Origin of the sequence: Reichenbachiella agarivorans (assembly GCF_025502585.1) — a bacterium.
GTDB lineage: Bacteria > Bacteroidota > Bacteroidia > Cytophagales > Cyclobacteriaceae > Reichenbachiella > Reichenbachiella agarivorans.
The window spans coordinates 3,670,662-3,786,004 of sequence record NZ_CP106679.1; the positions used below are offsets into that span (position 1 = coordinate 3,670,662).

General features: G+C 42.5%; 77 protein-coding genes and 1 pseudogene (2 of these 78 cut by a window edge). 46 read left to right on the plus strand and 32 right to left on the minus strand.

From position 1 onward, the window contains the following. Both N6H18_RS15495 and N6H18_RS15500 read right to left on the minus strand, forming a co-directional pair. A protein-coding gene (locus N6H18_RS15495) for a mechanosensitive ion channel family protein (RefSeq protein WP_262309190.1) crosses the window boundary here: on the minus strand, positions 1 to 54 show its 5' portion. 918 nt of this gene lie to the left of the window's left edge; the window shows 54 of its 972 coding nt (coding positions 1–54); it begins with the start codon at positions 52 to 54; its stop codon lies beyond the left edge, outside the window. Positions 55 to 56: 2 nt separating this feature from the next. Next, positions 57 to 3,029 carry a hypothetical protein gene (locus N6H18_RS15500; RefSeq protein WP_262309191.1) on the minus strand — a complete coding sequence of 991 codons (2,973 nt, stop codon included), beginning with the start codon at positions 3,027 to 3,029 and terminating at the stop codon, positions 57 to 59. Positions 3,030 to 3,226: 197 nt separating this feature from the next. Between N6H18_RS15500 and N6H18_RS15505 the strand changes: the two genes are divergently transcribed. From N6H18_RS15505 to N6H18_RS15560, 12 genes are all read left to right on the plus strand, one after another. Beyond that, a complete protein-coding gene (locus N6H18_RS15505) occupies positions 3,227 to 3,883 on the plus strand; it encodes a metal-dependent transcriptional regulator (protein ID WP_262309192.1) in 657 nt (218 codons plus the stop codon). A 33-nt stretch (positions 3,884 to 3,916) separates the two neighbouring features. After that, on the plus strand, positions 3,917 to 4,927 hold the full coding sequence (locus N6H18_RS15510) for a metal ABC transporter solute-binding protein, Zn/Mn family (protein ID WP_262309193.1): 1,011 nt from the start codon (positions 3,917 to 3,919) through the stop codon (positions 4,925 to 4,927). After that, on the plus strand, positions 4,924 to 5,715 hold the full coding sequence (locus N6H18_RS15515; RefSeq protein WP_262309194.1) for a metal ABC transporter ATP-binding protein: 792 nt from the start codon (positions 4,924 to 4,926) through the stop codon (positions 5,713 to 5,715). The genes N6H18_RS15510 and N6H18_RS15515 overlap by 4 nt, the downstream gene beginning before the upstream one ends. Then, entirely contained in the window at positions 5,715 to 7,022 is a 1,308-nt protein-coding gene (locus tag N6H18_RS15520; RefSeq protein ID WP_262309195.1) for a metal ABC transporter permease, read from the plus strand. Before N6H18_RS15515 ends, N6H18_RS15520 begins: the two co-directional genes overlap by 1 nt. After that, on the plus strand, positions 7,022 to 7,915 hold the full coding sequence (locus tag N6H18_RS15525) for a metal ABC transporter permease (RefSeq protein WP_262309196.1): 894 nt from the start codon (positions 7,022 to 7,024) through the stop codon (positions 7,913 to 7,915). Before N6H18_RS15520 ends, N6H18_RS15525 begins: the two co-directional genes overlap by 1 nt. Before the next feature lie 35 nt (positions 7,916 to 7,950). Beyond that, entirely contained in the window at positions 7,951 to 8,829 is an 879-nt protein-coding gene (locus N6H18_RS15530) for a DUF1571 domain-containing protein (RefSeq protein ID WP_262309197.1), read from the plus strand. 258 nt (positions 8,830 to 9,087) lie between these two features. After that, entirely contained in the window at positions 9,088 to 12,711 is a 3,624-nt protein-coding gene (locus N6H18_RS15535) for a pectinesterase family protein (RefSeq protein WP_262309198.1), read from the plus strand. A gap of 189 nt (positions 12,712 to 12,900) precedes the next feature. Further along, complete coding sequence (locus N6H18_RS15540; protein ID WP_262309199.1) at positions 12,901 to 16,350, plus strand: pyruvate carboxylase; 3,450 nt, start codon at positions 12,901 to 12,903, stop codon at positions 16,348 to 16,350. Between the two features lie 9 nt (positions 16,351 to 16,359). Further along, on the plus strand, positions 16,360 to 16,818 hold the full coding sequence (locus tag N6H18_RS15545) for a hypothetical protein (RefSeq protein WP_262309200.1): 459 nt from the start codon (positions 16,360 to 16,362) through the stop codon (positions 16,816 to 16,818). Between the two features lie 53 nt (positions 16,819 to 16,871). Further along, positions 16,872 to 17,987, plus strand: coding sequence for an MBL fold metallo-hydrolase (locus N6H18_RS15550; protein WP_262309201.1), 1,116 nt, complete (start codon positions 16,872 to 16,874; stop codon positions 17,985 to 17,987). Between the two features lie 286 nt (positions 17,988 to 18,273). Continuing rightward, on the plus strand, positions 18,274 to 19,623 hold the full coding sequence (locus tag N6H18_RS15555; protein ID WP_262309202.1) for a DEAD/DEAH box helicase: 1,350 nt from the start codon (positions 18,274 to 18,276) through the stop codon (positions 19,621 to 19,623). Positions 19,624 to 19,634: 11 nt separating this feature from the next. Then, complete coding sequence (locus tag N6H18_RS15560; RefSeq protein WP_262309203.1) at positions 19,635 to 20,939, plus strand: DEAD/DEAH box helicase; 1,305 nt, start codon at positions 19,635 to 19,637, stop codon at positions 20,937 to 20,939. 50 nt (positions 20,940 to 20,989) lie between these two features. Here N6H18_RS15560 and N6H18_RS15565 read toward each other — a convergent pair whose 3' ends face one another. Next, on the minus strand, positions 20,990 to 21,892 hold the full coding sequence (locus tag N6H18_RS15565) for a histone deacetylase family protein (protein WP_262309204.1): 903 nt from the start codon (positions 21,890 to 21,892) through the stop codon (positions 20,990 to 20,992). Positions 21,893 to 22,587: 695 nt separating this feature from the next. On the opposite strand from N6H18_RS15565, the gene N6H18_RS15570 reads away from it, so the two are divergent. The 3 genes from N6H18_RS15570 to N6H18_RS15580 are packed head-to-tail and all read left to right on the plus strand — an operon-like array spanning position 22,588 to position 41,471. Next, positions 22,588 to 38,484 (plus strand): PKD domain-containing protein, encoded by a 15,897-nt coding sequence (locus N6H18_RS15570; protein WP_262309205.1) that lies wholly within the window; start codon positions 22,588 to 22,590, stop codon positions 38,482 to 38,484. After that, positions 38,484 to 39,443: a PorP/SprF family type IX secretion system membrane protein gene (locus tag N6H18_RS15575; protein ID WP_262309206.1), complete on the plus strand. Its 960-nt coding sequence runs from the start codon at positions 38,484 to 38,486 to the stop codon at positions 39,441 to 39,443. The genes N6H18_RS15570 and N6H18_RS15575 overlap by 1 nt, the downstream gene beginning before the upstream one ends. Positions 39,444 to 39,446: 3 nt before the next feature. Further along, positions 39,447 to 41,471 (plus strand): OmpA family protein, encoded by a 2,025-nt coding sequence (locus N6H18_RS15580; protein WP_262309207.1) that lies wholly within the window; start codon positions 39,447 to 39,449, stop codon positions 41,469 to 41,471. A gap of 113 nt (positions 41,472 to 41,584) precedes the next feature. Here N6H18_RS15580 and N6H18_RS15585 read toward each other — a convergent pair whose 3' ends face one another. The 4 genes from N6H18_RS15585 to N6H18_RS15600 all read right to left on the minus strand — a co-directional run bounded on the left by N6H18_RS15585 (position 41,585) and on the right by N6H18_RS15600 (position 45,994). Then, positions 41,585 to 42,583 (minus strand): sugar kinase, encoded by a 999-nt coding sequence (locus tag N6H18_RS15585; RefSeq protein WP_262309208.1) that lies wholly within the window; start codon positions 42,581 to 42,583, stop codon positions 41,585 to 41,587. Positions 42,584 to 42,748: 165 nt separating this feature from the next. Next, on the minus strand, positions 42,749 to 43,738 hold the full coding sequence (mgrA, locus tag N6H18_RS15590; RefSeq protein ID WP_262309209.1) for an L-glyceraldehyde 3-phosphate reductase: 990 nt from the start codon (positions 43,736 to 43,738) through the stop codon (positions 42,749 to 42,751). 25 nt (positions 43,739 to 43,763) lie between these two features. Then, a complete protein-coding gene (locus N6H18_RS15595; RefSeq protein ID WP_262309210.1) occupies positions 43,764 to 44,297 on the minus strand; it encodes a SixA phosphatase family protein in 534 nt (177 codons plus the stop codon). Continuing rightward, positions 44,294 to 45,994: a DNA polymerase/3'-5' exonuclease PolX gene (locus N6H18_RS15600; RefSeq protein ID WP_262309211.1), complete on the minus strand. Its 1,701-nt coding sequence runs from the start codon at positions 45,992 to 45,994 to the stop codon at positions 44,294 to 44,296. Before N6H18_RS15600 ends, N6H18_RS15595 begins: the two co-directional genes overlap by 4 nt. 270 nt (positions 45,995 to 46,264) lie before the next feature. Here N6H18_RS15600 and N6H18_RS15605 point away from each other — a divergent pair, with 270 nt between their 5' ends. Next, on the plus strand, positions 46,265 to 47,752 hold the full coding sequence (locus N6H18_RS15605; RefSeq protein ID WP_262309212.1) for a lipopolysaccharide biosynthesis protein: 1,488 nt from the start codon (positions 46,265 to 46,267) through the stop codon (positions 47,750 to 47,752). A gap of 67 nt (positions 47,753 to 47,819) precedes the next feature. Here the strand turns inward: N6H18_RS15605 and N6H18_RS15610 are convergent, their stop codons facing one another. Continuing rightward, positions 47,820 to 49,109, minus strand: coding sequence for a glycosyltransferase (locus tag N6H18_RS15610; protein WP_262309213.1), 1,290 nt, complete (start codon positions 49,107 to 49,109; stop codon positions 47,820 to 47,822). Positions 49,110 to 49,326: 217 nt separating this feature from the next. On the opposite strand from N6H18_RS15610, the gene pfkA reads away from it, so the two are divergent. Continuing rightward, positions 49,327 to 50,298, plus strand: coding sequence for a 6-phosphofructokinase (gene pfkA / locus N6H18_RS15615; RefSeq protein ID WP_262309214.1), 972 nt, complete (start codon positions 49,327 to 49,329; stop codon positions 50,296 to 50,298). A 162-nt stretch (positions 50,299 to 50,460) separates the two neighbouring features. After that, on the plus strand, positions 50,461 to 51,111 hold the full coding sequence (locus N6H18_RS15620; RefSeq protein ID WP_262309215.1) for a DUF4230 domain-containing protein: 651 nt from the start codon (positions 50,461 to 50,463) through the stop codon (positions 51,109 to 51,111). Position 51,112: 1 nt separating this feature from the next. On the opposite strand, the gene N6H18_RS15625 is transcribed toward N6H18_RS15620, so the two are convergent. From N6H18_RS15625 to N6H18_RS15640, 4 genes are all read right to left on the minus strand, one after another. Next, positions 51,113 to 52,174 carry a mandelate racemase/muconate lactonizing enzyme family protein gene (locus N6H18_RS15625; RefSeq protein ID WP_262309216.1) on the minus strand — a complete coding sequence of 354 codons (1,062 nt, stop codon included), beginning with the start codon at positions 52,172 to 52,174 and terminating at the stop codon, positions 51,113 to 51,115. Beyond that, positions 52,171 to 53,229 (minus strand): DUF1611 domain-containing protein, encoded by a 1,059-nt coding sequence (locus tag N6H18_RS15630; protein WP_262309217.1) that lies wholly within the window; start codon positions 53,227 to 53,229, stop codon positions 52,171 to 52,173. The genes N6H18_RS15625 and N6H18_RS15630 overlap by 4 nt, the downstream gene beginning before the upstream one ends. After that, on the minus strand, positions 53,226 to 54,296 hold the full coding sequence (locus N6H18_RS15635) for a pyridoxal-phosphate dependent enzyme (protein ID WP_262309218.1): 1,071 nt from the start codon (positions 54,294 to 54,296) through the stop codon (positions 53,226 to 53,228). Before N6H18_RS15635 ends, N6H18_RS15630 begins: the two co-directional genes overlap by 4 nt. A 129-nt stretch (positions 54,297 to 54,425) precedes the next feature. Beyond that, on the minus strand, positions 54,426 to 55,001 hold the full coding sequence (locus N6H18_RS15640) for an RNA polymerase sigma factor (RefSeq protein ID WP_262309219.1): 576 nt from the start codon (positions 54,999 to 55,001) through the stop codon (positions 54,426 to 54,428). A 288-nt stretch (positions 55,002 to 55,289) separates the two neighbouring features. Here N6H18_RS15640 and N6H18_RS15645 point away from each other — a divergent pair, with 288 nt between their 5' ends. From N6H18_RS15645 to N6H18_RS15655, 3 genes are all read left to right on the plus strand, one after another. Continuing rightward, on the plus strand, positions 55,290 to 56,714 hold the full coding sequence (locus N6H18_RS15645) for a carboxypeptidase regulatory-like domain-containing protein (RefSeq protein ID WP_262309220.1): 1,425 nt from the start codon (positions 55,290 to 55,292) through the stop codon (positions 56,712 to 56,714). A gap of 405 nt (positions 56,715 to 57,119) precedes the next feature. Continuing rightward, entirely contained in the window at positions 57,120 to 59,474 is a 2,355-nt protein-coding gene (locus N6H18_RS15650; RefSeq protein WP_262309221.1) for an arylsulfatase, read from the plus strand. Positions 59,475 to 59,568: 94 nt separating this feature from the next. Further along, a complete protein-coding gene (locus N6H18_RS15655; RefSeq protein ID WP_262309222.1) occupies positions 59,569 to 60,717 on the plus strand; it encodes a hypothetical protein in 1,149 nt (382 codons plus the stop codon). Between the two features lie 204 nt (positions 60,718 to 60,921). Here the strand turns inward: N6H18_RS15655 and N6H18_RS15660 are convergent, their stop codons facing one another. The 3 genes from N6H18_RS15660 to N6H18_RS15670 all read right to left on the minus strand — a co-directional run bounded on the left by N6H18_RS15660 (position 60,922) and on the right by N6H18_RS15670 (position 64,255). Then, a complete protein-coding gene (locus N6H18_RS15660; RefSeq protein WP_262309223.1) occupies positions 60,922 to 61,371 on the minus strand; it encodes a VOC family protein in 450 nt (149 codons plus the stop codon). Between the two features lie 67 nt (positions 61,372 to 61,438). Continuing rightward, complete coding sequence (locus N6H18_RS15665; protein ID WP_262309224.1) at positions 61,439 to 62,281, minus strand: helix-turn-helix domain-containing protein; 843 nt, start codon at positions 62,279 to 62,281, stop codon at positions 61,439 to 61,441. Between the two features lie 108 nt (positions 62,282 to 62,389). Continuing rightward, positions 62,390 to 64,255 carry an NACHT domain-containing protein gene (locus tag N6H18_RS15670; protein ID WP_262309225.1) on the minus strand — a complete coding sequence of 622 codons (1,866 nt, stop codon included), beginning with the start codon at positions 64,253 to 64,255 and terminating at the stop codon, positions 62,390 to 62,392. A gap of 591 nt (positions 64,256 to 64,846) precedes the next feature. On the opposite strand from N6H18_RS15670, the gene N6H18_RS15675 reads away from it, so the two are divergent. From N6H18_RS15675 to N6H18_RS15705, 7 genes are all read left to right on the plus strand, one after another. After that, positions 64,847 to 65,257, plus strand: a complete 411-nt coding sequence (locus tag N6H18_RS15675; protein ID WP_262309226.1) for an HU family DNA-binding protein — start codon at positions 64,847 to 64,849, stop codon at positions 65,255 to 65,257. A gap of 215 nt (positions 65,258 to 65,472) precedes the next feature. Next, entirely contained in the window at positions 65,473 to 66,615 is a 1,143-nt protein-coding gene (locus N6H18_RS15680) for a BamA/TamA family outer membrane protein (RefSeq protein ID WP_262309227.1), read from the plus strand. A gap of 73 nt (positions 66,616 to 66,688) precedes the next feature. Then, on the plus strand, positions 66,689 to 67,228 hold the full coding sequence (locus tag N6H18_RS15685) for a hypothetical protein (RefSeq protein ID WP_262309228.1): 540 nt from the start codon (positions 66,689 to 66,691) through the stop codon (positions 67,226 to 67,228). Positions 67,229 to 67,511: 283 nt separating this feature from the next. After that, complete coding sequence (locus N6H18_RS15690; protein WP_262309229.1) at positions 67,512 to 68,084, plus strand: DUF4136 domain-containing protein; 573 nt, start codon at positions 67,512 to 67,514, stop codon at positions 68,082 to 68,084. A gap of 242 nt (positions 68,085 to 68,326) precedes the next feature. Beyond that, complete coding sequence (locus N6H18_RS15695) at positions 68,327 to 69,628, plus strand: outer membrane protein assembly factor (RefSeq protein ID WP_262309230.1); 1,302 nt, start codon at positions 68,327 to 68,329, stop codon at positions 69,626 to 69,628. A gap of 27 nt (positions 69,629 to 69,655) precedes the next feature. Beyond that, positions 69,656 to 70,399: a DUF2092 domain-containing protein gene (locus N6H18_RS15700; protein WP_262309231.1), complete on the plus strand. Its 744-nt coding sequence runs from the start codon at positions 69,656 to 69,658 to the stop codon at positions 70,397 to 70,399. Then, on the plus strand, positions 70,396 to 71,304 hold the full coding sequence (locus N6H18_RS15705; RefSeq protein ID WP_262309232.1) for a DUF6515 family protein: 909 nt from the start codon (positions 70,396 to 70,398) through the stop codon (positions 71,302 to 71,304). Before N6H18_RS15700 ends, N6H18_RS15705 begins: the two co-directional genes overlap by 4 nt. Positions 71,305 to 71,387: 83 nt before the next feature. On the opposite strand, the gene N6H18_RS15710 is transcribed toward N6H18_RS15705, so the two are convergent. The 7 genes from N6H18_RS15710 to N6H18_RS15740 form a co-directional block, all read right to left on the minus strand. Next, on the minus strand, positions 71,388 to 72,257 hold the full coding sequence (locus N6H18_RS15710) for a pirin family protein (protein ID WP_262309233.1): 870 nt from the start codon (positions 72,255 to 72,257) through the stop codon (positions 71,388 to 71,390). A gap of 263 nt (positions 72,258 to 72,520) precedes the next feature. Then, positions 72,521 to 72,868, minus strand: coding sequence for a tellurite resistance TerB family protein (locus N6H18_RS15715; protein WP_262309234.1), 348 nt, complete (start codon positions 72,866 to 72,868; stop codon positions 72,521 to 72,523). Positions 72,869 to 73,020: 152 nt separating this feature from the next. Beyond that, positions 73,021 to 74,814 carry an SLC13 family permease gene (locus N6H18_RS15720; protein WP_262309235.1) on the minus strand — a complete coding sequence of 598 codons (1,794 nt, stop codon included), beginning with the start codon at positions 74,812 to 74,814 and terminating at the stop codon, positions 73,021 to 73,023. Between the two features lie 80 nt (positions 74,815 to 74,894). Beyond that, on the minus strand, positions 74,895 to 75,326 hold the full coding sequence (locus N6H18_RS15725) for an RrF2 family transcriptional regulator (RefSeq protein WP_262309236.1): 432 nt from the start codon (positions 75,324 to 75,326) through the stop codon (positions 74,895 to 74,897). A 110-nt stretch (positions 75,327 to 75,436) separates the two neighbouring features. Further along, on the minus strand, positions 75,437 to 77,128 hold the full coding sequence (locus tag N6H18_RS15730; protein WP_262309237.1) for a sodium:solute symporter: 1,692 nt from the start codon (positions 77,126 to 77,128) through the stop codon (positions 75,437 to 75,439). Between the two features lie 132 nt (positions 77,129 to 77,260). After that, positions 77,261 to 79,741 carry a PIG-L family deacetylase gene (locus N6H18_RS15735; RefSeq protein ID WP_262309238.1) on the minus strand — a complete coding sequence of 827 codons (2,481 nt, stop codon included), beginning with the start codon at positions 79,739 to 79,741 and terminating at the stop codon, positions 77,261 to 77,263. A gap of 324 nt (positions 79,742 to 80,065) precedes the next feature. Further along, on the minus strand, positions 80,066 to 84,274 hold the full coding sequence (locus N6H18_RS15740) for a S8 family serine peptidase (RefSeq protein ID WP_262309239.1): 4,209 nt from the start codon (positions 84,272 to 84,274) through the stop codon (positions 80,066 to 80,068). Between the two features lie 206 nt (positions 84,275 to 84,480). Between N6H18_RS15740 and miaB the strand changes: the two genes are divergently transcribed. The 16 genes and pseudogenes from miaB to uvrB all read left to right on the plus strand — a co-directional run bounded on the left by miaB (position 84,481) and on the right by uvrB (position 103,190). After that, complete coding sequence (miaB, locus tag N6H18_RS15745) at positions 84,481 to 85,938, plus strand: tRNA (N6-isopentenyl adenosine(37)-C2)-methylthiotransferase MiaB (RefSeq protein WP_262309240.1); 1,458 nt, start codon at positions 84,481 to 84,483, stop codon at positions 85,936 to 85,938. Between the two features lie 9 nt (positions 85,939 to 85,947). Further along, positions 85,948 to 87,232: pseudogene (locus N6H18_RS18765) on the plus strand (sigma 54-interacting transcriptional regulator). Next, positions 87,216 to 87,743, plus strand: coding sequence for an LptE family protein (locus N6H18_RS15755; RefSeq protein WP_262309241.1), 528 nt, complete (start codon positions 87,216 to 87,218; stop codon positions 87,741 to 87,743). Before N6H18_RS18765 ends, N6H18_RS15755 begins: the two are co-directional and overlap by 17 nt. Positions 87,744 to 87,784: 41 nt before the next feature. Then, positions 87,785 to 89,761: a DNA topoisomerase 2-like domain-containing protein gene (locus N6H18_RS15760; RefSeq protein ID WP_262309242.1), complete on the plus strand. Its 1,977-nt coding sequence runs from the start codon at positions 87,785 to 87,787 to the stop codon at positions 89,759 to 89,761. 35 nt (positions 89,762 to 89,796) lie between these two features. Further along, positions 89,797 to 90,054: a hypothetical protein gene (locus N6H18_RS15765; protein WP_262309243.1), complete on the plus strand. Its 258-nt coding sequence runs from the start codon at positions 89,797 to 89,799 to the stop codon at positions 90,052 to 90,054. Continuing rightward, complete coding sequence (gene secG, locus N6H18_RS15770; RefSeq protein ID WP_262309244.1) at positions 90,054 to 90,425, plus strand: preprotein translocase subunit SecG; 372 nt, start codon at positions 90,054 to 90,056, stop codon at positions 90,423 to 90,425. Before N6H18_RS15765 ends, secG begins: the two co-directional genes overlap by 1 nt. Before the next feature lie 216 nt (positions 90,426 to 90,641). Next, positions 90,642 to 90,920, plus strand: coding sequence for a co-chaperone GroES (locus tag N6H18_RS15775; protein ID WP_262309245.1), 279 nt, complete (start codon positions 90,642 to 90,644; stop codon positions 90,918 to 90,920). A 37-nt stretch (positions 90,921 to 90,957) separates the two neighbouring features. Beyond that, positions 90,958 to 92,589 carry a chaperonin GroEL gene (gene groL / locus N6H18_RS15780; RefSeq protein ID WP_262309246.1) on the plus strand — a complete coding sequence of 544 codons (1,632 nt, stop codon included), beginning with the start codon at positions 90,958 to 90,960 and terminating at the stop codon, positions 92,587 to 92,589. Between the two features lie 485 nt (positions 92,590 to 93,074). Then, positions 93,075 to 94,358, plus strand: coding sequence for an alginate export family protein (locus tag N6H18_RS15785; RefSeq protein WP_262309247.1), 1,284 nt, complete (start codon positions 93,075 to 93,077; stop codon positions 94,356 to 94,358). A gap of 26 nt (positions 94,359 to 94,384) precedes the next feature. Beyond that, complete coding sequence (locus N6H18_RS15790) at positions 94,385 to 95,917, plus strand: methyl-accepting chemotaxis protein (protein WP_262309248.1); 1,533 nt, start codon at positions 94,385 to 94,387, stop codon at positions 95,915 to 95,917. A 186-nt stretch (positions 95,918 to 96,103) separates the two neighbouring features. Further along, positions 96,104 to 96,505 (plus strand): DUF3127 domain-containing protein, encoded by a 402-nt coding sequence (locus N6H18_RS15795; protein WP_262309249.1) that lies wholly within the window; start codon positions 96,104 to 96,106, stop codon positions 96,503 to 96,505. 370 nt (positions 96,506 to 96,875) lie between these two features. Continuing rightward, a complete protein-coding gene (locus tag N6H18_RS15800) occupies positions 96,876 to 98,270 on the plus strand; it encodes a tetratricopeptide repeat protein (RefSeq protein ID WP_262309250.1) in 1,395 nt (464 codons plus the stop codon). 113 nt (positions 98,271 to 98,383) lie between these two features. Beyond that, positions 98,384 to 99,154, plus strand: a complete 771-nt coding sequence (locus N6H18_RS15805) for a phosphosulfolactate synthase (RefSeq protein WP_262309251.1) — start codon at positions 98,384 to 98,386, stop codon at positions 99,152 to 99,154. Positions 99,155 to 99,170: 16 nt separating this feature from the next. Then, positions 99,171 to 100,124 carry a DUF368 domain-containing protein gene (locus N6H18_RS15810; protein ID WP_262309252.1) on the plus strand — a complete coding sequence of 318 codons (954 nt, stop codon included), beginning with the start codon at positions 99,171 to 99,173 and terminating at the stop codon, positions 100,122 to 100,124. Then, positions 100,121 to 100,870, plus strand: coding sequence for a shikimate dehydrogenase family protein (locus N6H18_RS15815; protein WP_262309253.1), 750 nt, complete (start codon positions 100,121 to 100,123; stop codon positions 100,868 to 100,870). The genes N6H18_RS15810 and N6H18_RS15815 overlap by 4 nt, the downstream gene beginning before the upstream one ends. A 292-nt stretch (positions 100,871 to 101,162) precedes the next feature. After that, complete coding sequence (gene uvrB / locus N6H18_RS15820; protein WP_262309254.1) at positions 101,163 to 103,190, plus strand: excinuclease ABC subunit UvrB; 2,028 nt, start codon at positions 101,163 to 101,165, stop codon at positions 103,188 to 103,190. A gap of 28 nt (positions 103,191 to 103,218) precedes the next feature. On the opposite strand, the gene N6H18_RS15825 is transcribed toward uvrB, so the two are convergent. From N6H18_RS15825 to N6H18_RS15835, 3 genes are all read right to left on the minus strand, one after another. After that, the gene (locus N6H18_RS15825; protein WP_262309255.1) at positions 103,219 to 103,842 is read right to left on the minus strand and encodes a LysE family translocator; all 624 of its coding nucleotides are present in this window, start codon (positions 103,840 to 103,842) and stop codon (positions 103,219 to 103,221) included. Between the two features lie 21 nt (positions 103,843 to 103,863). After that, a complete protein-coding gene (locus N6H18_RS15830; RefSeq protein ID WP_262309256.1) occupies positions 103,864 to 105,411 on the minus strand; it encodes a GH3 auxin-responsive promoter family protein in 1,548 nt (515 codons plus the stop codon). A gap of 402 nt (positions 105,412 to 105,813) precedes the next feature. Continuing rightward, entirely contained in the window at positions 105,814 to 106,671 is an 858-nt protein-coding gene (locus tag N6H18_RS15835) for a M90 family metallopeptidase (protein WP_262309257.1), read from the minus strand. Positions 106,672 to 106,905: 234 nt separating this feature from the next. Between N6H18_RS15835 and N6H18_RS15840 the strand changes: the two genes are divergently transcribed. Then, positions 106,906 to 108,207 carry a voltage-gated chloride channel family protein gene (locus tag N6H18_RS15840; protein WP_262309258.1) on the plus strand — a complete coding sequence of 434 codons (1,302 nt, stop codon included), beginning with the start codon at positions 106,906 to 106,908 and terminating at the stop codon, positions 108,205 to 108,207. A 40-nt stretch (positions 108,208 to 108,247) separates the two neighbouring features. Here the strand turns inward: N6H18_RS15840 and N6H18_RS15845 are convergent, their stop codons facing one another. The 7 genes from N6H18_RS15845 to N6H18_RS15875 form a co-directional block, all read right to left on the minus strand. After that, positions 108,248 to 109,675 carry a phytoene desaturase family protein gene (locus N6H18_RS15845; RefSeq protein ID WP_262309259.1) on the minus strand — a complete coding sequence of 476 codons (1,428 nt, stop codon included), beginning with the start codon at positions 109,673 to 109,675 and terminating at the stop codon, positions 108,248 to 108,250. A 203-nt stretch (positions 109,676 to 109,878) separates the two neighbouring features. Further along, a complete protein-coding gene (locus tag N6H18_RS15850; RefSeq protein ID WP_262309260.1) occupies positions 109,879 to 110,625 on the minus strand; it encodes a hypothetical protein in 747 nt (248 codons plus the stop codon). 188 nt (positions 110,626 to 110,813) lie between these two features. Then, a complete protein-coding gene (locus N6H18_RS15855) occupies positions 110,814 to 111,593 on the minus strand; it encodes a DUF3050 domain-containing protein (protein WP_262309261.1) in 780 nt (259 codons plus the stop codon). Between the two features lie 370 nt (positions 111,594 to 111,963). Beyond that, positions 111,964 to 112,734: an anti-sigma factor gene (locus N6H18_RS15860; RefSeq protein ID WP_262309262.1), complete on the minus strand. Its 771-nt coding sequence runs from the start codon at positions 112,732 to 112,734 to the stop codon at positions 111,964 to 111,966. Next, on the minus strand, positions 112,727 to 113,269 hold the full coding sequence (locus tag N6H18_RS15865) for an RNA polymerase sigma factor (protein WP_262309263.1): 543 nt from the start codon (positions 113,267 to 113,269) through the stop codon (positions 112,727 to 112,729). The genes N6H18_RS15860 and N6H18_RS15865 overlap by 8 nt, the downstream gene beginning before the upstream one ends. Positions 113,270 to 113,342: 73 nt before the next feature. Next, on the minus strand, positions 113,343 to 114,362 hold the full coding sequence (locus N6H18_RS15870) for a Gfo/Idh/MocA family protein (RefSeq protein WP_262309264.1): 1,020 nt from the start codon (positions 114,360 to 114,362) through the stop codon (positions 113,343 to 113,345). Positions 114,363 to 114,444: 82 nt separating this feature from the next. After that, positions 114,445 to 115,026, minus strand: a complete 582-nt coding sequence (locus tag N6H18_RS15875) for an NAD(P)H-dependent oxidoreductase (protein ID WP_262309265.1) — start codon at positions 115,024 to 115,026, stop codon at positions 114,445 to 114,447. A 94-nt stretch (positions 115,027 to 115,120) separates the two neighbouring features. Between N6H18_RS15875 and N6H18_RS15880 the strand changes: the two genes are divergently transcribed. Next, on the plus strand, positions 115,121 to 115,343 hold the 5' end (the start) of the coding sequence (locus tag N6H18_RS15880) for a TetR/AcrR family transcriptional regulator (RefSeq protein WP_262309266.1). Its footprint extends 338 nt past the window's final position; the window shows 223 of its 561 coding nt (coding positions 1–223); the start codon lies at positions 115,121 to 115,123; the stop codon falls past the right edge of the window.

Genomic DNA, 115,343 nt, shown 5'->3' on the forward strand with positions numbered 1-115,343 from the left:
TGCTATTCCACTCAAAACCAAGAGAAAAAGCACTATGTACAATAATCTGTTCATAATTAATGGATTAAATTCTTAGACTTGAGCAAGTTGATCATACCCCGATACACAATCGGATTGATGACATAAACAGATTTCTCTTGAAAAATCACCCCATCCTCCAGCAGTGCCAAGATCATGAGCTGGCAGCTGGACTGTGGTCGCATCAATACCTCACTCACCTGAGATACAGTCAAACCATCATGAAGAATCAGGGCATGTAGCATGTACACTTTTTCCATATCCAATGATTTCAGGAAGTTCAGGTTGGGATGCTGAAACGTGCCAATTGTGATCATGTTGTTTTCTATTGTCTTGGTAGAGAGCAACCAGAAAATCAAAGCCATACTTACGTTGCTTTTGGCAAAGTCATTGAGTTCGTCAAAGAATTTCTGTTTCAATCTCGACTGTTGCTCTGCCTCCGTCATTTTGATGAATTTCTTGTCAGACATCCATGAAGTGTCAGGTTCAAATCGGATGTTGTAACCGCTAATTTTGTTTCGCTTCCATACGATATTGATGATTTGCTGGCTGGTCATGTCACCGAGTTCGATGATGTAGCTAAAATATTCATCTAAGCGTATTGTACGTTGTAGGTACATCCAGCTATAGATGGTACTGGTAGTAATCCAAAAAATATGATGGCCCGTCCTGCTTACCAAATGAGACAAGGCTAATAGGCCTGCAAAACCATCCACCTTGCGCAAAAACAAGTTTTGTAAATCTTCCAAGATCATGACTCTCTTAGGACCCTGGTTGAAATAGTCCACAAACTCATCCATGGTAGTCAACGAATCCTTTTGCACGATCTCTCTCATCAAGGCATAAAAATCTTGTTCGGAGGACAGGTTCTGCTCAAAAGCATATCTAGTGATAGAGTATGAAAAACCAGCTTCTTTCACCGCATGGTTGATGAAACTAGTTAAACCACCCCATTTCTCTCCAAGCACAACCGTAGCGCCATACCTGCCCAACTTCCAGTTCTCAAAAGCTGCCACCAATTGTTCATGCTCTTCTTCCCTACCCTCAAACAATTCCATGTCTTCGAGAGGTTCGATGTGAAACAGCCGTTGATAGACCACTGGTAACTTGGCCAGTGCCATCCGTGACTCATGGAGAAAATCAGAAACCTGCTTGGTCAGCTCTGGTTTACCAGCCGTCAGGATAAACCTACCGCTCCAGCGCTTCAAGAACATACGCACAGTTGTGGCGGCTTCTCTGGTATAGGTCAACCACTTGACGCTCTGTGTCTTGATTTGGTCCTGAATCTCTGTACGCATTTCCATGGCAGACATGGCAGCCTTCGCCTTGGTGATTCTGAGCTTGAGTTCTCGAGTATTTTCGTTCTCAGTGAGTGCTATGAGACTGGTACAAAAGTCCATTACTACGACTTCCAATTCTTGGATATTGACATGGAGGGCTTCTTCGAGCTGACGCCTAATATCCCTCAATCTAGCAGAGGCACGTTTGAACCCTTCGGTAGCGATGGCCAACACTTCTTTGTCTTGCTTGCCTTCTTCTAGGGCCGCTATGGCCGACGACAAGCTAAACGTAATGATATGATCGAGATCCTTGGCGTCATCAGCAGCCTTTTCTAAGGCAGAAAACAATTGTGCTTTTCGCCTTGCCAATTCATTCTCAAATACAACCAGGGTTTCAAAGGTGATCAACTCATTGATTGAAATCTTGGTAAAATCATCCTCACGCAGTGGACGATCATAAGTACCTGATTTTACCACGATATGCTCATCAGACAACTCTTCTACGATTTGACAAACGGTGACTTCTAGTTTGTCGATGCGATTCACAATCGTTTGGTTAGAAAGCTTCTCGCAGAGCTGAGGCACCCAATCTTTGTCAAGCTGCTTGACTGTTTGGTAGTTGATCCGCTTGAGTTCTTTTTGAATCGACTCGTGCTTTTGTTCCAAAGAATCCAAAGCTTCTTGAATAAATCCCTCTATTTGGTCAATATCAGGGTCAATGTATTCTGCCAGCTTGTTGGTTTGGATCTCTTTAAAATCTTCCAACTCAGCCAAGGTTTTGCAACGAAGTGTGTCTATATCCAAATCCGATCGCCAATCCTCAAAAAGAGCATAAATGGTATTCTTCCACTGTACATTGTTGGCTTGCCACTTGGCTTCAGATTCCTTTCTCTGCTTATCAGTTTTGGCTGCAGTCAGTTTACTACTGGGCAACTCTATGGTACCTGCTTTGGAATACTCTCTGATGAAAGACTGCTTGCGCATCATCATCAGCTGGCTCAATTTCTGATTGACATCAATCAAAATTTGTTTCTTGAACTCCAAAACTTGCTCTCGCATCGTAGAAGGTTTGACTGCCAACTGATTCCCATCCAATGAGGCAGTCTCTTGCCAAGTTTTCAATGTCAGGTATTCCTTGATCAAACTACCAAAAAACAGATTGGTAATTTGTTTCAAATCATCAAGCAGAAATGAATGATAATGGCGGATTACCAAATATTGATAAGGTACGGTCTGCCGCCAATTGTGAAGCTCTCGCTTCTCTTTGACAAACAAATTGAACGACTTAGTAGGAAGTTGACCAAGCGCCAAAAAAATTCTCTTGAGTAATTTGATCCCTTTGATTCTAAGACTATCATTGACGAAACTATGGTAACGATCGTTACTCTGTGTCATGACTACTTTGGAATCTACCAGCCCAAACAAATCTTCCAAACTCTCCATCAAAGTGGGATATAGCTCCCTAATGGTTTTCACTTCGGGAAGATCCCACATTTCATCTATCAATTCATGTAGCAAATCATTGCGTACAGCGATCTCTTCATAAGCATTGTTGACCACTGCGTTCTCGTCATTGCTGACAACTTTGATGATGGCCAACATGTTTTCACACTCAGCATTGATTTGTTCCTCAAGAGGCAACAATAGATATTGACGTAGTTGATCGTCTACTTTTTGAAATATATCGTCATGGGTCAGGCTCATAAATCCAGAAAGAAAATCATGGTTCATCTATGTCGACGAACTTATGTAAAGTACATGAATCCTAAGCGATCTCAAAAAAGGTAGTCAACGAATTGTTACAATAGTTTAGAAATATATAAACCAAAAGGAAAAGGGTCGATCCTTTTCCAACAATGAACATCAAAACAAATTTTTAGATATATCTAAAAATATTTCTACCTTTGACTGATTCAAACCATGATTGCATGCTCAGTTACGCAGAAGAAAATTATCTCAAGGCCATCTACCACCTATCCGAATCTGGAAGACATGCTGTCAGCACCAATGCCATCTCAGAAGTCCTCAAGACCAAACCTGCCTCAGTCAGTGACATGATCAAAAAGCTCAGTGACAAGGGTTATGTATCTTATCAAAAATACAAAGGTGTCAATGTCTCCGCCAAAGGCAAAAAGTCAGCACTACAGGTGGTGCGAAAGCATAGGTTATGGGAGGTATTTCTAGTGGACAAACTACAATTCAAATGGGACGAAGTACACGATATTGCCGAACAGTTGGAGCACATCAAATCTCCTGTTTTGGTCAAAAAGCTAGATGCCTTTTTGGGATTTCCAAAAATAGACCCACATGGTGACCCGATCCCAGACGAAAATGGGGAGATTGTGATCGGAAAAAAAATACCACTCACAGATGTGAAATTGGACAAACAAGTCATCGTGACTGGAGTAGAAAACTCAGAATCTAACTTTCTGGCGCATCTAGACAAAATTAATATCTCCCTAGGATCTAAAATCACTGTCAAGGACATCAATGCCTTTGATGGGTCGATGCAAATAGAAATCCTAGGCTATCCTAACCTATTTATATCCAAACAAGTAGCAGACAATCTGCTAGTTACTGAATAATTATATATGATTCAAGACCAAAAAAGCTACCATATGAACAAAGGAGACCTGCATGCCGCAGGCAAGAAGGCTATGCCTAATCGCTTAGATTTCTCCTATCGTCGAAATGACATAATTAACCGAAATCGAGTAGCAAGCATACTGTTTTCTTTTCTCATCCTTATAGGTCTAGCTTCTTGCAAACCAAAAGCCAACGAGAAACCAACTGGCATCATCAATATCGTGACTACCACTGGTATGATCTACGACGCAGTGATCAACATCGGTGGAGAAAAAGTCACGGCACAAGCGCTCATGGGGCCAGGCGTAGATCCGCATCTCTACAAAGCCACACAGGGCGACCTGCAAAAATTGAGAGAAGCAGATATTGTATTCTACAATGGCCTGCACTTGGAGGGAAAAATGGGAGAAGTATTCGAAAAACTAGCCAGAATCAAGCACGTAGAAGCGGTCAGTTCCATCATTCCAGACAGTCTGTTGAGAGAAAGTGAAGCATTTCAGGGGACCTACGATCCTCATATTTGGTTTGATGTCAAGCTGTGGTCTCGCGCAGTAGAATCAGTCAGCTCCTACTTGATCACCTATGACGAGGCAAATGCCAGCTACTACAGCAACAATGCTAAAAGATACCTTGCACAGCTGGATTCATTGGATCAAGCCGTACGATCAGCCATCGCTACGATCCCTAAAAACCAAAGAGTGTTGATTACGGCGCACGATGCTTTCGGCTATTTCGGAGATGCCTACGACATAGAAGTCCAAGGTTTGCAAGGCATCTCTACCCTATCCGAGCCTGGACTAAAAGACATCACCCAGCTGGTCAACTCCATCTCTTCGAGTCAGATCAAAGCAGTCTTTGTAGAGACCTCTGTATCAAAAAAAGCCATCAACGCTGTAGTAGAAGGTTGCCGAGAAAAGGGTCATGAGATCGTGATCGGGGGCAACTTGTACTCTGATGCCATGGGACCTTTTGGACAGTTCGAAGGCACGTATATCGGCATGGTACACACCAATGTTCAGACCATCGTAAACGCACTGAAATGATAGTTAACGTAGAAAATCCCATTCTCGAAGTACACGACCTTACGGTAACCTATAGTCGCAAACCCGTGCTATGGGGTGTAGACATGACACTACCCAAAGGTTCGCTAGTTGGTGTCATCGGCCCCAACGGAGCTGGAAAATCAACCTTGATCAAAGCCATCATGGGTTTGGTTCCGCTCAGCAGTGGTTGGGTGGAGTTGTTTGGCGGTTCGCTCAAAGAGTTCAGAGGCAAGGTCAGCTATGTACCGCAAAAGGAATCTGTGGATTGGGACTTCCCTGCCTCGGTCAGAGATGTAGTCGTCATGGGCAGGTATGCCAAAGTGGGTCTATTCAAACGCCCACGCAAGGCGGATTACGAAGCGGCAGACTATGCCATCGAGCAAGTAAAAATGAAGGATTATGCACACCGCCAGATCAGTCAATTGTCAGGTGGTCAGCAGCAGAGAGTCTTTTTAGCAAGGGCCTTGGCTCAGAACGCTGATCTTTATTTCATGGATGAGCCATTTGCTGGCGTAGATGCCGCTACAGAAAAAGCCATCATAGGCATCCTCAAGCAAATGTCTGCACAGGGCAAAACAGTAGTAGTCGTTCATCATGACCTACAGACAGTCACCAAGTACTTCGACTGGGTAGTACAGCTCAATACCCGTCTCGTAGCTTCTGGACCAGTGGATCAGGTATTCACCCAAGAATTATTGCAAGAGACCTATGGAGGTAAATTGACCATCCTCTCAGACGTAGGACAGTTGCTGAAGAAACAAGATTTTCCAACCAGAGACGTAACCTAATGGATGATTTGATTGCTTTCTTTTCGTTTCAAGACCCCAATGTCCGGTATGTCGCGGCTGGTTCTGTTTTGCTGGCGGTGAGCTCTGCTTTGGTGGGTTGTTTTACTTTCCTTAAGAAAAAAGCCTTGGTCGGTGATGCTGTTGCACACTCCGTGCTGCCAGGTATCTGTCTTTCCTTTTTGCTCACAGGAACCAAAAACCCATTTTACCTTATCATAGGTGCATTTGTGACGGGTTGGTTGGCTCTGGTACTGATCGACTACATCACCCGATCCAGCAAGATCAAAGAAGATACATCGATAGGTCTGATTCTGTCGGTGTTCTTCGGGATTGGCATCTTGCTACTCACGATGATTCAGCACTCTGGCAATGCCGCCCAAACTGGACTGGATTCTTTTCTCTTTGGCAAGGCAGCAGCCTTGGTAGGTCAAGATTTGATCGTTTTCAGTGCAATCAGTATCTTGTTGGTCATTGTGGTCTTTCTTTTTTACAAAGAACTTGCACTTATTTCCTTTGATGAGAATTTTGCCAAGTCCATTGGGTATCCCGTCAAGAGACTGGAACTCGTCTTGACAACTCTCACGGTCTTGGCGGTGGTGACTGGCATACAGGCTGTGGGGGTCGTGTTGATGGCGGCCATGCTGATTACTCCTGCTGCTGCAGCTAGGTTCTGGACAGATCGCTTGGGTGTCATGCTGTTGATTGCAGCTGTATTTGGGGCAATCTCAGGTATCTCTGGTGCATTTATCTCCTACACCGCTCCAGCCATGCCTACGGGACCATGGATTGTATTGGTCGTTTCTATGCTGGCCTTGATTTCTTTCTTTGTCGCTCCAGGCAAAGGCATATTTTACAAAATCTATCGCCAATACCAGATCAGGAAAAGAATTTTGAGTGAAAATATCCTGAAGCTGTTTTACCAATTGTCAGAAGAAGATGGAGATCATCAAAAATCAAGAAACATTGAGGAGCTGCGGACTAAGCGTCCCATCGAACTAAAAGCCTTGAAAAAAGGCCTAAGACGACTGCTGCTGCAAGGCTACCTGCGCATCAACGACAACAAATGGAGTCTCACCACTGAAGGCAAAATCAAAGGACAGCGTATCGTCAAATTGCACCGTCTGTGGGAAGTATACCTCACCCAATATTTGCGTATAGCTCCTGACCATGTGCATGAGGATGCTGATAATATCGAGCACATCTTGACACCAGAGTTGGAGAGTCGCCTAGAAGCTCTGCTGCAGTATCCAGCTAGTGATCCGCACAGCTCAGCGATCCCTTACGACCAAAATATGACTAAAAACTAATGGATTCATTCTACATCATAGCGACAGGTTCTTTGGTGGCCATCTCATGTGGACTCTTGGGTTGTTTTCTGATCTTGAGGAAAATGGCCATGGTCGGAGATGCCATCTCCCATGCCGTCCTACCTGGTATCGTCATTGCATTTTTGATCAGTGGCAGCAGGGACTCCTTTACTATGTTGATTGGTGCAGGCATCATCGGCGTATTGACAACCTTTCTCATCGAGTTTTTTCACAAAAAAGGCAATCTGCAATCCGATGCTTCTATTGGTGTGACTTTCACTTGGTTGTTTGCATTGGGAGTCATTTTGATCTCCGTGTTTGCAGGTGAAGTGGATCTCGATCAAGACTGTGTCTTGTATGGCGAGATTGCTTATGTACCATTGGATCTGTGGATTGGGACTAACGGGGTGATTTATGGCCCAAGACCTCTGTATGTAACAGGTGGAGTCTTGCTGATTGTGCTGTTGTTCATCACCTTGGGTTATAAGGAACTCCATGTCACTACCTTTGACCCAGCTTTTGCCTCAGCGATTGGGATTTCTACTGCCCTGTGGCACTACTTGCTCATGAGTGCTGTGTCGTTGACCACTGTGGCTTCTTTCGAATCTGTAGGGGCAATCTTGGTTGTAGCCTTGTTGATTGCTCCTCCTGCTACCGCCTATCTACTCACCGACAACTTCAAGCGCATGTTGGGTATCACAGTCATATTGGGTGTACTGGTATCCTTTACAGGCTACTATCTGGCAGTATGGCTAGATGGATCGATTGCGGGTGCTATGTCCACCATGGCAGGTGTATTCTTTACCTTGGCCTTCATCTTCTCTCCTGTCGATGGCCTCCTAGCCAAGCAAATTGCCAGAAGGAAGGAAAAATCGGTAAAGAGCTTAGTTTAAGCAGGCTCTTTACCGATTTCTTCTATCTTGCCGCAATGAAAAAAAAATGTACTGAAGTCGGTTGGAGAATAAAGTATTTTAGACTCCTCCTATGGGTACTCTTTATAGGTTCATCTCATGTGACTCTGGCACAAACAGGCTATGAACTGGCGCAAAACATGTTCAGCGCCGCTAAGTCTGTTTCATCCATGAAGTTTACCATGAAGAAGACTGAGCGTGTAGATGGTAAACTTCTGATACAAGTCAGTAAGGTCAAATTATCTATCAATCCATACAAAGTATACACAAATCAACAAGAACCTAACAAAGGATTAGAAGTGCTCTATTGTGCAGGTCTCAATGATGGAAAAGCTTTTATCAACCCCATTAGCTTTCCATGGATCACTCTCAAACTAGACCCTACGGGAGACATCATGCGCACCAATCAACATCACACCATTCAAGACAGTGGATACAAACTAGTCATGTCGATCCTAGAACACATCGTGAATAAATATGGTGAAGAATCTAAAACCATGATAAGCAAAATTAATTCCACCCAATGGGAAGGCAAGGACTGTTATGCCATAGAGTTGAAGAATCCCTACTTTAAGTACATAGAGTACACGGTTAAAAATGGAGAGACTTTGGTCTCCATCGAGAATCGTTTAAAATTGAGCGGTTTTATGATATTGGAGAAAAACAAACTGGATCAAGACTATGATCAGGTAGTCCCAGGCATGACACTGTGGATACCTACGGATTATTCACCTCACATGATTATATACATGGATAAGTTAAACTATCTCCCTGTGATGATGAAGATATTTGACGACCAAGGCTTGTTCGAATTGTATGAATATTTGGATGTCCAAATCAATCCTGTATTCAGCAAAAACGAGTTCTCTTCTGATTTTCCAAGCTACGGATTTTGAGACAACGAATCCTTTTCATCTCAAAAGCCAAACCTAAATCCTGTCGTATATGTATCTGGCTTTCCCATGAGTTCCATGATTTGATTGTTCAAAGTTTTTTCTCCTCTAGCACAAATAGTGTAGCAATTGTTAATTAGTGAATACTCCTGAGTAAGTAGAAAACTCATATTTATCGAAAATATCAAATGCACCTACCAAGCCATTTCGTGATGGATTGTTGAGCGCAAATGATACATAAGATAACTGAAAGACTAAATTATGAGCAAAAAAACTTACTTATCAATTGTGTTGATATGGTTGGGGATCGCCCTGACCTATGGACAAAATACCAACGCACAGACCTATGATTTTAGGGTTGAAGAAAATGTGGTCGATGGACAGACCATTGATGAATTAGTAGCATTTACAGGGAACTATTCTTACCATGGGGGAACTTATGGATTGAATCTCAAAGTAGATGCTGAAATCAATATCGCCGTAGAGGGGAGTTGTACAATTACTTTTTTGGGTTCTGTACACTCTAGTCTGGATGTGATGGGAACAGCAGTGACTGAAGGTGACTTAGGTACCAAAGCTGGAAAGGTTGACACTGATGTAGTCGATACTTACAGCTTCGATTACATAGGCGATGCTACCACGTTGAACTTTAAGACAATAGCTGCAACAGGAAATGACCTATATCTACCCACGATCTCCATCGAATATGCTCCAGCAGTGGCAGAACTAAATGGACTAACAGAAGTTTGGGATTTTGGCGCAGAGCAGTTGAACGAAGAACTCTATATCAACAACCTGAATGTAGACGTGATGAATGCATGGTTTCCTGGAGTTGATCCTGGGACAAGAGCTCAAAATATAGGAGGGTTTACCAATGGGGTATTGACATTTGTGGGTGTTGCAGGTAGTGATAGAATCAGAACTACCAACGAGTTACTAACCCGTACTGATGAAAACATTAGTGATAATGGAACTGGATATACTGGCCGTCTTTATATCAACTCATCAGCCAAACGTGACCGTTACTTGAGTTTGTATTTGAGCGAAGATGACGAAGTGACCATTGTGAGTCGAGCCGATGCAGCAGGTAATTTGGTTTTTGAGTACATGGGTGATCCAGAAGCTCAAACCGATATTTTTGCATTGACCACCACTCCTACTCCATATAGTTTTGTTGCCAAAGAGACTGGAGAATATCAAATCTATGATAACCTAGGCAAGCCTAGCTACTACAGAATCTACCACAAGAATGCGGACTATTATACTTTGACTGGAACAGTGGATGTGACGGATGCAGCGTCTATTCCTGATGGTTACCAGATATCGTTTACCAATGAGGCTGGAAAGGAGTGGTTGGCAGATGTTGACGCAGGTTCTTATAGCGTTGATCTTCCATCTGGCTATAGCTATGATTTGGACCTGGTCGGAGCGAATGGCTATGTGATCAATACAGGAAAAACCATTGCAATCGATGAAACAACGACAACTTTCGATGTAGCCATAGTGGAAGTGAGTTTGAATACCGTGACTGGATCGATTACAGGTTTGGGAGAAAATATCTCAACTCTGAATTTAGAGTTCACGGATCAATCCGAAGGAAAATCTTATGTACCTGTGCCGGTTATAGATACAGAAGCAGGAACTTATCGTGTTGATCTTGAGATCAACAGCACATACACGATAGCCGCCCTAGGAGTCAATGACTTTTCATTGGAAAATACCAGTATCAGCATGGCAGAAGAAGCAGCCACATTGAATCTGACATTTACAGAAAAACCGCGTCATGCTGTAACGATCGCTGCTCCTTTCTTGAATCAGGAGCAGTTGACAAAGTTGCGTTTGACCTTCAGTAACTTGCATGAAGCAGGGTATGAATATGGTTTTGATGGTACCGAAGGCATCGCTTTGAGAGATGGGACCTATGCTGTGTCTTACGATGGACTGGATGAGTATGCAGTCGAATTGGCATTGACCTCTAACTTGAAAGTAGAAGGAACTGTAGTGAGTAAAACCCTGTCTTTTGAACCGGTTACCAATTGGTCATTTGATGACAAAATCATAACTAACGCGACTGCAGCCTACAAGGGCTTGGTCCTGACAGGCAATATTGCCAACGAAATAGCCAAAGGTCATATTACTGCCAAACCAGAAGCAACCATCCAAGTACCTGTGTCAGTGGGTCAGAAGGTAACAGTGAGCTATTACTATTCAGCTGACCTTTCATTTGACGGAGGAGAGGCGATCACGACTGCTACCAGTTCTACCAATACTGCTGAGTCAGCACAGTTCATCTACGCAGGTACCGAAGCAGGTATGGTGACGATTACCATAGGTAGCGGAGCGGGCACAACTTATATCTCAGACATTACAGTGTCTGATGTAGTAGCATATGCAGAGGTGATTACAGTAGGTACAAACAAAGACTATCAAACCATCAATGAGGCATTAAATGCGGTCGCTGCAATGAACCGCTCAAATGGAGAGAGAGTTACGATCATGATTGATCCAGGAAACTATGAAGAAATGCTGGTTGTCAATCAGGCCAATGTCACCTTGAAGAATGCCGCTGCTACACCAGATATCGCTTTGAAAGATGCGGGTGTTGGAATCTCTGACAATGCCGTCCGAATCACTTCTTACTACGGTCATGGTTACAGCTACTATAGCATGAGTTCAGACCAAAAATGGCATGCAGATGTATTGGCAGTCAACAGAGCCAACGGTCAATTGTCTTATGAGAATGTAGGTTCTGGTTCAGACAAAGGTTCATATTGGAACGCCACAGTGGTCGTGAGTGCCAGTGGGTTCGAAGCAGAAAACATCATTTTTGAGAATTCTTTCAATCAATACATTTCACAAAAGGAATCAGAAGATGTCGTAGTGATGTGGGCATCAGGAGGAAAAGGTGAGCGCCCAACTGATGCTGGTAATACTGCTGTTCAAAACAAAAGCTTTGTGGAGCGTGCTGCCGCCATTTCCATCACCAACAATGTAGACAAGGTGTTTTTGAAGGAATGTCGTGTGGTTGGTCGTCAGGATTCATTCTATGGAGGCAAGGGCTCAAGAGTGGCTGTGTACAAAGGAGCCATGATGGGTGGTACGGATTACCTATTTGGTGGTATGACTGCTGTGTTTTACAAATCTGATTTGGTCATGAACACCAGCGCTGACAAAAATGATGTCTCATACCTCACCGCAGCACAGCAGGAAAGTGGAAGAGGCTACTTGATGTATGCGTGTACAGTTACCTCTGCAGAGCCAGGTACAGAGACAGCATCTACCGAGAGATCCAAACCAGGGTACTTCGGACGTCCTTGGCAAGCTGCTACGAGTGAAGTTGTATTCTTCAATACCACCGTTGAAACTTCTGATTTTGAAGGATCTGAAGGCAAGTCATTGATCATTCCTGTTGGGTGGCTGAGCTCTTTGGGTGGTGAATCTCCTAAGATGTATGAGTTTGGCACAATCGAGGAGTCAGGAGAAGACAATCAATCTGTCCGTGCATCTTGGTCTACCGTGTTGTCAGGAGGTACGCTTGCTGATGCAACAGAAATTACACCTTTCAATTTTACCAAAGGCAATGATGATTGGGATCCATTTGCCCTATTGATCGAGCAAGAAGAGGAAGAAGAGGTGGAAGAACCTGAAGTATTGGAAATCCCAAACGATAAGCTGACTGCTACACATATTTACGCTTTTGAAAATGAAATTTATGTTTCCAATGTCAACTCATTGACCCAAGTTCGTGTGTACAACATGATGGGGAGATTGGTAAAGACTCTGGAAACCAAGGAGAATACAAGTTTTTATCTCAACAACGGTTTGTGGATTGTGAGAGTACAATCGGCTGATGGTCAAAAAGCCGCAAAAGTGCTAACGCGCTAAAGCGCATCAATTACGGACGAGAACTGAGGGTTTCAATATTTGAAACCCTCTTTTTTTGTTTGCAATTCAAAACAGTATTTGTAAATTCCTCTGAATGAGGTTTTTCAGAAAAACCTCTCTTTAACCTGTACTTTAGAACAATTGAAGCTTATTTTTACTTTTTATTTACCTTAATCACCTACATCCTCCATGGATCATCTCAAGAATTTGAAACCAATCAAAAAACTCCTAGTAGCTAACAGAGGAGAAATTGCCATCAGAATTTTACGAGCAGCGAGTGAGCTCAACATCCGTACGGTTGCGATGTACACCTACGAAGATCGCTATTCACTGCATAGGTACAAGGCAGACGAAGCTTATCAGATTGGTGCCAATGATGCGCCTTTGAAACCCTACTTGGATATTGATGAGATCATTTCAGTGGCGAAAAACAACGGTGTAGATGCCATCCATCCAGGCTATGGTTTCTTGTCCGAAAACGTGACTTTCGTCCGAAAAATCCAAGAAGCTGGGATGATCTTCGTCGGACCAGATCCAGAGGTCATGGAGCGTCTGGGTGACAAAGTAGCTGCCAAGAAAATCGCGATCAGCGCCAATGTGCCGATCATTCAGGACAGTGAAGAGGATATCAACTCCGTAGAGATCGCGATGAAGGAGGCCAAGCGAATCGGATTCCCTGTCATGGTCAAGGCAGCAGCAGGTGGTGGAGGTCGTGGCATGCGTGTGGTGCGAGAAGAGTCGCAGTTAGCGCGCCTATTCCAAGATGCCCGCAAAGAGGCTTTGAATGGGTTTGGAGATGATACGATATTCATCGAAAAGTTCATCGATGACCCTAAACACATCGAAGTACAGATTCTTGGAGACAGACATGGTAACTTGATTCACTTATTTGAAAGAGACTGTTCCGTACAACGGAGGTTTCAAAAAGTAGTCGAGGTAGCTCCTTGTATTTCAATCAAAAAAGAAACAAAAAGCAAACTGTATGAGTACGCACTGAGCATCACCAAATCAGTCAACTACAGCAATGCAGGTACCGTGGAATTCTTGGTGGACAAGGATGAAAACATCTATTTCATAGAAGTAAACCCAAGAGTACAGGTAGAACATACCATCACCGAAGAAGTGACTGGTATAGACATTGTGCGCTCGCAAATCTTGATTGCGATGGGACACAAACTATCCGACAAAGAGATTTTCATCAAGTCGCAAGAAGACGTAGTTTGTCAAGGCTATGCCATCCAGTGTAGAATCACTACCGAAGATCCTGCCAACAATTTTAGCCCTGACTATGGTCGCGTGATTGCCTACCGCAGTGCCAGTGGTTTCGGAATCAGGTTAGATGCAGGCAACTGCTACTCTGGTGTAAATATCTCACCATTCTTTGACTCCATGTTGGTGAAAGTGAGTGCCTGGGGCAGGACACTCGAAGGAGCTTCTCAGCGCCTGAGCAGAGCACTCAAAGAATTTAGAATCCGAGGTGTCAAAACCAATATCGGATTTTTGAACAAAGTCATTACACACCCTGATTTCTTCACAGGACATGCGACGGTCAGATTCATAGAGGATCACCCTGAGCTCTTCGATATGCCTAGGAGACGCGATAGCGGCACCAAATTGCTGAGATACTTGGGCAATGTGGCTGTCAATGGCAACCCTGATGTTAAAAAAATTGACAAAACGAAAGTATTTAGACAACCGCAGGTGCCTGAGTTTGATAGATTAGGCCCATACCCAGAAGGGACTAAAGACAAGCTCACCGCACTAGGTAGAGAAGGTTTTGTGGATTGGCTCAAGAAGGATACCAAGATCCATTACACAGATACCACTTTCCGTGATGCACATCAGTCGCTGTTGGCTACTAGAATGCGTACACAGGACATGCTCAAAGTAGCAGAGGGCTATGCCAAGAATCATCCAAACATCTTTTCGATGGAAGTATGGGGAGGTGCCACCTTTGATGTCTGCATGCGTTTCCTCAATGAAAACCCTTGGGAGAGATTGCAATTGTTCAGAAAAGCAATGCCAAACGTGCTGTTACAAATGTTGCTCCGAGGTTCTAATGGCGTAGGTTACAAAGCATACCCTGACAACCTTGTAGAGAAGTTTATCGAAAAATCATGGGAGAATGGCATGGATGTATTCAGGATTTTTGATTCCCTCAACTGGATAGAAGCCATGAAGGTAAGCATCAAGGCAGTCAATGAGCGCACAGGAGCATTGGCCGAAGGTTGCATCTGCTACACAGGTGACATATTAGATAAAAACACCAAGTACAACTTGGATTACTACCTCACATTGGCACGACAGCTAGAGGATGAAGGAGTCCACATGCTAGCCATCAAAGACATGGCGGGCTTGCTCAAGCCACGCAGTGCTGAGTTGCTAATCACAGAGCTGAAAAAGGCCATAGATCTACCAATCCATCTGCACACACATGATACTTCGTCCATCCAATCTACAACCTACTATTCAGCAGTCAATGCGGGTGTAGATGTGGTAGATTTGGCCATGGCATCCATGTCTGGATTGACTTCTCAGCCCAACTTCAATTCTTTCCTTCATGTGATGAAAGGGCATGAAAGAGAGCACGATATGGGTATTCAGTCTTTGAACCGATACTCCAACTACTGGGAGGATGTGCGAGAGTACTACTATCCATTTGAGTCTGGATTGAAGGCCGGTACTGCTGAGGTCTATGACCATGAAATCCCAGGAGGACAATACAGCAATTTGAGACCACAGGCTGAGTCTCTAGGGCTTGGTGATCGTTTCCAAGAGGTCAAGAAGAACTATGCAGTCGTCAACAAGATGTTTGGTGATTTGGTCAAAGTAACGCCATCGTCTAAGGTCGTAGGTGACATGGCCATCTACATGACATCTAACAATCTGACACCTGAAGATGTACTGACCAACAAGTCTTTGGCCTTCCCTGAATCTGTTGTGAGTTTGTTCAAAGGCGAATTGGGACAACCTGCTGGAGGCTTCCCTATGGATTATTCCAAAGCCATTCTGAAAGGAGAAAATCCATTCACCGAAAGACCCAATGCACACCTCAAACCGATTGATTTCGAGAAGGAGATGAAGGCCTTTCAGGCAGAATTTGATGAGTACTGTGATGAATTGGACTTCTTGTCATTCAAGCTTTATCCAAAGGTCTTTAAAGATTTCTACAACAGGTGGAAGATGTTTGGAGAGGTGATGAAATTACCTACCAAAGCGTTCTTCTTCGCCATGAAAGAGAACGAGGAGATCTTAGTTGATCTTGAAAAGGGAAAATCGATCATCATCAAATTCTTGTACAAATCTAAACCAGATGAAACAGGACAATGTGACGTCTATTTTGAGCTCAATGGACAAACAAGAATGATCAGAGTATTGGATCAAAAGCAAACCGCTACCAAACCGATCAACCAAAAAGCGGAAAGTGACAATCAAGTGGGCGCACCGATCCCTGGCAAGTTGCTAGAAGTCAGGGTAAAAGCAGGAGACAAAGTCAAGGACAATGATCCTCTGTTTGTCATAGAAGCCATGAAAATGGAGACGACCATTACGGCGACTCAAACAGGTACAATCAAGACCGTCTACCTCACCAATGGTAGCTTGGTAGAGTCCAATGATTTGGTCATTGATTTTGAATAAAATAAGAACATGAAAAAGAAATACCTCATCATAGCTGCCATGACGATCATGGCAGCATGTACTACTCAAAAACCAGAACCTGTCAGTATCGAGTTTAACCAGCTTAAATCTGAAGTCATAGAGGTTCATGACATAGCCATGGAGCAAATGGGCGTGATCATGAAGCTAAAAGGTGAATTGAAAGCCCAACTTGATACTGCAGCGATAGATAGTACAAGCATCCAAGCGATAGCTGATCTGGAAGCAGCCCATGAGGGAATGATGGTCTGGATGCGAGGATTTGCCGATGCCTTCTCAGGCGACGTTTTGGCCAATGGCTTGCCTGCCAATTTCGAGACAGAAGAAGAACGCAAAGAAGCAGAATCAGCACTGGAAAAAATAAAAGAACAACAAGCATCAGTCCAGCGTATGAACGAGGAGATTCAGGCGAGCATTGCTCAAGCTCAGACCATATTGGCACAAGAATAGGTTGCTCCACTGCGTCTGAAAATTCTAAACCCTTGGTTAAAAAAACTTTCTTCATGTTATTGATTTTCATCGCATCGACAATTGGCTTGATGGTCATACTTGTTTTTCTATTTGTGCAACTGAGTCCTGAGTTTGGAGGCAAAGTCAGTGAAGCTCATAAGGCAGAGTACGAAAAATTGGATCATTACAAAGACGGCACCTTTGTAAACCTCATACCTACCAGTATGGACATGAGCTTCACCAAATTTATGAGTATCATGAGAGATCAGTTCTCGTCCAAGACACTCAAAGCACCAACCAAAGCCATCATTCCCCTCAAATTAGATTCTCTGGACATAGCCGAGAATCATCAGACGAGAATCACTTGGTTCGGACATTCTGCACTGTTGCTAGAGATAGATGGCACCAAGATTTTCATTGATCCGATGTTGGGAAATGTCCCTGCTCCCCACCCTATGTTGGGTAAAAAGCGCTTTGTGGAGGACTTACCCATTGCTATTGAGCAATTGCCACATTTGGATGCTGTGATTATCTCACATGATCATTATGATCACCTAGACTATGGCTCAATCCAAAAGCTGAAGGGTAAGGTGGATAAGTTCTACGTCCCCTTGGGCGTAGATGCACACTTGATCGCATGGGGAGTGGAGAAAAGTAAAATCGAAGCTTTGGATTGGTGGGAAGAAACAAACCTGTTTGATATTCAATTGGCATTTACACCCTCTCGTCATTTTTCTGGCAGAGGCTTGACAGATCGTAACAAGTCACTTTGGGGTTCTTGGGTAATAAAGGGGAAAAACGAAAACATCTACTTCAGTGGAGATGGAGGTTACGGCCCTCATTTCAAAGAAATTGGAGAGAAGTATGGTCCATTTGATTTCGGAATGATCGAGTGCGGCCAGTACGACACACGATGGGACGAGATACATATGATGCCAGAGGAAAGTGTGCAAGCAGGGATAGATGTACAAGCCAAAGTCATCATGCCTATACATTGGGGAGCGTTTGTATTGGCATTTCATGATTGGAGAGAACCTGCAGAAAGAGCAATCAAAAAGGCGGATGAGTTGGGGATTCCTATCATCACGCCAGAGATTGGACAGCCCTTCATAGTCAGTGCCTTGGACATGCAGTTCCCTCATTGGTGGGAGAACTTACAAGCCAACTGAGTTTTCGAAATTTGATATCAATATCATACCTATCTGAAGCAACCACATGCATTCGATTTGGTTATGTAAAGAGGACTTATGATCCTCCAAAAGGCAAAAAAACCTTCAAAGGTTCTCTTTTCAAATCATAGACATAATGAATGGCAAACTAAACCCTTCAAGAAAGCCCTTGAAGGGTTATTCAAATTCGAACTTAGGCTGATAATATCCTGAATTGTAAGGTCTCATATCTAAAACCTAGCTTCTAATACCAATATATGGCTAGATTTGCCGAAATGTTTGTTGAATGAGTACTTTTGAAAATCTAAATCTGTCCAAACAACTGCGTCATGCCATCGATGACCTAGGGTTTGATAGCCCCACCCCCATACAAGAAGCCGCCTTCCCTGCCGTCCTATCAGGTCAAGACTTGGTCGGTATTGCCCAGACTGGTACGGGCAAGACCTTTGCCTACATGCTACCACTTTTGCAGCAGTTAAAATTTTCTAAACAAATCACACCTAGAATACTGATCCTCGTCCCTACACGAGAGCTTGTAGACCAACTCGTCTCCAACATAGATAGTTATACCAAGTACATCAACATTCGTGTCATGGGTGTCTATGGAGAGTCCAACATCAACATCCAAAAGCAAAATCTGGCCCTAGGCATAGACATCTTGGTAGCCACTCCAGGGCGATTGTACGACTTGGCGATCAGCAAAGCAGTCAACCTAAGAGACATCAGCAAACTGGTGATCGACGAGGTAGATGTCATGTTGGATTTAGGATTTCGTCCGCAGTTGATCAACATCTTTGATCTCCTACCTACCCGAAGACAGAACATCATGTTCTCAGCAACCATGACTGACGAGGTTGACATACTCATTGATGACTTCTTTGTCACACCCAATAGGATCGCCATCGCGGTGAGTGGTACACCGCTAGAAAACATCTCGCAGCAGTGCTATGCAGTCAAAAACTTCCATACCAAAGCCAACTTGCTGGCAGAATTGCTCGCTGACAAAGAAACATTTAACAAGGTCTTGGTTTTTGTATCGAGCAAGTCCATCGCGGATCGTTTGTTTGATAGGCTAGAGCATGGATATGGTGCATCCATCTGCATCATACACTCCAACAAATCTCAGAATTACCGAATTCGTTCGGTGCAGGATTTTGAAGAGGGAACCAAAAGAATATTGATCGCAACAGACGTAATCGCCAGAGGTTTGGACTTGGATAAAATCTCACATGTCATCAATTTTGACGCCCCTGCCTATCCAGAAAACTACATGCACAGAATCGGTCGTACGGGTCGTGCCGCTCAGAAGGGCAATTCCCTCCTTTTCTACACCGAAAAGGAAGAAGCAGCGAAACAGGCGATTGAAGAATTGATGAAATACAAAATCCCAGAATTGGACTTCCCAGAACAGGTCGAAATATCCAATGAGCTCATTCCAGAAGAACGCCCCCGCATCATTGAGAGCAACTACAACCGAAACCTGAAACTCAAAGAAGCTGTCGAACCTCAAGAAAAACTAGAGAAAAATAAAAAAGTCAACCTAGGAGGATCATACAAAATCAAATTGGCAGAGAAGTACAAAAAGCCACGAAGAAGAGGTGACAAAAATCAAAACAAGAATAAAAAAAGACGCTAGAAACAAACCTTATGGATAATTTTTCAACGAGTAAAGTAGATGCCAACATTGTCAAAGCATTGACAGAAAAGGGGATCTATGTTCCTAGCGAGATTCAAGCACAAACCATCCCCATCCTGCTGAATCATAAAGGGGACTTCATCGGCAGATCCGCAACTGGGACAGGCAAAACCTTTGCCTATGGCGTTCCTCTCCTTTCGAGAATTGACACTACGTCCGGCAAGATTCAAGCTGTGGTACTGGTACCAACCAGAGAGCTCTGCGAGCAAGTGGGCAATGAATTGATGGGTTTAGCCAAATTCATACCTGAGTTAAAAATAGAGTCTATCTACGGTGGCATGTCTCTCAAAGCCCAAATCCATGATCTGAGCAATGGCACACATGTGGTAGTAGCTACTCCAGGTAGATTGATGGATCTCGTGCAACGCAACGTCGTGCATTTAGAATCACTCAACTTCGTCATATTTGATGAGGCGGATGAAATGCTACTCAAAGGTTTCAGGACAGACATTGACAAGATTTTGGCTACTGCCAACAGAAACTATGCTACATGGTTGTTTTCTGCGACTATGCCAGATGAGGTCAATGCGATCATTAAAAAATACCTCCACAAAGAATTGATTAAAGTCCTCATCGGAAAAGCAGAAAGTACCAACAAGGACATCAAGCATCAAATAATCGAACTACAGGCCGAGCAAAAATTAGACGTACTGCTTCATTTTCTCAAAAAATATAGCACTCAAAAAGGCATCATCTTTTGTCGCACCAAGTCTGGTGTACAAAAACTATACAAGCAACTCTCTGCCAACAAATTTAGCTGTGGAGCCATCCAAGGGGACCTCCCTCAGGGTCTGCGCAACAAGGTCATGGAGCAGTTTCGTGGAGGACACATCAATTTCCTCATCGCGACGGACGTAGCATCCAGAGGTGTCGATGTAGAAAACGTAGACATCGTCATTCAATACCACATGGCCGATACCAGTGAGTCCTATACCCATAGAAGTGGTCGTACCTCGCGCGCTGGAAAAACGGGAATTTCTTTGACTTTTATATTCCCAGAGGAGAAAGAAAAAATGGATTTGATCGAGAAAGAATTGAATCTCAAATGTCTCGTATTGCCTCTACCAAGTGTCAAAGATCAATTGGTCAACAAAGCGATCCTATGGGGAAGAAAAATCGCCAAGGAAAAACCAGTAAGCCCAGACAAGCTAGATGATGAAACCAAAAAGGAGTTTAAGGATCAACTCATACATTTGTCCAAAGATGAACTCCTAGAAAAACTATTGGCGACCTACCTAAGAGAACAGCAAGGATAGATGCAAAGTGATTGATGCCTGGGTCAAGTTTGTAGTCTTTGACCCTAGCATCAAAAATACAGTTCCTGTGCTACCTTGAAGGTATTGGCATGAGCTGCAACAATATCGGCGATGCGGTGAGAATAGCCGCCACCCATACTCACCGCAACTGGGATTTGGTATGCTTTGCACAAAGAAAAGACCATTTCATCACGCTTTTTGCATCCATCTCTTGTCATAGCCAAGCGCCCCAATTTGTCCGTAGCAATTACATCCACTCCACTTTGAAAAAATATCATTTGTGGATTGACCTTTTCAATCAGCGCGGGCAAGGTATGCTGTAGCACCTCCAAATACTCCTCATCCCCTGTTTGGTCTTTGAGACCAATATCCAAATCCGAATGCTCCTTTTGCAAAGGGTAGTTGTGCTCACAATGCATACTAAATGTGAAAACTCTCGGTTCATTTTCAAATATTTTGGCAGTGCCATTGCCCTGATGTACATCCAAATCCACTACCAATATTTGATTCACCAACCCCAAATGCAACAATTCATTGGAAGCAATTGCAATATCATTGAAAATACAAAATCCTTCTCCTCGATCCGCATACGCATGATGCGTCCCCCCAGCAATATTCAGAGCAACCCCATCTCTCAAAGCATGGAGCGCACACTCAAAAGTACCGTGTGCAATGTGTCTACCTCTTGTCACCAACGACTCATGAAAAGGAAAACCAGTGTTCCTTATTTCCTTGGCGCTCAAGGTTCCAGTATTGAGTTTGTGCCAATACTCAGCTGTGTGGGTACGCAGAATTTGCTCTTCACTCAATGATTTCGGATGAAAAAAATTCTTCTCAGTCAGGACTCCCTCATATAAAAGTTGTTGGGGCAAGAGATCGTACTTTTCCATAGGAAACCGATGACCTGCTGGCAAATGATGGTAACGATAAATGGGACTAAAGGCGACTTTCATGTATGAGGATGAGTAACAAATCAACACAAGAAAACGGAAAGATTCAACTATCGTTCCCTTGACAGCTCTCTCTCTACCATCTGCAAGTCATCTCTGATTTTTGTCTCTTGAATCAAAATAGAAACCGACGACATGCAGCAAATTGAATCTCAGTACAATGAGTAGAGGACAACACACTCATGTATGACCCCAACCAAATGTCACAGCGCAACAATATTGTGTAAAGTACGATTTACAGACCAACAAGATCCCACAAGCTACATGGTTCTGAATAAAAGTTCCCTTCAAATGCTCTCCAACAGTAATATTTCAAAAAGTCAACAATAAGCACAACAGCAATATTTGGATTATGGAATATAATTTTCTAAATTGAATAACATAAGTATCTATAAATGAAAGATTTAAGACTTTAATCCATCCATATAATTCAATTACTTTTTTGAGATAGACCTAAATAATCAGCAAAACATGGAAGTCATTTTTAACAAAGTAATAAAAAAACCTCTTTTTAAAGAGGTTTTTTTATTACTTAGAATAATTCATAAAATACTGATTTTCAGTACATAACAAGATTACCAATTAAAGTAATCATTAATTAACACGACAAAAGGCATAAGTACTTTCAGATTAAGGAGATTTCCAGTTAATTTTAGCTGAAATTAACGAATTTTAACTAACCAGGCTCAACAACCAATATGACTAAACCACTAATCCTACTTCTATTAGTTCTTCAAGTATTTAGTGTTTTTTCTCAATCAGCAGAATTCACTACCGATTTGACTAACAACGAAAATTGTGGTCCTACCTCAGTTAATTTTCAAATAGTTGATCCTACTGGAATTACTTTATACGATTGGGATTTTGGGAATGGTGAAATTCATGGCACTACTGCCAACCCTGGCACAACCTATCTCAACCCGGGCATTTACACAGTCACACTAGTCATCAACGGAGGTGCGGAAACCTCTGTCCAAACCATTACCATTTTTGCAGAACCTGAGCCAGAGTTTGTAGTAGTTGATAACGGTGGCAACAGTTGTATCAATTCAACCTTTGATGTAGAATTTGATTACACAGGTCAAGTACCCGTAGGTGGAGGAGAAATTGTTCAATGGCAATGGGATTTCGGAAACACCAAACCTCCTACCACGTTATTGGCTTCCGAAGGAAACAATGGAGACATCACCTATACCTATGACTCTTATGGCACTTATAATGTCGTAGTAGCTGTGTTAGACATCAACGGATGTGAAGAAGCCTACTTCTTGCCTAGTGCTGTCAAAATTTATCCAGAGCCTGTTTCGGATTTTGACATAGATTATGCTGAAGATTGTAATTTCCCCTTGGATTTGGTTCTGACCAATACATCCACTGACCCATTGTCTAGCATCAGTCAATACCAATGGACTGTAACCAATACGGCTAATAGCACTGTATTAAAGACAAGCACAGAAGAAAATCCGACTATTACCCTACCAAGTGCGAGTGACTATGAAATCTCACTCAAAGTCATCAATAGCCCTGGCAATTGCTCTAACACCTCCACACAATCGGTTTCTTTCGTTCCCAATACTGCTAGTTTCACAACAGACAAAACTGAGATTTGTATCGGTGAGACTGTTGCGTTCACTGATACCTCTGTAGATGGACTAGGAGGTACTCCAACAGAATACACTTGGGACTTTGGAGATGGTAGTTCTAGCTCAGAAGCCAGTCCAACACATACTTATGCCAGTGCTGCAGGCAGTCCTTATACTGTTTCGTTAGAAGTTGTATTTAGTAACGGATGCCAAGAAACAAATACACAGACAGACCTGGTGACAGTGGTCAATACAGGCACGCCTGCCATTACTGTCTCTCAAGATGAGTTGTGTGACAGAGAAGAAATCACATTCACTGCTACAGCAGGAGGCACCAACTACATATGGGATTTTGATTATGATGGGATGACACCTGATTTCGATCAGCAATCTGCAAACAATACAGTCTCCTATTTGTACATCAACGAGGGGATTTATGATGTATTCCTAAGAATAGTCAATGCGCAAGGCTGCATAGCAGAGACTATTTACTCCAGCATCAAAGTGGAATTCCCCCAACCCGAGATTGAGTTTATAGATGGACAGGATGGTTGCGTGGGTGTAGTGGGCAACTTTTCGGCTGCAGGCTCTACCAATAACCTACCGACTGGCAGCAACGCTATCATCAACTACAGTTGGGACTTTGATGGCAATGGCAGTATTGACCAAAGTAGCGCTAGTTCAGAAGCCGTCAACATCCCTTACAACAGTGAAGGAATCTTTGATATAGAACTAACCATAGAGACTGAGGACGGCTGTACTGCCTCTATCCTCTATGAAGACAGTGTCAGTAGAGGGTATGCGCCTACTGCATCTTTTGACGCAAGCAAAACCACTGAGTGTGTAGATACTGGGATTAGTTTCACCAACTCCTCTACCTTGAATGGTCTCAGTACTTTCCCAATTGACAGTGTCATCTGGGATTTTGGAGACGGTACGGTGGTGAGTGGCGACCCTACTACCAATCCAGGACTCAACAATCCGTCCCATGCCTATTCAGACGATACAGAAGATGGCTCGCCAGCCATAGGCTATACTGTTTCGCTCACAGTGTTTAGCAATGGTTGCGAATCCAATGTCGCTACAGAAAACATCATCATCACCTATCCAGTAGCTAGATTCAATTACCCAGACCTTGGCCAGTGTTTTGCCAACAATGAACTCATTTTCACAGCAATCAATGGCTCCTCGCTGAGTGAAGGTGTGGATCAATATCGTTGGGATTTTGGTGACGGAGTACTTGAACCTGGACCGTCAAGTTCTGATTACACGATTGGGTCTGACCCCTCAACCACCCACATGTATGAGCGATTTGGTGATTATACCGTGACCCTTTATGTCAAAAACAACACCAGTGGCTGTGAAGATTCATTTTCAGCTTTGATTCCAGTGACTTTTGGGATTCCCAATTTTACAGCTACAGATACAGAAGTGTGCTATGGCACTGACCAAGTCAGGTTTGTCAACCTGTCAGTTTCGGTCTCTTCCACCCCAACCTACACTTGGGATTTCGGTGACGGAGCTAATCCTGCCACTTTTGAAGGATCCAGTCCTCCAAGAGTGATATATGACACCCCTGGATTGAAAGAAGTGACACTTACCATGGACGAAAGCAACGGTTGTCCTCAAAAAAGTATCACCAAAACAGATTTTATTGATGTCAGAGGCCCATTGGTTGATTTCAGCATATCTTCTGACAATGCAGACCCCAATGTCCAATGTTTAGATACTGAAGAAAACTTGACATTCCAAAGTACTAGTACGGCCAATGGAAACACCAATATCAATTGGCTGTGGAACTTCGGGGAAGGCGCCAATCCTGCGACCACCAACGCAAACAATGAAAACCCCATAGATGTGACTTATGGGACACCTGGACTCAAAACAGTCTCATTGACCGTCACGGATGATGGAGGATGTGTAATCACAGAGGCCAAAGAGGACGAAATCATCATTCCTAATCCAGTAGCAGACTTCAAAATAGAAGATGGAAACAAGTGTACAACTGAGACCATCCAATTTACGAACCAATCCACAACTTCAGGTCTTAGTAATTTGGTCAGTTGGGAGTGGGATTTCGGAGCAGATGCTACACCAGCTACATTCAGTGGCGAAACGCCAGGTTCAGTTGTGTATTCAACTATCGGTACTAAAACAATCAGTTTGACTGTAACCAATGCCAATGGCTGCATGGACATCTACACCGAGGATGTCATCATCTATGAAGCCAATGCTTCCTTCCCCGCGATCAATGAAGCGGGTTGCGCCCCTGTTGAAGTCACATTTACGGATACTTCGGTTGATGCAGTTGCATGGCTATGGGAATTTGGAGATAATTTCAATTCGACCTCCACGGATCAAAATCCAGTCTTCAACTATGTTTATCCTGGCACTTATGATGTGACGCTGACCACCACCAGTGCAGGTGGTTGTGAAGAAACCATCACGCAAATCGCAGCTGTCATCGTCGATGGTCCGCAGTATGATGATTTTAGCTACACCATCAATCAACCCTGTATTGGTACATCCCCACAACCAGAGGCGACCTTCACCATTACTGGCTTGGAAGATACCAAAATATTGAGATTGGATTTTGGTGATGGGACAACGATCTATGAAACCACATTTATAGATCCGCTCAATCCCAATGGAGGCAATCCTGTGGTTGTTTCTCACACCTATGCCGTTTTGGGTACATTCAAACCCAAATTAACTTTGGAGGACGACCCTGCCAATGTAGAAGCTTGTGGTGCTTTCGTATTTGTTCCAGAAGTGCCAGATTTGATCATCAGTCAAAATCCTGAACCTCATTTCACCTCTTCTTCGGTCAACAGTGAGAGTTGTGAAAATGTAAATATTTCCTTTCAAGATCAAACCCAACAAGACGGTGGCCTAATTGATTCACGCTATGCCATTACAGATTGGCTTTGGGATTTTGGAGACGGAGCTACTTCTACAACACAAAATCCGTCGCATACTTATGCCGCAGCGGGTGACTATGAGGTGAGTTTGACCATCACTACACAATTAGGATGTATCGGGACAGCCACACAAAGCATTGTAATAGTGGGCGAATTGGCAGATGACACCCCTCCTGCCTCTACAACAATCTGCGCAGGACAAACACCTACACTGGATGCCAATATACCTACTGGTGGAGAAACGGCTGATCCCTATATATACTTATGGCAAACGAGTAGCAACCAATCTACATGGTCAGCTGCTGCAGGCACCAATGATCAAGAAGACTACCAAGTACAGGCAAGTAGCCCTAGTGACCAAAACACAAGCTACTACAGACGAAAAACACAATCCCTCAATTGCGTAGTTTATTCTGGCACGTTCACTGTGATTACTGATCCTGAAACTTTGCCTGGAACGCTCAGTTCGGACACAGACGAGTGTTATGGCAGCAACAATGGCACCCTTACTTTGAACACCTACAGAGGTAGTGTCGTCGATTGGGAATCGGACACAGATATAGCCTTTGGTTCACCTACTTCATTAGGAAATACAGCTTCTACTTACGACTACAGCAATCTTGTGCAAACCACATATTTCAGGGCGCAAGTTCAGAGCGGGGTATGTTCGGCACAATACTCCAATACAGTGACAATCACTATTCAGGATGAAATAGTTGGTAATACCATAGATTCGGACATTGATGAATGTTCGGATACAGATCCAGGTACGATCAGTGCAACAGCCGTTTCTGGTGGTGCAGGTGCTGGGACTTACTCCTACCAGTGGCAACAAAGTAGCGACGATAGCAACTTTTCTGATATTTCAGGCGCTACGTCAGAAACATACAGCCCTGGCATCCTGACCACTACGATGTATTACCGCAGAGTGGTCAGTTCGATAGGCGCTATCACCTGTAGCAATACCAGTGCAAGCATGGCAATCAACATTACACAAGCACCTAAAACAGATCTAACCGTCACTGCAGATCCCGTATGTGACGATGAAGACGCTTTGATAGTAATCGCCAATTCGGAAGATGGTTACAGTTATGAGATTCTCGATACCGATAACTCCAACAATGTAGTAGCCACAGGAACGGGCAATGGCGGAAACCTAAGCATTAGTATTCCTGAAGCCAGCCTTCCCAATGGAGAAAGCACTTTCAATTTCATCGTTGAAGCAACAAATGGAATATGTGTCCGAGACTTTCCTCTCAACTCACTTGACATCAATGCCATCCCTGATCTAGGATTGGATGTAAATGATGCTGGAGATGTTTGTAACGGAAATGACGGAGAAGTAACCATTGTCAATGCTCAAACGGGTTATTTCTATGAAGTCCAAGATACCGACAATGGCAATACCACGGTAGCATCTGGTACTGGAGCTGCAACGGATTTGGATCTTAGCATTCCAAGTGCTGCATTGCCTGGTAGCGGCACCTTCCACTATCGAATTGCGGTGCAAAATGGTGCTTGCGGCAAAATTTTGTCAGAAACTGGTAGCTTTGACATTATCCCAACTCCAGACAATTCCCTGGCTGTCTCAGACCCAGTTGTCTGCGAAGAAACACTACCTAGAAATATCGACATCATTGTCTCCAATACAGTCTCAGGAGTCAACTATCAGCTAAGAGAAGATTTAGGAGACATAAATGTAGGTGCGGCACAGGAAGGCACAAACGGTGATTTGACCTTTACAATAGCAGCACCCGAGGTGACGACCATTTACAATGTATTGGCAACCGCCGTACCACTAGATGGGACAGGGTCGAGCTGCCAAGGAATAGAACTCAGTAACAAATCAACGGTAACGATCATACCGATACCCAATTTGGATTACACCCTCTCCGACCCTACGGTATGTGAGAATGAAAATGCTGACGTAGAGCTTTCCAACTCTGATTTGGATGTACTATATACTATCCAGCTAGAAGGTGGAGCAGCAGCAACAGGCCCAGTCACTCAACTAGAAGGAACAGGAACAAGCTTAACTTTTACTGTAACCACTACGGGCAATCAAAACTATCAAGTCAGTGCACAATCTACTATCACTGGTGATGATGGACTTTGCAACACTTTTGTTCTCAATGATTTAGGTATAGTATCCGTTGTTCCTAAACCTGAAACAGGAGCTGGATTGGTGATCAATGACTTTGAATATTGCGAAGAGGCTACTCCATCTGATCTTGTTTTCTCAGTCAGCAATTCAGAGTTGGATGTCAACTATAGCATCAAAGCACAAGGCGATCCAGGCTACATTCAAACAGGGCTGGCTGGCAATGGAGGAAAAATCAATTTTGACCCCATCTCAGCTCCTACTGTTACTACCATTTATGAAGTATATGCCACCGCAGCACCATTGGCAGATGCTGGTAGCTGTCCTGATTATCTCTTGGTAGATCAAGGTATTGTGACTGTTGCTCCTATACCCAGCGAAAAGACTTTGAGTGATCCATTCATTTGTATTGGGGATGGAGGTACGATTACCCTGACTGATTCTGAACCCAACGTAGAATATCAATTGATGCTTTCTGACGAATCACTTGTAGGCCTTCCTCAAGCAGGTACTGGATCAGATCTATCATTTGCAATCTCCATCGTCACCAATACCCAATTCAAGGTAAGAGCAACCTCAACTTTGATCCCTAATTGTGCTTCTATTGTTTTGACGGATGTATCCAATGCAACTGTAATCCCAAGACCTGATGCCTCAGTTGGATTTAGTGCTTCTACCCAAAATACGTGCGAAGGGGAAGTGATTACCTTCACGATTGATACCCAGGCAGATGTCAACTACCAAGTACAAAAAAATGATGTTGATTTTGGTTCAGTCATTGAAGGAGACGGGACTTCTTTGGAATTTATGGATAGTCCAAGTGCTTCGTCTGTATATTCTGTAATTGCTACGCCAGCCACTCAGGATTCGAATGGGTCGCTATGTGGAGAGGTAGAATTGACCAAAAGCATTGGGGTGATCATTGTAGGGCCTATTGTTTTTGATGAACAACCGGTAGATCAAACACTATGTTCAGGTACCTCTACACACTTTAGTGCACTGGTATCCAATGAAGGGGATGGCGGTACGCCAGAATTGCAATGGCAAGTCAGTACAGATGGCATTTCATTCTCTGACTTGAGTGAGGGCGGTGTGTACGCAGGCACTCAGACAGAAAATCTGGTAATTACCAACACAACAGGACTTGATGGCAACACCTATCATCTGATAGCTACATTAGGGAGTTGCAGTGAGACTTCAGATCCTGCCGTTCTCAATACTGCTGCCATTCCAGACTTGACAGCCTTTGAAACGGTTGTTGATGACATTTGTCTAGGCGAAGATGCCCAAGTCACAGTCACAGGATTGGCTGATGGTCTTTATAATTTCACATACAAAGTAACCATCTCCAATACAGTCACAGCCAGAGTTGCATCCAACATCACTGCAACTGGAGGAACGGCTACTTTCTCGGTAGCTGCCAATTTGATTACCAACCCTGGAAACAACTCATTCTTTATCACCAAGGTAGATTATGCCACAGGTCAAGGTTGTGGTGTATCATCATTGGCAGAGGACAATTTCATCATTTTCCCTCTCCCAATTACTTCTGGTATGAGTATCGTTGCTGACGACATCTGTCATGGAAGTGATGCGACTGTTGACTTGTTGGGCAATCTAGTAGATGGCTCATACACTCTGACCTATGACCTGACTGGCAACAACACCGCTACAGGGCTGACTGCTGTAGTGGCAACTGTGGGTGGAGAAAGTTCCTTCGTCATCAGTAGCACCAACTTAACTAACACGGGAACTACAGGTATAGCGATTAAAAAAGTACAATATACCACAGATCAACTGTGTGCTACAACCCAAGTCAATGCCAATACGCAGTTCGATATCATCAGTTCACCAAACAGCAGTACCCCCATGATGGATGATATCGTGATTTGTGAAGGAAACAGTGGCATCATCGTACTGCATAATTCAGAAGTTGGCGTCAATTACCAATTAAGAAATGACAGTGACAACTCAGAGATTGGTCTCCCACAACCAGGAAACGGAGCTGATATCAACTTTCAAGTTATGCCTAGTGCTGCCACGACATACAATGTATGGGCTACTTCTTCACTGATTGGAGCGACTTGTTCAGGTGTAGAATTGACCAGCACAGCTGAGGCCAGCATCATAGATACACCCAATGCCGATTTAGAAGTTCTCAGTAGTACCAATTCTGCCTGCTATGGTGATGATGCCACAATCACGATTGCTGACACAGAACTCGGCGTGAACTACCAGCTACAAGCCAATGGCGTGAACGTCGATGGATTTGTCATCACTGGCAATGGTACAGATCAGTCATTTTCGGGTGTCCCTTCTACCTCTGCAGTATATACTGTCATCGCTACGCCCAACACATTGGACAGTGATTTACTAGCATGTAACAGTGTCCAACTACTGGATGCTATTCCCATACAGGTACAAGGGCCAATTGTGATCAACACGCAACCCAAGAATATTACCATTTGTTCAGATGAAGAAAGTGTTAGCTTCTCTGCTGAGGTAGTAAACAATGGAGATGGTGGAACCCCAATATACAAATGGCAGTCCAGTCCAGACAACAGTACTTTCCAAGATATTAATGATGGCTTGGTATATCAGTCGACACAAACCCAAACCCTCCAAATTTTAGACAATGCTGGATTAGATGGTACTTACTATAGATTATCTATCAGCACCAGCCAGTGTCAGCTGTACACAGATGCTGCTCTCCTGACCATTACAGGATTACCGGATGTAGACAACCTCTCATTGAGCACAGCTAATATTTGTGTTTCACAAGACTTGATCGTTGATTTTACGAGTGATTTGCTAGAGGACGAAAAGTACCTCTTTGTCTATACATTGACGGGTAGCAACTACTATGGCCCTGAAGAAATCGAGGTGACTGTTTCAAGTGGTAATGGTTCTGGTACTTTTGTGATCCCAAGTGAACAAATCACTAAAAAAGGGCCTACTATTTTAACCATTACTGAGGTAGATTTCACTACAGGGCAAGAATGTAGTGTGTTTGGATTGAATGTGACCAGTGTTTTCCAAGTTGAACCCAATCCTAATGTCAACAATGTCCTGCTAGATGCCTCAGACGTATGTTTTGGTGCTGATGCAGAAATCGTTGTTACTGGTAGTTTGGCAGATGGTTCTTATGTAGTCAGCTACGATTTATCTGGAGCCAACACAGCAGTTGCGCAGACGACTTCATTGGTCATAACGAGTGGAACAGGCATGGCCTTGATACCAGCAGCACAGTTGACCAATACTGGCAATACTACTTTCAATTTCCTCAGTGCTAGCAACGACAGTGGTGAAAATTGCCTGTCAACTAAAAATGCAAATACCAGCTTCAATGTGCTCAATGATCCTGTTTTGGCTTCCGAGGCGTTGACTGCTCCACAAGTATGTATGGGAGAGACTGTGTCTATTGACTTGACTGGTTATCAAACAGGATTTGACTACTATTTAGAACGAGACAGTGACAACCAAGCGGTTTCTTCTGTACTCAGTGATGCAGATGCTGTAGGATCTATATTGACATTTGACATCAATCCTACCCCATTGACGACTACCACATACAATTTGATCGCATACGCGAATCAATCAGTAGTCAACTGTAGTGCTGTCAACCTCTTGTCTACTACCGCTACGGTAGTACCCGTGCCAGCTACCCATACAATCGATGTAGAAGTAGATAAAAATGCGCTATGTGCAGGAGAAACAGTTACCATCAGCCTAGACAATGCAGATGCCACAGTATCCTATCAACTACAAGCCAATAAGATCAATGTAGCAGGTGCTGTGATTGCAGGCCTATCTGGTGCTCAGGCATTCCCTGCGCAAAGCCCTACGAGCAGCACAGTCTATCGTGTCACGGCTACACCTTACGTAGGGGGTAGCACCACATGTGATGTACACCTACTGGCTGACACAGAAAGTGTGGTTGTAGAAGGCCCTGTTACTTTTGACACACAGCCTGTTAGTGCCTCTACTTGTGATGGTGAAGACATTCAGTTTACAGCCGTGGTTTCCAACCCTAGCGGTACGACTGTTTACCAGTGGCAAGAAAGCACCAATGGTGGAAGTACTTTCAACAATCTAACCAATGGAGTCATTTATCAAAATGTCGATACACAAATACTAACAATCGCGGATGTCACAGGTCTCGATGGCAACTTATACAGATTAAATGTCACAACAGCAGAATGTGATTTCAACTCAGATCAAGCCGAATTGAGTACATTCCCTACACCAAATGCCACTACTGTAGCACTCTCCAGTAGTGATATTTGTCAAGGCCAAGACGCTACCATTGGCATCAGTGGTACTTTGATAGATGGGAGATACACGATCAATTACAGTGTGACTGGGGCAGGTACTAACAACCACGTCCAAATCGTCACCTTCTCTAGTGGAGACGGTACCGCCAACTTGGTGATTCCTACTGCTCAAATCCCAGATGTAGACAGCTATTCTGTTGACATCAATACCATAGGGTACGATTTTGGTAGCTGTGGACAAAGCCCAACCACGGCTCCTACCGTGTTTGAGGTAGAAGCTGTACCTGATGTAACCAACTTTGCAATCAACATCGATGATATATGCAACGATGTGAATGCAACCGTGACCATCACGGGCAGCAGCTTGAGCAACAACATCTTTGATGTCAACTACACACTTTCAGGAGAAAATACTGGAAGCTTTACTTCACAAGCAAGCATAGACGGATCAGGCAATGGTAGTTTCGATATCCTAGAATCCAATCTACCCAACGAGGGTACTACAGTAGTCACAGTAAATAGTGTGGCAGCTACCAACGGACAATCATGTGCGGTCACTGGACTCAATGCTATTGCTGATTTCTACATTGCTCCAGACCCTAATATCAGCAATCCTAAATTGACGGATCCATTCGTCTGTCAAGGTGATGATACAGTGATCAAAATGACCAACTCAGAGGTTGATGTTTCTTACCAATTGCGCAATGATGCTGGAGATGCCAATGTAGGTTCACCCGTCATCGGTACTGGTGGTACAATCACTTTTGCAACGATCTCTTCTTTGGGATCTACCACTGTGTACAATGTACTAGCTACACCGAGTGGTGGATTCGGTACTTGTGTCAATAGTCTGGAAATAACAGATAAGGCAACAGCTACAGTTATTTCTACTCCGATAGACAAAACCATAGTGAGCAATGAACCAGAAACATGCTCTGGTGATCTAGTAGCAATCACCGTACAAGCAACTGAAAATAACGTCCGGTACGAGTTGTTCAATGACTTGACAGGGACAGCTATTGCGGGTCAAGTATTCTTAGGAAATGGAGCAGACCAATCATTCAATGACAGTCCATTGGACAACATCGTCTATCAAATCAAAGCAACCCCGAATCAATTGAATAGCAACAATGTAAGTTGCGCTACTGAAATCATGACTGACAACCCAGTTGTGGTTGTAGATGGGCCGATTGAAATCACCACCCAACCTACGGATCAATATACATGTGATGACAATGTCAGTATATCCGTAGTAGCCAACAACCTGGGAGCAGGCACACTCTCCTACCAGTGGTACCAAGGAGCATTGGCGTTATCTAACTCGGGAGATTATACGGGCATCAATACCAGCCAACTAAATATCGGCGCAGCTTCTTCCCATGATGGAGAACAGTACTCGGTGGTCGTTACCATCGGGACAGAGTGTACACTCTCCTCTGATGTTGTGACACTTTATTCAAGAACAGCCCCAGATGCTACTGACCTTGCTACCAGTACCGCAGATATATGTTTGGGATCAAAAGCAAAAGTAAATGTAACAAGCCAATTGACGGCAGGCACATACACCTTCACATACAAACTCAACGGCGCAAATACAAGCAGTGGAAACCATGTCAATGCGACTGTAAATAGCAGCGGCAATACTTTCTTCTTAGTCCCAGAAAGCTTGCTGACTAACACGGGCATTACAGTGGCAACCATCACTGATGTCAATTATACGGCAGGCATGGAATGTATCACCTCAGGTTTGTCTGCTACTTCTGCCTTTGCCGTACAGAGCATACCGAATACCACTAATTTTGACATGGATATTGCCAATGTATGTTTGCAGGAAAATGCTACAGTCGATATCAGCAGTGAGTTAGCAAATGGTGATTACCTTCTCTCTTACACTCTCTCTGATGCTAATGTTGGTAATTATACCAGTGCAATCAGAATCAACAGTGGAGATGGTTCGGGTGTACTGACCATACCAAGTAGTCAATTGAGCAATCCTGGCAGTACTACATTAAAAGTGACACAAATCAACAATGATGGAGGTCAAAATTGTGCGATCACAGACAACAACGGAATTGCCGAGAGCAGCTTTGAAGTAGAGGAAATCCCAGTAGTTGCGGACTTGAGTGTACAGGTCAACAACATCTGCCAGGGTGAAAATGCTACTATTCAAATCAGTAGCACTTTACCAGCCAGTGATTACCAACTGTACTACACCTTGTATGGGTCAAATGCAGTTGCGGGTTCGCAGACCGTAACTTTCGCAGCGGATGGATCTGCCAGTATGCAAGTAGAAGCTAGCAAATTGAGCACTCCAGGTGAAATGACATTTGTACTCACCACGGTTGCCAAAATCAATGGCAATTTATGTCGTGTCAGCAGTCTAGGAATGGCTGACAAGTTTACCATCGAAGACTTACCAGTTATCAGTGGAATGGCACTATTGACCAACAATACTTGCGAAGGTGAAGCGACAACAGTTACCCTGACCAGCAACTTGATCAACGGTACTTATGAGATCACCTATCAGTTGTTGGGCTCCAATGTCGTGGCTCAAACTACAGCCATAGGTAGTGTGAGTGCAGGCAATGGTAACGTTAATATTCCACTGCCAGCATCATATGTGGTCAATCCTGGACTTACCACCATTGATATCTCGCACATTAGATTCACCGATGGCAAACTTTGTGGACAGGATGTCAATGTACAAGGCACCTTAGAAATATTAGAAAAGCCATACCCTATCAACACACAAATCAGTATCGACAATGTTTGTGCAGGATCAGATGCTACAGCTGTAGTGACTTCTAGCAGTTTAAAGGAAGGTCAGTACAAAGTCACATACAACATCACTGGGCCTATCAATAGCTATGCACAAACTGATATAATTGATGTAGTAGCTGGAAATTCATCATTTGAGATTGAGGAGAATCTAATTTCTCAGGTTGGTGACTATTTGATCTCCTTTACTCAAATCAACTATACCTCTGATTTGGCATGTGAAGTAAACATTCTTTCCAACAGCACAGCATTTGCAGTCAATGACAGTCCTGACTTGTCTGCACTGGCACTGACTGTCGAAAGCCCAATATGTCGCAACAATGCGCCTAGCTTGATATTGAGTGGATTGGAAGCAAGTACCAGTTATACCATAATGTATGACAACAATGGAGTCATAGAATCTTCCAGCATCCTAACGGATGCTTCTGGAAGTGCAACCGTTCCAACCAATGCTATCACACAAGATGCACACTACAAGATCATCAGCGTAGCATACAGTGACGGAGATACCAATTGTGCGACTTTCATCAACATGACAGCTGTGACCTCTGACGTAGGATGTAGACCCATCAGTCAAAATGCTAGCGTTGATGGTTTGGAAGATAACCTCACTGTATTCACCAATGCAGACTTTTATTTCGAAGACCCAGATGGAGATGCTTTCAAAGGAGTAGTGATAGTGACCTTGCCTACCAAGGGATTATTATTCTACTCGGGAGTAGTGGTCACTGCATCAGATGTAGTGACTGCAACAGCCTATCCTAACAGAGCATTGTTTAGGTATCTGCCTAAATTCGATGGCAATGGTAGCCCGTTTGATTCTTTCACATTCAAGGTCAAAGACGATTCCAACGATCCAAACACAGAGTTGAGTGCCAGTGCCTACACGATGGAAATCAACATCGCCAAAGTAGAAGACGCACCTGAAGTAGCCAATGTGATCAAAAACACTGATGAAGAAACAACATTGACCTTCAGTACCGCCGACTTTACCTCCAATTTTACAGACTTAGAAAATGAGCCCTTGACAACCATTCGTTTCGAATCGATACCAACGGCGTTTGAAGGAAGTCTACAATTGGGTGCCGGTGCGATCGGTGTAAATCAGGAAATCCCTGTGGCACAAATCCCACAGATCACCTTTACACCTACTACCAACTTCAATGGTCAGGTGAGATTCAAATGGAATGGTTCGGATGGTACCTACTATGCCAACGATGCAGCAGATGTCATCATAGTAGTCAATCCCGTCAATGATGCACCTATAGCCATAGACGATGCTTATAATTTGAAGCTCACTCAAAGCAACTATATCAGTGGAGATGTAAGCATCAATGATTCTGATCCTGAAGGTGACCCCATGATATTCCAAGTGATAATCCAACCACTCAATGGAGTAGTAACGATGGATGCCAATGGCAGTTTCACCTATACACCCAACCAAGGTTACAACGGTGAGGATAGCTTTACCTACGAGGTATGTGACAACCCTCCTGCTCCACTATCCAGTCTATGCAGTCAGGCAATGGTGGACATTGCTATATTGGCTACTCTCCTAGACAGCGATGATGACGGCATCCTAGACATCATTGAGGTAGGTCCTGATCCTTCCAATCCATTGGATACAGATGGAGATGGTGCTCCTGATTACTTGGACAAAGATGCCGACAATGATGGAATTGCTGATTTCTTCGAATACAAAAACACTGATTTTGGTATCACTGGTAGAATCCTATCTACAGAAAATATCTTGATCCCACTAGACAGTGATGGAGATGGTGTCCCTGATTACCTCGATACTGATTCGGACAACGACAATGTCCCTGACATGATCGAAAGTGGCAACCAACTCCCATCAGGGGTGGATGCCGATGGCAATGGTATCGACGATGTCTATGATGTGCCAGATGGCAGCTTTACCAATAGCTTGTCCAGAGACCCTAGAGACACTGATGTAGATGGTATCAGAGACTACGTGGACATAGATGATGACAATGACAGCATCTTGACCAAACTCGAAAGTGTAGACGGTGATACAGATCCAACCAACGATGATACGGATGGAGACTCATTGGCCAACTACCTAGATACCGATGACGATGGTGACAATGTCCCCACCATTCTTGAAGACATCGATGGTGATGGTAGTCCGCTGGATGATGATTCGGACAAGGACGGCCTTGTCAACTACCTCGACAATGACGATGATGGAGACTGGGTATTGACTATCAATGAAGACATCAACACTACAGGAAGACTGGTGGAAGCTACCTACCCATGGTTCAATGCTGATGGTGTGACTTGGGCTCAGGCAGATGGTGATCCTACCAACGACGATACGGATGCAGATGGAATTCCCAACTACCTGGACACAGATGATGATGGTGATGGTATCCCAACACAACTGGAAGACATCAATGGCAACCAAAATCCTCAAGATGATGATGAAGACAAGGACACCAAGCCCAACTATCTCGATGATTCAGATGATGAAGATGGAGATGGAAAACCTGACATAGAAGAATGTGATCAGGAAGCTTCCAATGGAGAAGGATTGCCTTGTGATTGTGATGGAGATGGAATCCCTAATTTCATCGATGCATTCGACGACTGTGATGGACCTCTTTTGGTCATCCCTAATGTCTTCACCCCTAATGGTGACGGCTCTAATGACACTTGGAGAATCCCACTTATAGACAACGATGGTGCTGACGGTAGTACCAACTATTCTAACAACGAAGTACAGGTATTCAACCGATGGGGAACCAAAGTATATGAGGGTAAAAACTACAACAATGAATCTGTAGTTTGGGACGGTACAGCCAATACTGGTCTGGGATCGGGAGGAAAAGAATTGCCTGATGGCACTTACTTTTATTACATCACCATACAGGGTGAAAGTGAAATTTTGTCGGGCTTTGTAGTGATCAAGAGATAATGAGAAAGTTAAAATCAAATATCATTCCTAGACTAGTGATCCTGTTGTGTATCATGATGACCGGTGCATCCACTTATGCTCAGCAACAAGGTATGTTCACACAGTACATGTTCAACGGATTGGCAATCAACCCTGCCTATGCAGGTAGTCACGAGACCTTGAGCTTGACAGCTCTCACTCGCTACCAGTGGGTAGGTTTTGATGGTGCTCCTAACACACAGTCCTTCTCAGCCCACGCCCCATTCAAGAAGGATCGTATCGCACTGGGTCTACAATTGTACAATGACAACATCGGGGTGTCACAGACCTTCTCGACATTTGTCTCGGCAGCTTACCGAATCAACTTTGAGAAAAGCACTTTGTCTTTGGGTTTACAACTAGGTTTTAGCAGTTTCAAATCTGATGTCACTTCTTTGAATCCTGTCTATGATTTCAATGATGTAGCCTTGAGTCAAAATGTCAACGAACCCTTCAAGCCCAACATGGGATCAGGGGCATACTACTACTACTCTGATAGATTCTATGTGGGTTTTTCTATGCCGATGATGTTTAATCAGACGATCAATTCATTTGATATTGATGATTCTAACTTGAGTTACAAAAGCGGTCAGGCCAAACGACACATGTTCCTGACGGGCGGTTATGTATTTGATTTGAATACACATTTCAAATTGAAACCTAGTGTGCTTCTCAAGTACGTCGCTGGTGCTCCCGTATCGGTAGATATCAATACCAACCTTCTCATAGATGAAGTCCTTTGGGTAGGTGTATCCTATCGCAACGGAGAGAGTGTAGACTTTCTCTTGGAGTTACAGATAACCAGTGGATTGAGGTTTGGATATGCCTATGACTACATCCTCAACGATATCAACAACGTCAGCAATGGCTCACACGAACTCATGCTCAATTATCGCATAGAGTTCAAAAAAGACAACATTACTTCGCCGAGATATTTCTAAGCTATGACACAGTCTATCCTAAAGTACACCCTTTTACTCTCTCTGACGATTGTTCTTGTGCTGCCTATTCAGGCACAATATGCCAACCTGAAGTATGTAGGAAGTTCAAGTGAAAAGAAAGGAGATATAGAAATGGCCAATGAATCCTACATGGCCGCCATCAAATATTACAAATATGCGCTCCAAGAAGACTCTACCAACACGAGCGCAACCTTGAAACTGGCCAGATGCTACCGCAGAGTCAATGACAACCTCAAAGCAGAACCTCTGCTCAGGGAGTTCATAGGGCAGCTGTATCAAAGCAAGGGAGCACAAGTCTCAGCAGACTCTGGCTTGTATGTTTCTGACTCCACCAAAGCCTTTTTGTACTATGAATTCATAGAGGCCTTGGCAAGTAACAAAAAGTATGACGAAGCATCCTATTGGTACGAACGCTACAAGGAACTCAATCACGCCAATCCTGAGCAATTCGCCAGATTAGAAGCCTATGCCCAGTACACAGACTTCTACAAAGACCAAAAGTACTACAGCGTATCCCATCTCTCCAATGCACCAGATCGCTCAGACTTTGGTCCTGCCTATTACAAGGACGGCTTTCTTTTCGTCTCTGACAGACATGAAAAAGTAATCGTACGCAGCAAAGCGAAGGAAAACAGGATGGACTATTTTGACATCTATTATACCAGCAAGAGACCAGACGGAGGCTTTGTCACACCCAAACTTGTGAGCAAAAAAGCCAACAGTATGTACCACGAAGGACCACTTTGCGCCTACCTCAATGGCTCCAAGGTAGCTCTGACCCGAAACAGTCTAAATGAGAAAAAGAAAGTCCTCAGAAGGGAATCGGATCAAGTCAACACCCTCAGCATCTACTTTGCTGAATTAGAAGACAATGTGATCCAAAACGTCACCTCCTTCCCTTACAACAGCTCAGAGTACAACAATGCCTACCCAGCAGTAGCAGAAGACGGCTCATTCATGATCTACTCTTCAGATCAGCCTGGCGGATATGGTCTGTCTGACCTCTATATTACCTATTGGAAAAACGATGGATGGACAGAACCTAAAAACTTGGGACCAGAAATCAATACCTCAGAACGTGATGTCTTCCCATCCTTGAATGGCAACATACTCTATTTTGCCTCCAATGGCCATCCAGGTCTAGGTGGACTGGATGTGTACAAAACAGTACTAAATGGGGACAAGGTAGGAACAATCAAAAATGTAGGTGCACCTGTCAACTCCAACAAAGATGACTTTGGCCTCATCACCAAAACAGGTAAACAAGGCTACTTTGTTTCCAATCGCCGCAACGAACTCAATGACGTAATCTATAGCTATGAGTACACCAAGAAAAACGATGACAAACTCATCGCCTTTGTCTATGCCGTGGATTCGTCCTACCAGCAAACTGATTCAGTGACCAACGAAGAGCTACCCTACAAAGTACTCAGCAATGCCTCTATCAATGTCGTGGATACACGGCTCAACAGCTTCTTGGCACCTATAGAAGTCCGAAACGATACGTTTATCTATGTCCTCGATACTGGGGTGGAATACTCCGTGATAGCCGCCAAGCAACAATACTTCACCAGAAAAATGACCTACCTCTCAGGGAGTGAATTGAATGGAGAGCTAGACTGGCCTATCCCGCTAGACTCGATGGAAGTGGGCAAAACCATGGTACTGCATGACATTCTTTATGATTTTGACAAAGCCACCTTGCGAGACTCTTCCAAGTTCCAGCTCAACTACCTAATCGTGATGCTCCAAGACAACCCTACGATGAAGGCAGAGTTGCATTCTCATACCGATTCGAGAGGATCAGAATCCTACAACCAGCGTCTCTCACAGCGTCGAGCGCAATCTGTCGTGGATTATATGGTCAATGCTGGTATCAACGAGGACCGTCTTGTCCCTGTAGGATTTGGAGAGTCTAAACCGATCATTGACTGCTCAGACGGAGACTGTACAGAAGCCAATCACCAACTCAACCGACGGACCGAACTACTGGTCACGGATTTGTAGCTGAGCATTGCGGGTTGAGCCCCTCATCTTAGGCCATTAATAACAAAAAGTGCAACGACCATGCCCCCCAAGAGGATCGTTGCACCTTCATTATATCCAGACTAGTCTATATCCTATCTAATGATCCGTCCTGAACTATCCCCCGACACCAGTTTCTCTACATCTGCAACTGATACCATGTTGGCATCTCCCTCTATCGTATGCTTGAGCGCACAGGCAGCAATGGCAAAATCTAGCGCATGTTGATTACCTTCTTTGGTAAGCAGCCCATAGATCAGCCCCGCACAAAAAGCGTCTCCCGTCCCTACTCTATCTACAATGTGTGTCACGGAGAGTTCTTTTGTCTGGTAAATCTGTTGTCCATCCCACATCATGCCACTCAATGCGTTGAGAGATGCATTGATCGAATCTCTTTTCTTATCTGCAATGATCTCAAGATTAGGAAAGGTCTTTTGGAAGTTTTTCATCAAATCCTCCTGCTCCATTTCTTCCGTTCCATCCGAGAAGAGAATCATTTCTCTTGTTCCAGTCATCAGCACATCGGTCAGCTCTATCAACTCTGGCAATGCCTCCTGCGGAGTTTTTCCGTATTTCCAAAGACTGTCTCTGTAGGTCAGGTCACAAGAAACTTTTACACCCATTTTCTTGGCTGCAAGTAAAGCTTGCTTAGTAGCAGCCAAGGTATTTTCTGATATGGCTGGTGTGATACCAGTCCAATGAAACCAATCCGCATCCTCAAATATTTCTTCCCAGTTGTAAACCGAAGGGTCAAGGTTGGCAAATGAGGAGTTGGCTCTGTCATACAAAACCGTACTACTGCGATGCACAGCCCCTCTTTCGTGAAAGTAAATACCCAAGTCCATCGGACCATAAGTTACATAAGGAGTAGCAACCCAATGCCTTCTCAAAAATTGTGTGGCCGCTTTGCCCACCGTATTGTCGGGAAACTGTGTCACATGAAATGCCTTCAAATCAAAGTAAGCCAGTGAAATAGCGACATTAGCTTCTCCCCCTCCAAAAGTCAACTCCAAGGTTTCTGTCTGAGATATTTTGGCATAGCCAGGTGGTGTCAACCTCATCATAACCTCTCCAAACGTCACTACTTTTTTCATCTCAATATACTGTTTTGTATCAATGGAAACCTTAAATTCTATACTGCAATTTATATTTAAAAAGAAAAAAGTGCCTCAAAAGCAAAAGAAGTTATCAAGGTAAAATCCTCGAAAACCTTGTTGCTCATTGCCGAGGTTCAATTAGCTTTTGCGACACTTAATTGCTCATTTTAATATTATCTCTATCTGATCCAGTTCGTCCTGACTAAATGCTGTATTGTTGAGAGTTTCTAAATTCTGCTGCAATTGTTTGACACTACTGGCTCCTAAAAGGACAGAGGTCACTACCTCATGTCTCAGCAACCAAGCAATAGCCATCTGAGCGATAGATTGTCCTCTCTGCTCTGACAAAGTTTTCAACTGTCTGACTTTGTTGATTTTCTCTTCTGTCACAGCATCTTGCTGAAGGTGTCCACTCTCACGTGCCGCACGAGAATCCTCTGGAATACCGTCCAAATACCTGTCTGTCAACATCCCTTGCGCCAAAGGAGAAAACACAATTGCACCCTTTCGGAGTTTTTGAAGTGTCTCTAGCAACCCATCCTCTACCCATCTGTCAAACATCGAATATCTAGGTTGATGGATGATGAACGGTGTCCTCAACTTTTGAAAGATCTTCTCAATTGCTTCGGTTTCAGCAGGCTTATAATTGGAAATCCCCACATAGAGCGCCTTCCCTTGCTTCACCAACTGATCCAATGCCAGCGCAGTTTCTTCCAAAGGAGTGTGAGGATCCGGTCGATGCGTATAAAAGATGTCCACATACTCCAAGCCCATTCTTTTGAGAGATTGATCGCAGGAAGCGATAATGTATTTCTTGCTCGCCCAATCACCGTATGGCCCATCCCACATGGTATAGCCTGCCTTGGAACTGATAATCATTTCATCCCTGTAGCCTTCAAAATCTTGTTTCAATATCTTCCCAAAGGTTTCTTCTGCCGATCCTGGAGGCGGACCATAGTTGTTGGCCAAATCAAAATGGGTAATCCCCTGATCAAAAGCATGCTGCAGCATCAACCTGCAGTTTTCATAATCATCGACATGTCCGAAGTTGTGCCAGAGTCCTAGAGAAATCTCTGGCAACAGCAGCCCTGAATCACCACAGCGGCGGTATTTCATCTTTTCGTATCTGTCTTTTTTTGGTAAATAAGTCATCTTTTAAATATTAAAATCTTAAGCCTCAAATCTTAAACCTTGAATTATCTATTCCCTTGGGATAAAAATACTGTCTTAACGTCCCTGTACCCCTGTCTATATCTGTCCAATCTGACAATTCTAAATCGATCACTGCCACACCGCACGTAGGAATGTTGAAAATATCCTCATCTGTGATCCTGTTTACAAAGTCTGTTAACCCTGGATTGTGTCCAAAGATAATGACACGTTGCACTTCTGCATCAATTGATGCCAGTACAGATCGAATCGCGGCATAATTGGCATGAAACAAATCCCTCGTCTCTCGGGAATCTTCCCTAAGTATTTTCAGAGACTGGATAAAATACTCTGCCGTCTGTTTGGCTCTGAGTGCGGTACTGCTGATCAAAACCTGTGGCCGCTCTACCTCGACTTTCAGATGAGCTGCCATCTTGGGAGCATCACGCAACCCACGCTCTCCCAAGGGTCGATCATGGTCAGCCAAACCAGGATAATCCCAGCTGGACTTGGCATGTCTCACTACGATCAGTTGTCTCTTAATTGGTAATCTCAGACTCATTTTTTATTTCTTTTACTCGCAAAGAACGCCGTGATTTCTGCCAAATTCATGCTATTGAGGTTATCATTGGCAGTCAATCCACCTTTTCTGGCGACTTGCAATCCATAGTACATGTCCTTGTAGCCGTCCATCTTGTGTGCATCTGGATTGATACTTAATTTGACGCCTTTATCCAGTGCATATTCGATCCATCGCCAGTCCATATCCAGACGGTAAGGACTCGCATTAATCTCGATCACTACACCCGTTTCCGCACAAGCATCAATAATGGCTCTATGATCCACAGGATAACCCTCCCGCTGCACCAGTAATCTCCCAGTCATGTGCCCCAGTATAGTGGTGTAAGGATTGTGAATCGCCTTGAGCAAACGATCCGTTGCTTTCTGAATATCCATATTCAATCCCGAATGCACCGACGCTACAATAAAATCAAAAGAGGCCAATATCTCCTCACTGTAATCCAGCGAACCATCTGTCAATATATCAGACTCTATCCCTGAGAATATCTTGAAAGGAGCCAATTCCTCGTTGAGTTGTCGGATTTCTTCTTGCTGTTGCTTGACGCGAAAATCAGGCAGACCATTGGCATACACTGCGGTCTGGCTGTGATCAGATATACCCAAATATTCATATCCTAGTTGCTTGCAATGCTCTGCCATCTGACGCAGGGTATGCTTGCCATCACTATAGGTCGAGTGGTTGTGTAGGATACCTTTGAGGTCTGACATTTCGATCAACTGTGGCAATCGATCCTGAGTCGCCCAATCGCCCTCTCTTCTACCTTCTCTCAGTTCTGGCACGATGGGTTTCATACCTATCGATTGATAAAAAGCTTCCTCGGATACAAATCGCCCCTTTTTCAATGCGCTTTTGATACTCGTCTGGTCTGTGGTAGGCAAATTGAGATGCTCGATGGATCCTGTTGTCTCAATCAGACGATTGATGGCACTGTCTGAATCCGCAAAATGTATCTTGATGGGCGGTTTCACACCAACATGCTTGCCATACCAAGCCATTGGGCTAGATTTCCTTTCATCCACTTCGAGTCCTGTAAGTTGACTGATTTGCTCTCTGGCTTCTTCAAAATCCTCCGCTACCACCAGCAATTCGATTTGATCTATGACCTCTAATCTCCTCCGCGTCTGCCCTGTCTCTTGGCATTGCTCTACTGAAGGAAGATCAGCAATCAAAGTTTGCAAAGTCGCTACCACAGCCTCGACATTGGCATATCGCTCTCTGAATCGATTCCCAATCAAAAATGACACGGCAGCCCGCAGGGTCTCTTGGGATTTTTCTGCAAAACCTTTGAGTGCGGCCACTTTTCCCTGATCGCACATCGTCAACAGATCATCGAGTGTTTCTGCGCCACCCTCCTGCCAAAGTACGGCTACTTTTTTGGGACCGAAACCTGATATACCCAACATCTCGATTACGCCTACAGGGGTTTTATCCATCAGTTGGTTCAGTCCCTCAAAGCTCCCCGAATGGAGTAAATCAGCAATATTGGCTGCCATGCTCTTGCCTAGACCATCGATCGCCAAAATTTCCTTCTCAGACAAGGTCGCCAACTCCACATCCAATCCTCCTACTACATCAGCTGCTGAAGTATATGATCTGGTTTTGAAGGGATTATCTCCATGCAATTCCATCAATTGCCCTGCGAGCTTCAAACTATGCTTTATCTCTGAATTGTTCAATCCTACTATCTTTTTTTGAATCAATAAAACTACGAATTGCCTCGCGTTTTACCCGAAATAATGTGGTAATAATTATCATTGCGTTTAATGTAGTACTGAGTAGCGTGTAATGAGTATTGAGATTTTAGATTGTAGTGAACACAATGGCGCGCGTTTAGCCTTTTCGGCGCAACGCATGACAGAAACACCAACCAGCCCAACTAGAAAACCAGAAAACCAGTATAACCAGAAAACCAGTTCAACTAGCAAACCAGAAAACCAATAAACCATTTGGGAATAGTCATCAAACAAGGCAGCATTTCAGGAATCATCACCTATCTCGGTGCCTTTATAGGGTTTTTCAATACCATCATTCTATTTCCTGCTTTCTTGTCTCCAGAGGAAGTAGGTTTGATTCGCGTCATACCCAACATTGCCTTTATGCTGATGCCGATAGTACAGCTAGGTACTTCCAATGCCCTCATAAAATTTGCTCCTGAAATCAAGAAAAAAGAAGATGGATTGGCACAATTGATCGGGTTGATCACATTGGCTACATTGATAGGTTCCACATTGATGAGCCTTGTCATCTACATCTTCAAAAGTGATTTCGTCCGTCTCTTTGAAGAAAAATCACCTTTGATCAATGATTATTTACCTGTCATTGTCATATTGATTTTTGTCCTCGCTCTTTATTCCTTGCTAGAGAACTACAGCAGGGTTTTGCTCAAAATCATCGCCATGAATCTCATCAAAGAGATACTCCAGCGAGTGATGACCGGCATACTCGTACTGCTCTACTATTTTGATTGGATTGATCTGGACAGTTTGATCTATAGCCTGATTGTCATCTACGGTACCAGTTTGATCCTGTTGATCGGCTATTTAACATCGCTAGGACAATTCAAAATATCACTTCAGTTTCACTCCATTGACCGAGAGGTCTTTTGGCGAATGGCGACCTTCAGTCTCTACAGTATCATCGGTGCTAGTGGTGCCTATATCGTGCTCAATATTGACGAAATCATGGTTAGTTCACAATTAGGCTTGAGCGAAAATGGTATTTATAGTACAGCATTCTTTTTTGCAGTCATGATTGAGCTTTCTAAACGAGCCATTCTACAAATCACCACACCACTGATAGCCCAATCCTTCGAAAACGGTCGCATTGATGAAATCCAAAAGATGCACCGACAATTATCTATCAATCAGATGATTATTGCTTCACTGTTTTTCATTGGGATCGTTTCCAACCTCGACAATGTCTATGCACTGATGCCCAATGGTGATGTGTACAGCCTAGGACGAAATGTCGTCATCATCATAGGACTATCCAAACTCATCGACATGACCTTTGCCAACAACAGCGAGATCATCGTGATGTCCAAATACTATAGATTCAATATGGTTACCATTCTTTGTTTGTGTGGTATCATGGTGGTACTCAACCTATACCTGATTCCATTGTATGGTATGGATGGAGCTGCCTATGCAACCTTGATTTCTATCACAATTTTCAATCTAGTCAAGTCAATTTTCATACAATGGAAGCTCAATATCAACCCATTTAGTCTCAACACACTGAAAATGCTAGGCGTTATCTCTGTCACACTTATCATTGGATTGTACTTTCCTCTCATCAGTTCACCGATACTGGACTTGGGCATTAGATCAGCAGTGATCACAGTGTCATTGATAGCTATGATCTTGTTTTTCAGAGTCTCCCCAGAGGTAACAGGGATCTTCAACAAACACATTGTAAAGCGATTTATGAGTTAACAGTCGACAGATTTTTTTGACTATTATTTTGCGTTTGACAAAATTGGCCCGAAACTAAATCCAATGACTAGCCATCCAGACCATCGAGTATCTCCACCAAGTCCCCAGTAAGTTTCTTGCGAGTCCACTGTTCTTTGTTATTGACAGAGACTGATTGCTCTCCTCGTAGAAAAGTCTCATAGGATTGTAAAATCCTACTTTTTAGTACCTGTCTCTCCTGGTAAGACAACACCTCGTGCAAGCCTGCATCTAGCAATATTTGATTCACGTCGGATTGAGGAGAGCCAAAAGCCAAAATATCTCTTTCAGCATACAAATACTCAAACAATTTACCAGGAATCAGCAAATCTGCATTGGTCGAATCGTTCATCAGCAAGAGCAAAACAGACGATTGGAGATATTGCCTAATCACTTCATCATGTGCCACATACGCCCGAACGATGAGTCGCTGAGCGAGCTGCTCATATCCTTGGATCCGTTGTAGTACCGTATCACTAATTGCTCCTGAGAGAAAAATCTCCAAGGATTGGGCGAAAGCCTCATTCTCTACACACAATTCCTCCAACACCTCCCACAGCATGGCAGGATTCCTCATGTCGTTGAGCAGGCCCATGTGCGTGATTCTAAACTTACGAAGCGAACCAACTGGTTGCACATTTTCAAAGTCTGTTTCATCCACGCCGTTGGTGATCATTTTGACTCGATAGGTCTTGTCCTTTCGTTCAAACAGCCGCGCCATAGCTGGTGTGCAAGCCAGTACGACATTGGCTGCTTGCATTACCTTTCTCTCCAAATTGCGATGAAGAGTCATAGCAAATTGCCCAGTTTTCAACTCTCCCAAAATATCCCAATCCGACCAAGGATCCCGAAAATCAGCAATCCATTGTATGTTTAGTTTCTTTTTCAGTCCCAAACCTATCAAATGCATGCTATGTGGCGGACCTGTGGTAATGACCCTATCTACCTGGTGCTGAATAATGTAGTTGGAGAGAAAGTCCACCGATGGACGCACCCAAAAGCGTTTTGGGTCAGGAACAAATAGGTTGCCTCTCAACCAAATCATCAACCTCCCTATGAGAGAAAGGCTTTGGTCCTTGGCAACCACACCTTGTTTGGTATGGGTTGACTTTAGTTTGGCAGTAGGTTCCCATATCGGGAATCTAATCACCTCAACATGACTAGGGACATCCTTTAGCAAAGAATGATCTTGAAGGTGAAAGTCAGGGTTTTCAGGAGTAAATACGATCGGCTCCCAACCAAATTGAGGCAAATATTTAACGAATTTGAGCCAGCGCTGTACACCACCACCACCGCTGGGGGGCCAATAATAGGTAACGATAATGACTTTTTTGGACATACAAGTGGCTTTGCTGATGGCGAAATAAAGTAAAAATGATCAGGCTATAATCAAAATATGAAATTTTGAAAAAACTAAATAAAAATAACTACGCAACTCAGCAATTGGACGAAGTTATTGATGAATTTGTAGCAAAATATAGTTTACTTTGAGACCCAAAACAACCCAACTCAAACGTATTTTATTAAGGGCAAAACGACTTATATTAAGTTAATCTATGAAAAAAATTGCAGTATTTACTTCTGGTGGAGACTCGCCAGGTATGAACGCCTGCATCAGGTCAGTAGTAAGAAGTGCCATATCCTTGGATTTAGAAGTATTCGGAATCAAGTATGGATATGACGGCATGATCAGAGGCGAAATTAAAAAAATGGAATCTCAGTCTGTCAGCAACATTGTACAGACAGGTGGTACGATCCTCAAATCCGCACGTAGTGAAGAGTTCAGAACCAAAGAAGGGAGAAAAAAAGCTTACGAGAATCTCAAAAAACATGGCATAGAAGGCATAGTAGCCATCGGTGGTGATGGTACTTTTACTGGTGCCAACCTCTTCTATGATGAATTTGGTATTCCAGTTGTAGGAGCTCCAGGCACTATCGACAATGACCTATATGGATCTGATTACACTATTGGTTTTGATACAGCTGTCAACACAGCACTAGATGCAATAGACAAAATCAGAGACACTGCCGCTTCTCATGACAGAGTGTTCTTTGTCGAGGTAATGGGACGTCACAGTGGATATATCGCCATCCAATCAGGTATTGGCGGTGGAGCAGAAATGGTCATGGTACCAGAGACCTCCACGACCATCGACGATGTGATCTCCAAACTAAGAGAAGGCCGAGACAACAAAAAAGGATCTTCGATCATCGTGGTAGCTGAGGGTGATGCCCAAGGAAGTGCTCATGAAATCGCAGCACGGGTCAAAATACACACGCCTAACATGGACATTAAGGTTACCAACCTTGGTCACATCCAGCGTGGCGGTGCTCCCACGGCATTCGACAGAATCTTGGCTTCTAGGTTAGGCCTAGCTGCAGTAGAAGGTTTGATCAATGGACAAAAAGGGGTAATGGTAGGTGTCATCGACAACAAAATAACTTATACAAATTTGAAATTGTCAATTTCAAAGTCCAAGCCATTGAATCAGGAATTGGTAAGATTGACCAAAATCTTGAGCATTTGATTTAGGCATTATATTCTAGACTTTAGATATTAGACAAAAGGGATGATTCTGTGAGAAGATCATCCTTTTTTTTGTTTATCCCTGTATTTCAACTCCCTAGGTAGACAGACTTTGTACGCAATACTTGATACTTTGTACTTTAGACTTTCTTAACTTAACCCTGTGATTAGATTAATAAGAAGCATACTACAAATACTGCCATGGATTCTACTCCTGGCTATGCTATCATGGATGGTAGTAGAGGAAAAATTCTTTGGTGACGATCCCACTGTAAGAGAAGAAATCTATCTATCATCCGTCCTGAGCAAAGTGGAGCAAATGGGCAAACTAGAACTGGTCAAGTACAACTTCCAAGAAGTCACAGAGCTCAAACAAGTGGCTGATTACATCGATCTCAAACTGTTCAAATACAAACCTGTCCCTGACTCCAAAGCTGTACTCATCAGTACTGGCATGGCGGTGGGCTGCATCAATCTGACACAAATCAACAGGAAATCCATCCGTGAAAAAAATGACACCCTGTATGTCAGACTCCCACAACCAGAGCTCTGCTATTTCAAAATAGATTTGGAGCAATCACGTATCTATGACCTACAGATCGACTACATGAACAAAGAAGACAAAGCAAAATTCATGGAAAGACTCTACCAAGAAGCAGAAACAAAAATCAGGTCTTCTGCACTGGAAATGGGCATTCTTGAGCAAACCAAAGAAAACGCAAAAACCATCCTCACGCCTATTTTTGAGGGATTGAGTGATAAAGCCGTTATTTTCACATTTGATATTCCAACCGAAAAAATCCTACGCAAATAGCTTATCGTTCCCAACCAAAACCAGGTCGAGTGGATGGATACAATATGCCTTTTTTGCATTTCACCATTGAGGCAAAAGGATCGTCAATCAAGTCAAAATGCCCATCCAGGTCAGCATAAAGGATATTGGGGCGAGCAAGTGCAAAATGTAACCCCGCCGCTATTCCCATGGATGATTCGTCCATGCATCCTACCATGGTCTCTACATTGGCAGCTTTGGCGACTGCATTGATGCGCATGGCCTCCATGATGCCTCCTGCTTTCATGAGCTTGATATTGATCATATCTGTACAGTTGTTGGACGTCAAATGAAAAACGTCTTTGAGCGTCATCAAACTTTCATCCGCCATCACCGGTACAGACACTTGATTGCTTACCTGCTTGAGTAGATTGTCGTTTTCTTTGTGCGTAGGCTGCTCCAGCAATTCAATATTGGCAGATCGTATCTTGTGCATAAAATCTACCGCCTGTGCGACTGTGTACCCCTGATTCGCATCAAAACGAATCTCCATCTCAGGACCGACCATTTCCCTCAACTTCATGATTCGCTCAATATCAACTTCGATATCAGAGCCCCCTTTTATCTTTAGGATGAAAAATCCTTGTTGGATGAAATCCTTGGCTCTCTCCAAAGTTTCATCCACTGACAATATCCCTACAGTCACACTCGTAGGAATACTATCTCTGTACCCTCCCAATAATCTATAAACGGGCTCTTGTGTCTTCTTGCCGATCAAGTCAAAGAGTGCCATATCTACCATACACAATGCGGAGGGCTGATTCTTGAGCAAACCTTTCAACTCCTCCAATATCAATGCATAGGAAAAGGGCTCTTTGCCCTTCAAATAGGGTTCTATGATCTGTTGAAACGCTGCAAGTACGGTTGCACCCGTCTCTCCTGTGACTTCCCAATCAGGTGCGGCACAGCCATAGCCATTGATTCCCTTGTCCGTTTCTATCCGCAGGAATACATTGGTGGCAGAATCTATCGTTTCATAGGCTATCGTATAGGGTTCTAGTAGCTTCAGCTTTTCCTGCCAGCATTCTAGGGCAACGATTCTCAAAGTTGCTGCATGATTAGTTCAACCAGACGATCAGGACCATCTTGCAAGACATCAGTACAGAGCAAGCCTGTAGCTGCGGTGATTTTCTCACATTCTGCAGCAATATCGCTCTTGTCCATGTCCTCATGGTTGAGTGTGATAGCCAATACTTTTTTGCCAGAAATCATCTCAATTGCAGCGATTTGCTCCTTGATAGGCTGGATTGGATAGCCTGGAAATCCGTCATATTCTAACCTACGAGGTGCATGCTGCAGAATCACAAAATCAGGTCTCCCTGCAGCCAAAATCTCAAAACCACCTGGGTAGGCGGGGTTCATCAAGCTACCCTGACCTTCGATCACAATCGCATCAGGTTGCTCATTCTGCCAAGCGCTGTGTACGGCATGTTCTATCTCGCCAGACACAAAATCATTGATCAACGAATCCATCACCATTGAGTATTTGGCTCCTTGCATCCACCCTGTCTGCCCTGTGCCTATCATCTCGGCCTTTTTACCTGCTTTGCGCAAGCCATGTACGATGATCCAAGCAGTTGTCCTCTTCCCCACGGCAGAATCCGTCCCCAATACTGCCAATTTTAGGCAGTTGACCTCTTCTATCTTTCCCTCAAAAAAATGAAGCTCCTCGCGCTCTGGCGTACGTCTGATGTCTCTGAGTTCAACCCCGTTTTTCTTTGCCAAATCCACCAGTTCAGCATCTTTGTACATAAAATCATGCAAGCCTGAATCTACGTTCAGGTGATTTTGGACAGCTGCATGTACATCTGCTTTGGCATGGGCAGGCAATCTACCCCCATCTGGAGCGATCCCAATCACAAAATACTGCGCACCGTCGGTCTGCTTCAATGCCTCTTCAAGACTTTTAAATACTGGAATTCCGCTTTTCTTTCCATCCAATACCTCTCCTGCGTCTTGCCCAACATATTTTGAATCTATGACACCCAAGACGTCATATCGCTCGGTGAACCTCACCAAGCCGTGGGCTGTTTTCCCATAGGGTGTATTGAATGCACCCTCGCAGTACACTAGAGCCCTTCCATCTATTACTTTTTTCATCTTCTACTTGTAAGGATCGCCACATAGCGATCAGGTTCTAATTCGGTTTTGTGATCCATCTCCAACAATGCTTCCAATCCAGCAGTCGAGGCAGGCAGCACATGCAGCCCTTCCTTCTCTTTGAGCATTTTGGAGACTTTCAGCATTTTTTCATCGCTGACATTGTAGGCACTGCCATTGGATTGACGGAGGGCATAGAGTGCCTCTTCTCCATCGAAACTGTGCCAGTTGATGAGTGGTTCGTTTACGACGGTTTCTTTGATTTTGTCTGGGATCAAATCGACACAATTTTCCAATCCTTTTTTGAAGGAATGAACAATTGGGTTCTTGTGAGAAGAAGAAGCAGCCACCATCATGGGTATTCTGGATGTCTTGCCGCGTTTGTACAAACTCACAAATCCACGGTAGATACCTGCCAGCAAAGTACCATTGGATACAGGTACGGCAATGATCTTGGGCGCATCCCTGAGTTGATCATAGATTTCATCAGCGATCTCGGCATAAGCCATTATTTGCAGTGCGGTATTGGATCCGCCAGGATTGGCATCATACCAGCCCTCTACCAAAGCCATCTCACTCGATACCCTGACTGTGTCTTCGTAGGAACCTTCGATGCTGTGCACCTCGGCCTTAGCGGCTTCCATCTCATGGATACGATCGGTGTGGTAGTTTTTGGGGATATGAATGATGCAGCGCAAGCCCGCCAAGTAAGCTGCCAAGGCAACAGATGCACCATAGTTGCCACACGTCGCTACAGTGATCGTGTCATAGCCCCGCCGCAACGCATCCAGACATTGCGCGAAGGCAATTCTATCTTTTTGGGTTCCTGTAGGGTTTCCACCCTCAAACTTGAGGTAGAGCTGACGAAACCCCGTCTCTCGCTCGATGTTTCTAGCACGGGACAATGCCGTATCACCTACTTCGATGTTGATAATGTCTTCATATGACTCTACCCTATCCAAGAGACTCAGTGACGAATCTTGAACCATCTCACTCAGTTTTTTGGACTCAGGTGAAATGGCGTTTTGGAGGAAATTGGGATCAATCTTTTTTTCAGTCTTCATCATTAAGATTTAGAGGTTGAATACATGCTTGATACAAGTTAACTGTTATCCATGAATATTGGAATCAGTTGGTTAACAACTACCTGTATCTAACCCCTATGACTTTTATTTGTTCCGCTTATCAGAGGAAAATTAAGCGGCGTGCCCCAACAAACTAAGGTTTCTGAGGGTTACAGCCTTTTCTCTTGCTCTCATCAACCGCATCTTTACTGCACTGGCAGACAGGTTGTACATTAGCTGTAGGTCTTTGATAGACATATTTTGCTGGTATTTCATCATGAGCAATTGCTGGTCTTCTTCTGAGATGGTTTGCCATACATTTTCTTGTACGATTTGTTCCATAGCCACTTCCAATTCTTGGACTGCATCCGCATCGTCTTCCATATCAAAATGCTCATGGATCGGCTCAAAATGTTTGGATTTGGCCTTTCTCAACTTGTCGGTGCAGTAGTTGAAAGTGACACTGTACAGCCAGGTAGAAAATTTGGATTCTCCCTTGAACCCTGCGGCTTTTTCCATCACACGCAGCATCACATCTTGTGCCAAATCACTGGCATCATCGGTATTCTTCACAAAGGAAAGACACTTGGCAAACACCAACATATAATACCGAGAATACAACTCTCCCATGGCAAGCTTGTTTCCCTGCTGGAGGCTCTGGACGAGTTGCTCATCTGTGTGACTGGATAGGTTTTGGACGTTCTTCATTTTGCTTCTAAATCGTATGTATCGACGATGTAAAATTGTCCAAGATGTCAGCTAATAATAAGAGCTGAAAAGCGGATTTTGCAAAAACAGTTGGAAGACCTAGAAGCTACCAGAATACTGCAAGTACTACGAGAATTGCGTATGGTCATTGCCTCTACTCTGAATTACCAACTAAAATACTCAAACTTACTTAAAGCCTTTATTTATAGATAGATACAACAAATCCAAAAATCTCGTTATAACTTTATTAAAAATTAAACTCAACTTGTATAATCTTATTATCCACCTATGAAAAACCGTTACTTTTTAAGTGTAGCACTAGGTATAGTCGCTATATTATTTGCGTCATGCAATGATGATAAAGTGTCGTTGAATTTCAAACAAGACATCACTGTCACCATTCAAGGCATAGTCTATGACAACAATGGCCACACGCCACTCTCAGGTGTCCTGGTGACACTGGGTGCGGATACGGTCACCACTTTGGCCGACGGCTATTACTCATTCGAAGGCAACTCATCGGGTTCTTATTTACTCAAGTTTTCGAAAGAAAACTACATGACCATGGTACAGCAAGTGGTCGAAGTAGCCAAAGAATTTACCGCCAACAGCATTGTGAATACTTCGCCTGTATTTATGTATGAAAAAACCGAAACACTTACAACCAGCTTCTATTGGTCCAATGGAATAGAAGATGTACCACTTGCCAATATGGAGGTTCGATTGGAGATATTGTATGACTATGAAGAGCCCGATTACTATGGTGGCGAGTATTATCTTTCAGAAGGTGCTCGTGTGGTCGAAACTGAGGGAGTCGAAGAAATGGGTGAGTCAGGCATCTTTTTCGAAGACGCTGTAATCGTAGCTACTACAGACGATCTCGGAAAAATCAGCTTTACCAATCTGCCCAACATAGAAGTCCATATGAGTCTAAGACATGAGTTTGATCAAAAGAGATTTTCTTTCGATCGCTATGAGCTGCCTAGTGACTATTCTACCAGCTACATCCTCTATTATAATAGCGCAACCGAATTTAGACTCATTCACACCAACCTCACTGATGAAGATGGTAATCAAGTCTACGATTTTGACCCAGCTGACAACATTACCTTCCAATTCTCAGAAGAAGTATCATATGCATCAGCAACCCTACACAAAAACAACGTAGGTGTTGATGTTTTAGTAACTGTAACTACCAGTGGCAATACAGTAACAATCGACCCAAATGGCACCTCTCTTGAACCAGGTGTTTCTTACAACGTAAGTCTCAATGTTTCATCAGTTTTAGGCCATACCTATCAGACAGATATAGATTTTACAGTATCAGTTAATTCTATCGTACTGACCAAGGTATTAAATCTTAACTTGGATGAATCCTACTATAGCAGCTATTCAGTATATGAATCTGATAATTTTGTCTATATCGAATTTGACTCAGTAGCAGGTGCTTCAGATTATGAAATCTATGGCAAGTACAGTGGGGGAACTGATGAATTTGTTTACTTAAATACTGCATATTCAGAATTTGAAGATGTATATGTGTACCTACTCAATAGTGGCATCTCCGTACCTGAGGGTAAAAATGGCTTGTTTGATGGCAACACCTATACGCTGATCGTGAGAGCAGTTTTGGATGGTGCGAAAGGTCCATTCTCCGATCCCTTGGTCATCAGCGAAGGAGACAACAGACAAAGTCCCATAGTAGTTAGATAACCAAAGAATACCAATTACCACAGTCAAACAAAGAGCACCGAGATGATTCTCGGTGCTCTTTGCTTTAAGATTTAAGTTCTATTGCTCCTACATCTCCAGCACTGGGCGGACTCCCTTCATGTTTTAACACTTAGACCAGTGAAGTGTTGCAGGCTTTGCAATCACCTGAGGGGTAGTTGCCCCAACTGTAACCAATAGATGAATTTCTGGTTTGTTATTTCCATTGAATTTTCTCGATTTTACTTCCCTATCTTGTAGTTTTACAAGAATGGGACTAAGTCAACTCTTTATTATTCCATGATGTTATTGAGTGTGAAGACGAGGGATGGAGTATGGCACATAGTTGTGAATCATTAATGAGCAATTAATTTTAATTTATATCAAACATATCTAAACTTATACGTTATGAAACAATTGCATTTATTAATGCTAATGGTGCTATTTATGAGTCTCGGGGTGTATGCACAGCAGACGCTTCCATTCCCACCAGTACCATCTGCTTCTACAGCTGGACCCACAATGCAAGAATCAATCTACAAGTCCCATGTTGAACCCAATAGATTGCCTGAGAAAGCCCCCAATATTTTGATCATCCTGATAGATGATGTAGGACCAGGTACTCCTGACACCTACGGCGGAGAAATCCACACACCTAACCTGACTAGAGTGGCCAATGCTGGCATTTCCTACAACAGGTTTCACTCTACAGCTATGTGCTCACCAACCAGAGCCTCTTTGATTACTGGGCGCAATCATACACGCGTCGGAAACGGTCAGATTGCCGAACTAGCCAATGACTGGGATGGTTTCAGTGGGACAATACCCAAGTCAAGTGCCACCATCGCAGAGGTACTAAAAAACTATGGCTATAACACTGGCGCTTGGGGCAAGTGGCACAATTCGCCAGCTGCTCAAACGACATCCAAGGGTCCATTTGAATATTGGCCAACAGGCTATGGATTTGAGTATTTTTATGGTTTCTTGGCTGGTGAGGCGTCACAGTATGAACCGTCCTTGGTACGAAATACCACTGTAGTGGAAACACCAGAAAAACTAGATGATGGCAGCCCTTACCACCTAACAGGTGATATTGCTGATGATGCGATCCTTTGGCTCAGAGAGCAAGAAGCTTTTGCTCCTGACAAACCATTTCTCATGTATTGGGCGACAGGTGCATCGCATGGACCGCACCATGTACCAGTAGAATGGGCGGACAAGTACAAAGGTAAATTTGACGATGGGTGGGATGCTTACCGTGAAAGAACCTTCAAAAGACAAAAAGAACTCGGATGGATTCCTCAGAATGCTATACTAACGGAGCGTAACAAAACAATGGCTTCTTGGAAGTCCATTCCTGATACAGAAAAGCCATTCCAAAGACGGTTGATGGAAGTTTTTGCAGGATTCACTGAACACGCAGATCATCATGCTGGGCGTATTCTGGATGAACTAGAGCAGCAGGGGAAACTAGACAACACCTTGGTATTCTATATCTGGGGAGACAATGGATCTAGCTCAGAGGGACAAAATGGATCGATCAGTGAGTTGTTGGCTCAAAATGGTATCGCCACAGAAATTCAGGATCACTTAAATGTCTTGGAAGAACTGGGAGGTCTGGAAGCATTAGGCACCGAAAAAACCGACAACATGTATCATGCTGGTTGGGCATGGGCAGGAAGCACACCATACAAAAGCACCAAATTGGTAGGTGCACATTTTGGGGGTACACGCCAGCCACTAGCTGTGAGTTGGCCAGCAGGCATTAAAGCCAATAAAACACCAAGACCACAATTTCACCACGTAGTAGACATCGCACCTACGGTGCTAGATATATTGGATATCGAAATGCCACAAGTGGTAAATGGCATCCCTCAGGATCCGATTGACGGTATCAGTATGCGTTACACCTTTGACGATGCCAAGGCAGAAGGTCAGCGCAAAACTCAGTTTTTCGATATCATGGGTAGTAGAGGTATTTATCAAGATGGGTGGTTTGCCTGTACATTTGGTCCAAGAACACCCTGGTTGCCAGGTGCTCCAGATATTGCAAAATGGGACCCCAGAGAGGATCAGTGGGAATTATACAACCTTGAGGAAGATTGGACACAAGCCAACGATTTAGCGAAGAAAATGCCCAAAAAACTTGCAGACATGAAGGAGTTGTTCATAATCGAGTCAACGAAGAACAAGAACTTACCTATAGGCGGAGGACTATGGGTTCTTGCCAATCCTCAAGAAAAGCCAGCTCCCCCCTATAAGGAATGGACTTTTAGAGGCAACATCACCCGTATGCCTGAGTTTTCGTCTCCTTCGCTGGGCAATACCAACAACATATTGACGATGGATTTGAATCTAGCTGAGAATGCCAATGGCGTATTGTATGCATTGGGTGGCTTTTCGGGTGGCTTGACTTGCTACATGAAAGACGGCTACATCAACTATGAGTATAACCTGTTCGAAATAGAAAGAACCAAGTTGAAAAGCAAGGACAAGCTAAACGGTGGAAAGGCTAAAATAGAAGTAAAGAGTAGCTATCAATGGACAGCTAAACGAGCCTTGGAAGGTAAAATCCAAATATTAGTGAATGGAAAGGAGGTACTCAGTGGCACAATACCAAGATGTGCTCCTTTGATTTTTACTGCCAATGATTGTCTTGATTTTGGCAGTGATTTGGGTTCTCCTGTATCACAGGAATACTTTGAGGAAAAGCCGTACCCTCTTGAAGGAGAGCTACAGATAACTACAGTGAAATATCAGTAATTTTCTGGATGTACTGGCAATGCTAGCATTGTTAGTACATCCAAAAAACACTCTGGGCTCAGTCATGCTGTGCTGATTAATTATGAATGCTACCATGATCAATGAATTTTCTATTATAAGAGGTGGTTTGCTAGATCGGTTTTTTGATAAGATGCACATTGTAAAAAAAGGTTCTCCCAGTGTCTTTTCTAAAATACTGTTACTGCTAGGTTTTACTTGGCTACCATTGATAGCCCTGTCAGCATGGGATCATATATTGATAGGAAAGGTAGACATTCCACTATGGCAAGACATCGGTACTCACACCAGATACTTGATTGTCTTACCGTTGATGTTTTTAGCAGAGTCACGGGTCGATAAGCGTAGCAAGCAGGTGATTTCTCAGTTCATCCAATCAGGACTAATTGGCCCGGAAGAGATGGACTCTTTTCATCAAGCTAAAGTCAAAGCAGACCGAATGTGCGAGTCCTTGTGGGCGGAAGTGGTCATGTTGATCATAGTGGTCATCGGTGTTGCTGTCAAAATCACGCAAAACGAATACACCTTGACCTCATGGTTTCATCCCTATGGTGATGATAGATTATCCTTTGCAGGAATATGGGTAGTTTTTGTAAGTCTTCCTTTGTTTCAATTTTTGATACTAAGATGGCTTTGGCGATGGTTGATATGGTTTCGTTTGCTGTTCATGATTTCAAAAATAAAGTTCCGACTGCATCCAGCTCACCCAGACAAAGCTGGTGGTCTTGGCTTCTTGGGCGAGCCTCCATTAACTTTTGGACCGATCACCTTGGCAATAGGTGTATTGTTTGCCGCTATGTTGGCAAACAGAATGTTGTATTTAGATTTCAAATTACTGGAGCATTATACACTCGTCTTGATATTCATTTGCTTGGTTATTTTTATCAATATAGCACCACTTATGGTCTTCGTCTATAAAATCAGCAACACCCGTCGCAAAGGAATTTTTGACTATGGTGCGTTCATCAATCATCACTATCGATTATTTGATAACAAACTGATACAAAACAGCTCTCAGGAAAGTTCAATGAGAATCGAAGATGCATCAACAGGAGTAGATCTAAACGACTTGTATCATGCAGTAGATAACATGAGTCCAGTTCCATTTGATTGGCGCACTATGTTGACAAGCTTGTTAACATCGATCATACCCATTGTACCTTTGTTGTTCATAGAATTGCCAATAATGGATTTGCTCAAAATGCTACTTCAGATGCTTTTTTGATGCTTTCCGCAATTCGATTCTTGATGAATCAGTCCATCCTTGCCCTGCTTTTCACCTCCAATCTAGGTTCTAAGAATTTTCAGAAGATACAAGCCGATCTCACCCCCTGCCATGACATACAGGTTATCTCAAACCGGATAAACTCCAGCACCAGGCGGACTCCCTTCATGTTTTGGGTCTTAGTGAAAACTAAGACCAGTGGAGTTATTCATAAGGTTTTGTATAAGTCACAATGTCAATTCCAATTCCATTTGGGTCTTTGATTGCAAAATGTCTGTCTCCCCAAGGTTCGTTGCGGATTTCGATTTTCATCTGGACTCCTTTTTCTTTTAGTTGCTTGTACACTTCATCTACGTTTTCAACCTCAATTGTCAAATAAACGCCCTTTCCATTAAATTCCGATTGGAAAATAGTTTCTTGGCTTGGGTGATTCGGTTGCAAAAAACTGATTTCTGCCGAATTGTTGGGTGTGTGAAGTAATAGATAAAATTCGTTTTCAAAACTTACTCCAAAGTCCAAAACTTCTGTGTAGAATTTCTTGGTTTCCTGTAATTTTTCAGTAATTATCCCAGCGTTAAGTTTCATGTTGTTTGTTGTTTGTGCACTTGTCCAACCTACGGTAAGAACAAATACAATTAATAATAATACCTTCATTGCCAATAATTTTTTGCTACAAATTTGGGTTAACAAGAAACTTAGGCATTGTAAAAATCGGACAAACTTAATGGAAGGCTTCTGAAGGTGTAACTCCGTAGTAGGTTTTGAAGCTTTTAACAAAATGGGCTTGGTCAAAAAATCCAACATCAAAGTAGAGTTTGTTTTCTCTTAGACTTTGTTTAGAAGGCTTTGCATTTAAAATATACTGAAAGCGTACAACATTGCTAAACGATTTAGCTGTAGTTCCGATATAAAAGTTAAAAATTCTGCGAAGTTGTCTTGGGCTTAAGCCCGTATTAAGGTCTTTCTCGGTGTTCAAATTTCCATTTTTTTTTAAAATCAGACTTAGTGAATCTAAAAAACGTTGGTCATAATGAACATCTTGTCTTTTTGAAAATCCAATTATTTTTTCGTTCAGTATTTTTTTAATGTTTTCAAATGAATCCGTAGGTTTTATTTCTGAATTTATCCAGTCCGAAAAGTTAGGTAAAACTTTGATCAGTTCCTGAGATTGATTGCTTAAGCTTCGTGCATCAACTCCAAACAAGTATGAAAATGCAGAAGGCAAGAACCGAATACCTATGTAATCAAATTCCTTTCCAATGGGGAATTGAACAAACCTTCTACAAAATCCCATCACAAAGCTTTCCATCGGTTGTTTACAGTTAAAAAATATGTCAATACAACCGTCTGAAACAACTCGGTAATTGTAATCGTTGTTTAATAGTTTCTGTGCTTTAAGTTGCCAAAAACAGTAAACTAAATTTTCAATTTTGTTATTTGGTTTACTTTCTTGGTAACTAATTTCGTTATCACTATCCGACACTGTTGGTTGAATCGGTTTGTAATATTCTCTTATGATTTTTAGCTCATTCACTTCTTTTTTCGCATTATGTACAACGTCCAACTAAAATGAGTATGCGCCCCAGTTGCTAGAAGCACTGGAGATTCTATTTCGCATTGTTCTTTCAGATAGCTCAGTTCGTATATTCATTTTAGTGTTTGTTAGCCACTTTTAAATTAGATCAACTAAATCCTTATCAGTATCAATTGAGTTCTTTATGAAAGATTCAGTTTTTAAAATTTCTCTATCAATAAATTTGTCCAGATCCTTGGCAATCTTTAATACTGGTTTGTAACACTCATTATTAAATTCGTCAGGAATTGTTTTATCAAAGTTTATGAATGGGAATTCCTTTTCATTTCCTTTTCCATCGCCAGGAAGTTTAAATGTGTCATTTGCTGTTTTGATTTTACAATCAGGTTTTCTAACTGAATGTCTCAAGACATTATCAAGTTCTCTTGTGAAAGGTAGGTGGATAAAAATCGCCCTATAGACTATGGGATCATTAATAATTACATCAATAAAATACCTATTTGATCTCCTGTGATCTACCGCACGTTCAGTTGGAATGACAACTCCCCGTGCAAAAAATTTCAGCAATGACAGGTATAAATTCTCGTTTGAACTTGAGTCAATTTGAGATCGAAGTTCATTAAGCAATGGTAAGTAATAGTATCTTTTGAAATTAAGAGAATCCATTTCTTCCAGCAGAGAAAGAAAATTCTCAATTTCATTTAATGATCTTCTATGACCAGCGAAACGGTCAATTATTTTTTGATAAATTCTAGCATTGTCATCGGGATTTAAATTTTTGACGAAAAGAGCTGAAAAATATTCTTGAAGTGATCTATGAGCAAATGAATATTCGCCATTGTCTTCAACCCATAACGCTATTGCAGACTTTAAATCTTGAACAACTTTATTATTGGCAAATGCTAAATTTTTCTTCTTTTTTATTTGATCGAACTTTTCAAAAATGTAATCAATATCCCAAGAATAGTTTGATTCAAAATAGGATAGAAAGCAAAACACTTTTAGAAGTTCCTCAAACTCTTCTTGCTTTAAGTTGCTGTGCTTTTCCCTTACAAAACCTAGCTTGGTTTTACTATCATGTTCGGAAAATAGTGCTTGAATAACACGTCTGTAGAAAATATATTTCTTGCCTGGTACCGCTGCATTACTCTGAAACGTTAAAATAAATAAGGATAATAAAAGTGGATTAGTCAAAAAGCTTTGGATGTATTCAGAATCATTAGTTTCAATTGATTCAACAATTTTTCCAGCAACTTCCTTTTCAGCTTCGAGTTGCTTGTATACAAATCCTTCGATCTCTCCCTCTTCCAGCGAAAGACTTTTGACGTAGTAATTGTGAAATAGCTGAAGGTGCTCAATGTCGCTGTAGGGCCTAGTGGTTAGAATGAAATTATTTTCAGGAAACTGATTGATAAAAGAGTTTAAACTTTCAATTACTTGGGTTTTAATTTCGGAATTAAGCTCATCGTATCCATCCAGAAAAAAAGTGAATTTGCCACCTTGAAATAGCCTCTCTAAAATTTTTGGATTTTCGGCAATTTTATTTTCAAGGACTTTGTCGATAATGTAGGAATCCAAATTAGAATCGTATTCATTTAAATACCTTAATTCGACAAGTATTGGTATTGAGTGTTTGGTATAAATTGAATTAAGAAATAGATGTTTAATTAATGTACTTTTCCCGCTTCCAGCGTCTCCAATGATTGTAATAAAATTAGACTTACTAAAAACTTCGCTAACTACATTTGTTTTGATAACAGATTCATCATCTCTGTTGATCAATTTTAGGGGGTAATAAATATCATATAAATAAACTGGTGTATTACCTCTCAAGAGGGTTTTAAGATGTGAATACTTATCCTTTTGTTTTGTCAGATACCTTTTAAGCCCGGTTTTAATGAGCTGACTTCCTTCATCAGCCAGATCACTAAATATGGATTTACTCTCCTTAACTAGTTCAGTTACGAATGAGCTTACAAATGTTTCAAGTATTTTTTCTTCCATGGTGAGTTATTGTGGCTAACAATTGAGTATGCGGACAAAAGTTCCGCATACTTGCCTTATGGCATGAGTAAATCTAAGTTCTCTGATTTGTAGATAAGGTAGCTTTCTTCACTCTTGCCTCCTACCAAAATTAACTCCTCAACCCCATATCTCACCAAAAGACGGATGCTTTGTTGCACTATTCATAGAAATATACCCAAATCTTGGTAGATGATTTGGGTGGTGGGGAGCGGTTTCCCTGACTAAACGTTACCTCAGCTCCCATGTACCGTTACCTCAAGGCTCTGGTAACGTTACCTCGACCACTTTGTAACGTTACCTTGACCTCATGGTAACGTTACCTCTGACCTGCGGTAACGGTACTTCCATGCCACGGTAACGTTACCTTTTGATTATACATGAAAAACCCTCTCAGAAGCCTTGGTTGCGGGATTATCTGGTACCAAAGGATGCAATTATTTTTAACGTTTTTTGACAAAACCCTTAGTCTTTTTGGCATCATACTTGTCTTGGATCAGACAAATCCCACACAGAGCGCTCCGTCAGGATTCTTATCAAAATCATTTTTCACATTTTAAATAATTTTCAATTATGTCAGTACTATATAAAGTGACTGAGCGCATTGATCCAAGGGATCTATCGCTCCCCAGAAAGTTTTATGCCAGAATCATCAACGGTGATGACGTCAGCTTTGAGGAATTGGTCGAGATCATCAGCAAAGTATCCAGTTTGAACTACGGCACTGTAATGGGTGCTATCGGGACCTTGATAGAGGTCATAGAGATGCAGCTCGCATTTGGTCGGCAGGTCAGGTTGAGTAACCTCGGCACCTTCTTCTTGACACTGAGTAGCCATGGCGTGGAGACGCAGGAGGAATTTCGTGCAGGTAGCATCAAAAGCGCCAGAATCAGGTTTAGACCAGGTCCAAGGCTACAAAAGCTGACCAAAACGCTGCAGTACGAAAAGGTAAGCTTGGCTAGTAATACAGAGCCAGCTGCTTAAGTTTCACTTAAATCTAAAGCCATGTTTAGTATCACACCGTAAAACGGTCTCGCTGTAGTGAGACCGTTTTTTGTTATAGGGATGATCGAATAACAAGCCTACTTGAAATAAGGTCTCTACCCATAGCACCAGCTATCCTTAAAAAACCGTTCCCATCCATTCTCATAATGAGGCATATTCTTTACTTTGCATAGAAAAGAACCAATAACTAACTCATGCTCAAAAGAACCTACTTGGTAGTTGCCATCCTCTATCAGAGTTTCACATGCTTGTCCCAAGACCAAGAAAAGAAAGGAGCATTAAGAGATTCGCTTGACCATAGATTGGACGCCAGTGATTTTTTGATGTCAGCCAATGGTTTCATTCCCTTGCTTCAGATCATCACCGAACCCGCCTTAGGTCATTTTGGTCTTTCCTTTGCCCCTATTTTCATACATCCCAACAAATACCAAGAGGCAGGCAGATACACTCCCCCCAATGTCACGGTGGGTTTTGCCGCCTACACGGTCAACCAGACATGGATGCTGGGCGCCATGCGAATCGCTTCCTTGCCTCGCTATGGTTTGAAGTATCGGATTGGCGCAGGATATGGCTCGGTCAATATGGACTTTTACAGAGACATCGGAGGACTGGGAGAAAAGAAATTTAGCTTCAATTTTAAATCCATCCCTTTTTTTGGTTCCCTGACCAAAGAGATAGGTCATAGCAATGTATTTGCGGGCATCCAATATTTGTACATGAGCAGTGATGTCTCTCCTGAGTTTGGTTTTACTACGCTGCCAGACTTTGTCACTGACAAATCCCTCAAGAGTCATGTCAGTAGTCCTGGACTCGTCGTAGAATATGACGCCCGTGACAATGCCTTCACGCCCAACAGTGGTCAGCTGCTTTCTGCCAATTTTACCATCAATGCCGCGTGGACAGGCAGTGACTTTGAATTTAGGAATGTCAATCTCAAGGCATTTCAGTTCATTCAGACGACGGACAACTGGGTCAGTGGTTTCCGACTAGAGACGGGATTTCAGTTTGGAGACTCTCCATTCTATCTCAATCCTGGTATCAACCTGAGAGGAGTGCCGATGGCAAGGTACCAAGGCAAGTCTACCTACCTCGTAGAGACTGAGCAACGCTATGATTTTACGATGCGCTGGAGTGCAGTGCTATTTACAGGCATGGCCAAGGCTGTACCTGACAAAGAGAGTTTCTCCAGTGCTACCTTGGTGTACAACTATGGCACAGGTTTTCGCTACTTGATGGCCCGCAAATTTGGCTTGCGAATGGGCATAGATGTAGCCGCGTCCAATGAGGACTTTGCCTACTACATCGTATTTGGATCGGCATGGAACAACCGTGGCTAAACAATCATCACAAGGTCAAAACTCAATGTACTTTGTATTCAATACTCAGATTTCAATACTCAATACTAGAAACATGAAAACAACCACACTACTATGCCTCTCACTGCTCTGCATGCATCTATGCTGGGGACAAAACGAAGAAAAAGAGTCGAGCGAAGAAAAATTCAAACACCATAAAATCATGGTCGTGATGGGACATACGCACGTCCCTGCCGGTATCGACAACAACGGTAAAAAAGAATGGCTCGTACTAGGGAGCTGGGGAATCGACTATGACTACCGTATCACATCCAAATGGAGCATTGGGTTGCACTCTGATCTGGTACTCGAAAATTTCGAATACGATGACGAAGAAGGTGCAACCCTACAAAGAAGCCGACCATTGGCATCCACCATCACCGTATCTCGCAAATTCGGAGAGCATTTCTCAGTGATGCTCGGTGGAGGGGGCGAATTTGCCAAAGAAGAAAACCTGACCCTATTCAGAGTGGGACTAGACTATGGCTGGGAGCTACCAGGAGAATGGGAAATAGCCGCGAGTTTGATGTCGGATTTCAAAATCAATGCTTACAACTCTTGGGTGCTAGGCATAGGTGTGGGTAGATCTTTTTGATCCCAAAACTTAATTGGAACTTAACTGCAATTGACTAATTCTACGGTCAAACTAGTAATAACTTTACAAAGGATTTATATTCGATAGCAGTTTCACTAAATTTAACAGGAGCAATTCACCTAATATGCTAAAACATACATCTAGCCATAGATTGCCAGCTATGCAGTTGACCGACTGGATACAAATCAATTGTTTCAAAAGCATCTTACCTTGAGCACAGATCAGAATCTACCACAGGGTAAATGAAAAAATAAACATGTATAACAAATAACTTGAATTGAAAATGAAAAATGTACTCAAAGCCAGCCTAATGACACTCGTTTTATTCATGGCAGCCCAACTGACCTATGCACAAGTAAAAAGTGACTACAACAAAGACGCAGATTTCTCAAAATATAAAACCTACACCTTTGCGGGTTGGGAAAAGAATAGTAGCGAAAGTGTCAATGATTTTGACAAGAAAAGAATCTTGGACGCCCTCAAATCAGAATTTGACAGCAGAGGCATGACTTTAGCAGAGACGGGTGGAGATGCGACCATTACGCTGTTTATAGTCGTGGACGAGAAGACTAGCACCACCGCCTATACTACCTACAACGGAGGAATGGGCTATGGCGGTCGCTGGGGATGGGGTTATGGAGCAGGAGGAATGGGTACTTCGACTACTTCCTACTCTGAAAATGACTACACAGAAGGCACCCTGGTAGTAGACATGTATGACACTGAGTCCAAAGACCTCGTATGGCAAGGAATCCTGACTGCTGTCGTCAAAGAAAAACCTGAAAAAAGAGAAAAAGGTATTCCTAAAAAGATCAGCAAACTGATGAAAACCTATCCAGTAGCTGCTACCAAATAATTTCATTTGTGAGGTTGCTTAGACCACATCTGGTTGTCTAAGCAACACGCCTATTTATTGCATTGACTAGGGCATCAAAGCGTTTTTATACATTTTAGTTTAAATTAAAAAAGTCTCATGTTGATAATTTCCCCGGATTCTATTCTCCAGTTCAAGACAAGGAATTGCTGGCAGCACAAAATCACTGGAACCTGATCAAGGTGAACATGAAAAAACCATAATGAGTGAAATAAAAAGCTAAGATGAACCAAACGAAAGGAATAATAAGTAGGTCGGCAGTGATAGTGATGATCATCCATTGTGTAATGTGGCTATCAGCCACCGCTCAAACAGACACTACCCTTGTCGATCAGCCTTTGTCCAAAAGAGAGGCAAAAAAGGTCAAGAAGAACAAACCACCTGAAGAGGGAGATATCTATTTTTCTCCAGTTCCTGCGATTGGGATGAACCCAGCCTTTGGATTCATGTATGGCGTAGGTGCAGCCGTGAGCTCCTACCTAGGTGACCCTGCCGACACCAAGATCTCTACCGCCTTGGCAGGCTTGATATTCACTACCAAAAAACAAACCATCTTCACGGTCAAAAGTGCCGCATACACCGCACACAACGATTTGATTCTCATTGGTGATTGGCGCTACCTTGATTCTAGCCAACCGACCTATGGCTTGGGCACAGGTCCACAGTCAGCCAAGTTGGTAGCCAACGGATTTGAATTCGACGATGGATCCAGTATCGATGGGATTGACCAAGCCCAAATGCTGGAGTTTAAGTGGATTCGATTGTACGAAACCGTATTGAAGAAGATCAATTCAGGTTTTTATGCAGGTGTTGGAATCCATTTTGATCAGTTTTCGGACGTCAATGATCAAATGTTGCGTCTCGATTCATTGGATCCCCAAATCACCAGTTATTATGCCTACAATGTCAAACACGATTTTCATCAGAGCGAATCGACTTTGACGGGCATATCGCTCAATGGCATCTATGACACCAGAGACAACCAAAACAACCCCTACAAAGGTCGCTATGCCTACATCAATTTCAAGATGAACCCAACCTGGATGGGAAGTGACCAATCGTCAACCACCCTATGGTTGGAGTACCGTGATTATTTCAACTTCACCCCAGACAATAACAACAACATTTTGGGCTTTTGGACATGGGGCAATTTCACGACCAGTGGAGATTTGCCTTACCTCCTACTTCCTGCCATTGGTACGGATCAGTTTGCCAAATCAGGACGCCCCTATGCGCAGGGTAGATTCAGAGGTCAAAACATGGTCTATGCAGAAACGGAGTTTAGAAAGACGGTTCTAGCCACAAAAAACAACCCTCATTTCCTAGGCATGGTGGCATTTTTCAACATCACCACTGCCAGTGCAGAGGGCAATGACATCAGCCTATTCGATTATGTCAACAAAGGCTATGGTCTGGGTCTCAGAATCGCTTTCAATCAAAAAGCCCGAACCAACATTGGTTTGGATTACGGTTGGGGAGACTATGGGACACAAGGATTTTACATCAAACTCAACGAAACGTTCTAATTTGCATTGAATCAAAAATCAAACAAAATGAAATACCTGAGTCAACTTCTACTTGCCATATCGCTTTCAATATTCATTCTCAGTTGTGAAAGTGGTCAAAAAGAGCTGTATGATGAGGCCGCTATCAACAGTCTGGACAGCCTCACACAAACCATCGGCAGACTACACTCGGTGAGTCTTACGATCAATGTCCAATCAGACAAGTTTGAAAATGGTGAATTGATCTCAAAATTTTCACAAAGTGATGTGTACATGAGAGACTCCAATCGGATGTACATCTACACAGACAATGAGCTGTTTCGCAAGGGATTTTGGTACGACGGCAAACAATTGGCTACCCTGCTATACAACGAAAATCAATACGACATCATCGATGTACCGAATACGATCATAGCCATGATTGACTCCACACACAATCACTTCAAGTTGGATTTTCCAGCAGCGGATTTCTTCTACCCTACCTTGACTGATGATTTGATCAATCACTTTGACACGATCGTTGCACTAGGCCAACGCCAAATCATGAAGACCTCCTACACCGAAATCAATGCCACCAATGCAAACCTAGACGTTTATATTTTGATTGATCCCAACACCAAGCTCCCCAAGCAATTAGAAATATATTACCTAGGTGAAAGAAAAGGAGAAAAATACATTGCAACTTTCTCCAACTGGAGAACAAACCCTCACTTGCCAGAGAGTTTATTCATGTTTACCCCTCCAAAAGACGCAACCAAAGAAACCATTATTGTAAAAAAACAAACGTCATGACTCAACAAACAGGCACGATCACTACGCTCCTACTGATACTATTTTTGGTATCGAATACAGCGTTTGCACAAAGGCTCAAACATGCCCCTACTACTATCAACAGAGGCGGCAGCATGAATCGAGGCTCAATCAATGGTGGAGCATCCAGAGCCACTACGAGACCACAGACGAGTACCCAAAGACCGCAAGTGAGACCTAAGACTGAAAACAGAACCAATACTACGGTCACTAGGCCTCAGCATAAACCTGATACCAGATCACAAGTAGCTAGTAGAAATACGGGAAACGACCATGTCAACGGAGGAAACCATACGGTCAAACCCAAAAACAAGGTCAACATTGATAACAGCCAGACCAACATCAATGTGAATGTGAATAGAAATGTCCGTATCAACAACAGCCACAACAACCGATATTACAACGGACATCGTGGGTATTACCCTTATCATTATCATCCATACCACCCCTACTACTATGGCCCATACTGGCATCCAGTGGGTTTTTTCATAGCTACCATCGCGACTACTGCGATCATCGTATCGATAGAGAATCAGCACTACTACTATGATCAAGGGGTCTATTATGTAGAAGCGCAGGGCGGATACAATGTAGTCCCTGCTCCTGTCAACATCACCATCGTCAACCTACCAAATGGAGTCGAAACCATCAAATCCAATGACGCAACCTATTATTACTTTTCTGGAGCCTTTTATCAAAAAGTAGAAGATGGATACAAAGTCATCCAAGCACCCGATGGCGTAATCGTAGCTAACATCCCCGAAGGAGGTGAAGAAATAGAAATAGAAGGTGTAAAATATGTATTCTACAATGAGACCTACTTTCAGCCCCTCACTCAGGATGGAAAAGACGTCTATCAAGTCGTAGAGATGGAACCTGTCGAATAGTCAGTGCAAGAACATACCCTAGCTTACATGAATTAGACGATTCAGGCTATTTGGACATGGATGAAGGGCTACTGAGCCTCAATTCAAGGAAAAGGAATGTAGGTATTATCTCCTGCTACTTTTGGAAATCTCTTGGCCTGCCAATCTGCTTTGGCTTGCTGCAATTTTTCTTTGCTGGAGGAAACAAAATTCCATAAAAGGAAACGCTCCTCTGGCAAGGGCTCTCCACCGAAAAGCAACAATCTCGTACCTTTTTTTAGTTCTATGCCGCACTCTTCATCGGTCTTGCTAATCATCATCTGACCAGCTTCGATGGTTTCTCCTTCGTCAGTGATGCTGCCTTTTACGATCACAAAGGCTACCTCTCCTTTGAGTTGGTTCTTTAGTTCCAGATGCGTGTCGTTTGTCGCATGAACATCCACCATAAATAGACTGGAATACCCTGTCAAAGGAGATTGTCTTCCAAAGGCAGTACCAGCAACCAGTACGATAGAGAGTCCTGCCTCCTCCCATCTAGGTAGATCTTGGGCTGGGTAATAGTCAAACCTCGGTTCCATGTCTTCCTTATCTTTGGGTAGAGCTACCCAAATCTGGTAGCCATGCATGCTGTACTTCGCACCGTCTCTTTGCTCTACAGGTGTACGTTCGGTGTGGGTCACTCCTTTGCCAGCCGTCATGAAGCCCGCATCACCAGGATGAATCACCTGAAATGATCCCGTGCTATCTCTGTGCTCAATCTCACCCTCAAAGAGATAAGTAAGGGTAGACAAACCAATATGAGGGTGTTGATCCACATCTATGTATCTGCCTGTCGTGATAGCTGCCGGTCCCATGTGATCGATAAAGGTGAAAGGTCCAACTTGGCGCTTTTCTCGAAAGGGCAACAATCGTCCTACCATGAAATTGCCCAAATCTCTTTGGCGCTCATTGACCAGCATTTTATTGTTACTCATAGCATGATTTTTTAGTTAGTTCTTTACATTTTCTTTCATTCGACTAAACTTGGTCGTATTGGGTACGACACTTCTCATTGAATCATACGTAACCCTCCAGTAACAAAAGACTATGAAAACAAAATGGCCACCAACCATTGGTGACTATTCTATAAGGTTTGATGATTGTCAACGAGTGTAGAAAGCTAAGTTCGATTTTGAATATCCTTTCAAAAGCTTTTTGAAGGGTTTAATTAACCATTCATTTTGCCTATGATCTGGAACTAACCTAACAATCTTTTTCTGAATTGATCTATCAATGCACGTTCTTGACTCACTATACCTCCGTGTGCTTCAGCGACATTTTCCAGCAAATCCAAGAACTGTTCGTAGTGTACTCTGACATCATGTCGGTCAAACACCTCCATGGATTCTTCGAATAATTCTATGGGGTCAGTGCCCATCTCTCGCTCCACCTCAAACGACAGCTCCAGTTCTTGTGCCCATTGATTTTCATCTATGACTTGGTGTATGATAGCTAGTTCCTCCTCTTGCACCTCTCCGTCACATTTGGCTACTGCATAGAGGATTTTACCAAATGTATCGATTAGCTCCTTTTGTAGTTGTATCATTGATGATTGAAATTAGTGGATGATGGTAAATATAACAGGATTCTATCAACTCAGAGAAAAGCAGTGCAATGATTTACGAGAATCCAAAGCAATATTTACGAGCACAATCCCAAGAGGTATTGCTTCTCCAAACATTAACAACCAGTGCCTCACTAAAATCCATAAATCATGGGAATAAAAATAGTCGCCAAAATCCAAAACAAGATATTGAGTACTGTCCCTACTTTCAAGAAATCACGGAATTTGTACTGACCAGCACTGTACACCATCGTATTGGTTTGATAACCGACGGGTGTCATGAAACTAGCTGAAGCAGCAAATGTGATTGCCATGATAAAAGGCATGTGACTCAACTCTAGAGTATGAGCTGTAGCCAATGCAATAGGTGCCATGAGCGCAGCTGCCGCATTGTTGGACATGATTTCGGTGAGCAAAGATGTGACCAAATACAACCCTGAAACAATGGCCATAGGCCCCCAAGGCCCAAGTTGGCCAATCAAAGTATCCGCAATCAAAAGATCCAAACCAGAATTACTCATTGCAGTACCCAAACTCAAGGCTCCCGCCAATAGGAAGACTACCTTCCATCCAATGGCATCATAGGCTTCTTTCATATCAATGACCCGCAGTAATACCAGAGCCACCACTCCTGCTACGGCACCCATCATGACATGCAAAATGTCTGTGCTAGCCAATACAATCACCGCCAAGGTCACAACCATCACTATGTAAAATTTACGCTTGTCAAACGTAGTGACCACATCCTCCGACAACAAAATAAAGGGTGCTTCTTTGCCCTTTTCAATCTGTTTCAATTCCTTCAAGTAGTGATTTTTGACCTCCGCCAAAATGATATCACCAGCCTTCAATTTTACTCGGTACAATTGCTCGTGTTTGATTTGCTCTCTGTGCTTGATTGCTAGAGGAACAGCACGATATCTACGTCTAAAGTCTGTTTCTCTCAAGGTCTTTCCCTCCATCTCTGACTCAGAGGTCACGACCAACTCTATGAGGGTAGTATTTTCATTTTTCTGTACCTCCTCACTGGACTTTTCTGTGGATGCAATGTTGATTTTGTCTCTATCCTTGAGCGACTTGATCTTCTCTACATTGCACTGCACTTTCAACGTATCGTTTTCTCTAAGGACAAAATCGCCCTGAGGCAAAGAGAACACGCTACCATATCTTCGTACCTCGATCACATCCATTTCTAGCTCCCTGACGAGCTCCGAATCCATGATCCGTTTATCAATATATGCCGATCCAGCCAGCAATTCGATCTCTGTGATATAATCTCTAATCCCAAATTTTTCGGAGAGATCCTTTTTGTCACGATTGCCAGGCAATAGTTTAATTCCCAAAAAAACCATGTAGATGGTACCAACTCCAATAAATATCAACCCCATAGGAGTCATATCAAACATGGATATAGCTTCCAGACCATGTTGCTCTACGATCCCACTGACCAACACGTTGGTTGAAGTACCTATCAGTGTACAGCTCCCACCAAATATCGAAGCGAAAGACAATGGAATCAGCATTTTGGACGGACTTTGACCTGATGAATGTGCGATCTGTACCAAAATAGGAATAAACACTGCCACCACAGGTGTATTATTGATAAAGGCAGATATGATCGCAATGATGAGCATCATCGAGATGATTCCTACGTTGAAATTGTACTTGAATGTGGAGGTCAGTCGGTGAGCCAGTGCCTGAAGAGCACCTGTTTTGAGCAAGGCCGCACTGAGTACAAACATGAATGTCACGGTAATGGTAGCCTTGTTGCTAAAGCCAGCTACCCCCTCCTCCGCTGTAACGACTCCAGTGAGCACCAGCGTCACCATGATCATCAACGCCACCAAATCTATGGAAAGAATTTCCGTAGCAAACAGCACGATCGCTACCGCAATCACGCCCAGTGTAATCATTGCATCAATACTCATACTTCGGTTTCTTTCAAATGGTTTATGGTCGCAAATATAATATAGTCTATATACTTAGTAGAGTTATAAGGGAAATAAAATTATTCTACCTTCCTTTTCTCTCGTCTAATAATCTCTTCGAGTGTCGCGTGTTTCAACAAATCAACGGTTTTGTTTCTGACTTCAAAAAAAACATCCCGTATTCCACAAGTCTCCTCATCATGACACTCATCACACTTTTCGTAATACAAATACGAAACACAAGGCAACAAGGCAATCGGTCCATCAATAAATCTCATCACATCTGCAAGATTGACGTCCTTTGGTTCTTTGAGCAAATAATAACCACCACCTCTGCCCTTTTTGCTTGCTAGTATAGCTGCTTTCTTTAGCTCCAAAAGAATGGTTTCTAAGAATTTCTGTGGAATATTTTCTGATTTGGCAATGTCACTGATCAACACAGGGCTATTGTCTTCTTGTTTGGCCAAATAGACTAGAGCATTTAAGGCATACTTGGTTTTCTTAGAGATCATAAACAAGATTAATCAAAATATAGCTGAACCAAAAGATTGGAATCACTTTGCTGGTAACAACGATTATTTTGGAAGAAAAAAAGACTACTAAATCTGACAAGCGATATGATTTAATCCTCCTTCATAGCAGTATTTGGAATCACCAATTGAATCAATATCGCAATCAACATTACTCCTGCACAACCGATCACATTGAACCAAAGATAACCTATATCTGATGTCAAAAATAGAGTCAAGACCATGCCTTGAGATACTATTGCTGCCCAAAAAACCGCACTTCCTCTTACAAACTTGACAAAAAATGCCACTAGGAATATCCCTAAAATGTTGCCGTAAAACAGAGACCCTAGAATATTGACCATCTCAATCAAATTCTCAGACCTATGCGCCATAAACGCAAACCCAATCGCTAGCATACCCCACAAAGCTGTAAGTAACTTGGACACGACCACATACTGAGAATCCGTCGCATGAGGATTGATTATGTTTTTATAAAAATCTATGGTGGTAGTAGATGCCAAGGCATTGAGCTCGCCAGAGGTCGAAGACATCGCCGCAGAGAAAATCACCGCTATCAATAGACCTATCAGCCCTTCAGGCAGATAATTCAATATAAAAGTCAAAAAGACATAATCTGAGTCCTTGGTTTTGATAGAACTGTCATTTTCCACAATCAGATCTCTTATTTTTTGTCTGTTTTGCTCCAGATCTTTGCTTGACTGAATCAAATGGGTACGTGTGCTTTCTTGAGCGGCAACATCCGAACCTGCCTCTCCAAACGCAATTGCAGCTTCCTTTCTTTGCTCAAACAGTTGTTCATGTTTGTTAATTATCTCTTCTGTTTGCTGGGGTACTTTCTGTTGGAGATCAATCACCGAGTTTTGGTTGAAATGAACTGGAGATTGATAAAAGATGTAAAACACGTACAACATCGCACCTGTCAGCAGAATAAAAAACTGCATCGGAATCTTCAAGACGGCGTTGAACATCAGACCCATTTTGCTTTCTGCTGTATTCTTCCCTCCCAAATACCTTTGCACCTGAGATTGATCCGTCCCAAAGTACGAAAGAGCCAAAAACAACCCTCCCAAAATACCCGACCAAACGGTATATCTCTTTTCAAAATCCAAAGAAAAATCCACAGTATTCAACTTGTCAAGACTCCCCGCCAGTTTCAATGCTCCAGTAAAAGACACGAATGGGCTGAGGTAATAGATGATATACCCAAAGGCTAAAACCATCCCAATCAAAATTACCGCCATTTGATGCTTTTGGGTAATACTCACCGCTTTGGTACCTCCACTGACAGTATAGATAATCACCAAAATGCCCACCAGCAAGATCGTATAAGTCAATTCCCAATTGAGAATCGTCGACAAAATAATTGCAGGAGCATAAATAGTGATCCCTGCAGCTAGACCTCTCTGTATCAAAAACAGAAACGCTCCCAACAGACGAGTTTTGTTGTCAAATCTACTTTCTAGGTATTCATAAGCAGTATAGACTTTGAGTCGATAGTAAATAGGGATGAAAACAAAGGAAACTATGATTAAGGCGATTGGGAGACCAAAATAATTTTGCACGAAAGCCATTCCGCTCTCATAGGCTTGTCCAGGTGTCGAAATGAAAGTAATTGCACTCGCCTGAGTTGCCATGACAGACAGACCAATGGTGCCCCATTTCATACTGTTGCCTCCCAACAAGTAATCCTGCATGTTGTTAGTCCCTAGCGTTTTGTACACACCATAGCCTACAATCAACCCAAGGGTTCCAAACAACACAAATAGATCAAGAATGCTCATGAATAAGATTGGCTAAACCAGTACAACAACATAATAATGACAAACAAGGTAGAGAGTACAAACCAATACATCTGCCTCCACCTTTGAAAAAACGGTGGCTTCTCTTCCTGTTCTATTTTGGGGATGATGGGTTTATTTTCCAATGGAAATCAAGTTTGTGTAGATTCTATACGCTCCTGGAACACCTGCTGGCAATTGTCTGAACCAAGAGTAACCTGTGTAGATGTAATACCCCTTGCCATACTTAGCCACCAAGAGACCTCCATTTCTTGGGTCTTCGCCTGGGTCATTGGACGACAACACCGCGTCAAACTTGTCATCCCATTCGTTGGGGAAATATAATCCTCTCTCCTGTGTCCAATTGTCAAAATCAGCAGCACTGATCTGGTTGGGTGTATTCAATACTGGATGACTTGGTATCAAGACACGAATTTCCGCCTCTTCTACAGAGACCCGATCACGGGACAATTTGAGTGGGTATGGTGCAATCTCCTCTGTCACCAAACGATGTGAGGTATTGTACTGCACGATCACAGTCCCTCCATTTTTGACATAAGTCATCAAATCCTTGTTCTCAAACTTGAGATTGTTTCTGGTATTGAAGGCTCTGATGCCGAGAATCACCGCATCATATTTGGTGAGTAAATCGACGCTGATTGACTGATCATTGACCACATCCACCTGATAACCAATCTGTCTCAAACTGGCAGGGATATCATCTCCTGCCCCTTCTATATAAGCGATTTTCTGTCCCTTTTTCTTCAAATCAATCTTCACCACCTTGGCTGTAGCTGTCGGCAAAAGTGTTTGTTTGGGAATGTGATCATAGGAGATCGTTTCCAGTTGGTAGGAATACCCCTTGCCCTCTACAGTCGCTACTGCGGTGATTTCACCCTCTGATTGTTGACTTGGAGGTGTCAACAAGAATTTGTAGACGGCCTCTTGGCCTTTCGCATCCAGCGAAAACTTGTGAGCTTTAGGTTTTGATTTCCATCCCTCTGGCAAATCCAATGTCAACTCACCTTGTAATCCATCTCTACCTGAGATCACTTTGATACTGACTTCCTTTTCGGCTCCATTGGCAAACACCAATACTTTGTCCTGAATATTGGTAAATACAGGTGGTGCAATCACGACAGGGTCATACACTTCTCCCTCCACAGGATCATTTCTTTTGTACACTATAGGCAATTTGTAATCCAAATAGGTCTCTCCTATTTGAATGGTAAAGACAGACTGCAAGGCTGGATCATTCTCAGGTTTGCCTATCAGATTGACATCATCGACACGGTACATACCCAATGTCCCTTTGTCCTTGAGCCAATAAGGTTGAGAATAATCCATTCCCTCCTTCAATTGATAATTTTTGTCCATGTTGAGCGGGCGGTTGTCATACAATCTCTGCCCCACTTTGAAAGTTTGTATTCCCACCACATCAATAGCACTGAGGCTTACTTCCAATTGGGATCGATTGATGGCCTCTATACTCAATTTGATCGAATCTCCTGGCACATATACTTCAGCATCCGTTTTGGCCTCCATATACAATCCTGCACATTCTTTGATCAATTCCTTGATTTCATGTTGTTTCAGTTCCTTCCAATATGGATTGTCGATCTTTTGGAGTTCGTTGTATGCTTTGATCAAATCTGGGATGATGATTTCAGGTTGAGTAGGATCATAATTCATCAAGGCTTTGTCGACATGGTATCCCACTTTATGTCCCCCCTTGATTCTCGCCCAAGTAGTTGTGATCTCGTTAAACAATTCTGTGGTGGAGGTATCCCCTAGGACAGGAATCAAATATTCCATCGATTCACCTCTGCTTCCAGTCGTTCCAAATCCTTGGCTTTTGTGACAGCTGCGACTCTCAGCAGCGATTTCAGTATAAGACTGACCCAACAATGGGTTGTAACCTCCCAAGTCAATTGCTAGCAAACCAGTAGGGTCAAATACCCCATTCTCATCTCTAAAAAAATATGGGTGAGTATTAAAAACCAATCTTTTGGCCTGCCAAACACCGTACTTATCTGCAGACTCGGGAAATGCTGTAGGATCTGCTGCCAATGCAAATGCCTCCCTTGCTAAAATCGCAGAAGCGGTGTGATGTCCATGTCCTCCTCGTCCATCCTCTGGAAAACGGGTAACAATGACATCAGGCTTATGTTTCCGATACACTCTTACAAAATCACTCAGTACTTCCTCTCTGTTCCAAATATTGAAGGTCTCTTCTGGTTTTTTGGAATAGCCGAAATCATTGGCACGGCTAAAATATTGTTGTCCTCCGTCGATCCTGCGAGCTGCTAACAACTCTTGCGTACGGATCACGCCGAGAGACTCTCGGATCTCTGAACCTACAAGATTCTGCCCTCCGTCTCCACGGGTAGCCGAAAGATAGGCCGTATTATAATGCTTCTCGTTGGCAAGATAGGTAATCAAACGTGTGTTCTCATCATCAGGGTGTGCCGCAACATACAACACAGAACCCAACACATTGAGCTGTTCTAATTTATGTAATATTTCAGCCGAATTGGCTTGCTGTGGTTTTTGAGAGTAGGAAAAGAAAGGTAAAAAAGAGACTAAGATGACAAAAGATAGTCGTGTAAAATTCATAAGATTTTAGTTCTGCTAAAAGATTGCTGCAAGTAACGAAAGCTAAATTAACGACGTTTTATGGATTGGGTTTGGATAAGACAAAAAAAACCCTGATTCCTACCTCTAGAAATCAGGGAGTAGTTTGACCTACTTTAACCTAACCTTTTCTTGAATAAAATGTGCTTGAAGCAGATTTATAATATCTTTTGGATGAAATGAAGTCTGTGCATCATACAGTAGTTCAAGTCATTAGGATAAAAGTAATACCATACACCGTTAATTGCAAATGATTTCTCTCGAAATGTGCGTTTATGTAGAATAATATCAAAAACTAGGTGTGAATTATATCTTCACAAATCTGCGGCGAAACTCCTCATCATTCCATCTACCCTCTAAAAAATAAACTCCACTTGGTAAATGAGAAACAGAAACTGCAGTCATACCATCATCCCAAGAAACCCATGAAATCTCATACCGCTGTCCCAACACCGAAAACACTTGCAATCCTTGGATTGCTTTGTATTCCACATCTATATGTAGCAAAGAATTGGCAGGATTAGGATATACCTCCATTTGATTACTTTCAGTTCCGGACAAAACTGTCGACGAAACCCTGTAATCCATGACCAAGGTATCATAACAACCCAACTTACTCATAGCAACCAATTCCATGGCATAGTTTCCTGCATCGAAAAAGGTATAATTTAGAGTTTTGGTTGTCTCTATCAATTGTCCGTCCATATACCATTGGTAAGAAGCTATCTCAGAGTCTGGACTGGCGGAGAAGCGAGCATACTGACTCTCTGCCAAGATCAATTGATCGGGAGAGGCTGTGAGTGTTGGATCAAAGGAATTGACTTTGATCTCCAACTCTACTGCGGCACTTTGGTGGTAATCAGTGATGTTGGTTATATAAAATGAAGTATCAGTCAATACCGGCCCCAAATAGGCCTGCTTTCCCTTAGCTACCAATCGTGTCAATCCCTCATCTGCATAAAATGCAAAATACTCCCCGTACCTGGGTTGGGACCATACTAAGTCCTTTTCGCAGACCCTTCTTATGGTATTTTGATTGACTCCTGGCTGAGTACTAGTCGCAAAACTCACCCGCTCACTTACTTTTGACTCACAGCCGTCCATACTCGTAGCTGTCAACAATATTTCCATCTGTGTCAGTGCACTCACCACACGAGTCAATGTCATGTTATTACCCGCAGACACGCCGTTGAGTTGCCATGATCGTGTCGCTGCATGGGTACTTTCGTCCGAAATCCATATCATCTCGCTGGACGAAAGATCTATGGTGTCTGGTAGGTATCTAAATCTAGCCATGATCGGATCCACTGTCACCTCAACTGGTATTTTCACGCTTTCATTTTCGGTAGCCGTAGAGCTGACGTAGTAGGTCTGAGATTCGTATAGAGCAGGCGTCTCCCATTCGCTTCCTTCAAAAAATGGCTGGGTTGCATGAGTACTGTTGTAAAAGCGCAAATCACCTGAACTCGCAGATGATATCACAACTGTTTCACCAGAACATACCCGATAGGTTTGAAACACAGGCGCTGCTCCTCGTTGTTTGACTTGAAAAAACAACTCTCCCAAGGCCTCACAGCCCAATTCCGTCACGATGGCTAGTTTCACTGTGTAGTCTCCTTCATTACCAAATGTCACAATCGGATTTTTAGCCTTGGAATAAAAACCATTGGAAAAATCCCACGACCATTTCGTGGCAGTCAAACTCTCATCTATGAACTGTACCTTGTTGGCTGGATTATCTCCCAAGTAATACACCGTAGGGTCTGCCCTCATCACTACCTCGGGATTGAATATTTGTAAAAACATGGCGTACAAATCAGAAAAATATCCGTCTACATATTCCCTATAATACAAAACCGTATTACTATCAAAACCAACCAAACTCAAATCAGAGCCCGATTCAATCAAGTTGGATTCTGATTTGTCATCATAGATGTAAAAGTCAACTGAATTCTCCAATGGAACCGCTGCATTCTCACAGGCAAACTGTGACCAATTCAATGCGGGGTTTTCTAGAAAATCTTGGTACTTCGCACGAGCTTTCTCCAAGTTCGAAATCAACTCTGCTGAAGAATAGCCAAAAAGCGTCACAAAGGTCACCTTTTCTGATGCATGAGCGGCCAAAGTCGACAAATCGGCCGTTAGCATCATGGCTACATCATTACCCTCTGCCCCACCCGCGCTCAACTTGTCGGTAGTCATCAGACTCCATTTGGTCGCATCAGATACAGAACTAGCCAAATCAAGGAGATTTCCATTTGCATCAAACAAATCAATGGCATGAAATATAAGGTCTTGTTCTGTCAACAGTGCCACGCCCACCATCAATTGACCTGCAGTTTGGGTATGAGTGTAACCCATCTCATTTGTAGCATCCCATGTCACCCAATTCTGAACACTTTGCAACACATTCAGATTCGCATAATACCCCATCTTCAGAATCGCAAGGTCAGTATCAGTGACATTGGTCACTCTGTACTCTTGGATCAGAAAATCATTATTATCATCATCATCCCAAAGCATGAATTCTTGCTCAACGAGCAAGCCTTGCACTACCAATGCAGCACTATCCGTAAAAATACCTCTGGCATATTCATCTACATCCTCGCGGTTGTACAATCGGGTATTCGTACTCGCCAAAAAATCCTGATCCCGCTCTCCTGTAAACAGATTGTTGATTATGTTGTCAGAAACTCTATCTGCCTGCGTACCTATGGCAATACCTATCGAGCTTGCGATTTTCGCATTTTTATATTTTAAACCAAACCTATCAGCCGATGACTGATCTTCTTCATAACACAGGTTAGCTTTAGAAGAAATGGTTTGTTGGATTGTCCCGTTGCTGATGCTGTGAAAATCTTGGGCTGTGGTCATATGAAAGTATTGAAAATCATCATACCCTTCATTGTCATGATAACTCATTCGAAAACTTATTCGGGTATCAGCGGGCACATCTTTTTTGATCACCACTTTGACATTGATGTTGCGAAGCGTATCAAAGGCATACATATTACCTAATACCAGTTCACTGTTGATTGGATGTGCCAACTCGGACTCACAAGTGATCGTGACTTTGGTCCCTTTGAGGTCTCGTAGGATATTGACGAAATTCAGGGAAACGTTGACAGTATCACCACCAAAAACCTCTCCATCAAAACTCGTTGTAATCTCTGTATCAAAACTTCTCATAGCAGCTACATTCTTTTCCGAGACTGCTCTAAATACATTCAAACGACCCTTACCTAGCATGCCATAGTAATTGCTATTGTTTCCTTTGTCATATACATCATCAGCCGTCATTCTGATCTGTTCTATGATTTGGATGGCGTTGTATTTTGGGAACACACTCTTCACCAAAGCAGCTGTGGCCGCAACTAATGGAGAAGAAAAAGAAGATCCTTCTGTAATTGTGTAGTTGTTATTGATATTGGTGGTAAAAACGTCCTTACCTGGAGCCATGATATCTACATAATAGCTCCAACTGGCCTTGGTTGCTTTTTCATCATTATTGTTGCTCTTGGCCACTGATAGTACATGGTCATAACTAGCTGGATAAAAGTCCAATTCAGCATCAGTATTTCCTGCTGCGGCTACCAAAACTGCATCTTTCTCTAACACCACATAATTGATAATTGACTGGGCAATAGACGAGTACGAGCCATCAGAACCCCAAGACAAATTGATCACATCACAACCTCTGTCTGCAGCATAAATGATAGATTCGTACGAATTATTAAAAATCCCATCAGAGGATTTAGCCAGTTTGACGGGCAAAAATTTGCTTCGATATGCCAAGCCAGCAATCCCCTTACCATTGTTGGTGGCAGCTGCTGCCATCCCAGCTACATTTGATCCATGAGAATACTGCTCCGATGGTCGATATGTCGGATCATTGTCACCATCTGCTACATCCCATCCATAGTAATCATCAATGTACCCATTACCATCATCATCTACCCCATTGATTGGATCATCCAAATTCAAATAAATCTTGGAAACCAAATCTTCATGATCCATGTCAAAACCTGTATCACTCACTCCAATCACAATCGTCGAATCGCCTCGTGTCACGTCCCAAGCATCATATGCCTGAATCACAGCCAAATAATCTTGTTTGGCAATTTGTTCATCATTGGGGACAACCAAAATTTGAAATTCTGGTTCACGTTCTACGACTTGTACATTGTCATAACCTTGCAATTCTTGAATCAACTGATCGGCTTGTGATTCCTCTACAGACAATCGATAAATTCCCTTTAGGTATTTGCTCTTAGGCTGTTGTAAGCTCCGAGACTGGGGATTTGGCTGACCTGTTGACTCCATCGATTCCACCTTGGAGACGGCCTGATGAGTTCTGACGGATTCAATGGTTATATTATTTGAGACAGTTCTGCCGGTGCTTGATTGGGGCACATCTTTCATCATCAGGTACAAGGTCGACTCCTGCCCCTGTGCAACAGTCACTTGTAACCCAATCCACAGCAATATTATGCTTATATATTTTAGTTTTTTCAATCGAAAACAGAACTCAAATCAGAACTCAAAATTACAGATTAAATACCAAGCAACTAGCTGAGGTTTGGCAGATAAAACTGATGAATGATAAATGACAAATGAATCCATAAGTAATTGACCGAATGATCTGACAATATGTCGTGTTTTTCTATCTTTGCGGTTCGAGTAAAATAAAGAATTACCCAAAGAGCTAATAAGACGAAAGAATGAAAGGACTGATCAGTGATTTAGACATTCTAAGTGGAGAGGAACAGAAGCAAGAAGAAGTTCACATTACCAAAGAAGAGGGAAATACAGGCAAGAAAAAGCTATATATAGAAAGCTATGGTTGCCAAATGAATTTTTCGGATAGCGAAATCGTATCCTCTATTATGAAAGAGCAAGGCTACACCACTACTTCTTCCTTTGAAGAAGCAGACGTGACCTTCCTCAACACCTGCTCCATCCGCGAAAAAGCTGAAATCACCGTCAGGAATCGTCTGGCACACATCAAGGGATCTAAGAAAAAAAATCCAAACATGGTGGTAGGTGTGCTCGGCTGTATGGCTGAGCGTCTCAAATCAAAATTACTCGAAGAGGAAAGAATCGTAGATTTGGTCGTAGGACCAGATGCCTACAGAGATCTGCCCAACTTACTCCAAGAAGTCGACTCTGGACAAAAAGCAGTCAACACCTTCCTATCCAGAGAAGAAACCTATGCTGACATCAGCCCTGTCAGACTCAACTCCAATGGTGTGACGGCCTTCATCTCGATCATGAGAGGTTGTGACAACATGTGCTCATTTTGTGTGGTGCCTTTTACCCGAGGGAGAGAAAGAAGCCGCGACCCACATTCGATCATAGCTGAGGCGCAAGATTTGTTTGACAAAGGATACCGTGAAGTAACCCTGCTCGGCCAAAATGTAGATTCTTACAAATGGTCTGAAGAGCAAAACAACAAAGCCAAATTGGAGAAATCTGACATCCAAGAAATCACCAACTTTGCACATCTATTAGAGAAAGTTGCTCTGGTCAACCCACTACTGAGAGTGCGATTCTCTACTTCACATCCCAAGGACATCACCGACGAGGTATTGTACACTATGAAAAAGTACGACAATATCTGTAAATATATCCACCTGCCTGTGCAAAGTGGAAATTCCAGAATCCTTGAAATGATGAACAGAACCTATGATAGAGCTTGGTACATCAATAGAGTCGATAAAATCAAAGAAATTCTAGGGGAAGACTGTGGCTTATCGAGTGACATGATCGCAGGATTCTGTACAGAAACAGAAGAAGAACACCAGGACACGCTGTCTTTGATGAGATATGTCAAGTACGACTTGTCCTACATGTTCTACTACTCAGAAAGACCTGGCACACTAGCGGAAAAGAAATACGAAGATGACATCCCTATGGAGGTCAAAAAACGCAGACTCACCGAAATCATTGATCTACAAAACCAAACTTCAGCTGAGAGCAACCAACGAGACATAGGCAAAGAGTTTGAAGTATTGATAGAAGGAGTCTCCAAAAAATCTTCAGACCAACTGTTTGGAAGAACAAGTACTAATAAAGTGGTGGTATTTGACAAAGCCAACCACCAAAAAGGTGATTACGTACATGTCAAAATCACAGGGTGTACAACAGGTACATTGTTTGGGAGTTTAATCGAAAACTAAATCGAAGTTTTGAAAGAATCTGATATCCAATCCATCAAAAGGCGTTTCGGGATCATTGGCAACTCGCCACTTCTCAATCAAGCCATCAATGTCGCAGCTCAAGTTGCGCCTACTGACATGAGCGTATTGATTACAGGCGAAAGTGGCAGTGGCAAGGAATCATTTTCTAAAATCATACACTCACTGAGCAAGCGCAAACATGGGCAATTCATTGCCATCAACTGCGGTGCTATTCCAGAAGGAACGATTGATTCAGAACTATTTGGACACGAAAAGGGCTCTTTTACCGGAGCGCATGAGGCACGCAAAGGGTATTTCGAAGTGACAGACGGTGGCACCATCTTCCTCGATGAAATCGGAGAAATGCCGTTGAGTACACAGGCTCGTCTATTAAGGGTACTCGAAAATGGAGAATTCATCAAAGTGGGATCATCCAAAGTCCTCAAAACCAACGTACGTGTGATTGCCGCTACCAACGTCAATCTCCTCGGCGCAGTACAAAACAAAAAATTCAGAGAAGACCTATATTATAGATTGAACACTGTGCCAATCTATGTACCACCATTGCGAGAAAGAGGATCAGACATCGAGTTACTATTCAGGAAATTTGCTTTCGACTTTGGCGAGCAATACCATGTCGAACCTATCAAGCTAACAGAAGATGCCAAATCCTTGGTCAACAAATTCAGATTCCCAGGCAACATCAGACAACTCAAAAACATCGTAGAGCAAATTTTCAGTATTGGAAATGGAACGCCTATTAGATGCTGCTAAACTGGCAACCTATCTACCGATGGATAATTCTTACTTGCCCGCTACCATAGATAAAAAAGACAGCAGCAGCAAAGATGGTGGCTTTTCAGAACGAGATATTCTGTACAAAATCCTCTTCGATATGAAGAATGATGTCACAGAGTTGAAGAAATTGATTCTAGAAATGCTCAACAGCGATAGTAGCAACACAGAGATTTTGAAAGAACACAAGAACCTATTTCAAAACCTAGAAATTGTAGAGGAGCAGTTTGAAGAAACCGTAAAACCGAGTAGAGTCGAAGAGCCCATTTTAATCTCTGCCAACAATAACAACCACTCATCCTATGAGCTGGACAAAATCGAAGATATTACTCATGAGACAGAAGAAGACGATTCTTTGTCTATAGAAAAAAAGGAAAAAGAATTGATCATCCGTGCGCTAAGAAAAAACAAAAACAAAAGAAAGTATGCAGCACTCGATCTTGGCATTTCTGAACGTACCCTGTACCGTAAAATCAAACAATATGAACTGGAAGAGTAGTTTACTTATCATCTTACTCGCATGCTGCATGAGTACCTCATGTGGTGTATATTCATTTACCGGAGCGTCCATCTCAGCAGATGTCAAGACGATTTCGATTCCTACATTCTACAACAATGCTCCTCTAGGACCATCCAACATGAGCATAACCTTTACAGAACAGATTCGAGATTATTTTATTCAGAACACCAACCTAAGATTAGTCGACAGTGACGGGGATCTACAGTTGGAAGGTGCGGTCACCAACTATACACTCTCTCCTGTGGCCGTGACCGCAGCACAAGAAGAAAACAGCATTGACCTTACCAGTTTGACCAGATTGACCATTTATGTCAATGCTTCCTACGTCAACATCAAAGACGACACCTATGATTTTGACAAAACATTTTCCTTCTTTATTGATTTTGATCAGGACAGAGAAAACCTATCTTCCAATGAAGAACAATTTGTCGAAGAAATCTTCGATCAAATCATCTTGGATATATTTAACAGCTCTGTGGCTAATTGGTAAATTTTATTAACTTTAGCGTTTAGCATAAACCAAACATACACTTGAATAAGCAGAAGTTTATTGATCTAGTAGGAGTAACAGAAAAGATTTCTGAAGCAGATGTAAAAGCACTCGAAACGCTAGTTCGTCAATATCCCTATTTTCAGAATGGACATGCTATCCTAGCCAAGGCGAGCAGAACACTCAAATTGCCTTCATACAAGGCTAAAATGAACACTGCTGCAGTTTATGCTACGGACAGATTGGTGTTCAAAGACTTTATCACTGCTACTCCATCACCTGCTACAAAAACCGCTCAAACGAACCCCACTCCTATACAAAAAACTGTGGCTCCACAGCCATCTGTTACTCCCAGAGGAGAAATGGACAAATTGATTGAGGAAATCTATGCCAACCTAGAAAACTGGAAATCCAGCAGAGAACAATACCTCGAATACGAAAAAGAACACCCTGAAGAAATCGTTATCCTCCCTGTTCCTAAAGCAGATGATGCCTTTGAAAAGCTAAAAAAACAAGTAGCAGATGAGGTCAATGCAGAAGAATCCAAACCTGAACCTGCTCCCCTGCCAGAAAATAAAGCCGTCGAAAGTGCTGCTCCAAAGGAAACAAAAACTGAAAGCGTCGAAGAAGAAAAAGTAGTCTCTTCTATCACTGAAACCGAAATAACATCGGAGATAGAAGTGGAAATACAAGAAGTTGAAACTATAGAAACTACAGTAACCACACCTGAAGACGAAATAGCTGAAATTCCAATAGAAGAAAAAGTAATTACGCCTAAGTCCTCCAAAAAATCAGAGGGACCAGAAATAGAGTCCTTGGATGATCATTTGGAAGCACTAGAGGCTCAGATTGATGAAATCACTCCAATCCTACAGGCCAAAAGGGAAGAAGAAATCAATGCAGACGAGGATTCACATGTAGAGCCTGTCAAAAAAGAGACTACTACCTCTGAAGTAAAACCTCAAAAGATCATTGAAAAACCTGCAGATGACAAGTCTGACACACCTGTCGTAGATGAATCTGTTATTGAGTTGGATCCAGAAACCGTTTACAGTTTCAACAGTCCGATACCAGAACCTCAAGAATTGCCAGAAAGCTTACAGCAAAAAAGAGATTACAAAAAGGAGAAAGAAGCTCAAAAAGCAGAAGAGGATAAAATGATTTCCTCTGAAGAACTCAGTAAAATCGTTGACAAGGTCAGTGAAGAGGTGGAAATGGAGGACAGAGAAGGTCATCCAGAAGATGTATCAGACGAAATGTCCGAAATCATCGAATCCAAACTTCAATCGCTGCAAAAACCCAAAGATTCTAAACCTGAGGAAGCCAAAGAAGAACCTGTAGCAAAAGTAGAAAGCACAAATGTGCTGGATCAAACTCCAGATCATACTGAATCACCCACTGCAGAAGACTTGCCCAAAAAGAAGCCTACAGCAGTCGCTGAAAAAGGCGAGATACCCGTTTTTGATACTGACGATGAAGACATCGAAATCAGACAGGATACTGAAGTATCTGCTAAAGATTCTGAACACGAACTAGGTGAAATAGATGAAGAAAGAAAGTCTCTAAAACTAGTCCCTGGAGCGTCCAAAGGAGATAAAAAATTCAGGCTTTCCGTCCTAAAAAGACCTCACAAGTTTACCAAGCCTAAAAAAGAAACCAAAGAAACAGATACTCCTACCGCTGCAAAAGCAAAGAAAGAAGTCACGGAGGAAAAAGTCGATAAGGCAAAGGTTGACAAAAAAACAGCTGCTAAAACTACCAAAGAGAAAGCAGTCAAAAAGACTGTATCTAAAGCTAAAAGCATCTCAAAAAAGGAAAGTGCCACTGACACAAAAAAGGAGGACACACCGTCGGAAACAGCTAAAGAAAATGAACAGGAATCAAGCCCGAGCAAGAAGCTAAAATCCACTCCTAAATTCAGGATGTCAGCCTCTATCAAAACGTCTAAAAAACTGAATACAGACAAGACGAAGAACGAGGATCAGGATGATGACATAAAAAAAAAACACCTGAATTAAGTAAAACCAAACCTCCTAAAGAGATACAAAACTCTTTGATAGATTCTTTCTTAGAAACGAATCCAAGCATAGAAGTATCTAAGGATCAAAAGAATATTCCTGCCATTGTTCAGGATTTATCAGAGACCAGTACCATGTTCCCTGACAATCTGGTCACGGAAAACCTTGCCACAATCTTGACAGATCAAGGCAAAATAGAAAGAGCCATAGAGATCTATGAAAAATTAATTTTGAAAAATCCTAAGAAAAAGGCTTACTTTGCGTCTCAAATTGAAAAACTAAAGAAATTATAATGTTTGCAACTATCATTACATTAATTGTCATCGTGGCAATCGTATTAATCTTGGTAATACTTGCACAAAATTCAAAAGGCGGTGGACTCTCTAGTCAATTTGGCGGAGCTGGCACTTCACAATTGATGGGTGTAAAGAAAACAGGTGACCTATTAGAGAAAATGACATGGACTTTGGCTATCGTATTGATCGCCCTGACTATGTCTACTAAATTCATGATTGGGGGTGCTAATACTGGAAGTGAGTTTTCTAGTCCAAACATCGAAAGTGCGCAAGACAAATCAGTAGCTCCTGCCTTGGATATGGATGCTTCAGAAGCTCCAGCAGAAGAATTGCCTGTACTTGAAGAAAGTACTGAAGACGCAGAATAACATTATCAAAAGCATATATTTAAAAGTCCTGACAGTTTTGTCAGGACTTTTTTTTGCCCATACAGCAAGGATGTCAGTGTCCAAACGCAGCATTGCCAAGCCTGTCACTCCTCTCCTAACTTTGTCGGTCTTTTTGTCAGAAATCACGAACTGGCACAAGAAGTGATAAGGGAGATGTAGATTTATAACTTCAAAAAATCATAAACTAAAAGTAAAATGTCAAAAGTAAACTTTAAACCAAACGAAGACCGAATCTTGGTTGAACCAGCTGCAGCAGAAGAAAAGACTGCTTCAGGAATCTTCATTCCAGACACTGCCAAAGAAAAACCTCAGGAAGGTGTAGTAGTCGCTGTTGGTGAAGGAACAAGCGAAAAGCCTGTGACTGTAAAAGTAGGCGATAAAGTACTTTATGGTAAATACTCTGGAACTGAGATCTCCCTACAAGGTGGTGAATACCTCATCATGAGAAACTCAGATGTTTTCGGAACACTTTAATTCAAATTTTAACCTAGAATTTTAATCAATTAGAATAATGGCAAAAGAAATATTTTTTAACACTGACGCAAGAGACAGACTCAAAAAGGGTGTGGATCTATTGGCTAACGCGGTAAAAGTAACATTGGGACCTAAAGGTAGAAATGTGATACTTGACAAAAAATTTGGCGCTCCGACTGTTACCAAAGATGGTGTTTCGGTAGCCAAAGAAATCGAACTAAGTGAGCCTATCGAAAACATGGGTGCTCAGTTGGTCAAAGAAGTTGCTTCTAAAACAGCTGATGACGCAGGTGATGGTACTACTACCGCTACTGTATTGACTCAAGCTCTTTTTGCTAATGGAATCAAAAACGTAGCTGCAGGAGCCAACCCAATGGACCTGAAAAGAGGTATCGACAAAGCAGTTGCTGCTGTGGTTGCCAATTTGAAAAAGCAGTCTAAAGAAATCAAAGGTTCAGAAGAAATCGCTCAAGTAGCAACTGTATCTGCTAACAACGATGCTGAAATCGGTCAGATGATTGCTGATGCAATGACAAAAGTTGGCAAGGACGGTGTAATCACTGTAGAAGAAGCCAAAGGAACTGAAACTGAAGTGAAGACTGTTGAAGGTATGCAGTTTGACAGAGGTTACCTCTCTCCTTACTTTGTGACCAACACAGAGAAAATGGAAGCAGAATTGGACAACCCTTACATCTTGATCTACGACAAAAAGATCTCTACGATGAAGGAAATCCTTCCAGTATTGGAAGCTACTTCTCAGCAAGGCAGACCATTGTTGATCATCTCTGAAGATGTAGATGGCGAGGCTTTGGCGACTTTGGTTGTCAACAAAATCAGAGGTTCGTTGAAAGTAGCTGCTGTCAAAGCTCCAGGTTTCGGAGACAGAAGAAAGGCTATGTTGGAAGACATCGCTATCTTGACTGGAGGAACTGTCATCTCTGAAGAAAGAGGTTACAACCTAGAAAACGCTACCCTAGAATACCTAGGTACTGCTGAGAAAGTCAACATCGACAAAGACAACACTACAATTGTCAATGGCAAAGGTACCTCTGAGGACATCTTGTCCAGAGTCAACCAAATCAAACAACAAATGGAGAATACTTCGTCTGATTATGACAAAGAAAAACTCCAAGAGCGATTGGCTAAGTTGTCAGGTGGTGTAGCGATTCTCTACATCGGTGCTGCAACCGAAGTAGAGATGAAAGAGAAGAAAGACCGAGTAGATGATGCACTACACGCTACTAGAGCTGCTGTACAAGAAGGTATCGTAGCTGGCGGTGGAGTTGCTTTGATCAGAGCAATCGAATCTCTCGATGGCATGAAACTGGAAAACGAAGATCAAAACACAGGTGTCAATATCGTAAGAATCGCTATCGAATCTCCTTTGAGAACCATCGTCGAAAATGCAGGTGGTGAAGCATCAGTAGTAGTCAACAGAGTGAGAGAAGGCAAAGGCGACTTTGGCTACAACGCTAGAACTGATGTGTACGAAGAGATGTTCAAAGCAGGTATCATCGATCCTACCAAAGTAACAAGGTTGGCACTAGAGAATGCTGCATCTATCGCTGCTCTCCTATTGACCACAGAAGCTGCTGTCGCTGACAAACCAGAAGAAAATGGTGGACCAGCAATGCCTCCAATGGGAGGTGGCATGGGCGGCATGATGTAATATCATAAGCCTTTTCGTCCGACAGGTTAGTACGGACATCTTATTATATATCAAAGTCCGATTGTGTTTCAATCGGACTTTTTTTTGTATCCAGCCTCACACATTTCCAACTCAGTGACACCATTTTATATAGGAAAATCAACTTTATCTTTATTCTATCTCAAGTACAACCCCTCCTATTTATACACACTCTTCTAGGTATAAAAACGTAGAAATAAGTGATGAAAAATTTCAATACCCATAGATCCGATCAAAATCTAAAAAACAAGCCAATTATCGCTTGGAGGGAAAAAACCACATTAATTCTCATCTGTATCAAGTAGTACAGAAATAATCTAAGCCTACAGTACAACTCCAATCTACATCCCGCTCACAAATCCTGAATGGACTTTTAAGCCTTTTTACCTAGAGAAAATTACACTTTAAATCGGATTGCTCAGGCATGCAAACTCAGGCAACTTTGGAAAACAAAAACCAATGAACTGATGAACATGTTGAAAAAACTCATCCACCTACTACTGCTATGGGTAGCATGTGCTACCCAATCCTTCGCCCAGCAGAATTTCAAACTGCAAGCTGAGTACCGACTCAACCCACTTTACTCTCATGGATACAGAGTGCCAGTCATTGGAGATAAAAAAGACGAAGGATACGTCAGTCAGCGTACACGCATCATCATGAACTATGAAAAAGAGGGTGACATGAGTTCGGAAATCATCCTTCAAGACCTCAGAGCTTGGGGAACCTACAACAACAATGGTCAAGCAGGCAATCTCAGCATATTCAGGGCTTGGGTGGAAAAACAAATCGTAGATGGTTTGTCCATCAAGGTCGGTAGACAAGGGTTTATCTACGGAGACGAATTCATCTTGGGTGGTCTCAATTGGGGTGGCAACATGGCACACGATGCTGCGCTATTCAAATACGAAAAAAGTGGATTCAAAGCACATCTAGCCGCTGCATACAATTCCACAGGATTTACTTTTCAACCAGAAGTGTATTCGTTCAAAAACCACAAAAACATGCAATTTCTATGGTTGCAAAAAGATACCGATCGCCTATCAATAGCAACCGTTTTCCTCAACAGAGGATTGGAAAAACCCGATGGTAGCCTAGACATCAGGTATGACCACACCACAGGTGTCAATGCTTCTTTTAAAATAACAGACAAACTAAACCTAAAGGGAATCTACTACTACCAGTTCGGCAAAGATACCGTAGGTACAGGCAGACAAGTCAATGCTTTCCTTTACTCTGCACAGGCCAAATTCACTCCTAACAAGAACATTACCTTCACGCTCGGTACAGATGTCGTATCTGGAGAATCTACAGCTGATGCTGCCAATCCAGATTACAATCAACGAAATAATTTTGACATCCTTTTTGGATTGAGGCATGGCAATTTCGGCTACCTAGACTACTTCTACACCAGACTATGGCCAGTATCAGGATTGGAAGATTACTACCTCAAAACCAACGTAAAAACCGGACAAAAATCAAACATGGACATACATGTACATGGATTCTTTAGTCAAAACAAGGTGTACAATGAGACTTTCAGCAAGTCACTAGACGACTACTATGGAACTGAGCTAGACCTCAGATGGCACTACAAGCAAAGTGACAATACCAAAATCACTTTGGGCTACAGTCACATGTGGGTAACTGACACTTACATGAGCTATTATGATGGCGCCAGCTCAGAGGGATCTTCGACCTTTTATGCAGTCATCACTGTAAAACCAACATTTTTGAATCATTCATTTTAACTGACTCTTTCTAAAACAATAACAAGATGAACCTATTGACAAACCTCAAAGTATCGACCAGAGTATTATCGGTATTTGCGATCATTATCGCTCTTTATATCTCCAACATCTTTTACAACACTTACAGTCTTTCTTTGATCAGAGGAAACATTGAAGCGATCTACGAAGATTGGTTGGTCAGCATCAATTATCTGCTGCAAGCTGACAGAGATGGCTATCAAGCCCGTCTTGAGTTCAGTGAAATTCTAGTCAACTTTAGTGAAGAAAATGCTACATCCTATAAGCTGGATGACAAATTTTCAGAAGTAGATGAAAACATCCAACAGTTGAACGAGCGTTTTCAAAAATTCAAATCAACCTATATCAATGCTACTGACAAGAAAGACCTTCCTCAGTTCCAAGCATTCGAATACCAGTACGAGCAGCTCGTCAATCACACAGTTCAAATCAGAAGCAGTTTAAAAGCTGGCAACATAGAAAAGGCCAAGTACATCTATTTCGAAGATTTCGTCAAAGCCTTTGATACCATGAGATTGGCCATTGACGAATTGACCGAGATTAGCGAAAATGAAGCTGCACAGCATTTTGCGCAAAGTATCGCTAGGTCAGAACAGATTCGCCAAATCGCCTTCTTATTTTTTGGAGTCCTGCTGATATTCATGATTCTATCTAGCATCGCTCTGACGCGAAGCATTGTCAAACAACTGGGGTGTGAACCAACCGAGGCAGCTGACATTGCCAAAAATCTATCTGAAGGAAACCTAAACATCAAGTTTGACGACAGAAATGAAGGTCTCTATGCAGATTTAAAATTGATGGTCAATCAATTGAAAAAAATCATCACCGAAGTGGTATCGTCAGCCAAGAATCTTTCATCCGCAAGTGAGCAGTTGACCAACATCTCCATTGGTCTATCCCAAGGAGCCAATGAGCAAGCTGCATCTGCTGAAGAGATCAATTCATCTATGGATATGATGACAGAGTCTACGATCAAAAATAGTGACAATGCCAGAGAAACTGAGCGAATAGCGGATACAGCCTCTGCCAGTGTAAACAATGCCTCACAAGCCGTAGGAGAAACTGTCAAGAGCATGACCTCTATCGCCGAAAAAATCACCATCATAGGTGAGATCGCTAGACAAACCAACATCCTTGCACTCAACGCAGCTGTAGAAGCAGCAAGAGCAGGTGAACAAGGAAAGGGCTTTGCAGTAGTAGCAGCAGAGGTTAGAAAACTAGCCGAACACTCGCAAAAAGCCGCTGCGGACATTGATGACTTATCAAGAAACAGCGTGTCTGTAGCACAGAAATCAGGCACTCTCCTACATGATTTGGTACCAGAAATCAATAAAACTGCTAGTCTGGTCAAGCAAATAGCCGAGAGTTCGCTCGAACAAAACGAGTCTTCCAAGCAAATCAACAGTGCCATCCAGCAACTCAACGACATCATTCAAAGCAACTCTGCTAGTTCGGAAGAGATGGCCAGTGGCTCAGAGGAGTTGTCCAACCAAGCAGAAACACTCAAAGAATTGGTATCATTCTTCAGAGTTGATGGATAAGGAAATTTAAGAAGAGTAGTCTTTCATTTATTGTTTTAGTTATGTAGTCCATGTCCTCGCCGGAGGATGTGGACTTTTTCTTAGTGGGACTACCCAAAAATATCAAACGAATCACCAAAACAGTTTGCTTGTTCATGGGCTAATCAGCATCTTTGCCACCCTATTTTTCAATTCAAAACATTATCCATGGATATCAAAGCAAAACTCATAGAAAAACAAGAAACAGCTCAAATCTCCGCTTCGTTCCGAAAGAGAGAATTTGTAGTAGAATACGCCGAAAATCCTCAATACCCAGAGTTCATCAAGTTTGAATTGATTCAGGACAAATGTGAACAAATCGATGGATTCAACATTGGACAGGAAATCAATGTAGCATTCAACCTCAAAGGTAGAAAATGGACCAACCCACAAGGACAGGTTGTGTATTTCAATTCGCTACAGGCATGGAGAGTTTCGGCTGCCAATGACATTGCTTCTGCTCCGTCCAATGGACAACCAGCAGGAAATGGAGCTGCAGCAGAGAGTCTAGCAGAACCAGAGTGGCTCAACAGCAGCAGCGATGCTGATGCGGACGACCTTCCTTTCTAATTTCACCACGCATTGCCTGCTTTATGAATGGATCTAGCAGGCAATCCTTTTCAATCTAAACATTGCGTCTAGAGCTCTACGGATTTCAAGTCTCACTCAATACTGATTCCTGAGTAATAAGTAAGAGAAATCAACAAATCAGGCAACGAAATCAATCAATTGCTCAACAAAAATTTCGTCAACACAATTTAAATTAAAGCACTGATTTTCTATTCATTAGCCAATAAGTGCTCTAATCAGCTTCAAACAGTCATAAATATTTGGGCTTTGTCGTTTGCAGTATATTATGATTTTCTCATTATCTTCAGAACCAATGAATAGTAAGGATGGTTTTGAAAATCGTCTATCTTTGTAGCTTAATAAAAAGTAAATGGAGGAGAATTTCAAAAAACGCAATGATGACAAAGACCTGGTAAAAAGGTATGAGTCACACAAGGAGAAGAAGGAGGCGTTTTACTTTTCTACTGACGAGTACGAACAAATCGTCCATCACTACCTAGAACAGTCCAAATACCGAAAGGCACTCAAGGCTGTTAATTTTGCTATAGACCAGCATCCCTACGCGGTGGAGTTCATGATACTCAAGGCTCAAACTTACTCTAGTTTGGAAGAATTCGGGATTGCTGTACGACTACTTGATGACGCGTCCAATCTCAACCCAGGAGACGGAGACATCTACCTCATCAAAGGCAACATACAGATCATGCAAGGACAACATGAAGATGCCTTGGAGAGTTTTCACAAGGCATTGGAGTTCAATCAGGAGAAGGACGAAATCTACTTTTCCATGGGCTTGGCTTACCAAAACATATCCGATTTCAAAGGAGCCATCAAATACTTCAAACTCTCACTAGAAGACAACCTCAACAATGAATCTGCACTCTATGAATTGGCATATTGTCTCGATATGTTGGGTGAATTGGAGACCAGTGTCAACTATTACAAAGAGTTTATAGACAAGGACCCTTATTCGGAATACGCTTGGTACAATTTGGGCATCATATACAACAAACTCGAAAAGTACGAAGATTCTATATTGGCCTATGAGTATTGTATCGCCATAGATGAGAAATATAGCTCTGCCCACTACAACATGGGTAACTCATACATGATGCTCAAGAAAAACGAACAGGCTTTGGATTCATTCAAGACCACACTAGAGCTAGAAGGTCCCACGCCAGAAATTTATTTCAGCATAGGGTCTGTCTATGAGAACATTGAGCAGTACGACATGGCCATCCGCTATTTCCGCAAGGCCACCAAACTGGATCAATTCTATGACGAAGCTTGGTACTGCACGGGGATTTGCCTTGGACATCAAGACAAGTGGTACGAAGCAGTTCATTTCTTCAACAAGGCACTTAAACTCAGTGTAGAAAACCCAGATTACTGGGTGGCACTTGCCAAAGCAGAATACAAAGTTGGCAACACTATATCGAGCATAGATGCTTATGATGAAGCGAGCCAGCTCAGCCCCAACAATCCAGATATATGGAAAGATTGGTCCAAAATCTATTTTGAACAAGGAGACATGGATCAAGCCATAGGCATCATCACGGATGGAATCAATGAATTGCCTGAAGAAGCTTCTCTCTATTACTTATGTGTGGTGTATTACATCGAAAGTGGCAAATACAAAACAGCATTCACCTTTTTGGAGAAAGGGTTACATCTTGACTATGAAGGACATACCTTGCTGTATGATTATTTCCCAAATTTGGAGACACAAAAGACACTTTACAAAATTATCCAACAGTACAAGTAGCTGATTTCTATCTTAGAAAATCATTATCTAATTCGTTTTGCTTCTAATTGATAAATCAATTTATTTGCAGGTCGGAACAGACATGTTAATACCAGAATTTTGAATCATTTTGAATGAATTATAACATCAATAATATCCCTACTAGAACAACCAAACCAAGAGAACAAGGTTTTACCATGGTCATGGACAAAGGTCTGAGCACACGTCAGGCTGAAGACATGATCGAAACTTGCGGTGATTGTATAGATATTGTCAAATTGGGATGGGCGACCTCTTATGTCACCGCCAATTTGGATAAAAAACTAGATGTGTACCGCAATGCAGGCATCCCTGTGTATCTCGGAGGGACGCTATTTGAAGCTTTCATAATCAGAAATCAGTTTGACGAGTACCGTAGAGTCTTGGACAAATACAACCTGAGCCATGCTGAGGTATCTGATGGCTCGATCACGATGGATCACGAAAAGAAGTGCGAATACATCAGAATTCTGAAGGAGCAAGTAACTGTACTCTCTGAAGTAGGGTCTAAAGACGCAGCTGAGATCATCCCTCCATACAAGTGGATCGAATTGATGCAAAAAGAACTGGATGCTGGAGCATGGAAGGTCATCGGTGAAGCCAGAGAAGGAGGAAATGTAGGACTTTTCAGATCTACAGGTGAAGTAAGATCAGGCCTAGTGCAAGAAATCTTGACACAAATCCCAATGGAAAAAGTACTATGGGAAGCGCCACAAAAAGAGCAACAAGTCTACTTCATCAAACTACTAGGTGCCAACGTCAACCTAGGTAACATCGCACCAAACGAAGTGATTCCTTTGGAAACGATAAGATTGGGCCTAAGAGGCGATACTTTTGACTTTTTCTTAAATGGTGGTGGTCAATAAACTACCTTAGCCAAATATGAAATCTTTCAAAGACTATTTACTTCTCTTTCTAAAAGGAATCGGAATGGGTAGCGCAGATGTTGTCCCAGGCGTTTCTGGTGGCACTATCGCGTTGATCACTGGTGTGTATGGGCAATTGCTGGACTCTATCAACTCATTTGATTTGACAGCCTTGCAATTGCTCAGAAAAATGAAATTCAAAAAACTCTGGCAACATATCAATGGAAGCTTTTTGCTACCCTTGTTGGGTGGGATAATTGTGAGTATCGTCACACTAGCAAAAGTCATTTCGCATCTGTTGGCCTCCAACCCTATCGAAATATGGTCTTTCTTCTTTGGTTTGATCATTATTTCATCTATTTCCGTCCTCAAGGAAATCAAAGAATGGAATTACAAGGTGGTCGGCTCTTGCGTATTAGGTATTGTCATAGCCTATGTGATTACTACCATCACACCCGCCACGACACCTAACCAATTGTGGTTTGTTTTCATCAGTGGAGCAATTGCTATTTGTGCGATGATATTGCCAGGTATTTCTGGGAGTTTCATTTTGTTAATTTTGGGCAAATATGCCTACATCGTCAAATCCCTCAATGAACTCAACATAGCTGTTGTATTGGTTTTTGTAACAGGTTGCATCACTGGATTACTATCGTTCTCCAGGGCTATTTCTTGGTCTCTAAAGAAATTTCACAACTATGCAATCGCACTCCTCGCAGGTTTTATGCTCGGATCTCTCAATAAAATATGGCCTTGGAAAAAGGCCATACGATTCGATTGGGTGGATGGAAAACAAATTCCCACCTTCGAAAAAAACATCCTCCCAACGGAGTATTTTACAGAGACAGGACAGCAGCCTTTGATCATCCATGCTATCCTATTCATGGCTCTGGGATTCTTGCTAGTCATCATCATCGAAAAATTGGCCTTGCTTATAAAGGAGCCTACCGATAAAAATACAGCATCATGAGACTATTTGGTCTAATTGGAAAAACACTCAAACATTCCTTTTCCAAAAATTACTTCACAGAAAAATACCTCAACGAAAATATTAAAGACTGTCAATATGAGCTATTTGAGTTGAAAGACATTGCTGAGTTTCCTTCTCTCATCGAGCGACACAAAGCTACTCTGGCGGGTCTTAACGTAACCATACCTTACAAATTGGAGGTAATGCAATTCCTGGATGAAATAGATGATCATGCCAAGTCGATCCAAGCAGTCAATACAATCAAAATTTCTAAAAGCGGTAAACTCAAAGGATATAACACAGATTACTATGGATTCAAATCCTCCCTGATGGATTGGGATTTGAATCAAAACACTCAGGCCTTGATATTGGGTACTGGAGGAGCCTCCAAAGCCATCGAAAAAGCTTTGGAAGATCTATCCATCCCCTACCAAATGGTATCTCGCACAGCTACCGAAAAGTGTCTGAGTTACGATCAACTATTGGCTCAACCTGAAATCATCAGCGAGCATCCGTTGATCATCAACACCACCCCCCTAGGCACCTACCCAAACAACGACGGAAAAGCAAATTTGCCATACAATGAACTAACACCACATCACAAGCTTTTTGATTTGGTTTACAATCCAGAAATCACTGCCTTCATGCAAGAAGGACTCAACCGTGGAGCCAAAGTAAAAAACGGCTACAGCATGCTCGTAGGCCAGGCAGAAAAATCATGGGAGATTTGGGAAAATGAGTATTGAATAAAAAACATATCCTGATATCTACTATACTCGATCTGGAATATCAGGGAAAATGAATTGAGTCCGATATAGTTAATATCCACTTTTATCTCAATTGGATTTTAGTCAATTGCTTCTAACAGATTTCGATCAATGAGACAACATATGACTCGAAACCAATATATTTAGTAACATAAGCATAGATTTCTCAATTTGATCAATCTATAAGCATATTCCTTTTCAATCTCAAGAAATCCCACAGACCTTAATCATTTTATACTAGTTGTCGTATGACATCACTATAATTGCAATTATGGATTTCAACATCACATCTGAATACGAGCCTACTGGAGACCAACCCACAGCCATTGCCCAACTCAAAGAAGGACTGGACAAGGGAGAAGCTTCGCAGGTACTACTCGGCGTAACTGGGTCTGGTAAGACATTCACCATCGCCAACGTCATCGCCAAAACCAACCGTCCTACCTTGGTTTTGAGCCACAATAAGACTCTGGCTGCTCAATTGTACAGTGAACTCAAGCAGTTCTTTCCCGACAATGCAGTAGAATATTTTATCAGTTACTACGACTACTACCAACCAGAGGCATTTCTACCCACGACAGGGCTCTATATCGAAAAGGATTTGAGTATCAACGAGGAAATCGAAAAACTAAGACTCGCCGCTACTTCCGCACTGCTGACAGGACGCAGAGATGTGATTGTGGTCGCTTCTGTCTCATGCATCTATGGTATAGGCAACCCAGAAGAGTTCGGAAAGAACGTCATCACACTAGAAGTCGGTCAACAACTCTCCCGCAACCAGCTGCTCTTTGCCTTTGTGGACATCCTTTACAGTCGTACAGAAGCTGAGTTCAAACGAGGCAATTTCAGGGTCAAGGGTGATACGGTTGATATATTCATTGCCTATGGTGATTTTGCCTACAGAATCATCTTTTGGGGAGATGAAATCGAAACGATACAGAGAATAGACCCTATTTCAGGACATAAGTTGTCAGACGAAAAAATCATTTCCATCTTCCCTGCCAACCTCTTTGTGACTGGCAAAGACCTACTCCATCAGGCCATCAATGAGATCCAAGACGACATGGTGCAGCAAGTCGCATACTTCAAAGAAGAAGGACGTCATCTAGAGGCCAAACGACTCCAAGAAAGGACAGAGTTTGACATGGAAATGATGAGAGAACTTGGGTATTGCTCAGGAGTAGAAAACTACTCTCGGTACTTTGACAGACGAGAAAAGGGCGCACGCCCCTTCTGCTTGCTGGATTACTTCCCTGACGACTTCCTGATGGTCATCGATGAGAGTCATGTAACCCTGCCTCAGATCAGAGCCATGTGGGGAGGAGATCGTGCCCGAAAAATCAATCTGGTGGATTATGGATTCAGGCTGCCATCAGCCATGGACAACAGACCACTGACTTTCGATGAGTTTGAAAGTTTGGTCGGACAAACCATCTACGTCAGTGCAACACCGAGTGACTATGAATTAAGAAAATCAGAAGGGGTAGTTGTCGAGCAAGTCATTCGTCCGACAGGTTTGTTAGATCCAGTGATAGAGGTTCGCCCTAGCGCCAATCAAATAGATGACCTCATGGAAGAAATTGACGAGCGAATCAAGAAGGATGAAAGAATACTGATCACCACCCTCACCAAACGGATGGCTGAGGAACTTACCAAATACCTACACAATCTCAACATCAAGACTAGGTACATCCATTCCGAAGTAGACACTATGGAAAGAGTCGAAATCTTGCGTGACCTTAGATTGGGTGTGTTTGATGTGTTGGTAGGAGTCAACCTACTGAGAGAAGGACTTGATTTACCAGAGGTCTCTCTGGTAGCAATCATCGATGCTGACAAAGAAGGATTTTTGAGGAATGTCAAATCACTAGTGCAAACTATCGGTCGTGCCGCAAGAAACGAAAATGGCATGGTCATCATGTATGCTGACAAAATCACGGGTTCTATGCAAATCGCCATTGACGAAACCAACCGCAGAAGAGGTATACAAATCGCCTACAATGAGCAACATGGCATCACCCCAAAAACCATCAGAAGATCCAAAGAAGCCATCATAGGACAAAGTTCGATCACTGACTCTAAAAAGGACACTAAACGCAAATACTACGCAGAAAATAATGCACCAGATGTAGCTGCAGACCCAGTAGTAGCCTATATGGATGTAAAAGGCTTGGACAAAATGATAGACAGAACCAAGAAGTTGATGGAAAAAGCCGCCAAGGACTTAGACTTTATGGAAGCAGCCAGATTAAGAGATGAAATGCAAGACTTGCAAAAACTCAAAGAAGCAAAAAAATAGTGTCATTATTTTTAAACCTTCTTTTGGCTCAAAAAGAAATGTATTGACCAAAAATCAAATTCAGTCCCAATACGATCAAAACAACCCCAATTACCTTTCTCAGCACTTTTTGTACTCTGACATTGAGGTACTTTTTCAGTTTGCCCGCATAGTAGGCTTTCAATACATCCGTCACCCAGACAATATTGAGTATGCCCAAAAAGTAAAACAACTCAGAACGTGGGTCGCCATAGGTAGTAATGGCATAATTGGACATGGCTGCCCAAAAACCCCACACGATGGGATTGATCGCTCCCAACATAAACCCTTGACCAAAGAGTCCTGCACTAGCCAAGCCATTTCGTCTGACTGAGGTTTCTATCTTCACCTCTTCTGAGGGTTTGTCCTTCAACAAGAATATCATGCCAAAAACACTAAGTAAAATCCCCCCAGCCAAAGCAAGATAGGGATTAGGTTCATCGCCCGTCACCTTGCTCATCCCAAACCAGGTAATGAACAGGATGCCAGTATCAGCGACAGCCACACCCATTATAAAGAACAGGGTTCGCTGAAATCCGTGATTCAGAGAGTTTTGTAAGAGTGTAAGAAAGACTGGACCTGTTGACACCACGAGGATCAAGCCAGTCGAAATTCCAATGAGATATGGTGGCAATGTATTGCTGTTTGGTTTGGGCTAAAATAGACTCTTTTCAATCAATGCCCTCCACGAATCCAACCTTTCTGCTTTCAGTACTCTTGGAAATTTACTCTGCCCCCCTTCTTTGCCATGCATACGCATCCACTGGTAAAATACAGCCGTCGGAACCGCATTGACAAACACCTCTTTCAATGCAGCGCTGCGCTCGACCTTGTAGTCGTCGTTGAGTTCCTTAAGATAGCCATCCAAGACGGTTTTCAGTTGCTGCTCGTCAATAGATGAATCCGTACCGACATACCATCTGTGTGCGAACAATCCTTCATAAGGTTCTCCTGTCACGGTGAATTCTTTGATATCAATATTGAGTGCTTGTGCTGTCATCTCCATGGCACGGTTCATATTGTCCATAGACAAGTGCTCGCCACAGAGGCTCAAGAAATGCTTGGTTCTACCTGTGATGATGATCTCTACCTCATCTACATCTGTGAACTGAATCACATCACCTATCAAATAACGCCAGGTTCCTGCATTGGTAGAGAGTAGCAATGCGTAATCCCTTCCTTTCTCTACCTGATCAATTTTCAAGGTTGTTGCTCCTTCGATGATCTGACCATCCTGATCAAAATTCTCGGAATTGAAAGGGACAAATTCGTAGAAGATTCCATTGTTAAGCACCAATTTCATCGACTCAGAGTCTAAGTTGTCTTGAAAGGCAATGAAGCCCTCTGAAGCCAAGTAAGTCTCCAAATACATCAAGGGTTTTCCCAAGAGCTTTTCAAATCCCTTCTTGTATGGTTTGAACGACACTCCGCCATGCACAAAAATCTTAAGGTTGGGCCAGATATCATGGATATTATTCACCTTGTAACGCGCGATGATGCGCTCAATCAGGATTTGAATCCAAGCAGGTACACCTACCACTACTCCAATATCCCAACTTTCTGCCTTTTCCACCATTTCACTGAGCTTGTGATCCCAATCAGGTGCTGCAGAGATCTTCTTGCCTGGCTTGTAAAAATGCTGGAACCAAAACGGAACCTGAGAGGTTGTAATACCGCTCAAATCTCCCTCAAAATACCTGCCGTTGAATTTCAAATCTGTACTCCCTCCTACCATCAGGATTCCTTTTTCGAAGAACTCCGGCTCCAAGTCATACTTGGAGATTGAAAGTAATTGACGCACACTGGTCTTACGGATCGATTTGATCATGTCGTCAGTCACTGGTATGTATTTGGACGAAGCGGATGAAGTACCAGAACTCAAGGCATAATATTTCACCTTGCCTGGCCAAGTGATATCTTTGATCCCTTCGCGAGACTTGGCCCACCACTCCTCATTGATGTGCTCGTAGGAATAGATCGGTACGTTGCTCTTGTAGTATTGATAAAACAGATGGTCGTCCTGATTTTTAAAACCATTCAAAATAGCTTTGAAATAATGAAAACGACCAAAATAAGTATCCTTAGCTGCGATCAGCAGCTTTCGCAATTCGTTTTTTTGTAGATCAAGTGGTGAGGTATAGTCTTGCTCCAAAGTCTCGCGGAGCTTCATTCCCCTCTTCAATAGTTTTCCTAAAAATGCCATGGCTAAGAAAAGAAATCATGCTTAAACCTGAATCATTCAACTCAGGAATTGAAAGTTAAAAGCAAAACAGTCAAAAGTATTCGTGTATTGAACTATTTGCCAACAACCATTTTACATTAACTCCCTAAGATGCCCATGCATCGTTGGGTAAAAATTGGTTTCGCGAAATTAAAACGATTGATCCCAATTGCACTTCTCAAGTTAATGGTTATTTTGTTAATTCACTGTTAAGTAATAGTTTCTAAACAGCACCAACCAAGCGCAGACACCTCTCACCGTGACACATAACATTGATAACTAGTAACCTGAGTTCAATTTGAATATCCCTTCAAGGGATTTCTAAAGGATTCTCTACCCTTTTATCAAAGGTCATTTATTGTGAGCATCGAACAGGTTAGTAAGCTAAATGCTCTGAGGGTGATAGATCATTTGAAGCATTTTGAATAAATCAGGATGCTTCTTTTCTAAAATCTCGGGGCGCTTGTGATAGTACTCAGAGATCACCGCAAAAAATTCGGCATCTGAAGTTGCGCCATACGGATCCACGTCCGAATGATTCTCTTTGATCCGAGTAATCTCTCTATGCACCAATTTAGTCCAGGGATTGACCATTTCTTTGGGTAGAAACAATTCAGGAATACCATCTACTTCACCATCTGACTTATCCAGCAGATGTGCAAATTCATGAAAACCAACATGATGCTTGTTGCTATTGTTTTCGAATCCCAAGTACAGTGCTGGCTTGGAGAGCAACATTACATGTGCCATGTTACCTCCACTACCTACCATACCTAAGATGTGATGATCAGAACCTACCTCGTAGTTCTCATCAAAATGGCTGGAGTAAACCAATACCTCTTGCAGCTGTCCATATTGCCACTGAGGCAAATCCCAAAATGGAACGATGGAACTCGATGCTACCAGCAAACGGCATTCATCATCCATGGCGAAATCCACTCCTGACACCCTGATGGCAGAGAAAAATTGAACAATGCGCTTTTCGAATTCTTGTCTCCCAGACTCATCCAATTCTACATAGAACTTCACTTTGTCCATCAGGACATTTCGCCATATAGGATCAAAAGCGACAAGCATTGTCCTATTTTTGGCAATCAAATTGTACCCAAGTCCTACCAACACCATGGCCACCACTGTCAGCCACAGTGTATCTATCGTACCACGCCAAACACCTATCACCACAATCAAACTAACAAAAATAGCGATCCCCAGAAAAAGCTTGGTTGGAAAAGAATTATTCATAGTATGTATCATTCGGTGTTTTCGCAGCTAAAATAAAGGAAGATTTGAAGTTACTAGCTGAGTGATGGGTTTTCAATCTCAATGGTATGCCAAACAGTCCCATTCCTTATCCAAGGATATTTTGATTTTTGGATTAGCTTTACGCTCATAGATAAAGCCAAAACACAACACCTTAGCTTCAAAGACGCTTACTTTGCAAAGTAAGTCCCTTTGGGCATCTTCAATTTCGGCAACATGAACCGCAAGAATTTTAAAGATTTCCTACTCTCATTTGAACAAATTCCAGCCCTCCTCTATTTGTTGAAGTGGTTGTTGGTTTGCACCTTGATTGGAAGTCTCGTTGGTAGTATTTCGGCCTTTTTCCTATACAGTTTGGACTGGGCGACCAATTGGAGGGAATCTAACCTATGGATCATAGCCTTACTGCCTTTGGGTGGGTTCATTATTGGTTTGAGTTATCATTTGTATGGCAACAGTGTCGTCAAAGGCAACAACCTCCTGCTCGAAGAGTCCCATTCTCCTAGCAAAATGATTCCATTCAGAATGGTGCCACTGGTACTTTTTGGTACAATACTTACACATTTGTTCGGAGGCTCAGCGGGACGTGAAGGGACAGCAGTCCAAATGGGTGGTGCAATTGCTGACCGATTTACCAAAATTCTTGGTTTTTCAGATGGTGACCGAAAAATCTTGCTCATAGCAGGAATCAGCGCTGGATTTGCCTCTGTATTTGGCACTCCTTTGGCTGGTGGTATTTTTGCTCTCGAAGTATTGGTATTAGGGAGGATTCGCTTGGACGCCATCATTCCGAGTTTTATTGCAGCAGTATTAGCTAATTACTTTTGTGAATTGTGGGGCAGTACTCATACGCACTATGTCATCACAACGCTAGCAGAAATGAACCCCACTAACCTGCTATGGGCGCTGTTGGCAGGCATCATTTTTGGATTGGTTGCCAGGTCATTTTCCAAACTGACGCATTTTTGGGGGCAGTTCTTTGGCAAGTACATTTCATATCCTCCCCTGCGACCTGTCATCGGAGGAGTAATCATTGCATTGGCTGTTTACCTCATGGGAACCACCAAATACATCGGACTGGGCATCCCAACTATTGTAGATGCCTTTGACATTCAGCTCAACTCTTACGATTTCTTACTCAAAGTCCTATTTACCTCCTTTACTTTGGGTGCAGGATTCAAAGGAGGAGAAGTCACTCCTTTATTCTTCATCGGTGCGACCTTGGGCAATGTATTGATATGGTTTATCCCTCTGCCCATGGGTCTGTTGGCAGGCATGGGTTTTGTCGCGGTTTTTGCTGGTGCCACCAACACCCCGATAGCTTGTACCATGATGGGAATCGAACTCTTTGGGATCGAATCTGGGGTTTTTATAGCGATAGCGTGTAGTACTGCCTATTTATTTTCTGGACATTCTGGTGTGTACTCCTCTCAAATCATCGGAAGTCCAAAGAACAAGCGACTCATTGAAGAGAAGGGTTTGCATCTGTCGGATATCAAGGACAAGCGAAAGCAATGAACACGAAGCGCAAAATGCTTTTATAAAATCACCTGTAACACTACCTGATCTTGAGAGACTTCAATACACTCTGTGCTGCATGATAACCACACATCCCATGTACGCCTCCACCTGGAGGTGAGGATGCCGAACAAATGTAGATATCAGGATTGGGCGTACTATACGGGTCGATTCGTGCAACAGGTCTTGTAAACAATTGGAAAATGTCTGCTGCACCACCTGTGATCGCTCCACCCAAATAGTTAGGATTGTATTGGTAAAAATCCTGTGTCGTCATGGTTCTTTTTGCCAAAATTGTATCCTTAAAGCCTGGCGCAAACCTCTCTATTTGGCTTTCAATTGCTTGAGTCATGTCCTTGTTTGAGCCATTGGGCACATGACAATAAGCCCAACCCGTATGCTTCCCCTCAGGCGCTCGACTTGTATCAAACTGACTCTGTTGACTGAGCATCACGAAAGGTCTTTGACATTCCCTTCCTTCCCAAGCATCCTTTTCACTGGCAGCTACTTCAGCAAAAGTACCTCCAACGTGCACTGTAGAGGCATCCAGGCAGCGAGGATCCTTCCATGGAATCGGAGCATCCAGCGCATAATCAATCTTGAATACACCAGGACCAAATTGGTATTTATTCAATCGGGCTTGGTACGACGGTGGCAACTGATCCTTGGCAATATGAGCCAATTGGATAGGGTCGGTATCAAACATGTATTTCTTAGCATCTGGCAATTGTTTGTAATCTGTGATCTTGGTCGATGGTTTCAATTCCCCTCCCAAACTCTTGAAATAAGCAGCCAAAGCATTGGCAATGTTTTGTGATCCGCCTTTGGGTATCGCCCAATTCTCAACATGACCCGTTACCAAAAACATCAAACCGATGGCGGTGGTAAAAAATTTATCAAATGGCAATACACTATGTGCTGCACAACCAGCGAAAAGTGCTTTGGCTCTTTCTCCTTCAAAAGCATGTTTGGAATAAAAAGTAGCGGGTTGTAGGGCTTTCAAGCCGAACTGCATCAACAACAAGGGATTGCTTGGAATCCCAAGTGGTTTCAGGCTATCTGAGAGTAAATCCTCCGCTTGATCCACAAATGGCGTTACAATTTTTTGATACTTTTCAGCATCAATTCCTAAGTTATGAGCTGTCTCTGAGATGGATTTTGATAAGAGTACTGCTTCTTGATTGTCTAGAGGGTGAGCGGCAGAAGCTTTAGGAATAATCCATTCCAAACCGAATTCTTCTAACGGTAGCGTTTTGAAATAGGGAGACAAATACCCCATCGGATGTACTGCCGAGCAGACATCGTGATAGTAGCCTGGCAAAGTCAGTTCTGAGGTTCTTGTACCACCTCCAACTGTTTCTGCCCCCTCTATGATCAATACTTGCAAGCCTTTGGCTGCCAAGACAATACCAGCACTCAATCCATTGGGGCCAGAGCCGACGATTACTACGTCATATTGTTTACCCATTGTGTAGTCGAGATGTTATGTACAGTTTAGAAACAAGAATTTGAATCTCGTTCAAATCTTCCTTCAAGTCTAAATCAAAAATATGAAAACAGCTTCCTTAGTACTTTTTTTCTGTCATTAGTTATGACAACAAAAAAAGCCATGAGTGAATTCATGGCTTTTATCAAAAATGATCAAATTTCTTTTAATTTTTAATAGAGGTATTAGCACTCACCGCATTCTTCATAATAGTCTGTGCCGATATTCTCAAAGACAATAGCATTTACTTCTCCTGATATTTTCAAGGGGTACCCAGTACTATTGTCGTCTGCTAAAACTTCAAATGAGAATTTAAATTTCACATTCCCTGTCGATTCATCATAACTATAATCAGTAATTGACGCCCCTGATAGACTTCCCAACTTATCGGTATAGAAACTATTATCAATGTATAATGAGAACACTTTAAAGTCACTTGTCAAAACACTCTTTTTGATTCCTATTGAGAAAAATTCGAAAGGTGAATTTACATTATTGACCACATCGAGACTAATCGCGGTAATAGACTCTTGATAGATATCATCTGGCGAACTGAGAAAACGCAATATATCAAAACTCAATTCTTCATTATCACCTTTGGTTATAATATTACCACCACTTAATCCCCCTATATAGCTGTCAGAAAAAACATCTGTAGCTGTGTACTTAAAATCAGAAGTATCCTTAAAAAGCACACCATCAGGTCGTGTACCATCCAGGTAGACTTTGATGCTGCCATACTTGGTTAATTCATCAAATCCCACACCATTTTGGCCGTCTTGTCCATCGACACCATCGACACCATCAACTCCATCTTGCCCATCGACACCCGCTTCACCAGCAGGTCCAGGCTCGCCTTCTTCAGAAATACAGCTTCCTAGAGTCAAAGAGCAGCATGCGGCAATTAGAAATAAGTATATTATTTTTTTCATAGTTTAGTTAAGTAGTAGATTATGAATATTTTACACTTGCAATAATATGTATAAATCCACATGTCCCCTATTTCTTTGATCAAAAAAATGAAAGCATTTTCATAATACTCAATCAGAAAATGCAGAGTTACTCGATCTTGTTATTCTATAATTGTTCGATTTAGGAATCAATCACCGAAACAAAATCATTAAACATTGACCGATACTTGATTGTGAACTATTATATCTGCTATGGCATCCCATAGTTTTACCCGCAGTCCTAATGCTTGTTTAGCAATATCAAGTGTCTCTCTCCACTTAGATTCATCCTTACCACACAATTCAGTAATCATCTGCAATGACAATGGACCATGCTCATCTCCATCCAATTCTATATGCCTGTCCAAATAATAAATCAATTTATTATTTATCCCAGCATCCGCCTGATTCAATATCTCTTTGAACATATCAGGAATCACATCTTCTCGCCCAAAAGTAAAAGCTGAAGCTATCAAATACTCCTTCTCACTCGCAATTACTTCAAAGGTAAAAGCGACAAAATCCTTCACTCTAGTATCTAACTCGATATGAGCCAAGGCCTCATAAACACCCCTTCCAGAAAGTATATGTTCCATAAATCGGTCAATCTGCGATCTATCTGCCTGAATCTGGTCCATGGCGTCTAGATACATTTCAAAATGACTCCTTGGTTCTCCTAATTCATTGACATCACTTTCTTCTCCATGAACAATCTCATTGATAAATCGAGCAATCACGGGATTATTTACGGGAACCCAAGGTACATTGACACATGTCAATTTGATCTGTAAAGCCTTAAGTAGCGACATAAAATCCCATACAGCAAAAACGTGATTTTGCATAAACAACTGTATATCTTCCACACTAGATAGTTGTTTGTAAAGCCTGTGATTTTTGAGAATATTTCTAAGTTCTTGAAGTTGATTTTCAATATGATCTATTGGTGTCATCGAAATTAAATTAAAAATAATAATGATAGAATGAGTGGTAATTAAGTGCCATGCATTTCGTATGGCAAAAATAACTAGCTTGAAAACATAAAGCACACTGCCAGTCAAGACAATCTTACAGTTTGCTAAAAATAAGCGCTGTAAAATCAATTATTACTATCTCAACGGCTGCCAAGCCAAATTACATGTTGTGACGAGTGTATTTCAACTGACTATCTTATATCACAAAATAATGGGCTGTGATTAAATACAATAGTTTTAACATACTTGTGTAGCTGCTCTTGTTACCAAGTATAGGTTAATAGAATCATTAAGAAAGACCTGACAGAGATACAGTCAGGTTCAAAACTTCATTACAACCTTCTCTCTGCTATGATGTGGAGGCAAAAACTTGCATGGTAGATAATGTCGGGCTTTCTGCTCCACCTGTCACTTCGATTGTCACAGCAAATGCATCGGCTTGGGCTATATTTTTCATGATTTGAAAATCACCCTCTTTGGCATCAAAAACACCCGCATCAATCGGCTGCCCATCCTTCAGTGCCCAAAGCTGGTATTGCTTACCCTTTGGCAATGCTGCCAAACTCGCAGAATTGAGATAGATTCCCTGTGTGTTCGGATTCCAAAACAACACGGTCTGTGCATCCTTGGCATTGTCAGTTCCTTGTAGAATAATCCGTTTGTAATCTGGGCTGTTCGTCACACTGAGTTCCACTTTGGCAACTTCCAGCTCTTGACTTACAAACTGAAACCCATCCGCTATTTCTTGATTGCGTATATTCAACTGTGCCAACTCTTGCTGAGTAGATTTCCATTCGCTCCGATAGTACACACCTGCTATGGCGGACAAAATAGCGATCGTCACACTGGCAGCTACTAGATAGTTCAGTGTTGTTTTGGAGGAAGTCAGACTGGATCGCTTGGCTACCTGCTCCATGATCATGGCTTTGATCTTGGCAGGAGGCGTGACCGCTCTATCAAATGCGAGCAACTCCACAATTCGCTGAATCTGAAAATACTCTCTGCGTACATCATCATCCGATTTGATAAATACATCAATCTCCTCAATCTGCTGAGCATCCAATTCTCCTGTCACATAGGCAGCCAAGTAGCCTTCGGTTAATATCTCTTGCTTATTCAAAATCCTTCTTCAGTTTTTCCTTGATACTTAGTAAACAGTTTCTCAATCGTGTCTTAACCGTTCCTAGCGGCATCTCTTCAGATTCGCTGATCTCGGCATGAGAGTAACCCATAAAAAAATTGAGCTGGATGAGTTTCTTGCACATCTCTCCTATTTCATTGAGTACTCCAGACAACCCGATGTAATCCTCTTGATTACTCTGGGTTTCAAACATATCTACGAAAGTGGAGATGTCATCAGATTTATCTTGGACCTTAAAATCCGCCGAACGTCTCACATCGATAGCTCTGTTGCGTGCAATACGAAACATCCATGTAAACAAAGTACCTTTGGATCGGTCAAACTTATCAATTTGATCCCAAATCTTGAGAAACACATCATGCAGCGTTTCTTCCGCCATTTCTTGATGTTTGATTGTCTTGTATATCACCCCATACAACGCAGATGAATAATGATCATACAGATAATCGAGTGCCGTTGGATCCTTGTCCTTCAGTCGTTTTACGATCAATGAATTGATATCAGTAGTTGTCAAGGGAGTTGGGAGTATAAAGTTTGAAAGATTGTTTGCTGCTCAAATTGAAAATCAAAGGTTAGTACTCTCTAAGTTATTTAGCTTTTGGCATTCCTCCTAATTTTGATAAGTTCAAAATCTGATCCATCACCCATGAAGTATGCGCTCCAGATAGACCAGTAGACGGATGTGCTTTTCCTCCGAACAATTCATCGCGCATTCGCTCTACATGATGCAGTTGTACGCTCGATGGATGTGGTACATTCAAAATTTCATCTCCTTGTTTATGTCTGCAAACCAGGGGTTGATCATCGAAAATAGAAAATTCTATCTTTCCCAAACTCCCATAAATTTCTACTCGATCCTCTTGACTAGCACAACCAAAATTCCAACTACCCGATCCAGTCACACCTCCGACATGTAGCCATGAAGCGGTGAAAGCATCCATGGCACCATACAACCCTTGTTGATTCAGACTCATTCCTGCTACCTGCTTGATCTCTCCCAGCAAATGGACAAACAAATCCAGGCCATGACTCGCTAGATCATCAAAATACCCTCCTGGGGCTACCAAAGGATCCGTTCTCCAATTGGGTGATTTAGACAAATCTACCTCTGAGGGTTCTTTGCTATAGTGCCAGCGAATGTGTCTGACCTCTCCTATCTTGCCTTCATCAATCCAAGTTTTCACTTGCGTAAATCTTGGCAAAGTGCGACGATAATATGCCACAAATAGCGGCAGTTTTTTCTCTTCAAAAACCTTTACAATATTCTGACATTCCTGATGATTGGGTGCCATGGGCTTTTCGATGCAGCAGGGTTTGCCAGCAGCAGCGACTTTGAGCGCATAGTATTTGTGAGTATCTGGTGGCGTAGCGATGTAAACAGCATCTATCTCTGGATCGTTGATCAGTTGGTCTGCATCGTTAGAGTATTTGGGAACGCCATGTCTCTGAGCATAGTCCTTTGCCTTCTCCAAGTCTCTCCTCATCACCGCGCTCAACTCGAATCCAGCTACTTGCTGATAGGCTGGACCACTCTTTACTTCTGTCACATCACCACATCCGATGATTCCCCATTTGATGATTTTATCCACTTTTGCCTTTTCTATCATTTGCTTTGCCCACTTGAGTCCTTGATTGAGAACAAACTTACGTAGTGAGACCAAAGAATCATAAAATGATCTGTGTTAATTCTCAGCTCATATCCTTCACTGTAATTCTAGCAACTTCCTTGAGCCATTTGCTTCTGTTTTTATCACTTGCCGTATTCATCGGACCAAAAAATGTAGTCTTCACAGGCTTAATACCACAAAACTCCAAAGTACCCTTTTTGAGCTGATTGGTAGCGGGACGCTTCATCACAAAACGATAGTACCAATACGGAGAATCTCCTGTGGCTATAATTCTGCCTGTCTTTCCTTTTAATAATTTTGTCTGGAATACAGCCCCTTTTTCAAACTTAAATGTCACATGAGGCAGGAAGGTTCTGTCAATGAACCCTTTCATAATGGCGGGATAGCCGTACCACCAAACTGGATGCACCCACACAATATGATCACACCAGAGAATCAACTCAGTGGCTTCTACCAAGTCCTTTTCCATTTCTTGTCTCTCCTTGTAACCCTCCCTGAGACTCAAATCAAAATCTAGCTCCGCTATGTGGATGGTCTTCACGATGGCATCTGCATCCTCAGCACTCGACTGGTAAACATCAGTAATTGTTCTACTAAAACTATTGGTGATGGGATTGCCATTGATGATCAATACTTTCTTCATTTTTATACAGCTTTATATTTTAGGTCGAGTGACCTAACGCAATTATAGGTCGAACGACCTATAATTGCGTTATCTATAGAAAACTATTTTTCAAATGAGTGCTAGAGAACAAAAACAGCAACAGATCATACAGGTAACTCACCAGATATTGGTACGAGATGGGATGGGAAAACTGTCTATGAGAAGAGTGGCGGGAGACGCAAACATGAGCCTGAGTAATCTTCAGTATTACTACAAAGATCTGGACACTCTCTTAATCGCAGTGATCATAGATTACTTCGCATGGTATACCAATGAGGTAGCAGAGAATCTTACCA

Coding starts and splice junctions, on each gene's coding strand:
- N6H18_RS15500 (WP_262309191.1), bottom strand. CDS start 3,029: ATGAACCATGATTTTCTTTCTGGATTTATGAGCCTGACCCATGACGAT.
- N6H18_RS15505 (WP_262309192.1), top strand. CDS start 3,227: ATGCTCAGTTACGCAGAAGAAAATTATCTCAAGGCCATCTACCACCTA.
- N6H18_RS15510 (WP_262309193.1), top strand. CDS start 3,917: ATGAACAAAGGAGACCTGCATGCCGCAGGCAAGAAGGCTATGCCTAAT.
- N6H18_RS15515 (WP_262309194.1), top strand. CDS start 4,924: ATGATAGTTAACGTAGAAAATCCCATTCTCGAAGTACACGACCTTACG.
- N6H18_RS15520 (WP_262309195.1), top strand. CDS start 5,715: ATGGATGATTTGATTGCTTTCTTTTCGTTTCAAGACCCCAATGTCCGG.
- N6H18_RS15525 (WP_262309196.1), top strand. CDS start 7,022: ATGGATTCATTCTACATCATAGCGACAGGTTCTTTGGTGGCCATCTCA.
- N6H18_RS15530 (WP_262309197.1), top strand. CDS start 7,951: ATGAAAAAAAAATGTACTGAAGTCGGTTGGAGAATAAAGTATTTTAGA.
- N6H18_RS15535 (WP_262309198.1), top strand. CDS start 9,088: ATGAGCAAAAAAACTTACTTATCAATTGTGTTGATATGGTTGGGGATC.
- N6H18_RS15540 (WP_262309199.1), top strand. CDS start 12,901: ATGGATCATCTCAAGAATTTGAAACCAATCAAAAAACTCCTAGTAGCT.
- N6H18_RS15545 (WP_262309200.1), top strand. CDS start 16,360: ATGAAAAAGAAATACCTCATCATAGCTGCCATGACGATCATGGCAGCA.
- N6H18_RS15550 (WP_262309201.1), top strand. CDS start 16,872: ATGTTATTGATTTTCATCGCATCGACAATTGGCTTGATGGTCATACTT.
- N6H18_RS15555 (WP_262309202.1), top strand. CDS start 18,274: ATGAGTACTTTTGAAAATCTAAATCTGTCCAAACAACTGCGTCATGCC.
- N6H18_RS15560 (WP_262309203.1), top strand. CDS start 19,635: ATGGATAATTTTTCAACGAGTAAAGTAGATGCCAACATTGTCAAAGCA.
- N6H18_RS15565 (WP_262309204.1), bottom strand. CDS start 21,892: ATGAAAGTCGCCTTTAGTCCCATTTATCGTTACCATCATTTGCCAGCA.
- N6H18_RS15570 (WP_262309205.1), top strand. CDS start 22,588: ATGACTAAACCACTAATCCTACTTCTATTAGTTCTTCAAGTATTTAGT.
- N6H18_RS15575 (WP_262309206.1), top strand. CDS start 38,484: ATGAGAAAGTTAAAATCAAATATCATTCCTAGACTAGTGATCCTGTTG.
- N6H18_RS15580 (WP_262309207.1), top strand. CDS start 39,447: ATGACACAGTCTATCCTAAAGTACACCCTTTTACTCTCTCTGACGATT.
- N6H18_RS15585 (WP_262309208.1), bottom strand. CDS start 42,583: ATGAAAAAAGTAGTGACGTTTGGAGAGGTTATGATGAGGTTGACACCA.
- mgrA (WP_262309209.1), bottom strand. CDS start 43,738: ATGACTTATTTACCAAAAAAAGACAGATACGAAAAGATGAAATACCGC.
- N6H18_RS15595 (WP_262309210.1), bottom strand. CDS start 44,297: ATGAGTCTGAGATTACCAATTAAGAGACAACTGATCGTAGTGAGACAT.
- N6H18_RS15610 (WP_262309213.1), bottom strand. CDS start 49,109: ATGTCCAAAAAAGTCATTATCGTTACCTATTATTGGCCCCCCAGCGGT.
- pfkA (WP_262309214.1), top strand. CDS start 49,327: ATGAAAAAAATTGCAGTATTTACTTCTGGTGGAGACTCGCCAGGTATG.
- N6H18_RS15630 (WP_262309217.1), bottom strand. CDS start 53,229: ATGAAAAAAGTAATAGATGGAAGGGCTCTAGTGTACTGCGAGGGTGCA.
- N6H18_RS15635 (WP_262309218.1), bottom strand. CDS start 54,296: ATGATGAAGACTGAAAAAAAGATTGATCCCAATTTCCTCCAAAACGCC.
- N6H18_RS15640 (WP_262309219.1), bottom strand. CDS start 55,001: ATGAAGAACGTCCAAAACCTATCCAGTCACACAGATGAGCAACTCGTC.
- N6H18_RS15645 (WP_262309220.1), top strand. CDS start 55,290: ATGAAAAACCGTTACTTTTTAAGTGTAGCACTAGGTATAGTCGCTATA.
- N6H18_RS15650 (WP_262309221.1), top strand. CDS start 57,120: ATGAAACAATTGCATTTATTAATGCTAATGGTGCTATTTATGAGTCTC.
- N6H18_RS15655 (WP_262309222.1), top strand. CDS start 59,569: ATGATCAATGAATTTTCTATTATAAGAGGTGGTTTGCTAGATCGGTTT.
- N6H18_RS15660 (WP_262309223.1), bottom strand. CDS start 61,371: ATGAAGGTATTATTATTAATTGTATTTGTTCTTACCGTAGGTTGGACA.
- N6H18_RS15670 (WP_262309225.1), bottom strand. CDS start 64,255: ATGGAAGAAAAAATACTTGAAACATTTGTAAGCTCATTCGTAACTGAA.
- N6H18_RS15675 (WP_262309226.1), top strand. CDS start 64,847: ATGTCAGTACTATATAAAGTGACTGAGCGCATTGATCCAAGGGATCTA.
- N6H18_RS15680 (WP_262309227.1), top strand. CDS start 65,473: ATGCTCAAAAGAACCTACTTGGTAGTTGCCATCCTCTATCAGAGTTTC.
- N6H18_RS15685 (WP_262309228.1), top strand. CDS start 66,689: ATGAAAACAACCACACTACTATGCCTCTCACTGCTCTGCATGCATCTA.
- N6H18_RS15690 (WP_262309229.1), top strand. CDS start 67,512: ATGAAAAATGTACTCAAAGCCAGCCTAATGACACTCGTTTTATTCATG.
- N6H18_RS15695 (WP_262309230.1), top strand. CDS start 68,327: ATGAACCAAACGAAAGGAATAATAAGTAGGTCGGCAGTGATAGTGATG.
- N6H18_RS15700 (WP_262309231.1), top strand. CDS start 69,656: ATGAAATACCTGAGTCAACTTCTACTTGCCATATCGCTTTCAATATTC.
- N6H18_RS15705 (WP_262309232.1), top strand. CDS start 70,396: ATGACTCAACAAACAGGCACGATCACTACGCTCCTACTGATACTATTT.
- N6H18_RS15710 (WP_262309233.1), bottom strand. CDS start 72,257: ATGAGTAACAATAAAATGCTGGTCAATGAGCGCCAAAGAGATTTGGGC.
- N6H18_RS15715 (WP_262309234.1), bottom strand. CDS start 72,868: ATGATACAACTACAAAAGGAGCTAATCGATACATTTGGTAAAATCCTC.
- N6H18_RS15720 (WP_262309235.1), bottom strand. CDS start 74,814: ATGAGTATTGATGCAATGATTACACTGGGCGTGATTGCGGTAGCGATC.
- N6H18_RS15725 (WP_262309236.1), bottom strand. CDS start 75,326: ATGATCTCTAAGAAAACCAAGTATGCCTTAAATGCTCTAGTCTATTTG.
- N6H18_RS15730 (WP_262309237.1), bottom strand. CDS start 77,128: ATGAGCATTCTTGATCTATTTGTGTTGTTTGGAACCCTTGGGTTGATT.
- N6H18_RS15735 (WP_262309238.1), bottom strand. CDS start 79,741: ATGAATTTTACACGACTATCTTTTGTCATCTTAGTCTCTTTTTTACCT.
- miaB (WP_262309240.1), top strand. CDS start 84,481: ATGAAAGGACTGATCAGTGATTTAGACATTCTAAGTGGAGAGGAACAG.
- N6H18_RS15755 (WP_262309241.1), top strand. CDS start 87,216: ATGAACTGGAAGAGTAGTTTACTTATCATCTTACTCGCATGCTGCATG.
- secG (WP_262309244.1), top strand. CDS start 90,054: ATGTTTGCAACTATCATTACATTAATTGTCATCGTGGCAATCGTATTA.
- N6H18_RS15775 (WP_262309245.1), top strand. CDS start 90,642: ATGTCAAAAGTAAACTTTAAACCAAACGAAGACCGAATCTTGGTTGAA.
- groL (WP_262309246.1), top strand. CDS start 90,958: ATGGCAAAAGAAATATTTTTTAACACTGACGCAAGAGACAGACTCAAA.
- N6H18_RS15785 (WP_262309247.1), top strand. CDS start 93,075: ATGAACATGTTGAAAAAACTCATCCACCTACTACTGCTATGGGTAGCA.
- N6H18_RS15790 (WP_262309248.1), top strand. CDS start 94,385: ATGAACCTATTGACAAACCTCAAAGTATCGACCAGAGTATTATCGGTA.
- N6H18_RS15795 (WP_262309249.1), top strand. CDS start 96,104: ATGGATATCAAAGCAAAACTCATAGAAAAACAAGAAACAGCTCAAATC.
- N6H18_RS15800 (WP_262309250.1), top strand. CDS start 96,876: ATGGAGGAGAATTTCAAAAAACGCAATGATGACAAAGACCTGGTAAAA.
- N6H18_RS15805 (WP_262309251.1), top strand. CDS start 98,384: ATGAATTATAACATCAATAATATCCCTACTAGAACAACCAAACCAAGA.
- N6H18_RS15810 (WP_262309252.1), top strand. CDS start 99,171: ATGAAATCTTTCAAAGACTATTTACTTCTCTTTCTAAAAGGAATCGGA.
- N6H18_RS15815 (WP_262309253.1), top strand. CDS start 100,121: ATGAGACTATTTGGTCTAATTGGAAAAACACTCAAACATTCCTTTTCC.
- uvrB (WP_262309254.1), top strand. CDS start 101,163: ATGGATTTCAACATCACATCTGAATACGAGCCTACTGGAGACCAACCC.
- N6H18_RS15830 (WP_262309256.1), bottom strand. CDS start 105,411: ATGGCATTTTTAGGAAAACTATTGAAGAGGGGAATGAAGCTCCGCGAG.
- N6H18_RS15835 (WP_262309257.1), bottom strand. CDS start 106,671: ATGAATAATTCTTTTCCAACCAAGCTTTTTCTGGGGATCGCTATTTTT.
- N6H18_RS15840 (WP_262309258.1), top strand. CDS start 106,906: ATGAACCGCAAGAATTTTAAAGATTTCCTACTCTCATTTGAACAAATT.
- N6H18_RS15845 (WP_262309259.1), bottom strand. CDS start 109,675: ATGGGTAAACAATATGACGTAGTAATCGTCGGCTCTGGCCCCAATGGA.
- N6H18_RS15850 (WP_262309260.1), bottom strand. CDS start 110,625: ATGAAAAAAATAATATACTTATTTCTAATTGCCGCATGCTGCTCTTTG.
- N6H18_RS15855 (WP_262309261.1), bottom strand. CDS start 111,593: ATGACACCAATAGATCATATTGAAAATCAACTTCAAGAACTTAGAAAT.
- N6H18_RS15870 (WP_262309264.1), bottom strand. CDS start 114,362: ATGATAGAAAAGGCAAAAGTGGATAAAATCATCAAATGGGGAATCATC.
- N6H18_RS15875 (WP_262309265.1), bottom strand. CDS start 115,026: ATGAAGAAAGTATTGATCATCAATGGCAATCCCATCACCAATAGTTTT.